The following is a 109,381-nucleotide window of genomic DNA, read 5'->3' as shown; positions in this document are numbered from 1 at the left end:
TTCTTGTTCGAGACGAAGCGACCGCCGAGGGAGGCGCGGCGGTCCGTCGCGATGATGACGCCGTCGTCCGTCGAGAGGCCGACCGTCGTGGTTCCCGTCTTGGTGACCGTCTCCTCGTCGCGGCCGCCGTCGTCGTTCGGGAGCGTTCCCACTTCGGGTTCGTAGGCGTCGGTCAGTCGGTTATCTGGGTCGTACATTATTCGTCACCTCCGAGTTCGAACTCGGCGAGGCGGTCTTCGATTTCGCTCTCCGTGAGGGAGTGGAACTGCTCGGTTTCCACGTCGACGGTGGCGATGTCGACACCCGTCGCGTCGAGGCCGTCGTCGGCCACGTCGGCGAGGGCGCGAAGCGCGAGTTCGACGCCGCCCTCCAAGTCCATCTCCTGTGAGTACTCGTCTTCGAGGAACGACTGGATGTCGTCCCGGGAGCCACCGATGGCGACGGCCTGCCACTCGTAGGGCGTCCCCGAGGGGTCCGTCTCGAACAGGCGCGGTTCGCCGTCCTCGATACCGCCGACCAGCAGGGCCACGCCGAACGGACGCGCGCCGCCGGTCTGGGTGTACTGCTGGATGTAGTCGGTGACTTCCTTGGTCAGCGCCTCGACGGCGGCCGGTTCGTCGTAGCGGAGGCGGTTGACCTGCGCCTGTCGGCGCGCCACGTCGATGAGTTGCCGAGCGTCGGCGACGTGCCCGGCGCTGGCGACGCCGACGTGGTCGTCGATTTCGTGAATCTTCTCGATGCTGTCGCGCTCGATGAGCGGCGAGCGAGCGTGGCGGTCGGCCGCCAGTACGACGCCGTCCGCGGTTCGGACGCCGACGCTCGGCGTTCCGCGCTTGACTGCCTCACGAGCGTACTCGACCTGATAGAGGCGGCCGTCCGGGGAGAAGATAGTGATCCCGCGGTCGTACGCCTGCTGTTCGTTTCCTTGCATTGTGTGTACTCTGTGTTTGTTCACCTGAGGTTAGGGCCACTATTATATAACGACATCGGCGATGTCGTCCGCTGCCCTCAGTACAGCGAGAGGTCGCCCGTGACGCGGTCCACCAGTTCGTCCTCGGCCGGGCCGACCGCGAGTGCGGTGACCGTGCCGGGGTCTAACTGAGTGTGTCCGGCGTCCCTGACGATAGCATGCGGCAGGCCTTCGCGCTCGGCGACGTCGGCGAGTTCGAACAGTTCGGACTCGCCCGTCGCCTTGAGGACCACCTTCTTCTGCCCCTCGCCTTTCCAGGCTTTGCGGGCCTTCCGACCGGTGTCCTCGTAGGCCGACAGGGAGGCGTGGGCGACCTGCGCGGCGAGTTTGCCCTCGCCCATCCCGATGTCGGCCCGCGCGACGATGGCCTGCTTCATACACCCGACATGGCGACCCGTACATAAACCCCCGTCGGAGCACCCGCACGGTTGCACGTACCACAGGGCACTTACGCGATGGGTGTGGACTCCCGGGAGATGCGCGCCACAGTCCGGACGTTTCTGTTCCACCCACGGGAGTTCTTCGAAGGGCGGGCGGACCGACTCAGCGGCGTCCGCGGGGGCGCACTTGCTCTGGTCCTCGCGCTCGTCACGACGGCGGTGATAGCGCTCTCGCTATGGGCGTTCAGCACGCTGTTCGACGCCGAAGTCGGCACGGCCGTCTGGGGCGGCGTCGTCGGAGCGCTCCCCTTGCTCGTCCTCGCCTTCCTCACGCTCTGGGTGGCCCTCGCCGTCGTGCTCCACGTCGGCGCGTGGCTTGGCCGAGGAGACGGGCGGTTCGGCGCGACGCTTGAAGTGACCGCGTGGGGGATGGTGCCGCTGGTCGCCGTCGCGGCGCTGGCCGGCCTCGCCCTCGTCGCGTTCACCAACGCCACAGAGTTCCCGGCGTCTTCGGGGACGCCGCTGGCCGACGCGCGGTCGTTACAGCGCGGGCTAACCGGCCTGACGTTTCTCCTGCTCCAAATCGGCGGCGCAGTGTGGCAGGCCGTCGTCTGGGCCGCCGGACTCCGGGTCGCCCACGGTATCAGTCGGCGGGCGGCCGTCGTCGTCGGCGTCCTCGTGGCGACGGCGCTGGTGCTTCTCAGTTAGCGACCACCCCGTCGGCCTCGGTCAGCGTCTCGCCGTCGTGGTGGACGCTGACGGTGAACCGCGTGCCCGACGGAACCGACTCGAAGTCCATCGTCACGACGAACGTTCCGTCTTCCCCGACCGTCGCCTGCCGCTGTCGGAGGAACGGCGTCGACGACCCGGTGCTCCGTGCGCGGACGGTGAGGGTCGTTCCCGGGTCGCGGTCGGTCGTCCCGCGAATCTCCTGTCCGGTCGCCTGTGCGACGGTGAGGCGCTGACCGTCGTACGCGAGGTGCGACCCGGCCGTCGGCGTCGACGCCGAGTCCGAAGCGCCCGGCACCGCGACGACACGCGCCGTCCGGTTGGTCAGTTCCGCGCCGTCGTGGCGGACGCTGACGGTCGCAGTCCCGTTCGCCGTGACGTGCGAGAGGTCCGCCGTCGCGGCGAACGTCCCGTCTTCGCCGACCGTGGTCTGCCGCTGGACGAGGAAGGCAGTCGACGTGTTCTCGGACGCGATTCGAACGGTCACCGTACTCCCGGCCGAGAGGTTCGTCGTCCCTTCGACTGTCGCGTTCGCCCGCGTTTCGAGGCGGAGCGAGTCGTTCACGGGATGGAGGACCGTTTCGTTCACCTCGTCCGGGCGGTCCGCCGTCGTCGCGTCGGCGGGCCCGCTGGGTTGTCCGGACAGCGCCGGGAGGGCAAACGCCGCACCGACGGCGACCAGCGCCACGGCGATGGAGGCCCCGACGGCCGCGGTTCTGCTGACGTTCATCGACGCACCTCCCGAACGGGCAGTCTGCCAGTCGGACGTTGCGATACGTGGTGGAGGGGTGGGCGGCTACGAACCATGCACGTGTCGTTTCACGCAGGTATCAAAAGGCCCCGGCGGATGGTTAAAGCGGGATTGAACCGCGAGACGGACCGAGCGACGAGGCGGGACGCTTTAGGTATCCCGCCCCGGTACGTCGGGTAATGATACTCTCCGATGCGGACATCGAGCGTCGCCTCCGCGAGGGCGACCTCGTCGTCGACCCCCTCGACGACCCGGACATCCAGATTCAGCCAGCGAGCATCGACCTCCGACTCGGGCGGGAGTTTCTGGAGTTCCAGCACGCCAACATCCCCTGTATCCATCCCAACAGCGAGGACGAAGTGGCCGACTACGTCGAGGAGACGACCGTCGACGAGGGCGGGGAGTACATCCTCCACCCCGGCGACTTCGTCTTGGGGACGACCCACGAACGCGTCGAGATTCCCGACGACCTCATCGCCCACGTCGAGGGGCGGTCCTCGCTGGGCCGCCTCGCCATCGTCGTCCACGCGACGGCGGGCCTCTGTGACCCCGGCTACGAGGGGCAAATCACGCTCGAACTCTCCAATCTCGGGACCGCTCCGGTCGCCCTGACACCGGGGATGCGAATCTCACAGCTCACATTCACCGAACTGAAGACGCCCGCCGAACGGCCGTACGGGGCCGACCGCGGCTCGAAGTATCAAGGCCAGACGGGGCCGCAAGCGAGCAAGATACAGGGAGATAGGGAGTTCGGAGGCGACCAATGAGAACCGACGCCGGCGGCGGCGTGTCCGAGTCTCGGGTTCGAGCGAGTGAGTTCGGAGGCGACCAGTAGGATGCGCTTCGTCGAGGAAATCGTCGTCGACGACTTTCTCCCGACGTTCCGCTCGATGCTGGCCGAAGCCCTGCGCGAACGCGGCCTCACCCAGTCGGAAGTCGCGGACCTACTGGGCATCAGTCAGAGCGCCGTCTCGAAGTACGTCCACGGTGACGTGGAACGTAACGCGGTCCTACTGGACCATCGGGGACTGAACGAACTCGTCGAGCGACTGGCCGAGGGCCTCGCCGACGGCGACATGAGCCCGGTGCAAGCGCTCGTCGAGACGGAGATTCTCATCCGCGAACTCGAACAGGGCGGCCTGCTGGCGACGCTCCACGAGGAGGCCGTCCCGGAACTCGCCGAACACGGCTCGGAGTTCGCCGTCCACGACCCGGACTCGAAGCTCCGGACCGCCGAGCGGACGCTGTCCTCGGTCCGGCGCGGCCTGCAAGTGCTCGAAAACACCAGCGGGTTCGCGACGCTCATCCCCGCCGTCGGGTCGAACCTCGCGCAGGTGCTCCCCAGCGGCGACAGCGTCGAAGACGTGGCGGCCGTTCCCGGCCGGATTCTGGACGTGAAAGGACGGGCGACAATCCCGGGCGACCCGGAGTACGGCGTGAGCGAACACGTCGCCACGGTGTTACTGGCCGCGCGAACGGCGGGGAGCGACCACCTCGCGGCGCTGAACGTCCGGTACGACGAGGACGTGGTCTCGGCCCTCGAATCGGCGGGTCACACAACCGTCGAGTTCGACCCCGAGGCCGGTATCGAGACGGCCGTCGCGGACGCTCTCGCCGAGGTTCCCGACGCCGACGTACTGTATCAGACCGGCGCGATGGGCGTCGAACCGGTCGTCTATCTGCTCGGCCCGGACGCCGTCGCCGTCGCCGAGCGAACCCGCGAGTTGCTGTGACCGGGACCCGCGACTTCTACGGTCGGTGGGCGGCCCTGTACGACCAGTTGGCGAGCGTGCCGTTCGTCGAGTCGTGGCGCGACAGGGCCGCCGATGCCCTCAATCTCTCGGCGGGCCAGACGGTGGTCGAGATGGGGTGTGGGACCGGCGCGAACGTCCCGGCCCTCCGCGAGCGTGTCGGTTCCGGCGGTCGGGTCGTCGGCCTCGACCTGACCCGCGAGATGGTCGCGCTGGCACAGACACACCCCGACCGGACCGGCGACGAGGTTCACTATCTGCTCGGCGACGCGACCCGACCGCCCGTCGACGGCGTCGACGGCGTCCTCGCGACGTTCGTCGCCGGCATCTTCCCCGACCCGGCGGCGGCCGTCGACGCGTGGTGTGACTGCGTGCGTCCGGGCGGGCGGGTCGCCCTGCTGAACTTCCAGCGGAGTCCCAACGCGCTAGCGACGCCGCTGAACGTCGCGTTCGAGGGCTTCGTTCGACTGTCGACGCCGGGGGCACGACTGTCTCGACAGTCACACGCCAGCGCGTTCGAGCAACGCGTCGCGGCGGCACGGGAACGGCTTACGGAGCGGACGGTGGACAGGCGCTACGAGACGTTCGCGGGCGGCTACCTCGGCCTCGTCGCTGGGCGAGTGGCGTGAGTAGTGAGGGAGAAAGCGGGAGAACGGTGACCCCGACTGCTCACGAAGTCGTCTGTCCGAGCATCGACGGCGGTTCGTCCGCCGCCGTCAGTTCCGGTTCGTCGCCTTCGAGGGTATCGAGGAACTCGCTGATGGTCCACGTTCGCTCGCCGTCGGTACACGGGTAGACGCCGACGATGTCGTCGCCGTCGTGGACGCTCGCGAGCAACATCGGCGTCCGCAGGACTTCCTTGCTCGCACCGACCAGCGAGGCGGCCGTCCGCGTCTCGAACGGCGGGCGGAGACTCACGCCGTTGTCGGCCGCCCACGCCTCGAAGCGTTCGATGGTCGCCAGCAGTTCGCTGTGCTGGTTGCGCTCGGAGACGACGATTTCGTCGGGCCACGTCGTCACCGTGAAATCGTCGAGGGCCGCCGCGCTCCGGAGACTGCTCAAGCGATTGATGACAGTCGTTCGCGGGCCGCACACCGGCCGTCGAGTCCAGAGGTCGATGGTGAGAGTCGACGTCTCAGACATAGAGTCGGCCGTTCGTTTCATTTCGTTCGACATTGTGTGACAATCACTATCAAATAACAGCTGAAGATATATATTCGTTGGTACTAGCGGCGTAGTAGTGGATAAACATGAATAATCAATATAATCACTGTCGGCCGGGGTCGGAGCGACCCGCGGGCCTCGTTAGTCGTCGGCGGGGGCGGGGTCGCGACTGCTCAGTTCGACGCTCGGCGCGTCGACGCCCAGTTCGTCCAGTGCGACCTGCGCGGCCTTCTTCCCGGAGACGAGCATCGCGCCGAACGTCGGTCCCATGCGCGGGAGGCCGTGCGTCGTCGCCGTCGCCATCCCGGTGGCGACGAGGCCGTCGTGGACGAGACCTGTCTCGGAGACGACGGCGTCCTCGCTCTCGCCGACCCACATCGAGTCGTGGCCGGGCGAGTCGTGGCCGGGTGCGCCGTAGGTGTCGCCGTCCGTCTGGTCCATGCCCTCGTTCCCCTCCTCGATACCGGGGCCGTCCAAGACGCCGCGTTCGTCGAGTTTCTTCACGGCCATCGCGTCGTGGCCCGTCGCGTCGATGACGAGGTCCGACTCGACGGCGATGGGGTCGACGCACGTAATCTCGCGCGGGAGGGCGTGGACCGGCGTCCAGTTCATCACGATACCGCCGACGCGATGGTTCTCGCGGATGACGATGTCGGTGAACTCCGTCATGTTCTGCATCTTCGCGCCCGCGTCGCAGGCAGCCTTGATGAGGCCCGAACAAGCCTCGGGGCCGTTAGCGAGGTACAGGCCCTCGGTGTCCGCCGCGGGCTTGTGGTCTACGTCGAGGTCCGCGAGAATCTCCTGTGCGGGGTCGCGGACGGTGACCTTGTTCATCAGGAACCCGCCGAGCCAGAACCCGCCACCCAGGTAGTTGTTCTTCTCGACGACCATCGTCTCGACGCCGCGTTCTGACAGTTCCTTCGCGGCCATCAGGCCGGAGGGGCCGCCACCGACGATGATGACCTCGGTATCGGAGAATTCGAGGAACTCGTCGGACCACTCCTGCCCGATAGCCCGTGTCACTTCCGCCTCGCCCACGTCGCTAAACTGGTCGAAGTCTTGCATACCACCTAGTGATATTTTCGAGTGGTAAATATGGCTTGTGGTGTGAGCGAGGCCATCGCTCGGGGAGCCGAGACGAACGAAAACGGGGAGAGTGCGCGGCGTTCTGACCGGTCAGGCCCACGCCTGTAGGCCAGCGGCCGTGAGAACGTCCGCGCCGCCGTCGGGTTGGCAGACGGCCCAGCGCGACCAGTCGGCGTCGGCGGAACACAGGTGTTCGGGGACGATAGGCATCGGCACGGGCGCGTAGCCGCCGCGGCGCATCGCGGTCGGTCCGGGGAAGCGCTCGACGACGTCGCCGCCCGCGGTCACCTCGAACCGGCCGTCGTCGGCGCGCCGATAGGCGTGTTGGAAGGCGTGTCGACCCGCGTCGCCGAGGGCGTCGACGTGTTCGAAGACGGCCACGACTTCGGTCCCGACGCTCAGTTCCAGTCTTGGCCGACCCTCGTCGACACGTACCTCGCGCCACTGGAGGTCCGAGGCGGGCGCGCGGGCACAGGCGTAACTCCCGTCCGACAGCGGTACGCGGTCCGGTCCCTTGTAGAAGTGTCTCCCCTCGGGTTCGTCGACGGCGACGCAGGCGGGGTCGCCCAACACCGTCGCCACGACCTGCGTGAGCGTCGTCCCGGTCGCTTCCGTCGAGGGAACGACGAACAGGCAGTCACGACCCGCTCGAATCGCGTCGGCGAATCGCGGAACGACTCCCGACGGACCCACGTCGGCCTCGGTGAGCGGTTCGATGGCGACCGGACGGGGGTCCGCGGCGTCGACGAGGCCGACCGCCGAGTCGGTCGGTTCGGCCAGCGCCGGTGGTCTGCGCCGGTCCTCGGGCACCGTCACGTCGTATCCGGCCCGTTCGCACAGCGAGACGCCGTGGTCGCGGACCGACGGATACACAGGCATCGCGCAGACGGAGGGGCCGGACCGATAAGAACGCTCGGCCCAGTGACCGCACGCGGCGGGCTACTCGTCGCTCCGAATCGCCCGCTCGGCGTCGTCGAGCGCTTCCTCGGCGTCGAAGTCCTCGATAGCCGCCCGCTGTGCGTCGGGGTCGTCCGCGAGGGCCCGGGCGTGGGCGGTGATTCCCGGTATCGCGCGGACGATGTTGTCGATGATGGGGACCGTCGCCACCTGCGCCGACCGGCTGAGGGGGTTGAGGTCGACGACGAGTTCGGTCTTCCCCATCTCGCCCAGCGCCTCGGCGCGGTCGCCGTCCTCCAAGGGGACCAAGACTACGTCCGCCGCGCCGATGCCGTCGGCGTCGACTTTCGCGCGTTCGTGGTCGAGTCCGGGGATGCGGCCGTCGGCGGTCAGTCCCTTCACCTCCTCGGCCCCGTGCTCGCGGAGGTACTCCGCGATGGCCTCGATGCGCTCCTCGGTGCGGTTGAACAGGTTCACTTCGAGGTCTGCGCCGGTCGCCTCGGCCAGTTCGACGAGTTCGCCGGGAACGAGCGCCGCGGCGTTGCCGTTGACCGAGACGACCGCGTGGTCGGCCCGTAAGAGATAGGCGGCCGCCGCTCGCTCCGCGCGGTCGGCGCTCTCGATGGTTCGCTCGCCCAAGAGGTAGTCGTAGGCCTCGCCGCGGCCCTGCGCGATGAGTCCCTGTCTGGACGTGATGCCGCGGTCGACCCCCGCCTCGATTCGGTGGCGGGTCAGCAACGACTCGTAACGCGGGTGGCTCTCGGGGACGTCGACCTCGTCGCTCATACCCGCCGTTCGGTCGCCGAGCATCGAAAAGTCGTCGGTCTCCTCACTCCTCGACGGTCGCGCCGGGGGGGTAGACGGCGCACACTTCGGCGTCGTACCCGGCGTCGCTCAGGCCCGTCCCGAACGCGAACACCGTCTGGCCGAGCATCGCCATCGCGGCCTCGCCGCCCGCCTCGTTCACGTCGCCGACGACCCGCCGCACGTCCTCGCTCAGCAGGTCGGCCTCGCGAGAGAACTGGCGCGAGGCCCGCACGAACGTCCCGAGCGTGGGCTGTTCGACCACCATCGAGAGCGCGCGTTCGCCCGCCGCGGTGAGGGTCTCGGTGTCACCGCCGACCACGTCGGCCGTCGACAACTCACCCATCGTGTAGTACTCGACGCGCGAGCGCGCGGGAATCGCGTCGACGTAGTTGTACTGCGGCCCGCCCGGTTCGAGTCGAAGCGGGACCCCGCCGCGGGCCTGCCCGATAACGTCGCCGAGGCCGGTTCCGGCCTGCACTTCGGCACCGTGAGCGATAGTCACCAGTTCGTTGTACGAGAGCGCGCGGTCGAACGCGGCGTTCGCGGCCAGCGCCGCCCCCAGCGCCATCGCGCCGGAGACGCCGAACCCCGCACCGAGGGGGAGCGGCGTCTCAGCACTCACGCGGGCCGATACCCGTAGCGCGTCCAGCACTCGCTCGACGGCCCCCATCTCGACCGCCTCGCCGTTCAGTTCGACCGTCGTCTCTGCCGCTCGTTCGACGGCGACGGAGACGCCGTCCGAGAGCGCGAGGCCCCCGCCGCGGGACCCGGTTTTCGTCGGGTCGTCCGCCCGGTCGACCGTGAAAAATCCGGTCACGTGTCCCGGGACGAACGCCCGTGCGTCGTCGCTCATACGCCCCGTCTCGGCCGCTTGCGGTTAACGGTTGGCGATTCGCTGGCCCGACCGAACCGACCCCTACGACGACTGACACGGACTTCGCCGACCCCTACTTTGATGTGTGTTTACGGTAGACCACTGCGCAAACATGCCAACGATTAGCGCGCGCCTGCCGGACGAGGAGAAGGCGGAACTCGACGACGTTGCTGAACTGCTCTCGGAAGACCGCTCGACGACGATACGGAAAGCCCTTCGGGAAGGCTTGGAGACGCTGCGCATCCGCGTCGCCGTCGAGCGGTACCAGTCCGGCGACGCCTCCGCGGCCGAGGCCGCCCAGCTCGCCGACCTCTCCATCGCCGAGTGGTTGGACGTGGCCCGCGAGCGGAACCTGACCACCCAACTCGAACTGTCGGACCTCGAACTCGACGCCGACACCGCCGCGGAGCTATGACGCGCATCTACGTCGGCCCCACCTCGCTGTACAGCCTCGGACAGGTGGGCGAACTGGGCCTGCTGGACTCGTTCGACGGCGACATCGTCGTCCCGGACCCCGTCGTGGAGGCGACCACCGTCGAACCCGCGGCGACGAACCTCGCGGAGTACCTCGACGGCGGCGACGCGGAGACAGTCGTCGACGAGGCCCACCTCGACCGCGCGCGCTCGCTCCTCGGCGAGAAAGACATCGGGCCAGCCGTGACCGTCCTCGCCGGAGTGTTAGCCCACCGCGACCAGTCCGACCGCTCGGCCGTCGCCGTCGTCTCCGAGGACCGAACTGTCCGCCGGACCGCGCGCGGACTCGGCGCCGAGGTGACCAGCAGTTTCGGCGTCGTCGTCCGGGCGACCATCGAGGACAAGTACCTGAGTCCGGCACAGGCCAAGCGCATCGTCCGGCGTATCGACCAACACGGGATGCATTTGACCGGCGAACTGCGTGAGCGAGCGGTCGGCGAAGTCGGGGAGTAGCACGGCCGCTTGCGGCCGCTTTTTAGCGTAGGTTTTTCGACGAGCGGTGCCCGCAGCGCCAGCGAGGACACCCGAGGAGTAAAAAGGTACACCGACACGGGATGCATTTGACCGGCGAACTGCGCGAGCGAGCGGTCGGCGAAGTCGGGGAGTGAGCGAGAAACGATAGCACTGAAAGAGTGGGTTTAACAGTCCGGACCTCAACTCTCGGAGTATGCAGGGTAACCTTCCGCCGGAAGCACAGGAGAAACTCGAAGAACTGCAGGACCTTCAGGAGACCGCACAGCAGGTCGCTGCCCAGAAGCAGCAGGCCGAGACGAGCCTTCAGGAGTCCCGCACGGCCCTCGACGAACTCGACGACGTCGACGAGGACACCACGATGTACCGCGAAGTCGGCGAACTCCTCGTGAAGACCGACTTCGACGAGGCCAAAGACGACCTCGAAGAGAAGGTCTCCAGCCTCGAAGTCCGCGTCGAGACCCTCGAAAAGCAGGAAGAGCGCGTCCAAGAGCAGTTCGAGGACCTGCAGGGCGAACTCCAGCAGATGCTCGGTGGCGGCCCCGCTGGCGGCCCCGGCGCTGGCGCGTAAGGCGATGCCGACCGACGACGAAGTCGTCGAGACAGCCGCGAACGCGGCCCGAGACGTCGTCTTATCGCGGTACGACGTGAGCGACGTCGAAGACGTCGACGTGACCGTCACCTTCGAGGACGGCATCTTGGAGGTCGACGTCTACGTCAACGCACCGGACAGCCGACTCGACGAAGAGCGAGTCGCCGACGACGCCGCACTCGCGGCGCGGGGCGCCGTCGACGACCTGTTCGCCGCGGCCGAAGAGTAACGCAGCGCACCGGACGCCCGTTTTTCAGCCCGTTCGGTCGCTCGCGAATCCCGTCCGGAACGCTATCCAGCCGAGGACGCTGACGAACAGAATCGGCGGGAGAATCATGAATCCCCACAGCGGGTCGAGTCCCCAGCCCAGCAGTAAGACGAGGTCGAACAGGCCGATAGCGACGAACGGCGCGATGTACTTCGTCGCCTGCCACCGGGAGACGCCCTCCGAGTCCGCCGCCTCGTCGGCGTCGTCTTCGAGGAGGTCCTCGGTGGTCCGTTCGACCGGGTCGGCGTGAACGGAGTCGTCCATACCGCTACTGGGGCCGCAACGAGGAAAAGTACCGCGTTTATCGGTCGCGTCAGGGGAGACCGGTGTGGCGTGGATTCAGGGGTTACTGCTCGCTGTCGTCGCCGTCGTCACTGTCGCTGTCGTCGCTATCGTCGGCGTCGCTGTCGTTCGCGTCCGAATCGGCGTCGGACGCGTCGACGTTCTCGCTGTCGTCACCGTCGTCCGGCGTCACGTCGCTGACCTGCATGCCGAGGTCGCCAGCGAGGTCGCCAGCCATGTGCTGCTGAATCAGCGAGTGAATCTCGCTGACGAAGTCGGGGACTTGCTCGGGGAGGTCGGCGGGCGGGCCGCGTTCGCCGTCAGGTCCGACATCGGCGGGCGGTCCCTGTCGGTCGGCAGCGGCCGACGCGTTCGAATCGTTCGAGGCGTTCGCCGCGTCGGTGGCGTTCTCGTCGCTGTCGTCGGCGTCGGTCGCGTTGGCCGCGTCAGCGGCGTTGTCGTTCGCGTGCTCGCCTGCCTGTGCGTTGCCTGCGTTGTCGGGTGCCTGTGCGCCTGCCGCCGCGGGCAGCGCCGCCGCCGACCCCGTGATGACGAGGACGGCCAGTAGCGCGCCGGTGAACTTGGTGAGCTTCATCGTGCGTTGACTCCACTCGACCCTGTCGGCCAGTTGCACTTCAAGGGGGGACGCGGAAAAGCCGGATTTGCGACGATTTGGCCAATTTAGCGCCTCTAAACGCCGTTTTAATTCGGATTAAACGGGATTGACCGGTCGGGTCAGTCCTCGTCGCCGCCGAGCGTTCGTTGGCGGCCCGGCGCGTCCTCGTGCGCGACCCGGCGAGTGCGCGCGACGAGGTAACCGTCCGCGTCGTCGTCGGCCCACCGCGGGGCGTCCTGTACCCACACCGTCGCACCGTGCCCGCGGCAGGCGCGCGCCCACTCGCGAGCGAGGGCCTTCGAGTCGAACTCGCGGGTCGGTCCCGAGCGGTTGACCCACCGGCCGACCCGGGCGCTCACTCGGCGCGCGGACGGTTTGATGTGGAGGCGGTAGCAGTCGTCGGCCACACAGACCCGTCGGGCGCGGGCGCAAAAACGACTGCGGGCTAGCTTTTCATACCCACCCACCGAATCGTTGGGCATGGAACACGAGGCCACGGTCGAAGGTGTGGGCGTCGGCGTCAGCGAAGAGGGGTCGGGGACGCCGGTGGTGCTCCTCCGCGCGCGTGGGGAGATAATCCCGATTTTCGTCAGCACCGACCAGGCCCAGTCGATGCAGTTGGCTATCGACGGCGAACCCTTCGAGCGACCGCTGACACACGACCTGTTGGTCGAGATGGTCGCCGAGTTCGGGAGCGCCATCGACCGCGTCCGCATCGACGACCTGGCCGACGGGACCTTCTACGCGAAGATAGACACCGAACAGTACCTCGACGACCGCCGTAAGGAGATGGTGTTCGACGCGCGCCCCTCCGACGGTATCGCCATCTCGCTTCGGGTCGACTGCCCGTTGGTCGTCTCCGACGAGGTGGTCGACGCGGCCGGACGCTCCCCCGAGGAGTTCGACACGGGCGAGGAACGCGAGTTCTGAGTGGAAAGACACTCGGTGGCGCACCCGCTTGAGACGAGTATGGGCTACGAAGCAGTCATCTTCGACAACGACGGGGTCTTACTGACGCTGACGAGCATGACCGCCCATCGGGAGGGCGCCCGCGAGGCGTTCGACCGCGTCGGCGTCGCCGACCCCCACCCCGACCACGTCGACGAGATGAGCATCGGCGTGTCCGTCGACCGGTTGGAAGCGGTGTGTTCGGCCTACGACGTGGCACCGGAGACGTTCTGGTCGGCCCGTGACGCCGCCATCTCGGAGGCCCAGTGCGACGAGATGACCGCGGGCGAGAAACGGCCCTACGACGACATCGACACGCTCGCCGACTTCGACTCGCCGCTGGGCGTCGTCTCCTCGAACCAGCAGGCCACCGTCGACTTCGCGTTCGACCACTTCGGCCTCTCGCATCACTTCGAGACAGTCCACGCGCGCGAACCGACCATCGAGAGCCTCGAACGCAAGAAACCACGACCGTACTACGTCGAACGCGCCGTCGAGGAGTTGGGCGTCTCGGACGCCCTGTTCGTCGGCGACAACGAGTCGGACGTGCGGGCGGCCCACAACGCGGGCATCGACAGCGCGTTCATCCGTCGCCCGCACCGCGTCGACGCCGACCTCGGCGTGACCCCCGACTACGAGGTGTGGACGCTGGACGACGTGCGAACTATCGCCGACTGAGACGGACCTGTCACGGGTATCGGCGGGCTGGTACGTAACTGTAGCTCATCGGTACACAGGTGAGAGCGAGCCTGAAATCACGCTTTCCACCGACAAGCACAGAGGCCTTGCTATGGAGAAGCCGGTGAGTGATTCAGCGGGGCAGGGAGCTACAGGAAGCGCGCGCGAGTCGCCGAGGGCGTTACTGGACGCGCTCGTCGCACGGCTCCCCGCACCGGCGCTCGTCGTCGGTTCGGAACTATCGGTCCTCGCCGCGAACGAGGAGTTCGCGGGACTCGTCGACCAGCCACGGGCGCAGGTTATCGGGACGGGACTGCACACGCTGTTCGATGGGGTCTCCCGCGAGCGCATCGACGCGAACTGCGACCGCGAGGACGCCTCGCTCACCGCGCCGTCGGCGACCACCGACGACGACCGCTGGGTGGACTTCACATTCGAACGCAACCGCTCCGACGGCGAGACGGTGTATCTCGGCGTCGGTCACGACGTGACGACGCGATACCGTCACGAGCAGCGACTCGAACAGTACGAGCGGATAATCGAAACCATCGACGACGGCGTGTTTACGCTCGACGAGTCGTTCACCATCGAGACAGTCAACAGCGCCCTCGCCTCGATGTCCGGCTACGCCGAGGAGGAGTTGGTGGGTGCGGACGCCTCCCTGCTGGCGGACGAGGATGCGCTCGACGAGGCCGCCCAAATAGTGTCAGAGATACGGCGCGGCGAGCGCGACGTCGGGACGTTGCTGACCGAACTCCAGCGGGCTGACGGGGAGCGACACCCCGTCGAGACGCGGTTTTCGACCTATCGCGACGCGGACGGGAGTCACCGGCAGGTTGGCGTCGTCAGGGACGTGAGCGAGCGACTGAACTTCGCGGAGATGCTCGGCGAGCTACACGACACGACGCGACAGCTCCTCCACGCGGAGACGAAAGAAGCGGTGACGGAGATAATCGCCGAGACGGCTAGCGACGTACTCGGCGTTCCCGCATCGACTATCTACCTGTTCGACCGGCACGAGAACCAACTCCGGCGGACCGCGACGGCTGGGACCGACACGTCCGGAGTCACGGCATCGGGCCACGAGCCACCCACCGTCGTCGGCCCGGGTGACGGCCTCATCTGGGACGTGTTCGTCGACGACACTGAAGTCACGCTGGAGACGGGCGACAGCTATCGCCCGCTCGACGAGTTCGGCGTGTTCTACGCGCAGACCTCCATCGACGACGATGCCCGAACGCGGGAACTGCTCGACATCCTCACGAGTAGCGCCGAGGCGGCCCTCGCACGGGTCGACCGCGAGACGGTCCTGCGGGAACGGGAGGCCGAGCGGCGACGACGAAACGAGGAACTCAGACAGCTAGAGCAGGTCAACGAGATTCTCCGACGGGTCGACCGCGCCCTCGTCGAAGCCGGGACCTGCGAGGAGATAGAGCAGGCGGTCTGCTCCGAACTGGCCGAATCGGGTTGGTTCTCCTTCGCGTGGGTCGGGACGTGCGACGGCGACACCGTCCACCCACAGCAGTGGGCCGGGCGGTCGAGCGGGTACCTCGACGCGATTTCCATGTCCGCCGTCGGGGACGGGGGGCCGCCAGCGATCCAGACGGCCCAGTCCGGTGAGCCGACCGTGGTCCGCTCGATTACCGACGACCTCCGGCAGGAACACTGGCGGACGGAAGCTATCTCTCGGAACTTCCAGTCGGCAATCAGCGTTCCGCTCTCGTACGACGACTACCTCTACGGCGTGTTGACGGTGTACGCCGACCAGACCGACGCCTTCGGCGATACCCTCGAATCGGTGTTCCTCGAACTCGGCGAGAGCATCGGCAACGCGATGCAAGAGATAGCCTCTCGCCAGCGCCATCCCACGGACAGCGTCGTCGAACTCGAACTGTCGCTGTCAACGCCCGAGAGCACGCTCTCGCGACTCGCGGAATCGCTCGACGGCCCCGTCGAGTGCGAGGGCGTCGTGCCGAGTGGGGCAGACACCACGCGGTTGTTCCTGCGCATCGCGGACGACGGCCTCGCCCTGGAATCGCTCGGCGGGGAAATCGGCCGCATCGAGACGATAACGCAAGTGTCCGACGACGGGCGCTACGAGGTCACCGTCAACGGGTCGACGGTGCCAGCGACCCTGCTCGACTACGGCGCGCAACTCCTCGAAGTGGAAGCCGAGGCGAACCACGTCGACGCTGTCGTCCACCTCGCGGCCGATACCGACGTGCGGGCGTTCGTCGAGCAGTTAGAGCGGGCCTATCCGAGCGTCCAGATGCACGCGCGCCGGGAGCGCTCGACGCAACACCTGACCGAGAACAACCTGCGCGCGGTCCTCGAAGAGCGACTCACCGAGCGACAACTGGAAGTGTTGCAGACGGCGTACTTCAGCGGCTTCTTCGACTGGCCTCGGGAGACGACCGGCGAGGAAGTCGCCTCGCTCCTTGGTATCACGCAACCGACAGTAAACAGACACTTACGCGTCGGCGAGCGCAAACTGCTAGAACTCGTCTTAGATGAGGACTGATATAGTGACAATATGCATCGTAGCGGCGTGTCGAACACTTCAATAGACGTAGCCAGAACGGGTTTTTTCGATCACGGATATTGGACGACTGACGGAGCAGAACTAATGACGGACTCGAAACACGTTCACACACTATCGAAGTCGACACCGCCAAGCCAGGTAGTTATCTACGCTGTCGCGGAGGCGAACGGCGTCGACCCAATGGAGTTAGACGACTGTCTCTACGACTGTATCGACCCCGACGCTCTGGACCGGCTGTTCACCGACCCCGACGGCGACTCTCTGGCGACGCTGACGTTCACCATGTCCGACTGTCGCGTCGAGGTCGACAGCAGCGGGGCCATCATCGTGACGCCGATAATCACCGACTCGAAGGTCGCAGAGGCGACCGCGTAGCGACTTCTCCGTCGCTTACGGACCGTTCACCACTTCGCTCTCAGTCGTCAGCGACCAGCGTCTCGCCCTCGTCGGAGACGAGGCGGTCCATCGCGTCGACCATCGCGCGAACCGACGCGCGGGTGATGTCCGAATCGCTCGCCGAGACGGCCACCGTGTCGTCCCCGCGGGACATCGTTATCTCGACGGTGACCATCGCGTCGGTCCCGCCGGTGATGGCGTCGACGTGGTAGTCCTCCAGCGTCGCGTCGGCCGTATGCGAGAGGGCGGTCTGGGCGGCGTTCATCGCCGCGTCGACGGGGCCGGACCCGACGGCGGCCTCCTTTCGCTCCTCGCCGTCGACGGCGAGGCGCACGCTCGCGGTCGGGGTGTCCGACCCCGAGACGGCGGTGAGGCCGAGCAGTTCGACCCGGCGGTCCTTCTCTTGACCGGTCACCTCGTCCGCGATGGTGAGGAGGTCGGCGTCGGTGACGCGCTTGCCCCGGTCGCCGATTTCCTTCACGCGGGCGACGATGTCCGCGAGTTGGTCGTCGGTCACGTCCACGTCGTGTTCGTCGAGAGCGGCCTGCACGCCCGCGCGCCCGGCGTGTTTCCCGAGGGCGAGGCGGCGCTCGCGACCCACCTTCTCGGGCGGGTACGGTTCGTACATCGCGTCGTCCTTGAGGGTGCCGTCGGTGTGGATGCCCGACTCGTGGGTGAAGGCGTTCTGTCCGACGACGGCCTTGTTCGGGGCCAACTGGATGCCCGTCCGGTTGGCGATGAGTTTCGCGAGGTCGTACACCTCGGTCAGGTCCATCGTCTCGACGCCGTACCCGTGGTCTAAGGCGATGGCGACCTCCTCTAAGGCGACGTTGCCGGCGCGCTCGCCGATGCCGTTGATGGTCCCGTGGACGAGGTCCGCGCCCGCCGCGATAGAGACGAGGGCGTTCGTCACGGCCAGTCCCAGGTCGTCGTGGGTGTGGGTGCTGACCGGCCCCAACGCGGAGAGTCGCGAGACGCATTCGAGGGCGCGGTCCGGCGTCGCGTGACCGACGGTGTCGGCCCAGCAGATGCGGTCGGCCCCGGCCTCGACGGCCGCCCCGAGCAGTTCTTCGAGGTAGTCCAGGTCCGCGCGGGAGCCGTCCTCGCCGATGACCTCGACCCACAGGCCGTGGTCTTTGGCGTACTCGACGAGTTCGACCGTCGAGTCGACGTTGTCCGCTTTCGAGGTGCCGACCTTGTCCTCGACGTGGCGGTCGCTCGCCGGAACGACGAGATTGACGCCGTCGACGCCGCACTCCACGGCGAGGTCGATGTCGTTCCGGATGCCGCGGCAGAAACTCGTCACTGTCGCGTCCAGGTCGAGTTCGGCGACCCGCGAGATGGTCTCGCGCTCGCCCGGTCCGGTGCAGGCGCTGCCCGCCTCGATGACGTCGATACGCGCGGCGTCGAGTTTGCGCGCGATGGCCGCCTTGTCGTCCGGCGTCAGCGAGACGCCCGGGGCCTGCTCACCGTCGCGCAGGGTCGTATCCAGAAACTGTACCTCACCGACCTCGTCGAGGGGACGCGTCGCTGGGTGGTCCCCGAACAGTGTGTGCTGACTCACAGAAAGTTCACTTCCGTCACGCTGTGGGACGAATTTCACGCCCAGCCGCCTCGCGGCGACTTCCTCTATCCTCCGTCGGGTGTTCCGACATAGTACCACATACTCAGACGGTCACCCTTTAAAATCTGCCGGAAGTGTGATGGACACCGCGGCGGCCCCGCTCAGGCCTCGACGAGGACCCTATCGCCTTCGTCGACGCCGTCGGCCGCACCCGCGGGCAGTTCGAGGACGGTGTCGGCCGTCGCCCATCCGAACGACCGCCACGGGTGCATGGTCGCCACATCCTGTACCACGTCGTCGGCCACCCACACCACGTCTATCGGAAACCGGACGAACAGCATGTGGATGAACCGCCGCCCCGCGTCGTCGAACGGAAAGACGAGGCCGTAGTCGTCGGGAATCGACCCGCGGAACATGAGGCCGCGCGACTGTTCGAGCATCGACTCGGCCCGGTCGACGGTCGTCGCGAGCGGTCGGCGGGTCCCCCCCTGTTCGTGGACGATACGCATACGCCGCCGGATGCCCGGGGCGAACAAAAGGATTCTGTCAGGCGATGCGGCAGACAGATTCAGGTGGCTCCCGTCCCAGATGCGCCCATGGAGAAGGCACCGGGCGGGACGAGCGTCGGCGTCGACGACCCCTACGACCACGTCGACCGCTGTGACTTCGTCACCGACGAGGGGAAGTGCCGCTGGGCGCGCGAACACGGTCACCACGACCCCGCGTTCGCGAACGCCCGGAGCGCCGAGGACTTTCGCTGTCCCGCGGCAGTGGGGCCTGACGGCGACCCCGACGACGCCGAGTGGGACTGGGCCGACTGTTCGCACTTCCGCTGTCGGAACCGCGACCGCGAGTGCATCCGCTGTGGCTTAGCGGAGCGGCGGATGGCCCACTCCGAGGAGCGACCCCTCCTGGAGGAACACCACCTCTCGTACAGCGAAGCGCGCGAGGCGGGAACTGACGAGCGGCCCTCGGGAAGGCCGGACGGTGAGCAAGGGGAATCGCCAGACGGAGAGTCGGACGAGGCGGCACTCAGCCACGAAATCACGGTGTATCTCTGCCGGTGGTGTCACGCGAAAGTCCACGGGTCGTGGGCGCGCATCGACGACGACGCCAGCCCTGACCCCGAGGCCATCGCAGAACGGGAGGGGCGACGGAGCCGCGAACAGTCCGAGATGGGCTTTCAGTCGGCCGCAGAGCGGTTCGACGACGAGTCCAATTATCAGCAGTGATAGCCGCCACCCCGATAGCTAAGTCGTCACCGGCGAGAGAGGGAGTCGTATGAAGTCCCCCGCGATTTCGAAGCAGTCGCTGGGGACCGGGTACGTCGTCGCCACGGGGGTGACGCTCTCGCTCGCGTTACTCGCTCACGCGGCGACGACGCTCGGCCTGACGCCGGTGAACGTGTTGGTTCTCGGCGCGGGATTGCTCCCGGCGCTGTCGCTCGCGGGTGCGCACGTCTGGTTACCCAAGAGCGGGCTAGACGGCGAGCAGATATGGACCGTCGCCGAGTGGTGTGGTCTGGGCGTGGCGGTGCTGACGCTGGTCACTATCGCCAGCTATCTCCCCGGCGTCTCGGGGCCGCCCACGACGCCGACCCTGCTCGCGAGCAGCGTCGCGATGGGCGGATTCGGCGGTATCCTCGTCGGCGCGCTGCTGGAACTCCGGCGGTCTCACCGGCGACTCGACGAGAGCAGCGACGTGCTCGTTCGCGTGCTTCGTCACGACCTGCGCAACGAACTCACCGTGGCGCTCGGCCACCTCGGCGAACTCGAACGCACCGTCGACGGCGACTCAGAACGCCACGCCGAGCGACTCAGAGAGAGCATCGACCGACTCATCGCGACCACCGATAAGGCGGCCAAAATCGACCTCGCGCGCTCGGCCGACCAGCGCACGCAACGGCCCGTCGACGTGGTCCCCTACGTCCGCGAGGCGGCCCGGACCGCCCGGCAGGCCGACCCCGACGCACGGGTCGACGTGGACCTCCCCGAGGAGGCCGTCGTGTACGCCGACTGGATGGTCGCCACCGTCGTCGAGAACATCGTCGAGAACGCCGTCGAACACTGCGAGGGCGACCTACGGCTTCACGTCACCGTCGCCTGTCACGCGACGGCGGTGGAACTGCAATTCGTCGATAACTGCGAGGGCATTCCCCCGGCGGAACTCGACGTCCTCGACAACCGCGAGGAGACGCCCCTCCGTCACTCGAAGGGGGTCGGTCTCTGGGTGATTACGTGGATAGTCGAGGGCTACGGCGGGTCGGTGACGTTCGACGCTGACGACGACGGGAACACGGTGACGGTGACCCTCCCGGCGGCCGGACGACTCGACGGTCTCCGGTATATCGAGCGCCGGTGAAGTCGCTGTAGGAGTCCGCGCGCGGCATCAGGAGATATATACGCCGCGGTGGCGTGACACTATCCAATGACTCACATCGCCGTCATCGACAACCACGGCCAGTTCACCCATCTGGAGCAACGGGCGCTCCGGGACATGGGCGTGGACGTGGAACTGCTCGACAACGACACGCCGCCCGCGGACATCGACGCCGACGGCATCGTCCTCTCGGGCGGTCCCGACATGGACGACATCGGCAACTGCCCCGAGTATCTGGACCTCGACGTGCCGGTTCTGGGCATCTGTCTCGGGATGCAACTCATCGCCGCGGAACTCGGCGGCCGCGTCGACAGCGGGGAGTACGGCGGCTACGCCGACGTGACCGTCGAGATTCTGGACGACGAGGACCCGTTGGTCGGGTCGCTGGCCCCCGAAACCCGCGTCTGGGCGAGCCACGCCGACGAGGTGAAGGAAGTCCCCGACGGATTCGAGCGGACCGCCACGTCCGACATCTGCGGCGTCGAGGCGATGAGCGACACCGACCGAAACCTCTACGGCGTCCAGTGGCACCCCGAAGTCGCCCACACCGAAGAGGGCGAAGCCGTCTTCGAGAACTTCCTCGCCGTCTGTGACCGCCAGTCCGCACCGACACAATAATCCGCAGCAAGCGACTGGTTTTATGTATCGAGCCTCGAAGTGAGTAAAAAATGACTACCACACAGGGGAACCTCGCCAGCCTCTCCCGGTTCATCTTCAAGGCCCCGAACTGGTACGCGAGTCTCACGTTCGCCCTGTTCATCGCCGCTCTCACCGGCGTGGCCGCGTTCGACTCGCGGTTCGTCCTCGACGACGCGTGGCAGGGCGTCTTCTTCATCGGCTTTCCGACGGCCATCGCGGGCGCCGTGACTCCGTGGGTCGACCGGCGCTTCGGCGGGCAGTTGACGCCGAACCGGGCGTCGCTGCTGGCGCTCATCTGCGAACTCGTCACCATCGCGTTCCTCACGGTTGCGGGCGTCGTCGCACTGGTGAGCCCCCGACTCGGCCAGAACTTCGTCTTCGACGTGTTGCTGGTGGCGCTGGCCTCCATCTTCGCGTTCCGCCTGCTCATCCTGATGGCCGTCTCCCGGCACTCACTGCTTGTGGCGGCCGTCCCGGCGAGCGTCCAGACCGTCGCCGCCGCGGGTCTGCTCGCCGTCTACAGCGGCGCGACGGCGTTCATCCTCGACAATCCCGTGCTCCGGGAGATGCTGGCCCGCGCCGAACAGGCCCCACCGGAGATTCAGGGGTTCATCCCCGCGGACTTCGTCCTCCTGGCGGTCATCTGCGCCATCTACGCGCTGGCCGTGTGGCTGTTTCTGGTGGTCATCGACCAACCGTGGCGCTCTTCGCTCGGCGTCTCCGCGCTGGACTTCCTGCGCGGGTTCATCGGCCACATCGCCGAGGGGTCGGACGAACTGGAGGCGTTCTTCGAGGACATCGGCGAGGAGGCCATCGTCCCGGTGACCGTCCTCGCGGTCCGCCGCCCCGACGGGACCGAGAAGGCCCGCTTCGTCCTGCCGATGATTCACCCCGGCCCGATGGGCGAAATCGGCGGCGGCAACCTCCCCAAGCGGGTGGCCGCCGCGGCCGACGGACTGGCGTTCCCGCCCCACGCCACCGCCGGACACGACTTCAACCTCGTCACCGAGAAGGAAGTGGACACGATTCTCGACACCGCAGAGCAGGCCTTCGAAGACATCGAGTACACCGACGAGGCGACGGCGGGCCACCGCCTTACCGAAGGCGAGGCGACGCTGACGGGACAGGCGTTCGGTGACAGCGCCTTCGTCGTCACCACCTACGCGCCGGGATGCGCCGACGACGTGGACTACTCGGTCGGCCTCTCGGCGATGTCCGAGGCCCGCTCGGCGGCTATCGAGAACGTCCTCCTCGTCGACGCCCACAACTCCAACGACGGACTCGAAGGCGACGACCTCGGGCACGTCGTCCCGGGGAGTCAGCGCTCGTTCGATATGATTTACGGCACCGGTCGACTCGGCGAGGTGTTGACCGACGCCGAGCGAGGACCGCTCCGCTGTGGCGTCGCGTGGGACGAGACGCCGTGGACTCCCAAAGAGGGAATCGGCCCGCTGGGCATCCGCACCTGCGTCTTCGAGGTCGGCGACCACCGGACCGCCTACGTCCTCGTCGACGGGAACAACATGGAACCCGGCCTCCGCGGCCGCATCTTGGACGCCGTCGACAGCGTCGACACGGTCGAAGTGATGACCAGCGACACCCACATCGTCAACACCGTCGAGGCCGAAAATCAGGTCGGACAGGCCATTCCCGAGGCCGACGTTGTCGCTCTCGTCGCCGATCTCGTCGACCGCGCGGTCGCCGACCTCGAACCCGTCGAGGCCGGGATGGCGAGCGACACCGCCGAAGTCACCGTGTTCGGCAACGACCGCACCGAGACGCTGGCGTCGACCGCCAACGCGATGGTGTCGCTCGGCGGCGCACTCGCCGCCGCGTTCATCCTCGCCGTGATGGCCGTCAGCATCCTCATCTTCCTCGTCGCTGGCGTGTGAGCCGCGAGCGGCGCAAGTGTCAACCTCGGCACTATAACCAGTCCGTTTAATTCCCCCTGCACGGATTGTATCCGTAGATGACCGAGCGAACCGTTCTCTGCGTCGATGGGGAGAGCGAGGTCGACGACGTGGCGACGGCGGTCGGAGAGGTCGAATCGGTGACGGCGGTGACGCGAACGTCGGCCGCCGACGCCGCGACCGTCATCGAGACGACAGCACTCGACTGCGTCGTGACGGAGTACGGCCTCGCCGACGGGACCGGCCTCGACGTTCTCAGGACGCTCAGGACCGAACAGCCACAGACCCCCTGCGTCCTGTTCACCGACGTGCGCCCCCGCGAGATAGACACCGCGTCGGTCGGAAACCTCGTCACCGAGTACCTCAGCAAGGACCTCCCGAACGCCACCGAGCGGCTCGGCGGGGTCGTCGCGGACGTTATCAGCCACAGCGCGCAGGTGGGCTTTCCCCTTCCCGAGGGCGAAGGCGACCGCCTCGAATCGCTCGCCCGGTACGACCTCGCCGAACTGCCCGTGGAAGCGAGTTTCGACCGCTTGACCGACCTCGTCGCCGACCATTTCGAGACGCCCATCGCCTTCGTCGGCCTCATCGAGGAGGACGCCGAAAACATCCTCTCCTGCCACGGGGCCGAGTGGGGGCGACTGACTCGCGAGGAGACGGTCTGCACCCACAGCATGTTGCAGGAGGACGTACTGGTCGTCGAGGACCTGCAAGCCGACGAGCGATTCGCGGGGAACGAGGGTATCCAGAACCTCGGCGTTCGCTCCTACGCCGGTGCGAACATGACCGCGCCCGAGGGCCACGTCATCGGCCAGTTGTGCGTCCTCGACCACGAACCACGGACCTACTCGGCCGACGAGCGAAGACGGCTCCAGCAGTTCGCCGAGACGGCCATGGAGATACTCGACCTCCGACAGTCGCTCCGCGAGGCGAGAGAACTGTCTGCGTGAGGTGACGAGTGGCGTCGCTCGTCAGTTCGCGTCGGCAGAAGCGCCGAGGAGGAGAGTGGAACCACGCGGCGACGGTCATTCACTTCGTTCGCACTGCTTCTCGTTCCCTCGTCACTCACCGAAGTGATTCGTGGAAAACGCCGAGGAGGAGATTTGAACTCCTGAGTCCGTGAGGACAGTTGCTCTCGAAGCAACCGCCTTGGCCAGGCTAGGCTACCTCGGCTCACCGTTACGTACCGCCGTTTGCTCTTTAGTCGTTTCGATTCTGGAGGGGTGCGCCACGCCGTCACGTCCCCCGCCGGGTCACCGGGAGAGACACACATATGGCGGATGCGTGACACGGGCGTGTATGGACGTTGCTTCGGCCAGCGAGATGTCGAATCGGGTGCTTGAGGAGGTGGGGCGAGCGGTCGTCGCCGACCGCGAGTTCTTCGAGACGGTGCTGTTGGGCGTCGTCGGGAAGGGGCACGTCCTGCTGGAAGACGTGCCCGGTACCGGGAAGACCCTGACCGCGCGGAGCGTCGCGACGGCGCTCGGCCTCTCCTTCTCGCGCGTGCAGTTCACGCCGGACCTCCTGCCAGCGGACATCACGGGGACGCACATCTTCAACGAGCAGACCCGGGAGTTCGAGTTCACCCGCGGCCCCATCTTCGCCAACGTCGTGCTGGCCGACGAGATAAACCGCGCGCCGCCGAAGACCCAGTCGGCCCTGCTGGAGGCGATGGAGGAGGGACAGGTCACCGTCGACGGCGACACCTACGACCTGCCGGAGCCGTTTTTCGTCCTCGCGACGCAGAATCCGGTCGACATGGAGGGGACCTTCGAACTCCCCGAGGCGCAGGTCGACCGCTTCCTCGCGAAGAGTTCCATCGGCTACCCGGACGACGAGGGCGAGGTCGAACTCCTCCGACGGCGCGCGGGCCGAACCGAACAGAGTCCGAGCGTGGAGGCGGTCCTCGACGCCGACAGCGTGCAGGCGCTCCGGTCGGTTCCCGAGACGGTCACCGTCGACGAGGACCTGCTGAGGTACATGGCCGCTATCGCCCGCGCGACGCGGGAGGACTACCGCGTCGAAGTCGGCGTCTCGCCGCGCGGGACCCAACGGCTGTTCGAGGCGGCGAGAGCGATGGCGACCATCGAGGGGCGTGAGTTCGTCGCGCCGGACGACATCAAGCGGGTCGCCCCGCCGGTGCTCGCCCACCGCCTCGTGCTGACGCCAGACGCCCGGGTCGAACAGGTCGAGAAACGCGACGTACTGGCCGACGTACTCGGCGAGGTCCCGGTTCCGACCGTCTAACGGACGCCGTAGACGGTCAGCACGATACCGGCAAACAGGAGCGTCGCCGTGACCGTATCCACCGCGGGAACGGCGACGACGGCCACCGAGAGCGAGAGGAGGCCGACGACGCAGGCGGCCACGAGCGTCCCGCCCGCGACCCTGACGAGTTCCGCGTTCTGCGTCACCGCGTCCGGAGCGGTGCCGACGGCGAGCGCACAGGCGTACTGGCCGAAGTCCCACGCGAGAATCGCGGCGGCGAGACCGACCACGAGGGCGACCGTCGCGGTCCCGAGGACGCCAGCCACGAGAACACCGAATGCGAGGAGTGCCCCGCCCGCAGTCACGAATCGCCGGTCGTCGCGGGCGACGCCGACCGTGATGACGACGCCCCCGAGGACTGCCAGCGGCCCGCCGAGCGTCGTCGCCACCGAGAGGACGCCGACGGCGGCGGCGACCACCGCGGCGGTCCCGACCGGCCGGGTCAGACTCACGCGGACCACCCCAGTCGCTGTCGCTCGATAGCCGCCGGGAGCGACTCGCCGTGTCGCCACTCGGCCACTCTGATGCCCGCCCGGCGGAGCGCCGCGAGGCGGAACACGCGCTCCGTGGCCACAACCGTCCCCGACGCGGTGGGTTGCGTTCCGGGGTCCGGACTGACGACGGTCACGGGGTGGCCGTACGCCGCGAGATAGCGGAGGACCCGAACGACGGCGTCGTCGGTCAGCGGCGAACAGCAGACGACTTGTGCGTCGTTGGGCAGTTCCCGCTGGAGCCATCGGAACGTCGGGCCGACGTAGAACTCGCCGTCGGCGGGCGTCGGTGCGACGGCCGACGAGGTTTCGAGGACCGTCTTCAGCCTGCTCCGATGGGCCTGTCCCCCACTCGGCGGGACGAACAGTCGTTCCGGGGACAGCGCCGCTACCCCGACCGTGTCCTCGGCGTCGAGGCGAGCGTCCGCGACGGCCCGGGCCGCGAGAACCGCCCGGTCGACAGTGGTATCGAGCGACCCGTCGGCGGGCGCGTGGTATGCCGCCGGACGCGCGTCGACGACGACGACCACCGTCGCGGCCTGTTCCTCCTGAAACTCCAGCGTCGAGAGTTCGCGCGTCCCGGCGTAGCGGTTCCAGTCGATACGCGAGAGGGGGTCGCCCCGCCGGTACTCCCGAGTGGCGTAGAACGCGATACCGTCGCCGCCGCTGTCGGCCTCGATGCGGCCCCGGTGGCGGGTCGTCGAGGACCGGACCGGCATCGAGAGGTCCGTCGTCGGGAGCGAGACGGACAGCGCCGCGTCGCCGGTAGCCTCGGGTTCGAACACCCGCTCGGCCGTCCCCGCGGCGTCGCCGAGGACCACCCGTGGCGCGTCGAAGGCGTGGTCCCCACGTGTCGCGCGAACGGCGTACTCGACGGTCGCCGACGCGCCCGGCCGCAGCGCCGTCGCCACCTGCGCTGCCCCCTCGGTGACCGCAAGTGTCTCGGGCACCCCGTCGGCGAGTCGGCAGTCGAACAGCGTCCGGTCAGTGTCGTTTCGCACCCGCACTCGCACCGTCACCTCGTCACCGTGGGACGGGGCGTCGGCGTCGATGACCCGATTGACCGTCAGGTCCGGGTCGGGGACGCGCGCGGCGGCGCGCACCGCGAGTGCGACGACGGCGACGCCGCCCGCCACGACGAGTCCGGGTCGGCGAGCGAGGATACCCACGCCGACGAAAGCGAGCGCCAGTGCGCGAAATCCGGTCCAGCGGCCCGTCGCGTGCGTCCCGAGTGACGTGGGTGTCGCCGTCGCTTCGGGGTCGGCGTCGTCGGCCGACAGCCCCATCAGCGAGCGGAGTCGCGCCGCCGCCCGGTCGAGTCGATAGCCGAGTCGGGAGGTTCCGGCGCGGCGGGCCGCGACGCCGTCTCGGAGTCGTCTGCCCCGGCCCGAATCGCCGGTGAACGCCGCCGCCGCGGCCGGGTCATCCGTCCACGTCCCGGCGTCGATGGCGTCCTCGGCGGCGTCCGTGTCGCCGCCGCGCTCTCGGGCGAGGGCCCGCCGAAGCAGGTCCCGCAGTCGCTCGGCGACGCGGTAGTCCTTGACCAATCGTGACGACCCCCCGCCGAATCCGTCGTTCTCGGGCGGCGAGACGTCGCGACCCGCTGGATTCGGGAGGACCGCGACGTGCGTGTCCGCTCGAACGCCGCGCGCGAGGCCGAACACCGAGAGAGTGACGCCGAACACGCCGACGAAGATGACGAACCCGGGCCTGAGCGACCCCGTCGGACCGCCCGCCGCGACGCGGCCGATACCGGCGACGACGGCGAGCGACCCCGCGACGAGCGCCGCGCGGCGTCGATAACTCACTGCTGACCACGTCCCTCGACGTTTCGGAGCGCCCGCTCCGCCCGTCGCGCTCGGTCCTCGGTCACCGACCGGTCGCCGTACCGCACCGCCTCGAAGAGGTCGGTCAGCGTCGCGACGTGTTCCGGGTCCATCCCCGCCTCACGCGCCGCCGCGGCGAACTCGCCGGGCGTCGCGCTCTCCGCGTCTGGCACGTCCAGCGCCGCCGTCATCTCCGTCCACGCCCGGTAGACGGCGTTGTCACTCGTCTCGCCGTCGGCCAGCGTGTCGGCCGCCCGGTCTGCCGCATCGGCGACGCCGTCGGGCACGTCGTCGCTCGCGGATTCGGTTCGCTCCGCGTGTCCGTCGTCGCCGCCCGCCGTCCACGTCTCGCTCCCGACGGCCCGGCGGAGGACGATACCAGCGAGGGCGACGGCGGCGAGTGACCCGACCACGCCGACGAGCCACAGGGACCCCGGGCCGGTCCCGGTCGAGGCGGGGCCACCGCCTCCGGACGTGTTCGTGACGGGATTCTGGAACGCCCCGGCGACGGTCGGATTCGACCCGACGATGACTGCCGCGACGGTCAGGACGACGGTGGTCACCACCGCGAGGACCAGGTCGTCGCGGCCGTACTGTTTCAGGCCGTAGGCGAGCGCGACACCCATCAGGACGAGCAAGACGACGAGGACGAACGGCCCCGCAGTCGGCGGTTCCTGTATCGTGACGGTGCTACTCGGCCCCTGTTGGCCCGCGCTGACCGCTCCACCGGCCGCGTCGCTCGGCGTGGTCCGTTCGTCGACCGTCGGCGCGCCGACCACCAGCGCCGCGAGCACCAACGCCGTCGCCACCGCAACCGCGAGACGGCCGGACATGGCCGAGCGTTCGACCGGTCACCTGAAAAGGTTACGCGGCGTCGTCGCCGCCCGCGCTCGGGTCGTCGTCCGACTCCTCGACCGCGTTCTCGGCCGCTGACCCGTGCCCGCCGCCGCCCGGCGTCTCGACGCGCACCGTCGTCCCGGCGGGCACGTCCCGCGTCACCTTCGCGGGAACTGCCTCGCCGTCGAGGTAGTTCCGGCCCGGTTGTCCGTCCTCACCGCCGGACAGTCCCCACGGCGCGTGACGGCGGCGCTCCGTCAACAGCGACACCGTCGCCGCCGCTTCGAGGCGGAGTTCGCGCACGAGGCCGTCGCCCCCCCGGTGTCGGCCCGCCCCGCCGCTCCCGCGTCGGAGCGCGTACTCCTCGACGCGGAGCGGATAGGCCGCTTCCAGCGCCTCGACCGGCGTGTTCAGCGTGTTGGTCATGCCGACCTGCACGCCCGACGGTCCGTCCGCGTCGGTGCTCGCGCCCATGCCGCCGCCGACCGTCTCGTAGTAACTGAACCCCGGCCCGCCGACGACGACGTTGTTCATCGTCCCCTGTCCGGCCGCCGGGACGCGGTCGGGGGCCGCCGCCGCGAGCGCCCGGAACACCACGTCCGCGACACGCTGGCTGGTCTCGACGTTGCCGCCGACGACGGCCGCCGGTGGTGTGGGATTCAACAGCGACCCCGGCGGCGCGTGGACGCGCACGGGGTCGTAACATCCGCCGTTCGGCGGTACGTCGGGGTCCGTGACCGACCGGACGACGAAGTAGACGGCGCTCTTGGCGACCGATAGCGGCGCGTTGACGTTGCCGTCGACCTGCGGCGCGGTCCCGGCGAAGTCCACGTCCAGCGTCGCTCCGTCGACGGTGACCGTCACCTCGATGGGGATGTCGGTATCGGTGACGCCGTCGCCCTCCAACACGTCGCTCGCGCTGTAGGTGCCGTCCGGAATCTCCCGAATCTCGGCCTCGACGCGCGCCCGGGAGTAGTCGCGCACCGCGTCGAACGCGGTCAGCAGTCGCTCGCCGTGGTCGGTCAGCAACGCCGTGACCCGTTCCGCGCCCCGTTCGTTCGCGGCGAGTTGCGCCCGCAGGTCCGCCCGGCGCTCGGCGGGGTTACGGACGTTCGCGGCGAGCAGTTCCCAGACGCCCGCCCGGCGCTCGCCGTCGGCGACGAGGCGCGTCGGCGGGATGCGCAGGCCCTCCTGATAGACGTCCCTCGCGCCCGCGGGCATGCTTCCGGGAGCCATCCCGCCCACGTCGGCGTGGTGGGCACGCGAGACGGCGTAGCCCAGTATCTCGTCGCCGTCCGGCGCGATTGGCGAGACGAGCGTCACGTCCGGCAGGTGCGTCCCGCCCGCGAACGGGTCGTTCAGGACGAACACGTCGCCCGGTTCGGGAGTCCGGTCGCGGACGGCGGCGACCGCTTCGGGCATCGCGCCGAGGTGGACCGGGATGTGTTCGGCCTGCGCGACGAGGTGACCCGCGGCGTCGAACAACGCCGTCGAGCAGTCCCGCCGCTCGGTGATGTTGGGCGAGAACGCACCCCGAACGAGGACTTCGCCCATCTCCTCGGCGACGCTCTCCAACTGGTTGCGCAGGATTTCGAGCGACACCGCGTCGAGTTCGTCGCTCATCGCTCGGCCTCCAGTCGAAGCGTCCCCCGGTCGTCGACAGTCAGCGACCACGCGGGCGGGACCACGACGGTACTCTCGCCGCCCTCGACGATTGCCGGGCCGTCGGCGCGGTCACCGGGCGCGAGGCCGTCCCACGACAGCACCGGCGTCTCGTGGACCGCCGACTCGAAGGTCACCTCTCGGGTCCCCCGCCGTGCTGGTTCGTCTCCCCCGTGGGCCGCGAGCGGCGGCGTCTCCCCGCCGAGCGTCGCCGTCGCCCGGAACGTCACGAGTTCGACCGGCGTCTCGGGCAGGCGATACCCGTACGCTCGCTCGTGGGCCGCGTGGAAGCGCGCGCCGACCGTCGCGCGGTCGAAGTCCTCGATTTCGACGCCGAGTTCGTGGCTCTGCCCGACGTAGCGACAGTCCGCCTCGACGGTAACCGTCGCCGCCTCGGGGTCGCTCGCGTCGGCGAGAACAGTGGCTTCGAGGTCGCCCAACACCGACGCGACGGCGTCGATGTCGACCTCGTCGAGGCGAGCGCGATACGTCCGCACCGCGTCGTGTCGCTCGTCGGCGGCCAGGAGTCCCAGCGCCGAGAGGACGCCGCTCGCCCGCGGGACGACCACCGTCGACACGTCGAGTCCGTCGGCGAGCGCCGCCGCGTGCATCGGCCCGGCCCCGCCGAACGCCGCGATGGCGAACTCGCGGGGGTCGTGGCCGCGTTCGGCCGTCACGCTCCGAATCGTCCGGGTCATCGTGGCGTTGGCGACCCGGAAGACGCCGCGAGCGGCGGCGACCGGTCCCGACAGTTCCGCCGCCGCGGCGAGCGCCGAGAGGGCGTCTCGGGCCGCCTCCACGTCGAGTTCGAGGTCGCCCCCGAGCGTCGTGTCGGGGCCGAGATACCCCAACAGGAGCGCCGCGTCGGTCACCGTCGGGTCGCTCCCGCCGCGGCCGTAACAAGCCGGACCGGGGTCCGCCCCGGCCGACTGCGGCCCGACCCTGAGCGCGCCGCCCGCGTCGACCCATCCAATCGACCCGCCGCCGGACCCGACCGTCGCCACGTCCACCATCGGAATCCGGACCGGACGCCCGCCCACGTCGGCGTCGGTGGTCCGAGCGACCGTTCCCTCGCGCACGAGCGACACGTCCGTCGAGGTCCCGCCCATGTCGAACGTGACCAGCCCCTCGACACCGTCGGGTTCGAACAGACTCGCGCCGACGACGCCCGCCGCCGGTCCGGACAGCGCCGTCGTCACCGCGTTCTGTGAAACGGTGTCCGGGTCGGCGATGCCGCCGTTGGACTGCATGACGCTGGGTTCGGGCAGGCCGCGCCCGGTCGCGCCGTCGGCGAGACGACCGAGATAGGCGTCGATGCGCGGCGTGACGAAGGCGTCGGCTACCGTCGTCGCGGTGCGCTCGTACTCGCGGAACGCCCCCAGCACCTCGTGGCTGGCCGAGACGGGGATGTCGAGTTCCGCACGGAGTATCTCGGCGGTTCGGCGCTCGTTCTCCGGGTGGGCGTAGGCGTGGAGGGAGGAGACGGCGACGGCCTCGGCCTCGTCGTCGAGTTCCGCGGCGAGGGCGCGAACCGCCTCGGGGTCCACCGGCGTCTCGATGCCCTCGGTGGTCGCGCGCTCGTCGAGTTCGTACCGTCGCTTCGCCGGGACCAACGGGTCGGGACGGGCGACCGACTGGTCGTACAGTTCCGGCCGGTTCTGTCGTCCGATAGCCAACACGTCGCCGAATCCCGCCGTCGTCACCAGCGCCGTCTCGGCCCCGTCGGCTTCGAGGAGGGCGTTCGTCGCGATGGTCATCGCGTGGCGGAACTGGCCGACAGAATCGGGGTCGACGCCCGCCCGGTCGCAGGCACGTTCGATGCCCGCCAAGACCCCCTCGTGTTGGGGCGTCGTCGTCGGGACTTTCGCCGTCGTCAGCCCCGTCTCGTCGACGAGGACCACGTCGGTGAAGGTTCCGCCGACGTCGACGCCCACGCGAACCGAATCGTCCATGCCAGGTCTCCGAGCGCCGATGACAAAAACGGTTGTTCCGTCGTACCGCCCTCGACTACTCCCTCAGTTCCACGTCCACTGCGAGTCGAGGGCGTACCGATACAGCCCCGTCGCGCCGATGGCAAACCCGTTGGCGAGCAGGTACTCCACCGACCCGAACGAGACGAGGGCGTAGAGAATCCCCAACTGCAGGGGAATCGCCGTCCCGCGGACGAGGTTCGTCTTGACCATCCCGACCACGTACTCGCGGAGCGACGTGTGACGCGAGCGGTGGAACGTCCACGCGTTGTTCAGCACGTACTGGAACAGGATGGTCGTCTCGATAGCGACGAACGCGCCGACCAGGTAGTTGATGCCGCCGAGGCTGACGAACAGCCACAGCAGTACCGTCTGGACGGCCGCCGCTGTCAGGCCGACGAGGAAGAACCGAACTAGCCGCTGGCGTCGCGGCGAAGTTGCGACGGCGAACGACATGTCGCGCTATTTGTATCCGAGCGCCTTTAACCGTGCTGTTATCTCGTCCGACTCTGTGGGACCGTCGCCCCCCGTATCGGCCGCCGCCGCGGTTTCGAGGCGGTCCACGTGGTCGGCGACGGCCGCAGAGAGGCGGTCCAGCACCGGCGGCGGCGCGGTCTCGTCGGTGGACTCCGCACAGTAGTCCCGCCGCTCCTCGGGGTCCTCGCGGCGGTCGTACAGTTCGCGGTGGTCCGAGTCGGTGTGTTCGATGTACGTCCAGCGGGCGTCGCGGGCGCTGACGAGCAACTCGCCGTCGTCGAGGCGGCGCGGAATCGGTTGGCTGGTGACGCTCTCGCCGCGGACCGCCACGGAGACGATGGGTTCGCGGTCCGGCGCGTCCTCGCCGTCCAGCGTCGGGGCGACGGAGACTCCCTCCCACGCCTCGGCCGGGTCGACGCCGAGGAGGTCACAGACGGTCGGGGCGAGTACGTCGAGACCCACCGGGTCGTGGACCTTCCGGCCGTCGCTGTCCGGGTGGTGGACGAAGAACGGGACCTCGATGAGTTCCTGATACAGTTTCGGGTAGTGCGCGAGATGGCCGTGTTCCAGAAACTCCTCGCCGTGGTCGCCCGCGACGACGACGGCCGTCTCGTCGGCGACGCCTTCGGCTTCGAGCGTGTCGAGCAGTCGCCCGACGCTCGCGTCGACCTGCCGGACCGTTCCGTCGTACAGCGTGCGGAGCGTCGCGAGCGTCCGGTCGTCCACGTCCCACCCGAGGCCGGTCCGGACGTGCGCACCGAGCATCCGAGCGACGCCGAAGTGCGTCTCGGAGACTTCGCGCAGGTGTCGCGGCGCGGGGACGTACGGGGTGTGGGTGTCCATGTAGTGGACCCACAGGAAGAAGCCGTCTTCCTGCCGTTCGAGGAACTGCGTCGCGTGTCGCTCCAAGTCGCCCATGCGGGACACGTCGGCGAACGGGCGGGCATCGGACCCGCCGCGGAGCGCCGTCGCGGCCCGGCGGAACGGTGAGGTGGCGAGTTGGACCCACGCCTGCACCGTGGGGTGCGCGGCGAGGTACTTGCTGTACCCCTTGCTGTCGACGAACGGTTCGAACTCGTCGAACCCCCGGTCGTACCCCCAGTGGTCGGTGAGGAAACCGTTCGCGGCGTTGAACCCGCCAGTTGCGAGTCCCGCATCCGACAGTTGTTCGGCCAGCGTCGGCGAGGACGCCACCCCGATGTCTCCCCCCTCGTCGAACACCGGCCGCGACCCGTGGACGCTCGGGAAGGAGAAGGGCGTCCAGTTGCCGTGGGCGAAGGCGTTCTCGAAGGTGACGCCCGTCTCGGCGAGGCCGTCTAAGACCGGCGAAGCGCTGTCCGTGCCGCCGAGGGCGTCTGCCCGCAGTGAATCGACGGTGACGAGGACGACGTTCGAAACGTCTCGCGGCATCTACGTCTCCCCGACGGTCGGTCGCAGTCGCGCGTCGACGGGTGTGCCGCGTTCCCCACCGCGTACACCACGATGTCGCCCCGAATCGTACATACGTACTATAACACCGTACGCCGTACTCAAGGTTCTGGTTGCGTGGAACGACCGCGACGAGCGCCAACGCACCTCAGTTCGGCAGACACCGACCTGTCGGCGACCACTTCAAACGACGTTTACGCTTCCACCGGCCCTTTATCAATATCCGTCGAACTGGTGCGTGTATGCTATCGAACTGCCCTCCAGACGCGCTCCCGGCGAGGGACCGCGTCGTTCGGTCGTCGACCCAGCACACCGGAGGTCCGGGATGACTCGGACCCGCCGCGTACCGCTCGCGCTCGCCGTTCTCGTCGCCGCCGCGGTGGTCGGCGTCGGTCCGGCGCTGGCCGCAGACACCGCGAGCGTCGACGGGTCGAGTCTGCCGCTCGTGTCGGCCCCACAGCAGGTTCTCGCCGGCCACACCTCGCTCGACGCCGGGACGGAACTGACCGTCCGCCTCCGGTCGACGGACTCGTCGAACCCCTTCCTCCGGCAGTCCACCGCGCGAGTCGACGACGGCGGCGAGTTCGCGGCCGTCTTCGACATGAGCAACGTCCCGGCCGACACCGCCTACGAATTGACCGTCCTGTACGACGGGGCGACGCTCGCCGAGCGAAGCGGCACCGTGGTCGCCTGCGACGGGAATTGCACCGACAGCGTCCCCGAGACGCCAACCGCCACGCCGATCCCCGGCGACGGCATCGTCAGCGTCGAACAGGGCGAGGTCGCGGCGATTCCGGTTGCGACCGGCGAGACGGGTACCGCGGTGTTCTCCTTCGGGAGCGAGTCGGTCAACTACCTCGTCAACGCGTCCGTCACGGACAGCGACGGCGACGGCGTGACCGTGCTGTTCGACACCGCGAACGCGGGGACCGACGGCGAGACGCTGTCGGTCGCCGACGCCGACGACTCGCTGACGGTCACCCGCGAGGAGACCGAACTGCCGTCGACGCTCGACCCGTACGCCTACGAGTACCGCGTGTTCTACGGCGACGACACGGACGGCGGGCCGGACACGGGCGGGACGGTCCGCGTCGAAGCCAACGACAGCACCGAATCGGACTTCGACGTGGACGACGACCCGACCCTCGGGTTCGAGCGGAGCGTCTACACCGCCCGACAGGGCGAGACAGTCCGGATGCCCGTCACGCTCGGGGACGCCGAAACGGCGACCGTCTCTATCGGGAACCCCGAGAGCGGCTACGAAATCAACGCGACGGTGCGCGACGGTGACGGCGACGGCACCGTGACGGTCCTGTTCGACACCGCCGCGGCCGGGCGACGCGGACAGACGCTCTCGACTGTCTCGACGGCCGACTCGCTCGTCGTCGAACCCGGATCGGAAGTCGCCCGCGACACGCGACTCGACGCCACGGAGTACGACCTCACGCTGTATCGGGGAACCGCGACCGAGGACCCGGTCGACATCGGGACGCTCAGTCTGCAAGCGAACGGCGAGGCGACGACCGGCCGGCCGACCGCGACGGTTTCGACCGGCCCCGAAGACGCCCACTCCGACCCGGAGTCGGGATGGCTCCCCGGCAGTAACGCCGGCGTCCTCGCGCTCGGCGCGGGCGGTCTGCTCGCCCTCGCGGGCATCGGCGTCATCCTCCGCCCGATGGGCTGAAGCGACTCTCGTTCCGCCGTGTTACGGTTCTTCTTCCCTTCCCGTTCCGCCCTCGTCGTCCGTGTCCGCCTCGTCTTCCATCTCCGCCGCCGTGCCCCGGAGCGAGCGCATCCAGTCGTCGATGTTCTCGCCCACGTACTCCTGGCCGCCCAAGCCGACGGCGACGCCGATACCGATCGCGAGTGCGATAGCCAACGCCCCGAAGAAGGCGGCGACGAACGCCGTAAAGAGGTTCGTCAGCGCCGTCGTGTCGAAGCCGATGGCGCTCAGCGCGATGGTGACCGTGATGTAGTAGACGAGCACCTTCACCGCGATGCCCGCGAGTCCGGCGACCCGACTCTCGTCGGTTCCGGCGACCAGCGCGCCGAGTCGTTCGGCCAGCCAGATACCGACGAGCAACACGACGAGGCCGCCAGCCAGCGCCGGGAGATAGGTAACGAACGTCGCGAGCAGTTCCGACAGCGCCGGAATCTCGACGATGTCGGCGACGGTCAGCAGCGTCAGCAGATAGATGTAGTAGGTGACCAGCGTTCCGACGAGACGGCCGAACTCGCCTTCGGTGTCACCGAACCGTTCTAAGGGGGTGTCACGCAGGTACGGGCCGATGCCGAACCCGCCGACGAAATCGGCGACCAAGTCCCCGACGATGCGGCCGACGACGAATCCGAGGACGAGGACGACGACGGCCGCGAGGATGACCGGCAGGTACGCGCCGATGTCGCCGAGCAACGTCGACAGCGCCGGGATGTCGAGGATGTTCGCGGCCGCGAGGATGGCGACGAAGTAGACGTAGTAGGCGACGAGTTTGCCCAGGATGCGGGCGAGGTTGTCGCCGTCGCCCGAGTCGAGCGCCGTCCCGCGCGTGTACTTCGCGACGCCGATTCGCTCGACGACGCGGGTGACGAGTCCACCGAGGACGCGGCCGACGACGTACCCGACCACGAGGACGAGCAACGCCGCCAACAGGGTCGGCAGATAGGCGATGACGTCGCCGATGGTGCTGGTGATGGTGTCCTGAATCGATGCCTGTAACAACAGCGTCGAGATGTCGATAGCGTCCATATCTCGACATAAACTTAGAATTTTCGACAGATAGTAAACACCGGGTTACCGGCGCTGTGGGTCAGTAAGCCGCCGATTCCCGCCGTCGCTCGACAACGGCGAGGAGGCCGAGGACAACGAGGGAGCCGCACAGAAAGAGGACACCGGGTTCGACCACGTCGAAGACGACCCACGCGAGCGACCCCGTCGGGTCCGTCTGCGGGGCCGTCGGACTCGCCGGGCCGAGGACGCCGTCTCCGGTGGCGGCGAGGCGTTCGGCCCCCCACTGGACGAACAGGCTGGCGAGGCCAAGCAGGCCCAATCCGGCGACCACGTCGCTTATCGAGCGCTGAATCCGCGGCCGTAGCTCCCGGTTGCCGACGAGGACGATTGGGTCGCTCGCCGGGCCGTAGACGGTCATCTCGTTGCCCTTCTCGGAGTAGACGGTGTCGATAGGCTCGACCAAGCCCGCCGCTTCGAGGTTCGAGACGTGGTAGTGGACGTTCTGGACGGAGGTATCGCACCGGGCCGCGATTTCGGATGGCGTCCCGGGTTCCTCGAACAGCGTCCGGAACAGCGCTCGGGCGGTGTCCGAAGCGAGCGCGTCTAGAACGGCATCGGTGTCGGCGTCGTCGACATCGAGGACGCGCGGTCGTTCCTCGGGCGTGCCAGTCCGCTGTTGCAGGCGGTCGATAAGTCCAGCCATCTCGCTACCACACACTGCTGTCGCTATCGTTAAATCGATTCGGCTGGGTTAAAATCCGATTTAACCGGTCGCCGAGTCGTTGGCCGCGGCGACGGCGCTCGCTGGGTCGACGACGCCGTGCCCCGACGCGGTGTCGACGCCGACCGGCCCCACGTCCCGCGCGGACAGTTCGAGTAGGAGTTCGACGTGGGCGGGCGACAGCGACGGGTCGGCGTCGAGCACGAGCGCCGCCACCGCGCCGACGTACGGGGCGGCCGCCGAAGACCCGACGAACCCCGACTCGGTCAGCCCCGCGAACTGACTGTCGGGCGCGACCACGTCGACGCCCGTCCGCCCGTCTGCCGTCGGCCCGCGGGAACTGAACGGTTCGACGCGGTCGGTCCGCTCGTCGTACGCGCCGATGGTGAGCGCCCGGCGGGCCGTGCCCGGCGCGACGACGCTCCCGCGCGGACGCGCTCGCTGGAACTCGTGGGTCGGTGACACCAACCGGAGATGCGCGCCGGTGGGGTCGGCGGGGCCGCGGATAACGACGAAGTACCGGCCCGGCGACACGTCCGCGACGATGCGCTCGTTGGGCACGTCGTCGCCGGGATACGGCTGTGAGCGGGCGACGAGTCGGCTTGCCGTCCCGTTCGTCCAGTACAGTTCGGCGGTGTAGTCCTCGTCGGCGTGCGCGCGGTCCCACGAGAGCCACAGCGTCACGTCCGTCGGCCCCCGGATGGCAGTCCGTCTGTATCCCTCGGCGAACAACACGGTGCCGTCGTCCGTTCCCGCGGCGTCGTAGGTCCCGTGCCAGTGGGACGCCGCGAGATTCCCCGCCGGTGCGACGAAGACGGTCCCGGATTCGACCGTCCGGCGGGCGACATCGCCCACTGGTCCGCTCCCATCCCCGGGTTGCCCGTAGAAGGAGACGGGCGCGACGACGACGTCGACGCCCGACGCCCGGAGCCACGCGACCGCGCGACGATAGCTGTCCACGTCGTCGACGTGCGCGAGGTACAGCGAACTCTCGGGCGCCATCCGCGCGACCACCGTGGCCGCCGCCGTCCCGTGGTCGTTCGGTTCCGCGCCGACCGAACGCGACCCGAACGCCCGCGCCGCTCGGACGCGGTCGGCCAGCGCTGGCGCGTCCGTATCGAAGCCGGTCACGTCGACGACGCCGACGGAGACGTTCTCGCCGGTCACTCCCCGGTCGTGAAGCACCGCGAGCGGTTCGTCTCCGACGCCCGCCGACCGTGCGGCCGTCGCAGCATCCGCGTCGTCGGTCGGAAGCGGCGCGCTCGTCGTTGCCAGCGCGCCTACCGCCGTCGTCAGCGCCAGAATCGCCAGCGCCGCCGCCAGGAAGGTCCGCCGTGGCGTCTCAGCCATCTCGCACCTCCGGTGGCACGTCGCCGGTCCACTCGGGTCGCGGGACGGCAACCGACCCAGTCCGAACCACTCGGTAGGTGTACGACGCCGTCCAGGCCTGTCGCCCCCACTTGTTTCGCTCGACGGTGGAAAGCGTCGCCGTGAATCCGGTCACCCGTCCCGACTCGGTGACGACGGCCCGCGCGTCGTATCGGACGGTATCGGCCTCCAGCGGGTCGCCGTCGGGCGGCGTGTACGTCGTCGCCGAGAGGACGTATCGCGTCGGCTCTCCCGCCTCGACGGCGACCACACCGTACTCGCCCGTCGCCAGCCATCGTCTGAGGTCCGCCGTCTGATACCGGCGCGTGGGACCGACGGGGCCGTTGACGGTATCGGTCCGGCCGGTGTCGTCGAATCGCCGGACGCCGCGCTCGCCGTCGTGCCACAACACGGCCTGCTGCTCGCCGTCGATGGTTTCGACCGTCCGGCGTTGCCAGAGCGTCCCGTTGGCACTCGCGCGGGTTCGCGTCCGCGTACTCTGGTTGCCGACGCCGGAGACGGTACTCCGGCGCGCACGACTCGTCTCGACGACGACTCCGGTACCGGCGAACGAACGCTGGTGGGCGCGCACCAGCGTCGTCGCGTTCGCGATACCGCCGTCGATACCGGGCGGTGACGACGTGTCGTCCCGGACCGACGTACCGTCGGGCGATTCCCCGATCAACCCAACACACCCTGACGCGAGGACCACTACGGCGACGAGGACCAACCGCCACGACATTGTCGGGTGTATCCGGGGTAGCTACCTAATTCCCGTGGCTCGGTTAAATCCGAGTTGTAGCTACGACAGAGCAGAGGTATTTACCGCGCGACGACCGAATCGACAGGCGATGCCCTCCCCCTCCACTAGCCGCCGGGCGTTCCTCGGCGCGACGGCGACCGGTTTCGCCGCGCTCGCGGGGTGTGAGTCGTTACGACCCGATTCCGACCGCCGCGTCGAGTACACCCTCTACGTCGAGGAGCACGGCGATTCGCTGGCCGACGAGTTGCTGTGGAAACCGCCCGAACCCGACGACGACCGACCCGGCCAAACCGGACGCCGAGAGGCGTGGGAAGCCGCCACCACGGGCGAAGCGTACCGAACGTACGGCTATCCCGCGGTCCCCGACGGCGAATACACCGAACGCGAGGGGACCTACTACCAACTCCACGACGTTGTCAGCGGGAGCGAGCGAATCGACCGCTGGGTCCTCAGACTGTCGTGGGTCGGCCGCGCCGACGACGAGGAGACGTCCGAGGCGACACCCCGGGAAGCGTTGCCCGAACTCGACCAAGGCGCGGTCATGCCCGCCTACTTCGCCGCCCGGGCCGAGCGGTACGGCGGCGGCGCGCCGTGGAAGTACATCGAACAGGGCGGCTACGTCTACCGGAACGCCGACCCCGCCGAGAGCGAACTGATTCCCGACCCCGAACACGAGTACGTCAGCGTCCACGGCGCGGTCCTCCGCGTCGAAGTCTCCCGAGAGACGCTCGTCGAACCCGAACACACCGCCGTCGCGACGCAGGTCGCGACCGGCGACGCCGCCTTCGAACGAGTCGCCGACGCCGCCGGTGTCGAGGTGCGCCTCGAACCCGCCGACTTCGACGCCGAGGCCGCGGACCTATTCGAACGGGCGCAATTCGACGGGGGATACGTGGACACCATGCCGCTCGCGACGGGATTCGAGGACCTACTCCGAACCCTCGGACTCCACGACGCGCTCGGCTGTTCGGTCGAGAAATGCGAGTCGAAGATGGCCGAAACTGAGTATCTCGCCTTCGACGGCAGCTACTACGACGCCGCCGTCTACGTCAGGGTCGAGGACTAGCGCTCGTCGGCCCGTTCTTTCAGTCGCGCGAGACGCGCTTCGGTCGGCGGATGCGTGGCGAACAGTCGGCCGATCACGCGCCGAATCGGGGCCAAAATTCCGTCACCGTGGTCGGCCGACGGTTCGACGATTGCGAACGCAGAGACGGCCGTCGTCCGAAAGTCCCGACCCGGTCGGTTCGCGACGGCGCTGTCGATGCGTTCGAGCGCGCTCGCCAGCGCGGCCGGATTGCCGGTGATAGCCACCGCACCGGCGTCGGCCGTGAACTCTCTCGCGCGGGCGAGCGAGGCGACGAGCAACTGCGCGCCCACCCAGACCGGCAGGACGAACAGCAGCCCCGCAGTGAGAAGCGCGTCGGCGTAGCCAGCGCGACTCGGGTGGCCGTGTTCGACGCCCGCCGTGGGTCCGGCGAGGAGTTCGCGGACGCGTTCGGCCGCGCCGACTGGGAGCGCCACCGCCGTCAGCACCGCGGCGTCCCGGTTGGCGACGTGCGCGATTTCGTGGGCGACGACGGCCTCCAGTTCGTCTGTCGAGAGGGTCTCGAAGAGTCCGTCGCTGACGACGAGCGTGGCGTTTCGCGGCCGGAATCCGGTCGTCAGCGACAGCGGCGTGTCGGTGGGGGCGAGGGCCACCGTCGGAACCGGCACGTCGGCCTGCTGCGCGACGGCCCGCACGAGCGACAGCAGTTCGGGGTGGCTTTCCTCGTCGACCCGCGTCGCACCCGTCACCGCGACGGCGTGTTCTGGGGCAGTGCGCTCGCCCCAGACGACAGCGGCGAGGACCGCGACCGTCGCGACCCCGCCGAGGGCGACCACCGCCTCGACGGTGAGCAACTCCGGGTCGGGCGCGGCGACGGCGATAGCCATCCCGAGGAGGAGCGTGAGAATCGCGCCGGTCGCCGCAATCGCCGCGACGACGGTGACACACAAGAGGCAGAGCGCGAGCGCCATCCGCACTCGGAGCGCTCGGTCAGGGGACCAATCCATACCGGACGGTCGACCGAGCGGCAGTTAAAACGTCGGCCAGCGATCCTCGTCGCGGCGCTACGCCGGGTCCGGGTCGTAGGACGGGCCGACCCGCAGCGAGAGCGTTCGCGGTTCCACGTCGAAGTCGAGGCGCATGTGTTCGGCGAGTTCGCCGTCGCGGCTGAACGTCACGGGTTCGCCGTGGCCGTCGACGGAAATGTCGCGCGCGCGGACGTGCGTCACCCCATCGGTGTCCGTCGCCAGCAATCGGTGCGCCACCGCCTCGGCGACGAGATTTCCGGTCGGCATGCGCTCGACGATAGCCACGTCCAGCAGGCCGTCCTCCATGTTCGCTTGCCCGCCGCGCTCGACGAACTTCCGGGCGTTCCCGACCAGCAGACACGTCGCCTCGCCGGACCACGTCACCGGGCCGTCCTCGCCGACGGCGTCGACGGTGATGTCGAGGCCCTCGAACTCCACGGCCTCCTGGACCCCGGTGACGAGGAAGGCGAGCATCCCGAACCGGGCCTTGAGGTCGCCGGACGTGGCGACGCTCGCGTCCGCCGGGAGACCCGCGATACAGGAGACGAGGAACGGTTCGCCGTCGGCGAGTCCCACGTCGACGGCCCGCGTCTCACCGGTATCGGCCACTTCGACCCCCTGCTGGAAGTCGTCGATGCCGATAGTTCCGGCGAGGAGGTTCGCCGTCCCCTTCGGGACGACGCTCAGCGTTACCTCGCCGAGGTGGTCGGCGTCGTGTAGTCCGCGGAGTACCTCGTTGATGGTGCCGTCGCCGCCGCAGACGGCCACCTCCGAGACGCCGTCCTCGCCCGCCGCCCGACCGAGTTCGACGCCGTGGCCCGGCCCCTCGGTCCGTTCGACCGCGAATCCGCGCGCCCGCATCAGTCGCTCGACGTACTCGGCGTGGTCGCCCTCGCCGCTCACTGGGTTGACGATGCACCGCCGTGACCCGACCTGCATACCCGGACGGAGACGCCTCCGGCACTTAGGTGTCCGGTTGTCTCGCGTCGGAACCCGGAGACGGCTATCGACTGTGGCCCGCCCGCGCGAGGTCGTGTGCGCGTTCGTTCTCGTCGCGACCGACCGCGCGGTAGGTCACCAACGGGATGTCCGCGACGCACTCGCGGACGGCCGCGACCCGATGCCGCGCGAGGCGGTCGTCCGGCGTCGTCGGATGCTGTGGGTCGACCGCTCGGATGACCGCGTCGGCGTCGCCGTGGACGTGCAACGACGCCACCGTGGTCGGATACGCCTCGACTGCTCGCACCGCTTCGACGAGCGCGCGGTACTCCAACTGCGAACTGGAGACGAACGCGTCGACGCGAATCGATTCCTCGATGACCGTCTCGGACCCGTCCTCGACGAGAAACCCGACGGCCGCCGACGTGGGCGTCGCATTGTCCGGCCCGTAGCGGACGCTCGCGTCGAAGTACAACAGGAGCGAGGGGCGAGTCGGGCGCTCGTCCGAGGGCGGCATACCTACCCGTGGACGAGGGCGAAGAAAAATCCCGTCGATGACGGCCCTACCGTTCGAGTTCCGGACCGGGCTTCCACGTGTTGCCTTCGAGGACAACGAGGCCGTACCGCTCGAGGACCTGCATCGTCTCGACGACGGCTTCAGCGTCGAAGGCGACGGACATGTCCGCGGGCAGTTGCTCGGCGATGGCGCTGCGGGTTCCGCCGTTGATTCGCACGACGGTCTCCAGCAGGCGCTCCACGTCGGCGTTTAGCGGCCCGAGCGACGGTCCCGCCGACGCAGTGGTGTCCAGTTTCGACATCACTTCGTCGTAACTACCGGTTATCTCCATCGAGACGGCGACTCGTTCTTCGTCGGCATCGGTTTCGTCCGTCATTACTCGGGATATGACGCTACTGTCCCAAATACGTTGTCACTGGGGCCATATCAACGGCGAGTCGTTGGGGATATAGCCGTCGGTGCGGGACGCGACTACTCGGACAACGGTATGCCACCATCGTCGTCGATTCGGGGGAGCAACGTCGGTTTCGAGATGGGAATAACTATTCAGAGCCAATTATAGACCTATATCTGCGAGAGTGTAGCCAAAAATACACTAGGTACCATATTATTATCTACTCTCTCACCAAATCCCCCGCTATATTTCAAGTTTTGCTAATAATGCCTCTAAAATTGATTTATAGTACTCGGTTTGGATTTGATAAAAATATATCTCCACATACACAGCCATACACACCTATTTGGCCATACTCTCGATTTTGTTGGCGAAGAATGGAAATCTCAGTGCAGGAACTTATAAAATCCCCTTCTGAAGAATGTGTATCGCCGGACCCCAATAACACATATACTGTTGTTATATCAGGAGCATAGTCCCGCTAGCCGAAATCAGGGTCGGGAAGCTATCGTCCTAATCGACCCCAGCCAATCGACCCGAGGGTTCCCGATGCGGAAGGATATCTCGGTACGCGTGATTCGACGGTGATAGCGACGAGACCACGACGTGCCTACGGGAGCAGTACCTGTATAAGTACTATATAAAATTCACAATGGCGGGATGAGGCCCACAGCGACGGAGCGCCGAAACGCAAGACGAACAGGTCATCCGTATCTCGCCACTCTGGCGGACCCACCGTCGTCGACGCGCAGGGCGACGGAAAACGGCGATTCCCGTAGCAAGCTATATATGTCCGGTTGGTCAAATTTCTACCAGATGTCGAGTGTAAGAGTTGCTGGCGTAGGTCTGACTCCGTTTGGAGAACATCCAAATCGAACGACACGGGACTTGTTTGCCGAGGCGGGGGTGGCAGCAATGGCAGATGCGGGAGTCGACGCTGAAGTGATAGACGCCGTCTACTTCGGCAATTTCGTCGGCGAACTGGCCGACGCACAGGGCCATCAGGGACCGATAGCGGCCGAGTGTCTCGGTGTCGACGCTCCCGCGACCCGATTCGAGAGCGCGTGTGCGTCGAGCGGCGTCGCGGTCCGGCACGCCGTCCGCGCAATCGAGAGCGGCGACGCCGACGTAGTCGTCGTCGGCGGTGCCGAGCGGATGACCCACGCCGGAACCGACGCGGCGACGGGAATGCTGGCGACGGCCGCCGACGCGCTGTACGAAGTCAGCGCCGGGATGACGTTCCCCGGCGCGTACGCGCTGATGACGGACGCCTACTTCGACGCGTACGGGGGGTCTCGACGGGACCTCGCACACGTCGCCGTGAAGAATCACGAACACGCCCTCGAGAACGAACACGCGCAGTTCCAGTTCTCGGTGAGCGTCGACGACGTGCTCGACGCGCCGACGGTGGCGTCGCCGCTCGGACTGTTAGACGCGTGTCCCGTCACCGACGGGGCCAGTGCACTCGTCCTGGTCAGCGAGACGGTCGCGCGCGAAGCGGACGTTACCGCGCCGGTCGAGGTGACGGGGTCGGGGCAGGGGACCGACAAGATAGCCCTGCAAGACCGCGAATCGCTTTCCCGGACCCCGGCGACAGAGACGGCGGCCACCGAGGCGTACGAAGCGGCCGGTATCACGCCTGCCGATGTCGACGTGGTCGAGGTCCACGACTGTTTCACCAGCGCCGAAGTGTTCGCGCTGGAGGCACTGGGCCTGTTCGAAGCGGGCGAGGCGATAACCGCCGCCCGCGACGGAACCACGCGACGGGACGGTGACCTCCCCGTCAATCTCTCCGGCGGCCTCAAAGCGAAGGGGCACCCCGTCGGCGCGACCGGGGCGAGTCAACTCGTGGAGATGACGCGCCTCCTCCGCGGCGACCACCCGAACAGCGAGTACGTTGCCGACGCGACGACCGGCATCACGCACAGTGCTGGCGGCACGGTCGCCAGCACGACAGTCCACGTCTTGGAGGAATGCACATGAGTCCTGACCAGGACCAGCGACGAGGGCACGACGCGTTCCTCGATGCCGTGGACGCGGACGACGCGTTCTACGTCGAGTGCTCGAACGGACACGGGTCGCTTCCGCCGCGTCGTGCGTGTCCGCATTGCGGTGACCAGCAACTCGCGGAGCGGTCCTTGCCCGGGACGGGACGCGTGCAGGCCCACACGGTCGTCCACGTGCCGACAGAGGAGTTCGCCGGGCGAGCGCCGTACGTGACCGCGATAGCGGACTTCGGTCCCGTCACGCTGACCGGTCTCGTCGTCGATTCGCGCGCCGAGGATGTCGAGAACGGGATGACGGTCGCCGTCGATACCGACGAGACGCCGGAGGGTGACACGCCAGCGCTCGTGTTCGTTCCGAGATAAACCGACGACGCGGCTACCGTGACGACGGGCCACAGAATCACAAACATCTTCTTGTACCGCGCCGCTGTTTCTCTCGGACATGGAACGCGCAGTACTGGGAGCGAGTCCCGAGATTGCAGATACCGCCTTCGTCTCGGAGATGGCGTACGCCGTCGGTGACGTGCGAGTGGGCGAGCGAGCGAGTCTCTGGCCGTTCGTCTGTCTCCGTGGCGACCGAGAACCCGTCACCGTCGGTGACGAGTCGAACGTCCAGGAGTTCTCGATGCTCCATGGTGCGACCATCGGCGACGGCGTCACGGTGGGCCACAACGTGGTCATCGACTACGCCACCGTGGAGGATTCCGCGCTCGTGGGGATGTCGAGTACCGTCCAGCAGGACGCCGTGGTGCGCTCTGACAGCATCGTCGCCCCGGGCTGTGTGGTTACCGAGGGCCAGACCGTCCCCGAAGGACACGTCGCCTACGGCGTCCCGGCGAGGACGCAACCGCTCGACGCCGACAAACGCGAGGAGATAGCCCGCGTCCACGAACTCTACGTCGACCACGCGGCGACCTACAAAGACGCCGGACTCGAATGACCGACCGTCAGAACCCCGTCTGAGGGAGAAGAATTATCTTCCTCTCGGTGGAGTGTACGAACGTGCTCGCCCATGAGTAACGAGTCACTCGCGGAGACAGAGCGGATAGTCCACGAACCGTCCCGAGAGTACGTCGAGTCGACGAACGTCTGGCAGTTCATGCAGGCGTACGACATCGACGACTACGACGAACTTATCGAGCGAACGACGACCGATGTCGATGGCGTCGACGCGTCCGGAATCGAGTGGTTCTGGGACGAACTGGTCGACTACCTCGGCATCGAGTTTTACGAGGACTACGACGCCGTTCGAGACGATACGGACGGGCCGCAGTTCACCGACTGGTACCCCGGTGGGAGCCTCAACCTCGCACACAACGTCCTCGACCGGCACGCGGCCGAAGACAACGAACGCCGGAACAAGGTCGCGTGCATCTGGGAGGGCGAGGACGGAGAGACGCGGGACATCACGTTCCACGAACTCCACCGACAGTCCAATCAGGTGGCGAACGCGCTCGACGCTCGCGGCGTCGGTCGAGGCGATACCGTCGGTCTCTACATGCCGATGGTCCCGGAGGTCATCTCCATCCTCTACGGCTGTTTCAAAGTGGGTGCAATCGCCGTCCCGATTTTCTCCGGGTTCGGTGTCGACGCGACGGCGACACGGCTCGAAGATTCAGACACCGCGGTCGTCTTCAGCGCCGACGGGTTCTACCGCCGCGGGAGCGAAATCGCGCTGAAGGGCACGCTCGACGAGGCGATAGCGCAGGCGGACACCGAGGTCAGTTCGGTCGTCGTCTACGAACGGACCGGGGCGACGACGCCCTGGACGGACGGCCGCGACGAGCGCTGGGCCGACGCCGTCGAAACGCAGTCAGACGGCTACGAGAGCGCGAAACTGGACGCGAGCGACCCGGCGATGTTGCTGTACTCCTCGGGGACGACCGGAAAGCCGAAAGGAATCGTCCACACCCACGCTGGCGTCCAGATGCAGTGTGCGAAGGAACTCCACTTCGGCTTCGACGTGAAACCCAGCGACCGGTTCTTCTGGGTCTCGGACATCGGGTGGATGATGGGGCCGTGGACGCTCATCGGGAACCACACCTTCGGCGGAACGGTGTTCATGTACGAGGGCGCGCCCGACTACCCCGAACCGGACCGTTTCTGGGAGATGATCGACCGCCACTCGCTCACGCAGTTCGGCATCTCGCCGACCGCGATTCGGGCGTTGCGGAAGAAGGGCGACGACTGGGTGGAGGGCCACGACCTCTCCTCGCTCCGCGTCCTCGGGTCGACCGGCGAACCGTGGGACCCCGAGAGTTGGCAGTGGTTCTACGAGAACGTCGGCCGGAGCGAGATACCCATCGTCAACATCTCCGGCGGAACGGAGATATGCGGCTGCTTCCTGATGCCGATGCCGACCCAGCCACTCAAGCCGTGTTCGCTCGGCGGGCCGGGCCTCGGGATGGACATCGACATCGTCGACAGCGACGGGGAGTCCATCGCCGACACCCACGAGCGAGGGTACCTCGTCGCGCGCGACTCCTGTCCCTCGATGACGCGGTCGCTCTGGAGCGGCGACGAGCGGTATCTGGAGGAGTACTGGTCGACGTGGGACGACCTCTGGGACCACGGCGACTGGGCGCAGAAGGACGAAGACGGGTTCTGGTTCCTCCACGGCCGCGCCGACGACGCGCTGAACATCGCCGGGAGAAAGGTCGGTCCCGCCGAGGTCGAGGGCGCGGCGATGGACCACGACGGCGTCAATCAGGCCGCCGCGGTCGGCGTCCCGGACGACACCACCGGAACCGCAGTCGCGCTGTACCTCGTCGCCGAAGACGGCGTCGCGGAGTCAGACGACCTCCGAAGCGAGGTGCGGGCGCTGGTGGGCGAGGAACTGGGGAAACCGTTCCGGCCCCGAGAGGTGCGCTTCGTCGACGAGTTCCCCGTCACGCAGTCCGGGAAAATCGTTCGCCGAGCTATCCAGGCGCGCCACACCGGCGAGGACATCGGCGACCTCTCGAGCGTCGAGAACCCCGGTGCGTTGGACGCAATCGACGACGCTCGATAACCGCCCCGGCCACCCGCTCGCGTCGCTTCTGACCGAGGCAGTTCGAGTTCGATATCGTCTGCAAAAGAACGGACGCCCGAGATGCGTGCAGTCGACGCATATCCGGGCGGGTATGAGCTGGGGTCGAGTGAAGGGGGCCCCTCAGTGCACGATAGTGACCGGGACCCGCGAGCGGCGCGCGACCGACTCGGAGACGCTCCCGATGAGGATGCGGGTCGCCCCGGTGCGCCCGTGGCTTCCGATGACGACCTGGTCGACGTCGTGATCGCTGAGGTAGTCGATTATCTCGCCCTCCGGCGAGCCGTCGGCGATTGCGGTGGTGACCTCGCCGTCGTGGTCCATCGCTTCGGTGAGCCTGTCGAAGAGGTCCTCGGCCTCCGCACGGGCTTTCGCGTACCAGCCCTCGGCCTGTTTCCGACCGCCGCGCTCGGGGTCGGTGATGGACTCGCTGTACTCGATGACGTGCAGCAAGACGAGGTCGTCGCCCGCGTGAACGTCGCTCGCGTGGCGGACGGCCTCCATCGCCTGCGGCGAACTGTCGACCGGTATCAGTATCCGTCGTGTCATCGTCGCTTACTCCGAGCGTTCGGCGTACGGTGTGATACCCGCTTCCTCGATGCGGCGTTCGAACCGCTCGCGCCGGGCGCGGCGCTCGTCTTCGGCCATCCGGTCGGCCGTCCATATCTCCCCGCTGGTCACTTGGTGGACCTCGACCTCGGAGACGTCGGCTAGCTCGCCGACGCGCGCACAGATTTCGTCGTCGATGTCGAGGAAGTACGTACACCGCTGCGAGGTCAACAGGAGGTGGACCGTGACCGTCCCGGTCGACTCGTCCCACTCTATCTCGTCGACGAGACCGAGGTCGACGATGCTGACCGGGTGGTCGCTCATGCAACTGCACGGGTCGAGCACCTCCTCCAGCGTGGCCTTCACGTCGGCTTTGAGCTCGCTCTGGAACTCGGTCGTCGGGAGGACGTGGTCGGCTGTCTCGGCGCTCATACGTACCTCACTCGTTCCTTCGAGGGCTCTTCGCTCGGGTCCTCGTAGGTCGACCACGGCGGGGCCGGGTACTCGCCGCGTTCTTTCAGTTCCTGAATCTTCTGGTCCCACTTGTCGCCCTCGATGTCTTTCTTCACCTGTTCGGGGTCTTTGCCCATCAGGCGGAGCTTGTTCTTCCCGAGAATCTTCTCCTTGTCTTCCTGGGTGACCTCGGGGTAGTCCTCGCCGGACCGGAGGTCCTCGGGCATCTCGAAGTCCCAGATGGCGTCGATGGGTGGCTGTGGGTGCAGCGCGGTCGCGCCACTGGAGAAGACGATGCGGTCGGGACCGGCCCAGTACAGCATCTCGCCGAGGCTGCGGGCGAACTTCTCGGGGCGACTGCAGGCCATGTGGGCCGTGTTCTCGATGTTGGCGTAGACGTTGTCGTGACTCGCCATCGCGAACACCGTCTCCTCCAGGAACGAGAATCCGGCGTGGATGACCTCGAAGTTGAGTTCGGGGAACGCCAGTGCGGCCTCCTCGACGTCGTCGATGCGGAAGTACTTCACCGGTGCCGTCGCGAACGGGATGAACTTGTGGATGCCGACGGTCCCGACGTCGAGGTCGGCGGCCTTCTCTAAGACCGGGCGGACCGTGTCCTCGTTCAATCGGAGCGAGAGGTCCCGGCCGTTCTGGTAGCGTGCCGGATACAACTTGATGCCGTCGACGTCCTTCTTCTTCGCGTAGTACTCGACCTGTTCGACGGCGTCGTCTTCGAGCGGGTTGATGTCGACTATCATCCCGACCCGGTTGGGGTTGCGCTCGCGCAGTTCGAATCCCTTCTCGCGGGAGACGTAGCCGTCTTTGAAGTAGTCGTCCAGCGGGAGCGAGTGGTACACCGAGTAGTCGATTTGGCTCTCTAAGAAGAGCAGGCGTTCGAGTTCCTCGGGTTGGTGGTTCCGATAGAATATCTCCTCCGGAAACACGTACTCCTCGGGCATGAGTTGTTCGCCGAGTTCGTACGTCTCGTCGTCCCACCGCTGTGAGTGCGGGTGCAGGTGGTTGTCTTCGGCGTGGTTGAAACAGTGTGACACTGCATCTACAACCAGTTCGCCATTCTCTAACATACGCGTAATTGTTCAAATCTATTGCTATTAAACGTTCGGAATGCGTCAGGGATATGTCGCCGAAAGATAACTGCGAGTGAGTCGGAGCGGACAGACCTCCGCCGCGTCGACACCGCGAGTGTCCCCAGTATCTGCGGCGAGACGCCATCCCCAGTCGAGCGTCGCCGCGCCGGACAGCCTCACTCCGAGATGTCGAGACAGACGTTCTTTATCTGGGTGTAGTTGTGGATGGCCTGCGTACCGTTCTCCCGACCGATACCGCTGTCCTTGAAGCCGCCGAAGGGCGTCTCGTTGCCGCCAGCGAACCACTCGTTGACGTATATCTGTCCGGCGTCGACCTCCCGGGCGAACCGGTGGGCCCTGCCCATGTCGGTGGTGACGACGCCCGCGACGAGGCCGTAGTCCACGTCGTTCGACCGCTGGATGGCCTCTGCCTCGTCGGCGAACGTGCTCACGGTCAGCACCGGTCCGAAGACCTCCTCTTGGAGGATGCGCGCGTCCTGCGGAACGTCCGCGAACACCGTCGGTTCGACGTAGTACCCGTCACGGTCCAGCACGTTTCCGCCGACGACCGGGTCCCCGACCTCCGACCGGCCGACGTCGAAGTACTCCGCGACCCGGTCTAAGTGGGCTGCCGAGGCCAGCGGTCCCACGTCGTGGTCGTCGATACCCGGGCCGATGGAGAGGTCCTCGACGGCCGCGACGAGTTTCTCGACGTAGGCCTCGCTGACCGCTTCGTGGACGATGACCCGTGAGGAGGCCGAACAGACCTGCCCGGTGTTCGTGGCGAAGATACCCTTGACCGTCTCTGCGACCGCAACGTCGAGGTCCGCGTCGTCGTAGACCACCAACGGACTCTTGCCGCCGAGTTCGAGGTGGGGTTCGGTGAGGTTCGCTATCGCGGCCTTCCCGACCTCTCGACCCGTCGCGCTCGACCCCGTGAACGTAATCGTCCCGAGGTCGGGATGCCCCGAGAGCGCCGCCCCGGCGGCGACGCCCTCGCCCGGGACGACGTTGACGGCGGCCGTCGGCACGCCGTTCTCGTGGAGGAGTCGGGTGAGTTCGAGCGCGCCTATCGGCGTCTCCTCGGCCGGTTTCACGACGGCGGCGTTCCCGGCCGCGAGCGCGGGTGCGACGCTCCGGGCGAACAGGTAGATGGGGACGTTCCACGGGACGATGTGGCCGGTGACGCCGACTGGCTCTCGAATCGTGTAGTCCACGTGCCCGTCGTCCAGCGGGATGCTCTCGCCCTCGACTTTGTCCGCGAGGCCGCCGTAGTACTCGAAGTGCCGGGCGCACCGCTCTACCTGCCCGATAGCTTCCGAGAGGGGCTTCCCGTTCTCCAGCGTCTCGATGCGGGCGAAGCGCTCTTTCTCCTCGCGGATGGCCCGTGCCACGTCGTTGAGAATGCGACATCGCTTGGCCGGTGTGTAGCCACGCCACGTCTCGAAGCCCTCGTGGGCCACCGAGACGGCCTCGTCCACGTCGCCCGCCGTCCCGGCCGCGACGTCGGTGAGTCGGTCGCCCGTCGCCGGGTCGTAGACAGCGATGGTTTCGCCCGACGATGCGTCCCGTTCGGTCCCGTCGATTAACACGCCGTACTGGTCGGCGACCGCTGATTGGTCGTCTGTCGACATCCTGTGTAGACCATCACTGCGTATCCCGATAAGCGTTTTTGACAGGCGTCGGACATCACGACGGTGACGGTCCGTTCGTCGCTCGGTGTGCCACCGAGAGGAAAACATCTGCCAGTGGCGCCCCGTCGGCGACCAGATGCTGAGAGCCGACGCCGCGACGGCGCGCGCAAATGTCAGGATTAATCATAAATACTTATCGTGAACGAACCGAAATCAGCAGACGATTATGTCAGATCGGTTCGAAGGACGGTCAGTCCTCGTCACGGGTGCCGCCTCGGGGAACGGGCGCGCAATCGCGCGGAAATTCGCCGAAGAAGGCGCCGCCGTCACGGTCAGCGACATTCGAGAGGAACCGCGGATGGGCGGCGACCCGACGCACGTCGTCATCGAGGAGATGGGTGGCGACGTCCAGTTCGTCAAGTGCGACGTCAGCAAGCCAGACGACCTCCACGCCGCCGTCGATGCCCACGTCGCGGAGTTCGGCGCACTCGACGTGATGGTGAACAACGCCGGAATCGACCGACAGATGCCGATTCTGGAGGCCGGGCCCGACGACTACGAGCTGCTCATGGACATCAACCTTCGCGGCGTCTACTTCGGCTGTCAGGCGGCAATCGACGCGATGGTCGAACAGGAACACGGCGGTGCAATCGTCAACATGTCGTCTATCGCTGGCATCGGTGCGGTCGATAACTCTTCGCTCTACTGCACCTCGAAAGGGGGCGTCACGAATCTCACCAGACAACTCGCACTGGAACACGGCGAGAACAACATCCGTGTCAACGCCATCAATCCGGGCGTCATCGAGACGGCGATGACGCTCGAAGACGGCGACACAATCGATGGACTGCTCGAAGAGACGCCGCTCGGTCGGGCCGGACAACCGGAGGAAGTCGCCGACGGCGTCCTGTTCCTCGCCAGCGACGACGCGTCGTTCATCACGGGTCACAACCTCGTGATGGACGGTGGCTTCACGGTTTGAATAGCGCCGTCGTCACACCCGATTTTCCAGGACCACCACTCGTCGGCTAGAGGTTCAGCGGGTCGTGTTGGAACTGCGTCGCGTACGTCCGTTCGACGGCGTCGAGCGCCCGGTCGTCACGCAGGGCGTCCGGCACTGCGTACTCCGCCGGTTTCTCCGAGCGGTCCCACCCGAGAAGGTCCGTCAGGTCGGACTGGCGAATCGGTTGCATCTCTATCTGCGGGTCCCACCCCTCACCGGACTCGACGACCGACATCTTCCGCCAGTCGTAGGGCATCTCCGCATCGAACACCTCTCGCTTGTACGTCTCCGCGTCGACGACCGGAATCCTGTCGACGATGCCGCGCCATCTATCCGGGTCTTTGACGCACAGCGGCGCGTTGAACGTCATCATCCGCTCGGCCGGTTCGAGAGTGTGTCCGTTGCGGTAATCGTGGACTTTCGCGAGCGACCACGCCGCCTGCCACGGGGCCATGCCGGAGACGGTGGCCGTAATCTCGCCGTTGAGGACTCTGGCTAGCCCCTGTTCGCTCGCGTCGATAGTGGCTATCGGCACGTCGAGTCCGTTTTCCTTGAGCACCGAGAGGCCGCCCTCGGCGATTGAGAGGTTCTGCGCGAAGAAGCCGTCTATCTCGGTTCCGTGTCTGTGAACCAGTTCACCCATCACGTCGGTCGCCACGTGCTTGACGAAGTTCCCCGCCCGGCGTTCGCCGACCAGTTCGATGCCGGGATACTCGCGAAGCGCGCGTTCGACGCCGCTGTTTCGGCCAGCGTTGACGGCCGTCCCGGGATTCCCTTCGATGTGGACGAATCGCCCCTCGCCGCCCATCTCTTCGAAGAGGACTTTCGCCGCGGTGTACGCGTGATTGACGAAGTGGGGAGCGAGATACTGCACGTACTCGTCGCCGGCGTCGTGGGGCGTATACCAGTCAGCGATAGTGACGGCGAGCACTGTCGGGACGCCCGCTTCGACGCACCGTTCGGTGAACTCGACTGACGATTCGTTCGTGTAGGTCTGGCCGACGATGGCGTCGACACCGTTCTGGATTGCGTCCTCGAACTGCTGGCGTTGTGTGTCGACGTCCCCGTCGTTGGCCGCGACGTTGGTCCTGTACCCCAACGCGTCCGCCGCGTTTCGGTAGCCCTTCGCCCACGAGAGCCAGTAGGAGTTGTCGAGGTCGGCGACCGTCCCCATCGACGTGGCCTCGCTGTGGTCGCTCTCGCCACTCGACGAGTTGGCCCGTCGCACCCTCGCTTCGTCTAGTGCGCTGTCCTTCGCTCGGGCCGAGATAGCCTCGTCCGTTTCGTAGCCGTCGACCGCCGAGTCGAGCATGTCGACGTACTGCGTCAGGCGGAGCGAACTGTCGGTAATCTCCGCGGCGGCGTCCGCCTGATTCCTGACCGAATCGGCCACGTCTTCGCCCTGGTCGTTGACCGCTTTGCTCAACGCTGCCACGTCGTCGACGCTCGCGAAGATACGCTGAGCGGCCTCGGCTTGCTGTTCTGCGGCCTCGTTTATCTCCTGGATACCGTGGTTGGTGTCTTCGATGTGGGCGGTGATGTCCGTGAGGGCTTCGAGAGCCGTCTCGATTGTCTCGACGCCGGTCTCGACGTTCGCTTGCATCTGCGTCATATCACCCACCGCCTCGTCGGTCTGGGCCTGTACCTCCTCGACCACCGCGGCAATCTGGTCGGCCGCCGAAATCGTCTCGTTCGCGAGTTCCTGGACGTTGTTCGCGACGACGGCGAATCCCGCACCGGCCTCGCCCGCCCGTGCGGCCTCGATTTTGGCGTTCAGCGCGAGCATGTTGGTCTGGTCTGCGATCTCCGAAATGAGGTCGACGATTTCACCGATCTGGAGGACCTTCCGTTCGAGTTCAGACATCTTCTCGGCCGTCGAGTCGGTGGTTTCGAGTATTTCGTCGACTTCTTCGAGCGCGTCTTTCGCTGCACTGTGTCCCTCCTCGCCACGCCGAAGCGTCTCCGCGGCCGTTTCGGCCACGGTGGCCGAGGAGGCGGAGACCTCTTCGATGCTGGCCGACAGCGACTCCATCTCGACGGCGATTGTATCGAGGCGCTGCTTCTGTTCGGAGGTGTTTACGGCGATGTCTTCGGTCCGCCTGCTCGCGGTGTCGCTGGCGTCTCGGACCGCCCTCGCACCGGTGGCGACCTCCTCACTGGCGTCCGTGAGGACGGCCGCCAACCCGTTCACCTGCCCGACCTGTTGCTCTACCTCGTCCATCACGTCGTTGAACGACGCCGCGAGTGCGGCGATATCCTCGTCGTCGCTCTCCGTTTCGAATCGCCTCGTGAAATCTCCGTTCGCACAGGCGTCCATCACCGCTCGAAGTTCGTCGAGTTCCGCAGCGACGCCGCCAGCATCGTCCGAACCGGCCGTTCCGACGGGACTCTGTGAACCGGAAATCTGCTTATCGCCACCCATGATACTGTCTACTCGTAGCCATACTTAAACATTTACTATAGATAATTATGAATGAAAAGTGAATTTTTCGACAGCCTATCGAGAGGGCAGTCGGGGCGAAAACGGAGACGACAGGTGGGGCGAATCCCGCTTACTTCACGACGTCTATCTTGTCGCGGTCGATGGAGAGTGCGACGGCAGCCACGACGACGAGGCCGAGGATTATCTCCTGGACGAACGAGTCGATACCGAGCAGGTTCATGCCGTTGTTCAGAACCGCGATGACGAGGACGCCCAGTATCGTCCGGTGTGGGCCGCCGACGCCGCCGGTCAGCGCTGTCCCGCCCATGACGATAGCGGCGATGCTGGGGAGCAAGAGGCCGCTCCCGATGTTCGGCGATGCCGAAGAGATCCGTAGCGTCAGTAGCACGCCAGCGATTCCACAGAGCAGTCCAGACAGCACGAACGGGTATATCTTGTATCGGTCGACCTTCGCGCCAGCGAGTTCGACGACGCGCTCGTTCTCGCCGAGCGCGAAACAGTACCGGCCGAACTTGGTCCGGAACGCCAGCACGATAGTGACGCCGTAGATGAGCAGGCCCCAGAGCACGAGGTTGGGAATACCCAGTACGTCGCCGGTCGAGATGGCGCGAATCGCGTCGTTCCGGAAGGTGATGGTGGACCCGCCGGTGATTATCTTCCCGACACCGGCCAGCACCGAGAGCGTCCCGAGCGTGACCAGGAACGAGGGGACCTTCAGTTTCGTGAAGACCAGCCCGTTGAACAGTCCGGCCAGCATTCCCACACCGATCGCCAGCGGGATAGCCAGCAGGCCGAGGCCGAACTCCGCGATTAGGACGACGGTCACGACACCGGTCAGGAGAACGACCGACTCGACCGAGAGGTCGATGCTCTGCTGGAGGATGGGGAAGGTCCCGGCCAGCGCGACCAGTAGCAACGTGACGGCGTTTTTCGCCACGTTATCGAGGAGGTTCGCCTCGGTGAAGAATCGTTCCGTGGTGAACGTGAAGATAACCATCAGCCCGAAGAGCATGACGAACGGCCCGAGGTCTTGAATCCAGTCCTGAAGGGTGCGCTGCTCTCGTTGGTCGGAAATCCACTCTGTGACGGTACTCGTACTCATTGTTAGATCATCTCCTGAATTAGGTCTTCTTCGGTTGGTTTGTTACCGGGCGACGCATCGAACGGCTCGCCGACGAATTCGCCTTTCGCCATCACGGCGATACGGTTCGACATACCGATGACTTCGGGGAGTTCGTCGCCGATGAAGACGATCGAGACGCCCGAGTCGGTCAGTTCGCGGCACAGGCGGTAAACCTCTTCTTTGGCCCCGACGTCGATTCCCCGGGTGACGTTGTCCATCACCAGAACCGGCGTCTCCTGGGCCAACCATCGCGCGATGACGACCTTCTGCTGGTTCCCGCCACTGAGTCCGTGGACCAGTGCGTTCGGTCCCGGAGTCTTGATAGCGAGTTCCTCGATGGCATCGATGGCCGCCTCCTGCTCGGCGTCGAGGTCGAGCAGCGGCAGCCGACCGTTCATGTCCCTGACCATCGCCAGGGAGGTGTTCACCAGGACCGACTGATACAGCAACAGTCCCTCGGATTTCCGGTCTTTCGGGATGTACCCGACGCCAGCGTCGACCATGTCTGAGACCGACGGGTTCTCGAGGGTCGTTCCCTGGACGGCCATCGAACCGCTGGTCAGTTCCAAATCGCCCGCGAGCAGGCGACCGAGACGCTGCTTCCCGGACCCCTCGACGCCGACGATACCGAATATCTCTCCCTCGCGGACAGAGAAGGAAACCGGACCGACCGTCTCCTCGTGTTCGACTGCGTCGACGTCCATCGCCGTCTCGCCGAGGCTCGCCTCGCGGCGCTGGTCGGGGACGCGGTAGTACTCGTCCGCCGTCTCCCGGCCGACCATCGACCGTTGCAGGGAGTCGGTCGTCGCATCGGCCACGTCGGTGACGTCCACCCGCTCGCCGTCCTTGAGAACGTAGATGCGGTCGGATATTTCGAGCACTTCGTCGAGTTCGTGCGAGACGAAGACGAAGGTCGCACGGTCCCGGAGGTCGTTGACGAGGTCGAACAGTATCTCCCGGCCGCTCTCTTCGAGTCCGGCCGTCGGCTCGTCTAAGAGGATGACCGGATTCTCCGATTTCTGGGAGACGTGGAACGCCTTCGCGATTTCGAGCATCTGGCGCTCGTTGAACGTGTAGTTGCTGACCCGCTCGTCGACATCGATGTTGATGCCGAGTTCGTCGACGAACGCTTGGGCCTCCTCGCGCATTCGGTTTTTCTCGAGGACACCGAGGCGCTCTTGCTCCCGTCCGAGATAGAGGTTCTCGTACCCACGGAGGGTCGTGATGACGTCTTGCTCCTGGTGGACGAGAGAGACACCGTAGTTCGCCGCTTCGCGCGGATTGGTGAAGGAGACCGGTTCGCCGTCGACGAAGAGTTGCCCCTCGTCGGCCTGCAGCACGCCCGTCAGGATGTTCAGTAGCGTGCTCTTCCCGGCTCCGTTCTCCCCGACCAATCCGATGACTTCACCGTGGTCGACGGCGAGTGAGACGTCCGCGAGTGCCTGGACGTGCCGGAAGGATTTCGAGATACCCTCCACTCGGAAGCTGTAGTCGCCGTCGGCTGATGGGTCGGTCTGGTCGGTTTCCATCGCGTTCGTGTGTGTCTCGGAGGCCATTGGATTCGGTGTGATTATTTGAGCGGGTTACTAGTAAATTGGTCCTCGTAGAGCGTCGTGATCTCTTCCTGCGTCGCGTCGTCCGTGTAGGCGTCCGGAAGGCTGTAGCCGTCCGGTTTGTCGCCCTCTTTCCAGTCGAGGACCGTCTTCATGTCGTCGAGGTTCATCGGGGACAGGTCGATTTGGGGGTCCCACGCGTCCTCGCCAGCCTCGACCACGGACATCTTCTTCCAGTCGTACGGGGTTTCGCCGTCGAAGATTGCCGTGTTGTACTCGGCCGCGTCGACGACCGGAAGCCGGTCGATGACGTCGCTCCACTGGCTCGGGTCTTTCACACAGACCGGGGCGTTGAACGACATCATCTTCTCGGCGGGGGTGAGCGTGTGGCCGTTGATGTAGTCGTGGCACTTCGCCACGGACCAGCCAGCCTGCCACGGCCCCATGCCCGAGACGGTCCCGGTCATGCGGCCGTCGTCGACGGCCGCGAGGCCGGGTTCGCTGGCGTCGATGCCGACGACGGGCACGTCGATGTCGTTCTCCTCCAGAATCGTGAGGCCGCCGAGTGCGACGGCGTCGTTCTGGCCGAAGAAGCCGTCGATATCGTCGCCGAACTGGGACACCTTGTCGTTCATGACCTGCCGAGCGTCCGAGCGAATCCAGTTCCCGGGCTGTCGATTGCCAGCCATTTCGATGTCCGGGTACTCCTCCATCGCGAGGTCGACGCCCTTGTTCCGGCCGATGTTGGGTGCGGTACCGCGGTTGCCCTCGATGTGGACGAACGTCCCGCTGCCGCCCATCGCCTCGAACAGCATCTTCGCCGCGCTGTAGGCGTGGTTGACGAAGTGCGGCGTGAAGAACGTCACGTACTCGTCACCGGCGTCCTGCGGGACGAACCAGTCGGCGATGGTGACCGCGAGGACACCCGGCGTGCCGCTGCTCGCCAGCGTCTCCGCGAGCGTGATTGCGGCGGCGTTGGTGTACGTCTGGCCGACGATGAAGTCCGAGTTGTTCGACACCGCCGTGTCGAACTGCTGTTGCTGTGTCTGGACCTCACCGTTGTTCGTCTGGACGTTCGTGTCGTATCCGAAGGCCTCTGCAGCCTCTAGGTAGCCTTTCTCCCAGCTGAGCCAGTACGAGTTCTGGCGGTTGGCGATCGAGGCCATCGAAGTCAGCGAGCCACTCCCACCGTCACTGGAACCATCACTGCTGCCGTCACTGCTACCGTCGCTGCTGGTGCCCCCATCGGAACCCGAGGACCCATCGGAACCGCCGTCCGAACTGCCACCACAACCGGCGAGCGAGCCGAGGAGGCCCACGCTACCGGCGGCGGCGAGCCGATTCATAAACGTCCGTCTCGAACCTGAAGGCTGCTTGTTTGACATCCACTTTCACATTCAGACAGGCACTATATATAAGTTTTGTTTATGGACGTTTGGTCGGCGTTCGATGCCGCGATATCGTGCGCAAAGAGGGGTCTAGCGGCGGTTTCCCGTCAGGAGATGCAGCGTGTCACTGGTGGACTGGCGTCGGTCAATACATGATTTTCCCGGCCGAGACGTTGATGTCCTGCCCGGTGATTCGTTTCGACTGTTCCGAACAGAGGTAGCCGACCAGGTCCGCGACGTCCTCCCGTTCGACGAGTTCGCCGCGTGCTGTCTCCCGTTCGACGTCACCTCTGATTTCCTCGTAGGTTCGGCCGGTCTCGGAGGCCTGGCGCTCGAAGACCTTCCGGATGCGAGGCCCCTCAACGGACCCCGGGCAGACAGCGTTGACGTTGATGTTCTCGCCGCCTACTTCGGCCGCCAGCGTCCGCGTCAGTCCGATAACACCCATCTTGCTCGTCGCGTAGGGGGTCCGGTTCGGCAGCGGTCGCTTCCCGGTCACCGAGGCGATGTTGACGATGCGACCGTACGACGCCTGCTTCATCTGCGGGATGACGGCCCGACACATCTGGAAGGGCCCCTTGAGGTTGACGGCGAGCGTCTGCTCCCAATCTTCCGGCTGAACGTCCTCGCAGGGTGCCGTCGGGCCGGCGATACCCGCGTTGTTTACCAGACACTCGATGGACCCGAACTCGTCGAGTACCCAGTCGACCGTACTGCCGACGCTGTCGGCCGAGGACACGTCGGTCTCGACGCCGACGCAGCGCTGACCGGTCTCCTCGACCAGCGTCTCGGTTTCGGCCATCTCGTCGCCATTGAGGTCAGCGACGACGACGTCCGCCCCTCTTCGCGCGAGTTCTACACAGATTGACTGTCCGATACCGCGGGCGCCACCAGTGACGATAGCGGTACTCTCGGGACGCATATCTGGTTTGATTCAGACGAGATATATAAATCTTCCCCACATCGGGGCCGCACAGGCAGAACTGTCGACAGATGAGACGACAGCGTCCAACCCCCACCGGCATCCTGTCTCCCCGCTGTGCTGATTGAGGGGACTCGGCAGCGACTGCTCCCGGGCTTCCGCGCGCGAAACTGCAGTGTGGACCCCGGAGAGAGCGTGCCACCACAAACTCTAAATAATCGTTCCGCGACCATTCGCACGATGCCATACAGCGGGTACGCCGACTACTTCGAGAAGAAGTTGATAATCAGTGTAGCAACGACCGGCGGGCACCACGGGAAAGACGCGAACCCGAATCTGCCGGAGCAACCGGTCGAAGTCGCACAGGACCTCGCGGCCTGTGAGGAGGCTGGCGCGTCCATCGTTCACCTCCACGCGCGGGACGAGGATGGCAAGAAGACGAAGTCCGTCGCGCGGTATCAGGAACTCCTCGACGCCATCGACGAGTACTGCGACGACATCATCGTCAACTTCACCACAGGCGGCGGCGGTATCTACTCCCGCGAGGAACGTATCGCGCCCGTACTCGAAACGGAACCGCGACCGGAGATGGCGACGATGGACCTCGGGCCGATGAACTTCGGGCAGACCCGTACGGCAGAGAACACGCGGGAACAGAACGAGGAGTACGCCGAGCGGATGCGCGAGGCGGGGGTGAAACCGGAACTGGAAGTGTTCAATCCCGGCCACTACCCCGAAATGGAACACCTCATCGACGAGGGCCTGCTGGAGACACCGTATTGGTGTACGCTCATCCTCGGGATGCAAACGGGGACGCCACCACATCCTCGTAACCTCCTGAATCTGGTCGACAATCTCCCGGCCCCGGCCGAGTGGCAGGCGCTCGCGGTTGGCCGTCATCAACTCCCGCTGACGACGATGGCCATCACGCTGGGTGGGCACGTCCGGGTCGGGATGGAAGACAACATCTACTACCGAAAGGGAGAGCTCGCAGAGAGCAACGCCCAGTTCGTCGAGCGCGCCGCTCGCATCGCCGACGAACTGAACCGACCGATAGCGAGTCCCGACGAAGCGCGTGAGATGCTTGGTCTCTGAGGCTCGTTTCGGACATTCAACGTCGTTCGTGTGCTTGTACCGGGAGTAGTGCCAACAGTACCGACGAGACGGAGCATCCTACACGATAAATAATTCCTCTATTCGCACTTCGCGAATTGGGGTGTCGCCGAGCCCCGCAGAGCGCATTTGTTACATCGAAAAACCACAGCATTTTGGATATAGTACAAACATATGTATAAATATACGGCAGACTTGGTTGCAGAATAGGAATCCCACAGTTCATTCACCCAAAATGGACTTTATATGTGGCCACTGTTCCGACGCTGTAGAGCCCCCCAAACCGCATTACAGCAAATACCCCCATGCGATTAGAAAATACAGAGCGCGAAGGCCCCTTGTGACAGAACCACAGCCACGGGTTTTCCCGCAGCAGTGGATTTTATATACCTCGCCGAAAGACCATGTGCATGGGAACCAACACACAATCACGGACGTTGCAGACGACGAAAACCACGCTCGCCGTCGTTAGAGCACTTGAAGAACACGGTGAAGCGCGAGTGACCGAACTCGCCGACGCGCTCGGAATGGCCTCGAGCACGGTCCACAGCCATCTCGCGACCTTAGAAGCAGAAGAGTTCGTCGCGAAAGAGGGCGACTTCTATCGACTCAGTTTCGAGTTCCTCAGACTCGGAACGCACGTGCGTAACCTCCGCGATGAGTACAAGACGGCGCAGTCCTACACCGAACAACTCGCAGAAGAGACGGATTGCCGGGCGGTGTTCGTCGTCGAGGAACACGGCCGCGGCGTGTACCTGTACACGCATTCAGGAAAGCACGCCGTCTGGAGCTATTCGACCGTCGGAAAGCAGGCACCGCTCCACGTCACCGCGAGTGGAAAGGCGATTCTCTCCGAACTACCGCGGCCGCGAGTCGAGGAGATAATCGAGCGCCACGGGCTGCAACCCGAGACGCAGCGGTCGATAACGGACCGCGACGAACTGCTCGACGAACTCGACACGATTAGGGACAGAGGATTCGCGTTCAACCACGAAGAGCAACTCGACGGCGTCAAGGCGGTCGGCGTCCCGGTCGGTGGACCGGACGGCCGAAACATCGGGTCCTTCAGCGTCGCGAGTCCGGCAAAGCGCATGGACGACGAATGGTTCGAGAACGAACTCCCGAACAAGGTTCTCGGAATCGCTAACGAGTTCGAACTGGAAATATCTCTACCCGGATAGCCCGGCAACTGGGGAGCGATTCGGAGCGCGCGATGTACACCCACCACGCCAGCTATAACGAAAATACCATTGTTATTTGATTGGCCGTGTGTCCTCCCCAGCGACTCTCGATAGGTCGTCGCAGGGAGCGAAGATGCGGTGTTTGATGAGCGGTCTGCTGCTGAGTTGCCGCAGTGCTTCACGGAGTGACTGCCGGGAACGCCACGGCGCGTGCCGGGTTCCAAGCCGTCAACGTCACCAAATCGAAGACCCTCACCGACCAGTTCATGTCGATGAACAGTCGCTGGTAGGCCACCCGGTCCTAAATTGCACTACGTCGCTCAGTACTCCTGCAGTTCTAGTTCGATGAGGTTTGCTGCGTCGGAAACCGCCATCGGCAGTTCTTCTGTGAAATATGCCCCCTTCGCGCGGCTCGCAGGGACTGCGACGCTGATAGCACCCCTGATGACCCGGTCATCGCTAGACTCGGGGTGCAAAATTGGGGCAGCCACACAACAGAGTCCGTCCAGTTGCTCCTCTCGGTCGAATGCGACCCCCTCAGAGCGCGCAGTCGCCAGTTCCGATTGCAGCGTTTCGCGGTCGGTGATTGTCTGGTCCGTCGTCGCCGGGAAGCCGTACCGAGCGAAGATGTCGTCGACGCGGCTCTCGTCCATGTGTGCGAGCACAGCTTTCCCGAGTGCATTGTTGTGGAGAGGTTTTCGGTTGCCGATGGTGTCGAAGTTGACCGCACCCTCGCCACGGTTGTCGTAGATGTAGTAGCCCTGCCCGTGCTCTTCGGTCATGAGGATAGACAGCTCGCCAGTCTCATCGGCGAGACGGTCAATCTGTGGCTTGCCAGCCTGGTAGATGTCCAGTTGGTTGACCAGGTCGTGGCCCATTGTGAGGAAGTTCATACTGAGCTGATAGCCGTCGCTCCGCCGAACGACAAACTCGAAGTCCGCCAGTGTCTCGAGGTGGTAGTACGCCGTGCTCTTCGGGAAGTCGAGTTCGGTGGCGATGTCCGTCGCCGATGCGGGCCCGATAGCGGCGACTGTTTGGAGGAGTTCGAGGGTTCGGGCCGAAGCCTCGATGCGCTTTTTCGCCTGATTTTCGCTCATGGACACTAGAACGATCCGAATTGTAATTAATATTCACCCTGATTGAACGCACAGTGACGCCGCGGTCCGAGTAGGCCGGTACCGCTGGTGAGTTACTGACAATATAGATATTACTGGCACGAGCCAGACAGTACTTTCCCGACTGTAGTCGCCAGTTCAGTTACGCATCGGTCCTCGTGGCCGAATGGTGTTGCGGACGTACCTGTCCACTGCGGTCCCACTCAGAAAGAGATTCAACAGCATTGAACTGCGTGTATGGGGGTTGTTCACACCCCGATTATGAATAATCCACCGTACGCACGCGGAATTAGCCGAAAATTTCCTGGAGAAATCGGGATAGCTTCCCGAATAGCCAGTGCCGACGCAAAAGTGCGAGACAATCACCGTTCAACAGCCGTGAATCGGGTATCCGCCGAATTGCGTCTTCTTGGCGCCTCTACCAACCATATCCTTGAGAAAGAATTATTAACAATTGGTACTATGTGGCACACGCGATGTACCAGCAAAACGGCGAAGAGATATTCGTCATCGACGGTCACGTCCACCTCTGGGACGCGCGTGAGGAGAATATCAAACATCAGGGAGGCGAAGAGTTTATTCAGTGTTTCTACGACTATCACACCGGTTTCACACCGGAAGAACGGCAGTGGAGTCTCGAAGAGTACCGCCACTACGGCGCGGAGCGAATGATGACCGACTTCTTCGAGAACGCCGCTGCCGACATGGCCATCTTCCAGCCGACGTACCTCACGGACTTCTACGACGAGGGTTTCAATACGACAGATCAGAACGCGGAACTCGCCGAGGAGTACCCGGAGCGGTTCGTCCTCAACGGCAGTTTTGACCCGCGTGACGGCGAGGAAGGGATGCGCGAACTCGAACGGAAAAAGGAGGAGTACGACATCGAGGGCGTCAAGGTGTACACCGCAGAGTGGCGCGGCGAGTCGAAGGGCTGGCGACTCGACAGCGACGAATCCTTCGAATTCCTCGAAAAGTGTGTTGAGCTCGGTATCGACAAGATACACGCGCACAAGGGGCCCACAATTCGCCCGCTGAACCGTGACGCGTTCGACGTGGCCGATGTTGACGACGCGGCGAGTTCGTTCCCCGAACTGGACTTCGTCGTCGAACACGTCGGCCTCCCTCGCCTCGACGACTTCTGTTGGATCGCCGCCCAAGAACCGAACGTCTACGGCGGACTGGCAGTGGCCGCGCCGATGGCGCAGAACCGCCCTCGAAAGTTCGGCGAGATAATGGGCGAACTGCTGTACTGGCTCGGTGAGGACCGCATCATCTTCGGGTCTGACTACGCCCTGTGGAACCCCGATTGGCTCGTCGAGACGGTGATGAACGCTGAACTCACCGACGAGCAACAAGACGAGTACGGTGTCGAGCTTACAACGGACGTCATGAAGAAGATAATGGGCGAAAACATCGCCGAGCTCTACGACATCGATATCGAGGCGAAGAAAGAACAGTTCCGGACAGACGCAGTCACCGAACAGTTCGGACTGGCCGACCACTACGGCGCCACGGACGCTACGGCAGACTGATGTCGAGTACAACGCAGACGGATACGTCCCCGACGGTCCGTGCGGTTCGTGGACGACTGGACAATGTGACCGACCCCGAACTCGACGAGTCCATCGTCGAGTTGGACTATATCGACGACATCACGGTGAGCGAAACGACAGTCGACGTGACTTTCTCGCTCCCGACGGCGTGGTGTTCGCCAGCGTTCGCCTGGATGATGGCGGCAGACGCCCGCGATGAGGTCGAAGCGCTGGACACCGTCAAACGGGCACGAATTACGCTCCGCGAGCATTTGCACGAGACCGAAATTACCGATGGTATCAACAGTCGCGACACCTTCGGAAGCGTCTTTCCGGACGCTGACGGTGGCGTCGAGAGCATCCGGGCGTCGCTCGACGACAAGGCCCGGGTCGGTCGGCAGTACGACGCGATGAACGAACTGCTGGACGCGGGACTCTCGGAGGTGCAGATAACGCGACTCGTCCGCGGAGACCTTTCACTCGATGACGACGAGGCGGTCGTTTACGTCCGCGATGGCGCGGTGGCTATCCCCGTCGACGGCGAGGTCCTCGCCGACTACGTCGAGAAAGCCGCGGTGTCGGGAGTCTTCAGTTCCGAAGACGACCTGCTGTTTCGGACGCCAGAGGGAGAGCCTATCGACCCCGACCGGTTCGACCTCGTCCACAAGCGGACGCGCCTTGCGAAGGTGAACATGAGCGGGCAAGGCAACATCTGTGACGCGCTCAACGAGGCTCGCTTCGACCCCGACAGACCGGATTCCTACGCGAGGTGAGACCCGCCTTGCGGTGAACGACGAGGGAGCGAGCCCCCTCACGCAGTCGGCCGAAAGCTGACAACAGCGGAATTCTCCCCCACCGGAAGCGATATCTCCGAATCTAGTATCGTTTTGAGCCATCCTTAAATTTATAACTATAGATGAGGAAGGTAGACTGTATCATGCGAGCAGCACGCTTACACGAATACACGCACGACATGAGCGACGGCCTCTCGATCGACGAGGTCGACAAGCCACAGGTATCCGGCGGGTCCGACGTCATCGTCGAAGTAGAGGGCGCCGGCTGGTGCCAGACGGACAACCACATTATCGAGGGAATGTGGGAACAGTACGTCCCACAGCCGCTGCCGATGACACTGGGTCACGAGAACGCCGGGACCGTCGTCGACGTCGGCGACGAAGTCAACATCGTCTCGGAGGGCGACCAAGTCATCTGTCACCCGGTCCAGACCTGCGGTACCTGTCGGCCCTGCCGACAGGGCGAGACGATGTACTGTGAGAACGACGCGTTCAACGGGCTGACGACTGACGGCGGGTTCGCCGACGAACTCCACACGAGCGAGCGGTCGGTTATCCCGCTCCCTGACGGCGTCGACCCGGCCGACATCGCGCCCCACGCCGATGCCGGTATCACCGCCTACCACGCCGCGAAGAAAGCCGTCGACGGACTCAATCCCGGCGACGCCGCCGTCGTGATTGGTGTCGGCGGCCTCGGACACATCGGTCTGCAGTGTGTCGACGCGATGAGCGCTGCCGACATCGTCGCAGTCGACGTCAAGGAGTCCGCGCGTGACCTCGGTTCCGACCTGGGTGCCCGCTACACAATCGACCCGACGAGCGAGGACGTGGCCGAGGAGATCGAGAATATCACGGACGGTGTCGGCGCGGCCCAGGTTCTGGACTTCGTCGGAGCCGACGAGACCACCGCACTCGCACCCGACATCTGTGCCGCGGGTGGCGACCACTACATCATCGGCTACGGCGGCCACATCCACGAGCCTGCACAGGCACTCGTCAACGGCGAGTTTGCCTACCAAGGGAACATCGTCGGCCGCTACGCCGAACTGCAGGAACTGGTCGCGCTGGTCGAGCGCGGCGAGGTCGATCTCCACACCACCCGGTACGACCTCGAAGACGTCAACGATGTCGCCCAGAAGCTAGAGGACCGCGAGATAGACGGCCGCGCCGTCATTACTCCGTAGATTACCAAGATTCCCGTCGGTCGGTCGCAAGCGGTGTCGACCACACCGCTCCAACGAGAGTGGAGTCGCAATCCACGACTTCGTCTGTGCGTCTCAGAGAGCACTACTCGAGCGGCGCTCGGAGGACGCCAATCGGTTCCGAACGAGAGACGACGTGTGTGCCATCGGCCACCGCGACTCTCTCCCGGCGTCCAGAAGGGGACGGCGGTTCTGCTGTCGGTGATTTCATTTTCATAGATAGTTTGTCGGTATCGAGAGCCATATACTCTAATTTTTGACTATATAGGGCATCTATGAGTTTTTTATGCGCCAATATCCCCAAATAGACATACTCTCCATAGAAAGACCCCTCGTTATCGAACTCAAGCACTCAACTATACTTGTCGAATTCAATTTTGTTAGTATCTGCCGGTTCTGACAATTCCGATAGGACCCGGCGTACGAGATGTCGATACCCGAGAGCCGTCCGTCGTCGACTCGGAGCCAATTGCCGCGAACGAACGCGGGTCGTACGCCTCGAAACGGGTCGCGAGGTTCGCGACACCGGCGCTAAGTATCCCGAACGGCACGTCGTCCGCTCGAAAGCAGCCGAGTACCGCCTTCGCTCCCGCTTTCGGCTTGACCGCGGCGACCGCTGTCTGCACCTCGTCGTTAATGCCTACAGCACGTCGTCGACGGCGGCTTCCTCGAAGACGACTTCGTCGAGTTTGTCGAGGATGTCGTAGGGGTCATCGCGCTGCCAGACGTTCCGGCCGACGGCCAGCCCCGAGACGCCCACGTCCATGCAGTCCGCGACGAGTTCGAGGAAGTCCCGGTCCGAGGCCTTCGACCCGCCCGAGAGGAGGATGCGGTTGTCGGCGGCGGCGTCGACGGCGTGGGCCATCGCTTCCTTGCTCCGCGGGTACTTCACCTTCGTGAAGTCAGCGCCGAGTTCGAGGCCGATGCGGGCGGCGTAGGCGATGATGTCTCGCGTCCGGTGGTCCTTGATGGCCTGTCCGCGCGGGTACGACCACATCGCGATGGGCAGGTCGTGTTCGCGGGCGGCCTCCTGGACCGGTCGGAAGTCCTCGAACATCTCTGGCTCTTTGTTCACGCCGGGGTAAATCGTATAGCCGATGGCGTCCGCACCGAGTTCGGCGGCGTAGTCGACGGACCAGTTGTGCGCCGAGTACGGGTCGCCCATCCAGAGGTCGGACCCGCCGTTGAGTTTCGCCAGCAGGTTCACGTCGTCCTCGTAACTCGGATAGTACGTCTCGGCGAGGCCCTTGCCGACGGCGAGGGCGGTGACGGCGTCGTGGGTCGCCATCTCGAACACTTCGCGCGGGTCGAGTCGCTCCTCGACGCCACTGAACTGCTTCGGGCCGTGTTCGAGGCCGTGGTCGTGAGCGAGGACGAGTGTCTTGTCGTTGCGAACGAGCGGTGAATCGGTGAGGTCGTGCATGGTGTCGGTGTGGTGTCTGGGTTCGGTGTGGTTGCTGCGGTAGCAATGGCGAGACGTAGTCGGCTACGTCGGGGGAATCGTCGGACGCGTTCAGCCGAGCAGTTTCTTCAGTTGTGCGACGAGTCCTTTCGAACGGTCGCCGCCGCGCCGACGCTGCGGTTCGTCACCGCTCGCGTCGCTGTGGTCGCCGGTTTCGGCGGGTTCGTTCGACTGTGAGGCGTCCGTTTCGCCGTCGCCGCCAGCGACATCGACGGCTTCGGCAAGCAGGCCCTCGACGTCGTTGACGGCCGATTTGACGGTGCCTTTGACAACCGGCACGTCGTCGAAGCGGTCCTGACTGACGGCCGTGTCGGCCGCGATGATGACGGCGTCGGCGTCCGCGATGTCGGCCGCGGAGAGTTCGTTCTCCGCGCCCATCGCGCCCTGTATCTCGACTTCGATGTCGTGGCCCTGCTCTGCGGCGGTCTGTTCTAAGTTCTCTGCTGCCATCTGACTGTGTGCGATGCCCGTCGGGCACGCGGTTACTGCGACGAAGTTCATGTGTCGTGAATCGTGTTCTGGACTGCACTGCGCGTTGCGGCGAGACGAGCGCTGTCGGCACGCTCGCTCGCGGTACTGTACGCCGTTTCGGCGACTGCGGTTTTCACGTCGGGGATGGTGACGGCGCTCATGCTGAGTTCGTCCAATCCGAGGCCGACGAGCAGTTCCGTCAGGTCCGGATTGCCAGCCATCTCGCCGCACATCCCGACCCACGCGTCTTCCTCGTGGGCCGCCGTGACCGCGCGGTGAATCGCCCGGACGACGCCCGGATGCGTCGGGTCGTGGAGGTCGTCGACGCGTTCGTTCTCGCGGTCGGCGGCCATCACGTACTGGGTGAGGTCGTTCGTCCCGATGGAGAGGAAGTCGACGCGCGCCGCCAGTTCGTCGGCCACGAACACGGCGCTGGGCGTCTCGACCATCACGCCCATCGACGGGCGCTCGTAGTCGACACCCCGGTCGTCGAGGTCGGCCGCGGCCGCGTCGACGGCGTCGAGCGCCGCGTCGAGTTCGTCGACGGTGGCGACCAGCGGGAACATGACGGCGAGTTCGCCAGCGCCGTCGGCCGTCGCTCGGAGGAGCGCACGAAGTTGCGTCCCGAAGAGGTCCGAGTCCGGGTCCAACGAGCGCCGAATCCCGCGCTCGCCGAGGAAGGGGTTCGATTCCTCGGGGAGGTTGAGGTAGGGGATGCGCTTGTCGCCGCCGATGTCGAGCGTGCGGACGACGACGCGACCGTCGGGGAACGTATCGAGCGCCTCGCGGACGGCCTCGTACTGCTCGTCCTCCGAGGGGGGCGACTCCCGGTCGAGGAAGAGGAACTCGGTTCGGAACAGGCCGACGCCGTCCGCGCCGCGGTCGGCGGCCGCCGCCAACTCCTCGGTGCGGCCGACGTTGGCCGCGACTTCGACGTGACGGCCGTCGGTCGTCTCGACGGCTTTCTCGACGACTGCCGCCCCGGTATCGGCGGCGGCGGCCTCGCGTTCGGCCCCGTCGGGGCCGACCAGTAGCGTTCCGGCGTCGCCGTCGACGACGACTTCGGCCCCTTCCGAGACATCGTCCAGCGCGTCACCGACGCCGACGACGGCGGGGAGCGCCAGCGACCGGGCGAAGATAGCCGCGTGCGAGGTGCGGCCGCCGGTCACCGTCGCGAACCCGGCGACGGTCTCGGGGTCGAGTTGCGCCGTGTCGCTGGGAGTCAGCCGTTCGGCGAGGACGACGCTGCCCTCGGGGAGGTCCCCGAGGTCGACGCGCTCGCCGTCGGTCAACACTCGGAGCAGTCGGTCGCGAACGTCTCGCAGGTCGTCCGCCCGTTCGGCCATCCGACCGTCCATGCCCTCGAACTGCTCGATGTGGTCACCGAAGGCGTCGTCGACGGCGTTCGCGGCGGGGAGTCCGTCCGCGATACCGGTCTCGACGGCGTCCGCGATGGTCGGGTCTTCGAGGAACTTGACGTGCGCGTCGAAGACGGCGGCCTCCTCCTCGCCGACGCGGTCGGCGGTCGCCGCACGTTCGGCTTCGAGTTCGGCGCGAGCGGTCTCGACGGCGTCCTCGAACCGAGCGGTCTCGGCCGCGCGGTCGACGCTCGCGTCGTCGGGGTCGGGGAGCGATATCTCCGGGTCGTACCAGACGACGGTTCCGAGGCCCGACCGCGGCGTCGCGCCCGTTCCGTTGAGGGTTCGGTCGGCCATCGTCAGGCGCTCAGTTCCTCCTCGGGCGTGGTCAGTATCCGTTCGAGTTCGTCCAGTACGGCCTCGGCGTCCGGGCCGTCGGCGACGAGGTGGAGTTCGTCACCCTGTCCGACGCCGAGGCTGGTGACGGCTATCATACTCCCCGCCTGCACGGGGTCCTCGCCGGATTTGGCGGCCGACACCTCGGCCTCGTGGTCGGTGACGGCCTCGACGAAGGCCGCCGCCGGGCGGGCGTGGAGTCCCGCTTCGGGGACGATTTCGACGGTGCGTTCGAGCGTCATGCGATTGCCTCCCGGAGCGTGGCCTGCACGGCCGCCTCGTCGTCGGCCTCGTGGAGGCGGTCGCGGATGTCGTCGTGCATCAGCGCGCGTGAGAGCGAACTGAGGATGGTGAGGTGGTCCTCGCCGCCCGCCTCCGGGACGAGTATCATGAAGACGAGTGTCGCGGGTTCGCCGTCCATCGACCCGAAGTCGACCCCGGATGTCGAGCGCGTGAACGCGAGCGAGGATTCGCTGACTGCGTCGGTCTTCGCGTGGGGGATACCGATGCCCATGCCGACGCCGGTGGTCGTCTGCTCCTCGCGGGCGAGCAGGGCGTCGAGCGCCGTCTGCCGGTCGTCGACCCGGCCGGACTCGACCAGCAGGTCGAGCAGGTGTTCGATGCACGCCTCCTTCTCCGCGGGCGGTTCGGTCAGCGAGATGTGGCTCGCCGGAATCAGTTCCTCGACGTCGTCGTGTGCGATTGCGTCTGCCATTGTGTTGGTGTAACGGGTTCGGATGTGACTCTGTGTGTGGGTGCTAGCTGTCCGCTGTGTCCGTGTGTTCAGTCGTTAGTCGGCTGTGCGTTGCCCGCCGAGCGTTCGGCTTCGATGCGGTCCTCGAAGTCGGGCTTGATGACCGTCGCGACAGTCGCGGTGACCAGCGACCCGAGGAGGATGCACCCGACGAACACCAGGGGCTTGTTCGACAGCAGGATGACGAAGACGCCGCCGTGGGGGGCGGGCATCGTGACGTTCATGGCCATCGAGAGCGCGCCGCCGACGGCGCTGCCGGCGACGACGGACGGGATGACGCGGAGGGGGTCGGCGGCCCCGTACGGAATCGCGCCCTCGGTGATGAACGAGGAGCCGAGAACGACACCGCTCTTGGCGTTCTCGTACATCTCGGCCGCGTACTTGTGCGGCGCGATGAAGTTCGAAATCGCCATGCCAATCGGCGGGACCATCCCGCCGATCATCACGGCCGCCATCGGCGCGTAGATGCCCTCGGTGATGAGACCCGTCGAGAAGACGTAGGCCACCTTGTTCACGGGACCGCCCATGTCGAAGGCCATCATCCCGCCGAGGATGAGGCCGACGACGATGGCCTGCCCGCCCTGCATCGACTGCAGGAAGCCGGTGAGGCCCTGATTCGCGAGTGCGACGGGCACGCCCAGTACGAACAGCATGATGGGAGTGAGGACGGCCATGGTCGCCACGGGGATGATGAGGACCGGCATCATCGGCTGGATGAATCCCGGAACGTCGCGGCTCTTGAACCACCGCGCGACGTAGCCAGCCAGCAACCCGGCGACGATTGCACCGAGGTAGCCCGCTCCCGCGCCGCCGCCGGAGAGGCCGATGACCCCGGCCGCCTGTTCGATGACGGTTCCCTGCTGGAGGATGTACGCCAGCAGGAAACCGGGTGCCAGCCCCGGACGGTCCGCGATGGCGTACGCGATGTAGGCACCGAGGATGGGGACCATGATGGTCAGACCGGCGACCCCAATCTGTGCCAGGAACCAACCGGCCGACCCGGTGTTGTCGAAGACGGCCTGCGTATCCCCTATCGCGTACGCGACGGCGAGGAAGATACCGCCGATCGTAACGAAGGGAATCATGAACGACACCCCAGTCATCAAGTCCTCCTTGACGGAGGTGACGTGAGCGCGTAGTTTGCTTTCGATTGTGTTGCGTTCTGACATTGTGAGCGACATCGCCAGCTACAGCCATAGTTGTACATAAAGATTGTCGATAGTGATTGTTTTAGTCCGTATTTGCACAGTAACAGCGGCCCGATGATTGTATGTGAGTGGCGTGGGTGGCGAGAAGACGGTTAACTAACAGACATAGGTCTGTTATCTTAGTGACTCGCCCAGACACAGCGACCACGCCGACTCGCCAGTGCGCACCCCCAGTGTTTATGCAGACGACTCGCGCAGGTACACGTATGGACTCGGTCACGGCTAGCGGCGACCATGCCACGTTCGACGTCGAGCGAATCGGTGGTATCGAGTCCGCGACCGTCGAGATACCGCCGGGCGTCACCGTACTCGCTGGCCGGAACGCGACGAACCGGACCTCCTTCCTCCAGGCGATTATGGCCGCACACGGGAGCGACTGGACGACCGTCAAAGGGGACGCCGACCGCGGACAGGTCGAGCTGTCGCTGGGCGAGGAGACGTACACGCGAACGCTCACCAAGACCGAAGACGGCGTCGTCGGGTCGGGAACGGGCGTGCTGTCGGACCCGACGCTGGCGAACCTGTTCGCCTTCCTGCTCGAGGACAACGAGGCCCGACGGGCGGTCGTCCGCGGCGACGAACTCCGAGAACTCATCATGCGTCCGGTCGACCTCGAACAGATACGTCGCGAGATACGCGACGCCGAACAGCGCAAAGCCGCTATCGACGACGACCTCGACGACATCGCATCGCGCAAACGGGAGTTGCCCGAACTCGAACAGCGCCGAGAGACGCTCCGCGAGAACGTCGCCGACGTTCGAGACGAACTCCGGTCCGTCGAAGCGCGAATCGACGACCGGACGCTCGACGTCGAGATTACGCGACAGAACAAGAACGAACTGGAGACGGCACTCGACGAACTGCAGGCGACGCGGTCGGAACTCAAGCACGTCAGAGACGAGATTCAGTCCGAACAAGAGAGCATCTCTGCGTTACGCGACGAACGCGGAAACCTCGCGGCGGAACGGGCCAGTCTCACCGACGCGCCGAAAGACGAGCTAGATGAAATCAAGGCCAAGCTTACCGACCTCCGGGAACGGAAACGCGACCGTTCCGACTACACCACCCGATTGCAGAACGTTATCAAATTTAACGAGGAACTACTCGCCGGAGAACACACGCAGATTACCGAGGCCATTCAGGCGAAACCCGAAAGCGTCGGCGACATCACCGACCGACTCTACCAGGGGTCGAAGACGACCTGCTGGACCTGCGGGTCGCGAGTCAAACAAGCGCGCATCGAAGCCACGCTGGACGCGATGCGGACGCACCGACGCGAAACGATAGCCGACATCGAAGCTATCGAAGCGGAAATCGAGGACCTGGTCACGGAGCGGGACGCCGTCGCCGAAACGCTCACCCGTCGCCAGAAACTGACCGAGACGCTCGACGAACTCGACGCGGAAATCGAGCAGCGACAATCGACCGTCAGCGACCTCCGAGAGCGGCGCGACAACCTGTCCGACCGCGTCGTCGAACTCGAAGCTAAAGTGTCCTCGCTCCGGTCCGCGGAGTTCGACGAAGTCCTCGACCTCCACACCGAGGCCAACGAATTGGAGTTCGAACTCGACCGACTCGAATCGGAACTGGACGACCTGAACGACGAAATCGACGAAATCGAGGCCGAGATCCGTCGGGAGGAATCGCTGGTCACACAGCGCGAGGAGGTGGTCTCGGAACTCATCGACCTCCGGACCCGAATCGACCGACTGGAGAGCGAGGCGACCGAACAGTTCAACGAGCGGATGGACGACCTGCTGGACATCCTCGGCTACGACAACCTCGAACGAATCTGGCTCGAACGAACCGACCAGCCCACCGACACCGTCGACACCATCGCGCCCGACGACGTCATCGAGGGGTCGAACTTCGAACTGCACATCGTCCGGAGTTCCGAAGGCGGCACGGTGTACGAAGACACCATCGCCCACCTCAGCGAGAGCGAACGCGAGGTCACCGGACTGGTGTTCGCGCTCGCGGGCTACCTCGTCCACGACGTTCACGAACGGGTCCCGTTCATGCTGTTGGACTCGCTGGAAGCCATCGACGCGGAACGAATCGCGTCACTCGTCGACTACTTCGCCGAGTATCCCACCTATCTCGTCGTCGCCCTCCTCCCAGAAGACGCACGGGCACTCCGCGACGAGTACCACCGCGAGACCCGCATCGGTTAGTTCCGCTCGCAGTTACACCCGCCGCGACGGAGGAGGTCACCGACGCTGTACTGCCCACCACAGTCCTTGCAGAGAATCTCGACGCTGACGAATACCCGGTACTCGCCCAGCGAGAGGCGACCGGCACTCCGTAACCGGTCGACGCTGTCTTGCACCACGGTTTCGACGCGCGATTGGAGTCGGTCGATGCCGGTCCGCTCGCGTTCGACCTGTTCGGTCTCGTCCTGTTTCTGGTAACTCGCGCCGCGGACGTTCGTGAGATAGTGGCGAATCGCCTGGTACGTGACGAAATCAGACTCCAGACCGTCCACGTCGACGCCCTCCCGTTCCAGTCGATTCCGGGCTTCGACACGCTGGCCCGCGCTCACTTCGTCGTCGGTCAGCAGTCGATAGAAGTTCGCCGGTTCTCCGTCGACGACGTCCATCTCCGCATCTCGGATTGTCGCGACGAGAAGTGCGCGGTTGAACCGGTCGGCCAGCGTGCGGAGGCTCTGTCGCTCCCGATTCTCCCCGGTCCACGCCGCTTCGAGTTCAGCACCGATATCCTGTAGTCCGTATTCTTCGAGCAGTCGTTCGACCTTCGACTGCCTGTGTGTGTCGGAATCCGACCCCATTATCGACTGCACGGTATGTCTCGCTAAGTCAGTTGTGCAGACTGACGGCGCGAGTTCTGAACCATGACGAACTGGGGAAGAAGAGAGGCGGAGTATTGCAGAACACATCCTTTGTAAAGCCGTTCCCGGACTCGGAGTCGCTGTACAGGGCGTGAGTAAGCCGCTCACTCAGAGGGGACTCTGTACCCAACTATACACACGAGTGGTATATCCTAATCCAAAGAAAACAATCTATGCTCGCTCAGACGTATTTTGTAGATATATCTTCCAGATTTTGCGATTCTACAACAGTATCTGCCGCGTCCACGGCGGCATCCGGAACTCTATCATCAGGATCGAACAACACAGCGGTATCGGCCTCGATAAACGCCTCGGTATCCGTGTGCGAGTCGCCGACGTACGAGATGTCGATGCCCGCGTGCTGTTCGCGAATGGTCCGCAGGATTTCACCCTTTTCGTTGGGGCCGACGCCGACGTCGATACCCGAGAGTCGTCCGTCGTCGAATCGGAGCCAGTTGCCGCGAACGAACGCGGGGTCGTACGCCTCGAAACGGGTCGCGAGGTTCGCGACACCGGCGCTGAGTATCCCGAACGGCACGTCGTCCGCTCGGAGAGCGGAGAGTACCGCCTCCGCTCCCGCTTTCGGCTTGACGGCGTCGACCGCACGGTCGATGTCCGCTGCCGTGACGCCTTCGGCAATCCACGTCTCGACCGTCGACCGACACCACTCGTCGAACGTGATTTCCCCGGCGTCGAAGCGGTCCATCAGCACCTCACCCTGCGGCGTCGTCCCGTAGAGGGTATGCAGCAGTTCGAAGCCGCCGCGCTGTCGCGTGAGCGTCCCGTCGAGGTCGAAGACGACTAGCCGGTCCATGTTACCGCTCTGCGACGACCTCGATTTCGACGTCGATATCGACGGGCAGTTTCACCACTTCGACGGCGCTTCGCGCGGGATACGGCGGCGACATGAGTTCGCCGTATACGTCGTTCACCTCGTCGTAGTACCGCATGTCCTTGACGAACACCGTCGCTTTCACCACGTCGTCGAGCGAGGCACCGCCAGCCTCCAGGACGGCCTCGATATTTTCGAGCGTGCGTCGGGTCTGCTCGCCGGGCGTCCCGGGAACCACCTCGCCGGTGTCCGGGTCGACCGGTCCCTGTCCGGAGACGTAGATTCGGTCGCCGCTCGCGATGCCTTGGGAGTACGGGCCGATACTGTCGGGGGCGTCGTCTGTCGTTAGTTCTTCCATGGGTCGTGACTCAGTTGCTCGTCGGTTGTTCGTCCGCGTCGTAGATTTCGTTGAGGAACGAGGTCGGGAGGCTGGTCGTCAGGCCGCCGTCGAGAACGAGGTTCTCGCCGGTGACGAAACTCGACATCCCGGAGGCGAGAAACAGCGTCGTGTCCGCGACTTCCCGCGGCGTCCCGAACCGACCGAGCGGGTACTGGTCGAGCCACCGCTCGCGTGCGCTCGTCTCGCCGGTTCGGCCTTCGGTGTCTGCCATCTCCTCGCGCCTGTTTTCCGTCTCGATGGTGGCCGCCGAGATGACGTTCGAGCGGATACCGTGTTGCCCGTAGTGGGCGGCGATGTTCCGCGACAGCGCCAGCAGGCCGCTCTTGGCCTCGGAGTAGCCGGAGTGTCCGATGCCGAACAGGCCGTTGACCGAGCCCATGTGTATCATCGACCCGCCGCCTGCGGCGACCATCGCCGGGAGCACTTCCTTGCTCAGGAGGAACTGGCTCTTCAGGTTCAGGTCGACCATCCACTCGAAGGTGTCCTCGTCACAGCGGTGCAGCAGGTTCGCCGACTCGTCGGCCCCGCCGGCGTTGTTCACGAGGACGCGAATCTCTCCGAACTCCTCGACGGTCGTATCGACGAGGTCACGGACCGCGTCGCGGTCGGTCACGTCGCACTCGACCGGGACGACTCGGCCGTCGTGTTCCGCGTTCAGTTCCGTCGCGACGGCATCGACGTCTTCGTAGGTGCGCGAGCAGACGACGACGTCGCCGCCCGCCTCGGCGAACCGGGCCGCGATTTCGCGGCCGATGCCCCGAGACGCGCCGGTGACGATAGCTGGTCGGTCGGCGAGCGATAGCTCTACCATGACGATAGCACCCACGACGGCCGCCCTATTGAACGTTGTTCTTGTCGGTTCATGAGATGCGGTAGGTTTCGACTGCGTCGGTGTCGACGGTGATACCCAGGCCGGGGCCGTCCGGGGCCGGGAGGCACCCGTCGGTCACGTCGAAGGGTTGTTCGATGACGTCGGCTTCCCAGCCGTAGTACGTCGAGTCCGGCGGCAGGGAGAAGCCCGGAATGCCGGTGAACGCGTGGAGGATGGCGGCCGTCCGAATGCCAAGGTCGAACGCGCAGTGGTGCGTGAACGGGACGCCCGCGTCTTCCAGCACGGCGGCCTGCTGGCGAATGCCGCTGATACCGCCCGCTGGCGTCAGGTCGATGACGCCGACGTCCATCGCCCCGGCCTCGACGAGCGACTGGATGTTGTGCGAGATGTAGGTGTCCTCGTTCGGCGCAATCGGCTGGCGAAGCCGCTGGCGGAGTCGCGCGAGCGACGTGTGCGAGTCCACCCGAATGGGTTGCTCCATGTACTGCAGGTAGATGTTCTCGTCTTCGAGCATTGCGCCGACGCGGACCGCTTGGTCGAGCGTCCAGCCCTGGTTCGGGTCGAGGCGGAACTCCAGTTGGCCGTCGACTTCGTCGTGCATCGCTTTGATGCGCTCGACGTCCTGTCGCCAGTCCCGGCCCGCCTTCGTCTTGAGGACCGAGAAGCCCGCTTCGAGCGCTTCGCGGGCCTTGACGCGAGACTCCTCGGGCGAGAGGATGCCGAGACAGAACGCGATGGGGACGGGCCCCGGCGCGGTGCTGTCGCCGTCGACGCTCTGCCGGTGCTGCTGGGAGCCCTGTGTCGGGGCGGTCCACCCGCCGAGGAGTTCGTACACCGGCCGGTCGAGGGCCTTCCCCACGATGTCCCAGCAGGCCGTCTCGACGGCCGCGAAGAACATATCGACGTTCGTGTACTCGACGAACACCTGTCGACGGAGGCGCTCGATTTCGAACGGGGACTGGCCCCGAACCATCGGGCCGACGCCGTCCTCGATTATCGACTCCGTGGCCGCCGGGGAGAGGAACACGCGCATCTCCCCCCAGCCGCTGATTCCCTCGTCGGTGTCCACGCGGACGAGCACTCGCTCCATCGACTCTAACTCCCCGTGATTGGTGACGTACGGGCCAATCCCGAGGTGGTCGTCTAACTCGGCCAGCGGTACGTCTACAGTTACCGCTGACACGTCGGTTATCTCCATGTACTGTCGTGGTCCGGGAACGATAATCAAAGTACCGTTTCGGCCTACCCCTCGACGGCGTTCGTGGCGGTACCCACCCACTCCAGCGACTGCTCGGGCAGGAGGCCGTAGTTGTAGAACGAGACTCTCGGTACGTCCCTCAATTCGAGGGCCTGGACGATGTCGACGACGGTCGCCTCGTCGTGAATCGCCGGATGGCCCGGCAGGAGGCCGACGTGTAACGGCACGTCGACGAGACCCTCGACGGCGTCGTAGGCCGCCAGTACTTCGTCGGTGGTCGATTCGTAGGCCGGGAGGCAGTAGTAGTCGACGTGGGCCGACAGCGCGTCGAGGTCAGCGCCGACCATCCACTCGCGGCCGGGGTCGGGCGCGCCGACGTAGTACCCGAGCGGCGTCGACCCGGCGGCGTCGGCCAACTCGGCGTAGAGCGAGGTCAGCGTCCCCTCGCGCACGTCGACGTAGGCGGCGACCCCACTGTGTTCTGCGAGCCACTGTTCGGGCGAGCGGTCGTGTGCCACCTCACCAGCGACGATAGCGTCGAGCGTCTCGGCGACGGTCGTTCGGACGCGCTCTGTGTCGACGCCCGCGTCCGCCGCGTTCGAGCGGCAGTCCGGACAGAAGCACAGTCCGAACAGGAACTCCCCGAGCGTCCCCAACTGCGCGTGAATCTTCTGGTGGTGCCAGCCGAACCCGGTCCCGTAGAAGTAGTCGAACGTCTCCAGTTCGACGCGGTCGAGTCCGTCGCGCGACGCGAGGTCCGAGACCAGCGCCGTGAGGTACGTCTGCACCGCGGGGTTAGAGGGGCACAACCCGAAGACGAGGTCGTCGCCGTGTGCGGATTCGAGCGTGCAGTCCCGGTTGTCCATCCCGAGTCGGGAGTTGTGACAGCCGACTGTCCACGAGGTCAGGGTCAGGTCCGAGAGGCCGTCGGCGACGTCTGCGACCCAGTCGCCGTCCATCCCCTCGTAGGGTATCGGTTCGAGTCGCTCGTACGCCGGGCCGGTCTCGAAGTACGAACTCGCGCGGGCGAACAGCGTCCGGCGCTCGGGGTTGTGCGGCGCGAACGCCTGCACCGTGTGGTAGTTCGTCGCGAGGTTCACCTCGCCGATGCCGATGTCTCGCAGTCGCGTCTCGACGGTTTCCGGGCCTTCCTCGAGGATGTCCCACGGGTACGCCCACATCGCGAATTCCATACCCGAACGACCACCGGGGCGATAATAAAAGGAGAGGCCGCTACTCTTTGACCGCGCCAGCCGTCATCCCGGCGACGATGTACTCCTCGAGGAAGGCGAACAGAATCAGCAGCGGGATGATACCGATGACCGACACCGTCAGCATCATCCGCCAGTCGGTCTGTAGCGCGCCGACCATCGAGAAGACGCCGCGCGGGATGTTGTACTTCCCGCTGTCGGTGAGGAAGGTGAGGACGAACAGCAGTCGGTTCCACGCGTAGAGGAACGTGTAGGTGATGCTCGCCACCAGCGCTGGCTTCGTCAGCGGCAGCACGATTTTCGTCAGGATCTGTAGCTGACTGGCCCCGTCGATACGCGCCGACTCTTCGAGCGCGACGGGTATCGTCTTGAAGTAGCCGTACAGCATCCAGACGTTGAACGGCAGGGTGAACGCCGCCGCCGGGATGATGACGGCCAGATAGGTGTTGAACAGGCCGAACTGCGTGATGACGTCGAACAGACCGACGATGAGCACGACCGGGGCGAACATCTGGACGACCAGCACGGAGAGCAGGAACGTCCGCTTGCCGACGAAGTCGTTTCGCGCACACGAGTACGCGGCCGGAATCGCCAGCAAGAGCGTGAGGACGACGGTCCCCAGCGAGATGACGAAACTGTTCCCTATCCACAGGAGCACGTCGGTCTGCGACCAGACGTCGACGTACGCCTGAAAGGTCGGGTCCGAGGGGAACAGCGTCGCCGGCGCGGAGAAAATCTCCGACTCCGGCTTGAACGTGCTCGAGAACATGGCGTAGAACGGGAGCATCATGACCCCGAGCAGCGCTATCAGGACGCCGTAGAGCCGGACTTTCCGGAGACTGCTTCGGTCGTGGCCAGCCATCGTCATAGCTCGTCACCTCCGCGCGTGTAGATGCGCAGGTAGATGACGGCGAAGACGAGCAGGAACAGGAACCCGATGACGCTGTAGGCGGCACCGCGTCCGAGGTTCCCGTTCTGGAGGCCCACCTGATAGATGTGGATGACCAGCGTCGCCGTGGAACTGATGGGTCCGCCGCCGGTCATCGTCCAGATGACGTCGAAACTGACGAACGTCCAGATGGTCGACAGCAGCGTGGCGATGAGGATGACGCTCTTGAGTTGCGGGAGCGTGATGTAGCGGAACTGGTGCCACTTCTCGGCCCCGTCGATGGCGGCGGCCTCGTAGAGTTCCTGCGGAATCGACTGGAGGCCCGCGAGGAAGATTATCGCCATGAACGGCGTCCCGATCCAGATGTCGGCGACGACGACGCCGAGCCACGCGAGACTCGGGTTCCCGAGGATACCGATGCCCTGCTCGATGAGTCCGAGTTTCAGCAGGATGGCGTTGAGGTAGCCGAACTGCGGGTGCTCTATCCACCGGAACACGACCGCCGAGATGGCGTAGGGGATGCCCCACGGGATGAGAAAGGCGGTTCGGAAGAACTTCCGCCCGCGGATGTCGCCCTTGAGGTGAATGGCGATGAGCAGCCCCAGAATCGTCTTGCCGACGACACCGGCGACGACCCAGCGCCCCGTCTGCCAGAGCAGTCGGTAGAAGATGTCGCTGTCGAAGATTTCCGCGTAGTGTTGCAGGCCGACGAACGTCTCGATAGTGGAGTCAGCCGGTGAGCGGTACAGCGATAGCCGGAACGTCTCCACGATGGGGTAGCCGACGACCGCCAGCAGGAACACCGCCGCTGGCGCGATGAGCAGATACGCACGGCTGTTGCGCTGGAGGTAGGCCAACCCTCGTTCGAGGCGGGATTCCTCGCTCGCCTCGGTATATTCCTCGGCCAGACTCATGCCGTTACGTCACTCCATGGCATCTTCGAGATCACTCTGGGCGTCGTTGAGCGCTTTCTGCGGCGTCTTCCGCTCGGCCAGCGCCTCCTGAATCGCCTGGACCATGCGGTCGTTGAACTGGCTGAAGTTACTGAGCTTCGGTCGGGCGCGGGCGTACTGACCCGCCTCGACGAACGGCCCCCAGTTCTTCGACTCCGAGAAGTACTCCCGTTCGCCGACGGATTCGACGACCGGCAGGAAGCCTTTCTGTTTCGAGTACTGGAACCGGCGTTCCTCGTCGAAGTAGAACCGAATCAGGTCGCGTGCGATGTCCTTGTGCTCGCTCTGACTCAGGATGGCGAGCGTGTCGATGGTGAACAGGCTGTAGCGCCCCTCCGGCCCTTCGGGGACCTGGACGATGCCGTAATCGAAGTCGACCTCGCCGTTCTCCTGTGCCGAGGTGATGTTGAGGCCCGTGTAGACGTGGCCGATGACCATCCCGAGGTCGCCGTTTTCGAACAGTTGCCGGATGTCCTGCCGGGTCGAGGAGAGCGGCGAGGACTGGGTCACGTTGTGTTCGAGGTGCAGGTCGGTGTACAGCGAGAGCGCGTCGACGGCCCCGCTGGAGTTCACGACCGGCATCCCCTCGTCGTCGACGAGGTCTGCGCCGTGGGACCAGTGGTAGTGGTAGTACTGCGACCCCGTCTCGATAGCGTCCGCCCCGGCGAGGCCGAGGGCCGGAACGCTGGCGTCGCTGTCGCGAATCTGCTGTGCCGCGGCGAGCATGTCGTCCCACGAATTGAGCGACGGGTTCTCGGGGTCGAGACCGGCCGTCTCGAAGACGTCCTTGTTGTAGTAGAGGCACTTGTTCGAGGCGGCCCACGGGACGCCGTAGTGCGAACCGTTGTACATCGTCCCCTCGGCGACGCCCTCGTAGAACTGCTCGCCGAACTCGCCGTCCATCATGTCGTCGAGCGGTTCGAGGGCGTCCTTGCCCACGAGTTGCGGAATCCAGCGGGCGGGCCACCGACTCACGTCGGGGGCCTGTCCGCCGTCGACTCGGTTGTTGACCGTCTGGCGAGCGTTGTCCCACGTGACGCTCGTGAACTCCACGTTGACACCGTATTCCTCCTCGAAGGCGGCGTTGTTCTCTTCGAAGAACTGGCGGATGTTGTCACCGACGCCCATCGTGAGGAACTGGACGCTCTGGGTGCCGCCGTCGCCGCCGTCGCCGCCATCGCCGCCACTGCCGCCGTCGCCGCCGTCGCCGCCGTCGCCGCCGTCACCGCCGCTACATCCCGCGATGGCGATAGCGCCGCCCGCGCCGAGCGCCTGCAGTAGTTGTCGACGGTCGATACTGTCCTCGCTAGACTGGGAGTTACTGTCGGGCTTCATCATTAATGTCACTTGGTCCCATGCACATAACTGTTTGTGTTCGTTTCTCGTACATCATCGTTCAAACATTGTTCTCGTGGACGGCGACCAGGAGGGCCGCGAGTTCCTCGCCGATAATCGAGCGGATTCGCTCGCCCGTCTCGGCGCTCGCCGCCGTCGGCGTGCCGATGGCACCGGACTCGGAATACGCGTCGAACGAGCGGTAGACGGCGACGTTGCCGCCGTCGAGTAAGTCCTGTCCGCCCCACTCGTAGTGTTCGTCCATCGGTTCGCCGTCGCGGTCCGCCAGGTCACCGACGAGGTCCGGGCGCAGAGCGAGCATCAGCGACGTTTCGAACTCGCCGCCGTGCGCCATGCCACCGGTGTCGGTCGTTCGGAGTTCCTCGATTCGGTCCGACGCCAACTGGAAGTACGTCGTCCCGAGTACCTCGGCGTCGGTATCGACGCCCACGGTGCTGACGACGGCGTTGATGAGCGGGCCGTTCCCGCCGTGGCCGTTGACGAACAGCACCGCGTCGAACCCGTTCTGGATACCGGTGTGTGCGATGTCCTCCAGAGTCGCCCGGAGGTTCGCGAATTCGAGCGAGAGCGTCCCGCCGAACGAGAGATGGTGTGGTGAGAAGCCGCTCCAGACGGGCGGCGTGACGACGACCGGAACGTCGTCCAACCGCTCGATGGCGGCGTCGACCATCGCTTCGACGAGCAACGTGTCGGTGATGACCGGCAGGTGGTTGCCGTGTTGCTCGACGCTTCCGACCGGGATGACCAGTAAGGAACCATCCTGACCGCCGACTTCGCCGATTTCGCTGGCGGTCATTCCCGCCCACTCGCTCTCCCGCTGACCGATAGTATCGTACAACATGTTAGGCAGATTCCGTCCGCTGTAGCTCGTTCAACGCAACGCGTTCACCGTCCGTGTCGAAGAGGTGCATGTCCTCCGTGTCGAATCCCAGCGAGATGTGGTCGCCCCGTTCGGGCCGGTACTCGCTGGGAACGCGGGCGACGACTTCCGCGGACCCGCCCACCGTCTCCAGATAGAGGAAGTTGTCCGACCCCATCGGCTCGACGACGTCGACCACCGTCTCGATGTACTCGCCCTCCCCTTCGGCGACGAAATCCTCCGGTCGCACGCCGAGCGTGTACTCTCCCGGCGGAACGTCCACGTCGAGCGTGAACGCCACCTCCGATGACTCGAACCGGACGCCCTCGGCGCTGTCCGTCGCGGTCACATCGAAGAAATTCATCGACGGCGACCCGATGAACCCCGCGACGAACTGGTTGTTCGGTTCGTCGTAGCAGCGTTCGGGTGGGTCGACCTGCTGGAGTTCGCCCTCGTTGAGGATGACGATTCGGTCGGCCATCGTCATCGCCTCCGTCTGGTCGTGCGTGACGTAGATGGTCGTCACGTCCAACTCCTCCTGGATGCGCTGTATCTCGGTGCGCATCTGCGTCCGGAGCTTCGCGTCCAAGTTCGAGAGCGGTTCGTCCATCAGGAACACCTCGGGGTCACGGACGATGGCACGGCCGAGCGCCACGCGCTGTTGCTGGCCGCCCGAGAGCTGTTTCGGCAGGTCGTCCATGAGGTCCGAAATCTCCAGTAGTTCGGCCGCCTCGTCGACGCGCTGGTCGATTTGGTTGTCGTATTCGCCCGAGAGACGCAGTCCAAAGGACATGTTCTCGCGCACGGTCATGTGCGGATAGAGCGCGTAGCTCTGGAACACCATCGCGATGTTCCGGTCCTGCGGACGAACGTCGTTGACCACCGACTCGCCGATTGCTATCTCCCCGTCCGTGACTGTCTCGAGCCCAGCAATCATGCGGAGCGTGGTCGACTTGCCACATCCGGATGGGCCGACCACGACGACGAATTCCCCGTCCTCGACGGACAGAGACACGTCCTTGACTGCAAGGACGTTATCGTCGTACACCTTGCTAACGTTCGATAGTGTAACCTCGCTCATATCGAGTACGAGAAGGGTCGCAATCATAGGTAATAAATGTTGGTACTGTCGACGTTATCAGGTGGAACAACCATGTCGAAACGGATGCCCAGCCACGGAGAGACAGCGATAGCGACAAACGTAGTCACCGGTAGCCGTGCCAGTCCACACACAGGGGTCGCTCTCAGAGAACCGTCCGAGGGAGGGAAAAGCTTGAAATTCGGCGTTAGAGCCGCTGTACGCCGACATCCGCGAATCGATACACGCCCATTGTTACGCTTTTCAACGACATCGGAAGACGGTGCGGCGAATTCGATGCGATCGAGGCAGATACGCAATCCGAGCGACAGAGGCGCTTCAGAGCCGGAATTCGGGACTTCTGTGTTTCCTGAATCAAGCAATGTTAGTTGTTATCATTCATCCCCATCTCCGATACCGAGAAAAATAACAGAAGTACACGTGTTATTGTATACAAAATACGTCGTGAGCACGCTGTTTCAACGATAGTGGAAATATTTTATTTTGTAGAGGAAGAGTTTTTGCACTGGGTGGAATAAACGAGCGTATGGCGTCCCAAGATACGAAAACTATCGGCGCGGTCGAGACGACGCTCGACATCCTCACAGCGCTGGGGAAATTCGAGCCAGTCGGCCTCTCCGAACTCGCGACGCATCTGGACATCCCGACGAGCACGGTGTTTATCCACCTCAACACGCTCGTCGAGCGAGACTACGTCGTCAAGGAATCGGGCCGGTATCGGCGCTCGTTCCGGTTTCTCGAACTCGGCGGCAGCGTCCGCCATCGGCTAGATGTCGGTCGGCTACTCCGCAACAAAGTCGAAGAACTCAGCCGCGAAACGGGGGAGATCGCGGGTGCCGGTATCGAAGAGAACGGACATCGGGTTATTCTCTATCGGAGTTCCGGCGAGAAGGCCGCCGGAGACGAGATTCCCATCGGGAACCACACCGAGATGCACTGGACCTCCCTAGGAAAGGTCATCCTCGCGAACCTCCCGGCGGAGCGGCGAGACGAAATCGTCGACCGGCACGGCCTCCCGAAAGGAACCGACGAGACGCTCACCTCGCGCGACGAACTCGAAGCGGCGCTCGAACGGATTCGCGAGCAGGGATACGCCATCGACGATGAGGAGCACCTTCGCGGCGTCAGGGGCGTCGCCGTCCCGATATTCGACGAGGAGCAAGAGGTCATGGTGTCGCTGGGCATTACCGGCCCCAGAGACAGATTTACGTCCAACTACATGGCGAACCTACTCCAAAAGCTCCAATACACGAAGAACGAAATCGAAGTTCGGAACCAATACTACGAATACAGCACTATCGACGGATAAATATCCACATTTGTATCTAGACTCCTCAATATGAATCTAGTATATCCAAGATTGTTCTTTTACGTCCGAATATTCCGATATATTAGGTCCAAAACCCTTTTTCTAACCGGGACGTGTTTATTGGGACTGGAGACAGCCGTTACGACTATCGAATGACGACCCTCTACACGGCGACGCGCTCGACGAAGTCAGCTTTCGGAGGCACCCTCGCCGCTGTCGCTGACTCGCATCGACGCCGTCCGTCAACGACGAGAAGACTCGGCAGTGCCCCTCGAGTTCCCGAGGCAGATACGCATCGAGACGACGCTCATCCTACCGGCGAGCGGAACAACAGACCGGTTCTGGAGGCAGTTCTGTCGTTCCCCAGCGCCCCTTCACACGTCGCTTCCGGGGAAACAAGTCGGTCGTCGATTTCACCGAATGCGAAACTCCTAGGGTCAGTCTGGAATCCCGCATCCGGCGCTCGTTGTCTCAGCCATCACAGCCGTCGCCGTGTCCCCAACAGAACCGAGGTGACTGTCCTCGGACTCGTCGTATCGATGGAGCGGTCGGGTGGGGTAGTTCACGCGGCTCATGCACTCCCAGTCGTGTCAGGATAATTTCCACCGGTTGGTTTCGCGCCGTACTCGCTGGCTCGAATCCGCTCCGAGAACCAGGCCGCTTCGTCGACATCGAGGACCGCCGTGTACCCATCGTCCTCGTTGCTCGCCTCCATCCGTGTGACCCAGTCGGTCTGTCTTCGCTGAGGTCGCGAATTTTAGCGACTATCTGCCTCCAAATTCCACACCAGAGTACACAAATTTAAGTCGCATGCTTCGGGTATATGACCCCAATGACCGAGCGAACCGTACGGCGGGCGACTGTTCCGGCACCAGTGCCTCCGGACGACGCCGACGCGTGGTACGCGCCGGACGTACGCGAACAGGACGAAATCTACCCCGGTGTCGTCGTCACGATTCGACGCGACGAAGGGTTTCACTACGGGGTCCGGACGCCGGTTCTCGACGCGGCCGAAACGGAGACGCTCGCCGCTGTCGAGTCGTACTTCGACGGCGCGAACATAGACCGTCCCCGCACGCGCGAGGGGGCCATCGAGCGAATGGACGACGGGTTCGACCCGAAACACCGCCGCGTCATCGACCGACTGGTCGACTGTTCGGCGGCGAGTCGCCGCCGCCTCGATTACCACGCGCTCTGCTCGCTCGCGTGTCTGGACGAGTTGACGCCGTACGCCCTAGACGACCGCATCGACGTGGCCGACGCCACCGAAGACGGCGTCGTCGTCCACACGGAGTCGTACGCGCCCGTCGCGACCGACCTGCCCCCGGATCCCGAGTATATCGAGCGGTTCGCCAGCGAACGCGTCGAGCGTCACGCCGTCCGGTTCCACGAGTTCGAGGTCCCGGTGGTCGTCTACCGGGAACACCTGCTGGGGAACGACCCCTTCACCACGAAGTACGCCGTCCGCGAACCGGACCTCCTGCCCGGCGACGAGGAACTCATCGAGGCCTGTAAGGAACGCCTCTGGGAGACGAGCGTCGACGGCCTCGTCGAAGACCGCGTGACGTTCGTCCGTGAGCGCGCACGGTCGCTGCTCGCCCGCCAGTTGACGGTCCGGAACACGACCGAGTGGCTGGACGCCGTCCGCTATCGTCTCCGGGCCGCACTCGCAGAACTCGACCTCGCCGTCCCGCCGGTCGACCACCGCTTCGCCGACGACCGACTCGACGACCTGCTGTACTTCGTCCTCCGTGACCTCGTCGGCTACGGGAAACTGACCGTCCCGATTCGGGACCACACGCTAGAGGACATCGAGGCCAACCGCATCGGCGAGCGAGTGAAGGTCCTCCCACGGGCCGACCTCGGCCACGGCGGCCGGGTCCCGACGAACCTCTCGTTCGACTCCGAGAGCGCGTTCGTCAACGTCGTCACTCAACTGGCGGCCGACGACGGGACAGAACTGAACGCTTCGAACCCGAGCGCGAAAGTCAACATCGACCCCGCTGGCGATGGCGTCTTCGAAGCAGCGGAGACAATTCGGTGTGCGGTGGCCCTGCCGACCATCAGTGAGGACGGCCCGCACATCTCCATCCGAAAGCAGTCCGCCGACGCGATGACGCCGGTCGACCTCGTGGAGGGCGGGTCGCTCCCGACCGAACTGGTAGCGCTCCTCTGGTTGCTGTACGAATCGCACGGCGTGGTCCTCTTCTCCGGACCGACGGGCGCGGGAAAGACGACGCTCATGAACGCCCACATGCCGTTCATCCCCTATCGGGACCGACCCATCAGCATCGACGAGGGGTCCCGCGAGGTCCGGATTCCCCACGAAACCGGCGTCTCGCTCACTACGCGCGAACACGAGCGGGACCACCGACGCGTGACGATGGCCGACCTCATGACCCAGTGCAACTACCTGAATCCCGACGTGGAGGTCATCGCCGAAATCAACTCGCCCGCCTCCTTCGAGACGTTCGCCGAGACGCTCAACACGGGCCACGGCGTCCTCGGGACGACCCACGCGGCAGACGTGGAAGCCCTCGTCAACCGCATCGTCGAGAAGGGCGTCCCGACCTATCTCCTCGAAGAAATCGACGTGGTCGTCTTCCCGCGTCACGTCGACGGGGAGCGATACGTCGGCGAAGTCGTCGAGTTTCTGGACGAACCCCTCGACGACGGCCGTTCGGACCGCATCGAGAAGAACGGGCAGACGATTCATTACGCCACGTTCTGCCGACGCCGACCCGACGGGACCTTCGAGTTGGCTTACGACCATCCGCAACTCGGCGACGACGCTCGACGAGTCGAGACGGCAGTGTTCGACCGACTGTCGACGCTCCGGGACGAACCGCTCGACGCCGTCGAAGCGACGTTCCACCGGCGTCACCGCTACGTCCAGTACCTCGTCCGCGAGGGCATCGACGACTTCGAGGAACTGTTCGGCGTCCTCGCCGACCTGACGACGAACGAGGCGGCGACGGTCGAACGCCTCCGCCGAGACGCGGGGGAAACCGGGCCGCTCCAACTGGAGGTCGGCGACGGTGCCGACTGAGGGCCGGACCTTGGGGTTGCTCGACCGCGGGTTGTACGCGCTGTTCGCCCACCACGCCGACGACGGTAGGCACGCGACGACCCGCGAGCGCTACCGCGCGGCCCACCCAGCAGCGGGGTTCGGCGTCTACATCGCTCGCGTGTACGGACTCGCGTGGGTCGCACTCATCGCCGGTGCGACGCTCACGGCGGTGGTCTCGCTGGCCTTACCGACCGGGACGTTCGACAGCGTCCTAAGCGTGGTCGGACAGAGCCTTCCGGTCCTCAACCGACTGTCACTCCCGGACGTTCCTCGGGTCGTAGTGGCGCTATTGCTCGCGCTGGTCGCGGGTCTGAGCCTTCGCTGGACCGTCCTCGCCGTCGGGAAACGATACCTGTCGTGGATGGCCTCGGCCCGCGAAGCGGACATCGCCGCGACGCTCCCCGGTGCGGTGCGATACCTCCGCGTACTCGCGTCGGGAACCCACGACCGCCGCGCAATGTTACGCGCGGTCGCCCAACAAGAGGCCTACGGTGAGACGGCCGTCGCCTTCCGCCGGGCGCTCAACAGCGGGACGCTGACCGGCAGTATCGACGCGGGCCTCGAACGTGTCGCGAGCGAGACTCCCTCTCGGGACCTCCTCGCGCCGTTCCTCCTGAAGTTTCGCGAACACGCGAACCAGAGTCCGGACGCACTGGAGGGCTATCTGGAGATGGAGGGGCGGCTGCTCTCGCACGAGCAGAGCCGTCGGCACGAACGGGCGACCGGTTATCTCGAACTCCTCGCAGAACTGTTCGTCGTCCTGCTCGTGATTCCCGCCCTCATGGTCCTCATCGTGACCGTCATGGGCGTCCTCGCGCCCGAACTCTCGCGTCCAGTCCTGACACCGCTCGGCCCGGTGTCGGTACGGGCCGGTATCGTCTACGGGAGCGCGGCGTTCGTCCTCGCGACCGGTCTCCTCGCCGCCTTCGTCGTCGCGACGCTCCGACCCCGGGACACCGCCGCACCGAGTTACCGGCGACCAGAAGGAGTACTGGCGACCCTGCGAACGACCGCGTCGAATCCCGCGAGTGCGCTGGTCGTCTGTCTCCCCGCCGGAGTGGTGCTCGCGGTCGGTTTCTGGGTACTCGGATATCGGCCCGTGAACGTCCTCTTGCTGTCGTACGTCGCGGTCTGTCTGCCCGTCGGGGCCGTCGCGGTCCGTCGGGCGCGCCGTGACGACGCCAAAGACCGCGAGATACAGGACTTCGTGCACGCCGTCGCCGGGCACGTCGCACTCGGTCGACCGTTCCCGACGGCGGTCCGCCGCGTCGCCGAGGACGTGCAGTTGGGGGCGTTGGCCGAGGACGTCGAGTCGCTGGCGTTCACGCTCTCGCTGGGCGACAGTCCGACCGCGGCGGCCGACGACCGACGCGCCGCGGCGCTCGACCAGTTCGTCGACCGCGTCGGGACGCCGATGGCCCAGCAGACCATCGGTCTCGTCGTCGGTGCGCTCGATGCCGGAAGTGACGCAGAAGACGTTTTCGAGACACTCCAGACAGAAGTTGGTCGGCTCTACCACGAACGGAAATCGCTTCGTTCGGCACTGATGGTCTACGTCGCGGTCGGATGGACCACGGCGTTGCTCGTCGTCGGTATCACCGTTGCCGTCAATATCTACGTGCTCGCGGAGTTCGCGCAGTTGTCGACGGTCGCCAGCAGTCAGACCGTCGCCTTCGACCCGTCGGTCATCGACCCAGCGCGCGAGCGATACCGCTTCTACGTCGTCACGCAGGCGACGATGCTCGCCTGTGGATGGTTCGCCGGGACGGCCAGTCGCGGCGCCTACGAGGCGATGTTGCACTCGGGCGGACTCGTCGTCGCCGCCTACGTCGTCTACGCGGGGGTGGGACTACTGTGAGCGTCCGTCCCCGAGAACCCGGGACTCGCGGCCAGTCACACGTCGTGGGAGTCGTGCTGTTACTCGGCATCACCGCCGTCTCGCTAGGCGGCCTCACTGCTGTCGTGGGAACCGTCGTCGACGGACAGACGGCGGCCGCCGACGAGGCGCGCGTCGCCAGTGCGTTCGATGACGGCCTTCGCCCGTCCGAACAGACCGGGCCGAACCGAGTCCGCGTCCAGTTCACCGAGGGGCGACTCACGACCGTCGACCGGGACCTCCGAATCTGGTCGGGCGCACCGCTCGTGTACCACGCCGAAATCGATGGCCTCGTCTACACCTCCGGCGAGAGCCGTGCGTCCTTCGTAGGTGGAAGCGTCGTCAGCGGACCGCCGGGAAGCGCGGCACTCGTCCGCGGGCCGCCGATAACCGTGACGCGCGACGACAGCACCGTGGTCCTCGGCGTGGCGACGTTGAACGAAAGCGGCGTCTCAGTCGGCGGCAGGGGCGGCGTCAGCGCCACTATTCGAACCAACGTCACTCACGACCACCGACAACTGGCGAGCGACGACTACGCCATCGCCGTCGAGACGGCGACGCCCGTGCCCCTCTCGCGCCACTTCGAGCGAGTCGGCGCGCGAACGCGCGTTCGCGACATCGACGGCGACGGCGTCCCGAGCGTCGTCGTCACGACGACGGGACAGCAGACAATCGAACTCGTGGTCCACGAGATGCACACGGAGGTCGGCAGTGGATAACCGCGGACTGAGCACCGTCATCGAGAAGACGCTGGCGCTGGGGGTCGTCCTGCTGTACATCACGCTGTTGACGACGACGCTGTACGGCGGCGCTGTCCCGGCGTTCCGGGGTGCGGTCGGCGCCGAACTCGGCGAGCGAACGCTCGCGGAGGCGACGGCGCGCGTCGAACAGGCGGTCCCGCCGGTCGGCGAGTCGGTCACCGCGAGCGTCCGTGTGGACCTGCCCGCGACCATCGCTGGGTCCGGCTACGAGGTACGCGTCGCCGGGAGCGCGTTGGTGCTCGACCATCCCGACGAGGAGATTGGCGGCCGCGCTCGTCCGATTCTCTCGGGCCGTGTCGACCGCCTCTCCGGGTCGTGGGATAGCGGGGCGGAGACCGTTGTCGTCGTCACGGAGGGAGCCGACGGCCTGCGCGTTCGATTGGAGGAGCGCCCGTGACTCACTCGCCGAAGACGGCCACGAGGACGGCTCCGAGAACCCCGAGTGCGAGAAAGACGAGCGCGAGCAAGGAGAACACGGCGACCAGCGCCTGCGAGAATCCGGGGAGTCCGGTCGGGCCGACGACTGCCACGAGTCCGGCGATGCCGAGACACAGCACCGCGACGAACGCGCCGACGAACAGCGTATCGCTCGGGTCGATACCGCGCACGAGAGAGCCATCACGGGCGAGTGCGAAAACACCGTCGGCTAGGGGGCAGACGACGCTCCCGGCCGTCGCCGTCGCCCTCGTGTTGCTGACCGTGGTTACCGCGTTGGCAGTCGGGGTGGCTGACTCGGCCATCGCCGAGGCGGACAGGACGCCCGACGAACGCCGCATCGCGGCGGCGGCCGCGGACCATCTCGTCGCACCGGACGGGCCGCTGGCCGACCGTCGGAACGTGCTGAACGGGTCTCGCGTCGACGACTTCGACGCCGGGATGCTACGACGGACGGTGCCACCGGCCGACGAACACGCGGTCCGCGTCTCTCTCGACGGAACGGCGCTGGCGAACAGTGGCGACCCGACCGGCGGGACGACTATCCGACGCCTCGTGCTCGTCGAGCGGCCGGTCCGGGAGCGACTGGAGGCGGACGGAACGACCGTCACGCTACCACGTCGCGTCGGTAACGCGAGGGTCGCGATTACGCCGCCAGCGGACACAGCCATCTGGACCGTCAGAGACCGCGACTCGGTCCGCCTGCACAACGAGAGCGGCCTTCGCGGAACCTTCACGCTCGCCCTCTCGCCGTATCGGACGACGCGATTGCAGTTTCAGACCGCGGGCGAACTCCCCGATGGGAGCGTGACGGTGACGTACGACGCGCCGCGGACGCGAAAGGCGACGCTGGCGGTGACGGTGGATGCGTAGGGCGCAACTCCCGCTCTCGCTGCTGGAACTCGCGCTCGGCGCGGTGTTGATTCTCGGTGTGACTCTCGGATTCGCGCTCGGGACGCCAGCGCCCGAGACGGACGGCCCACAGTTAGCGGCCTACGCAGAGGACACGGCGACGCTACTGGCGGCGGAACCGCCTCGTCACGGAAACGCGACGCGACTCCGTGAGCTACTGGAAAGCGAGCGCACGTTCGACCGCGAACGGGCGAGTCTAGACCGACGAGTCGACCGCCTCCTTCCGGCGAACGTCCTCTTTCGGGTGACGACGCCGCACGGGGCCGTCGGGACGCCGGTCCCGCGCCGCGTCCCGAGGGGCACGGCGACGATTCCGACGGGTGCCGGACCCGTCACTGTCGAGGTGTGGTACGCGTGAGGCGGCGCGGTCAACTCGTCCTCGTCGCCGCTGCGCTGGTCGCCGTCGCCCTCGCCCCCGTCGTCATCGCCTACCTACAACTCGGGTATCACGACGACGTTACCGCCACCGCGGACTACGGCGACCCGACGGCGGCCACCGTCGGCGCGCTCGACCGCGCCGTCGTGCCCGCCAGCACCGGTATCCCGGGACGGTACGCGTGGGCGGACCGAGGCGCGGCAGTCACCGCCATCCGCGGCGAATTGCGGCCCCGAATTGAGCATCTCCGAACGGCGCGTCTGGACCACGGAACCGTGACGGCGATACGGTACAACGAGAGTGCGGCCCGACGATTCCGAGACGCGAACTGCCCGAGTGGCCCGGACCGCCAGTTCGGCGACTGCGCCGCCGACCGCGGCGTCGTCGTCCAGGAGCGACTCGGCAGGACGCACGTCCTCGGCGTCGCCGTCGACGTGACGACGACCACCGAACGGGGCGAAACGACGGTGACGGCTGTCCTGCGACCGGTCGAGCGGTGACCAGATGCCAGGGGTCGAATTCGGTACGACCGTCGGCGACCGTCAGATTCGAAGGCATTCGACCCCGGAGAGCATCGAAGCAGCAACTGAGAGAGTCTGATACGCGGATGGGACGATAATCCGCGCAAAGATAGAACTATCCTTTTCGTTGACAAGAGCGTTCCTTAGTAGTGATTCAAATGGCTACAGAATCCATGGCAACAGACGTATCGGAACAGATGACCCGAGGGACCGTCCTCGGTGGGATTCTCCTCGCTGGCCTCGGGGTCATCGCGCTGTTTACCCCGTTCCTGACGGGGGTCGCGCTGACGCTAACGCTGGGTGTACTCCTGGTCGTCGGCGCACTGCTCCACGTGGCGAGCGCGTTCTCGGCGGGGAGTTTCTGGCGGCGGGTGTGGCAGGTGGTGCTGGGCCTCGTCTACGCGTTCGCTGGCATTTCGGTGTTGACGAACCCGGTGTTCGGACTGGCGACACTGACGCTGTTGGTCATCACCTTCTTCGTCGTCAGCGGGGTGACCCAACTCTTCTGGGCCGTCATGGGCGGGACGGATGGACGACTGTGGCTCGCTCTCAGCGGCGGCGTTGCGCTACTGCTCGCGACCCTCCTGTGGACCGGGTTCCCCGTCTCCTCGGTGTGGGCCGTCGGCGTCCTCTTCGGCGTCAACCTCATCGTGACCGGCGTCGGGTTGGCGCTCCACGGGCGGAGACAGCCGATGACGGTGCCGAGCGAGGAGGAACCGGCCCAGCCTGGGCAAGTGTAACGCTGGCTGACGCGTGACCGGCCCGGAGACAGCGGGACAAAGCGGGGTTCCGGGTCGAGTTGGTGACCGTCTTCGGTTCCGCGGAGGTACGACGGGGAACCCGACGGCCGACGCGGGAGTGGAGTGATTGCGGTGCCTGTACAGGCGTTTTGCAGGGGTCTGTTTCTACCGATGGTGAGTCCTGAGCCAGTGACCATTCCATAGATTCCGGGCAGTCAGGCGAACAGCGCCACGATGGTATAGACGGATGCCCCGGCGAGAAAAGCGAGGAAGCGGCTCTCTTCGACCGCCGGAAGTTCCTCTTTGATGACGTTGAACACGATTGCGCCAGCGAGAAATCCGAAGAGCATCGCTAGCCACGGCCCGACAGTCTCTGTGAGTGCCCCAGCGACACCACCGAGGAGGGTTCCCCCCGCGAGGACCCACCGGCCGACCCGGTCGAACTCGTCCCCGTGGTGGCGGCGAAGGCCGTAGTCCGTGACTTCGAAGTGAAGTGCCATCGCGACGGCGTACAGCAGTACGTTCCAGAGACCGGCGACCTCCTGGTGAAAGAGCAGATAGCCGATGACCGCACTATAAACGGCGAACACGCCGACGTGCAACCAGAAGACCGTGGGGGTATCCTCGGCAGATTCCCCGCGACGCTGGACGACGACCGTCTCGACGGCGTAGAACGCGACGAACCCCCCGAGCGCGAGCAGATAGACGACTTGTTCAGCGAGCAGTTCCCGCCGGACGCGCTCGCCAGTCACCAGCGCGGCTTCGCTCACCTCCGGGAGGAGGAGGACGAACACGTAGGCGACCGACGCCCCGCCAGCGGCCGACAGCCACCGCCGCCGATGGACCGGCGTGGCGACCGGCCACTGACCGCTGAACAGGTGGACGAACGCGAGCGCGACTGCGAACAGGCCAGCCGCGACTGGGAACCCCTCGGATTCGACTTGGAGAAGCCACGTCGCGTGCATATCTCGTTCATACCCTCGTCTGATTCCGTCTCGCTACCTCGCCTCGAAGGGAGTCATCGGCTGTCCTCACCTCAGCGTTCGTCCGGGACGATACACCGGAAGCCCACGTGGCTCGTCGAGGTATCGACCGGTTCGGGGTAGCGCGCCGCTGGCCGGTATCGGAAGCAGTAGTTCGGCGCGCAGAGGTGCGACCCGCCCTTCAGGACTTTCCGCGGCACGCCGGCGGGGTCGCGCTGGTCGACGCTCGCTTCCTTCGAGACGCCGCGCGGGTTCGTCGGCGTACAACACGAGGGCGACTCCCCGGTGCCGGCCGTCGGGTCCGCGCTGAACCAGTCGCGGGTCCAGTCCCAGACGTTGCCGGCCATGTCGTACAGGCCGAACTCGTTGGCAGGGAAGGCACCCACCGGAGAGGTCCGCTCGTACCCGTCGAGCATCGTGTTCTCGTACGGGAACTGTCCTTGCCAGGTGTTCGCCAGCAGTTTCCCGTCCGGGACGTGTTCGTCGCCCCAGACGAACCGCGTGCCGTCGAGACCGCCGCGAGCGGCGCGCTCCCACTGGGCTTCGGTCGGGAGTCGCTTCCCGGCCCACTCGGCGTACGCCGCCGCGTCCTCGTAGGCGACGTGGACGACCGGGTGGTCCATCCGGTCGTCGACGGCGCTGTCGGGGCCGAACGGGTGCCGCCAGTCAGCGCCGGGAACGTACTCCCACCACCCGCTCGGGTCCCGGAGGTCGACGGGGCCGTCGGGCGGCGTGAAAACCGCCGACCCCGGGACGAGGTCGTCGGGGTCCGCGCCGGGGTAATCCTCGGGGTCGGGTTCGCGCTCGGCGAGCGTCGTATAGCCCGTCTCGTCGACGAAGGCGGCGAACGCGGCGTTCGTCACGGGAGTGGTGTCCATCCAGAACCCATCGACTTCGACCTCCCGAGTGGGGGCCTCCTCCGGGTAGAACTCCGTTGCCCCCATGGTGAACGTTCCGCCCGGAATCCGCGCCATGTCGTCGTCCGGTGCGTCTCGCGTCTCGGAATCTGTGTCTGGTCGGGTCATCTGTGAATCGTGTCGGTCAGTCGTCTGTCGTCATGCCCTCGCTCGTGGACTCTCCCGCGGCCGAGGCGGTGCGTCTGCCCAACTCTCCTCCCAGTGGCAACAGGACGACCAGCATCAACATCGCGCCGATGACGAGGACGACGAGGACGTTCGGGTCGGTGAAGTTCTGCGCGCCAACAATCAGCGCGGCCGAGACGTTTCGCTGTGCGGTCCCGAGACCGGTGACCGACCGGTCGTCGACCGCCGACCCACCCAGCCCCCAGCCGATTGCGAACGAGCCAGCGATGAACAATAGCAACGCGATGAGGACGCCGGTGCCGATCACACTCAGAACCGTCTGGAAGTTCAACACCAGCATGAGCACGACGAGGAAGACAAGCGCCGTACTCGACGTCTGGCTGACCACGGGTTGGACCGCGTCGGCAGTGTCCGCGTACCGGTCTTTCACGAGCAGACCGACGGCGAGCGGAGCGAGCATCAGGACGACCAGCGAACTCGCGATATCGAGGGGGTTGACCTGCACGCCCGGTAACAGCACCGGCAGCACTATCGGGACGTATGCGACGGTCACCACCATCAGCAGGACCATCAGGCCGACGCTGAAGGCGAGATCCCCCTTCGCCGCCTCGACGAGTTTGGGGAGAAACGGGGCACCGGCCGCAGTCGCCAGCAAGAGCACGCCAACCGACTGGGCCTCCGAGAGCGGAACGAGTGCCAAGATTGCATACCCCAGCAGCGGTACGAGAACGAAGTTCGCCAGCAGCGTCGTCGCGACCCGGCGGCGGTCCCGAAGCGGACGGAGTATCTGCCCGGCGGTCAGGCTCAGTCCCATCGCGAGCATGCTCGAGACGACGAAGACGAGGACCGACAGCCGCGCGAGTGCTTCGAGAATCACCGCCATCGCCACACCTCGGCACGGCCACTGGCGTAGCAGCGATGCGCTCGCTGACCGGAGCGGGGCGTGGGTGTCGGCGACGGTGGTGGCAGTGACGGTATCGTAGTCATCTCGGTGAGTTCGTGCCCCCGGGGTGTCCGTCGGGCTAGCCTCGGCTACTAATCGAATCGACGGCCGCAGTGACGGCGAGGACGAACGCGTCGTCTTCGCCCGGCATCACCTCGACGCCGTACGTGTCGCGGACGCGGAACCACCGCTTCGAGACGGTCGCCACGCGCGCGCCGTCGCGCGTGATGGTGTATTCGTGCTCGAAGATGTTCCCCTGAACGTGCAACGGCGACCCTCCCTCGACCCGAACGGTGAACCGGTCTCTGAGCGGCGTCACGAGGGCCTTCTGGATGCTCGCTATCTTGCGACCGTCCCGCTCGATGACCATCGTCTCCTTGAGTCGAAGGAGACGCTCCGTGACCCGGTAGAGTGGCCGTCCCTGCTGGTCCCGGAACTGAATCGTGTCGCGGACTCTGAGGGCCTTTCCGTCGACTTTGAACGCCGGCGTACCTCCGTCTGTCTCGATGAGGAAGTCGTTCCCGAACGTGAGCAGTTTCTCGCGCATCCGGTATCGAGTCGGGGTCGTGCGGTCGGCCGCGCCTCGGCGTCGCCGGCTTTGGCGGCCCTGTCGACGGCGGAGCGGACTCATACTGCTCGCCCCACGGTCGGGCGTTCGGTTTCGCGTTCCATGCAAGCGATGTGGCCGTGGTGTCGGTATGGGGACATCGTACTCCTTCCCGCGAGCGCTCGTCGGCAGTGGACGCCCCAAGGGGCGGTGGAATCCGTTCGAGCGATAGTTGTGATTTTCCGGACAGGAGCTTCGTTATTGAGGGCGTTTCGAATCCTGTGCCGACATTACTGTCTGACAGGCACATCCTTGAACGGCGATAGATTTCGGCGATTTCCCCACGGTTCGTCCCGTCGTCGACGCACTGCTCGCCCGTTCGTCGCAGCCGCCATATGCCACAGGATAACAATGCCGCTCAGCCGCGGAACTCAGAGCTATCAGCCCCCTATGACCGACAGCGCGACATCGAATACGTTTCTCACGGTCTTTCTCCTCCTGGTCGGTGTGCTATCGGTCCTGCTCGCGATGCAGTTCTTCCAAGCCATCGTGCTGGGCGGCCTACTCGCCTATCTCGTCGCACCGGTGAACTCTCGGCTATCCCGTCGACTTGGCGATACTGGGGGCGCGCTCGTCACGACTCTCGGGACTATCGTCGTCGTTCTCGCGCCGCTCGCCCTCCTGCTCGCTGTCGCAGTCGAACAGGCGGTCGCAGTCGCACAGGGTGTCGAACTTCCGAACTTCGCGGACGTGCTCGCCGTCGTCATCCGGTGGTTCGGAACGAGCGGGGACCTCTCGACGTTGCTCGCTTCGGTGGGAGACGCCTTCAGAACCGCCATCGGTGGTCTCCTCGGACGAGTCGTCCGCCTCATCGGCGGTGTCACGGCGTTTCTCGTCGGGGTGGTGGTGTTCCTCTTTACCTTCTACTACCTCTTGCGAGACGGGGACGACTTCGTCGAGTGGGTCCGTGCGGCGATTCCGTTCGACGAGGCGACGACGGACGAACTGGTCGACCGTACCGACCACCTCCTGTGGGCGGCCGTCGTCGGTAACGTCATCGTTGCTGGCGTGCAAGCGTTACTTACCGTACTCGGGTTTCTCGTCCTCGGTTTCGACAACCTCGTCTTCTGGGGCGTGGTGACGTTCGGCCTCTCGATGCTCCCCCTCATCGGTGCGTCGATAATCTGGATTCCCGCCGTCGTCTATCTCGCCGCCGTCGGGGACGTCGTCGCCGCCGCGGGACTGGCGATATACGGGGCCGTCATCGTGAGCGGGTCGGACAACTTCATCAGACCCCTCGCGATGCAGCGCGGGGCACAGCTCAATCCCGCCCTCATTGTCATCGGTATCTTCGGCGGCGTCGTTCTGTTTGGCTTTCTCGGCCTCTTCATCGGTCCCGTGGTCCTCGGATTGGCGAAAACGCTCGTCGAACTCCTGGTCGCCAACCGCACGGACGCGCCCGGCATCTGACAGAAAAGGAGCCGTCGAACGCTGCGGCGCGTGTGAATCGCGGGCGGGGATTATTCCCGCGCCATGATGCGATCCATCTCTTTGTCCGCGTGGACGAACGGTTCGCCGCTGACGTCGACGGTCACGCGAGCGATGTCACCGGTGAACGCGAACGGCATTCGGTCGCGGTACTGGTCGGTGACGGCGTTGAGAGCGTCACGACCACAACTCAACCCGGCGGTAAGCCCGGTCGTAATCGGAATCGTCACCGGTATCTCGCCCTCGCCGACCTGTTCGTCGCCGTAGTAGAGTCGCACTAGTCCCGGGGCACCTTCACCCTCTCCGGGGTTCGCCTGACCGGTCGTCTCGAACTCCATCCGGACCTGTATCTCGCCAGCAGGGAGCGGTTCGTCGGCGACGACTTCGTACTCTTCGACGCCGACGTAATTGTGGACGTAACAGAGCCTATCGTCGTCGACGTACAGGGAATACCCGCCAGACCGAGAGCCGTGAGCGAGAAGGACGCCTTCGGCGCCGTCGTCCGGAATCTGCAGGTCCGCGGTGAGACTGTGGTTCCGGTTGAGCACCTTGACGGCCGCGTTCTCGGGCACGTACTGTCCACCCGGGTAGTAGACGTACTGGTCGCGAGGCTTCCCGGGTTCGGGTCGCGCTTCGGCGAAGCGCTCGACGCCGCGGCCGTCGAGCGGCAGGACGTCGTGCTTCCCGGCTTCGGTCCACCAGAGTTGGACGAGTTCCAGCACTTTCTCCGGATGTTCGGACGCCACGTCGTGGGCCTCCGAGAAGTCCTCGTCGAGGTTGTACAGCTCCCAGCCGGATTCCGCTAAACTGGTCGCAGAGAGGTCCTCAGCGGTGATGGGGTCGCCGAGCGGCCACGGGTGGACCGCGCGCCAGCCGTCGTGGTAGATGGCGCGGTAGGCGAACATCTCGAAGTACTGGGTCGTGTGTCGCTCGGGAGCGTCCGGTTCGTCGAACGTGAACGCGAAGCTCGTCCCCTCGATGGGCGACTGGGAGACGCCCTTGATTTCGTCCGGTGGTTCGATGCCGATAGCTTCCAGAATGGTCGGCATCACGTCGATGGCGTGGACGAACTGGTCGCGAATCTCGCCGCTCGCCTCGATACCGTTCGGCCACGAGACCACCATCGGGTCGGACGCGCCGCCGCGGTGCGTCTCTCGCTTCCAGCGCTGGAAGGGCGTGTTCCCGGCCCACGTCCACCCCCACGGGTAGTGGTTGAAGTACTTCGGGCCACCCAGTTCGTCCATCGCTTCGAGGTTGTCTTCGAGCGATTCCGGGACGTTGTTGAAGAATCGGTTCTCGTCGACGGAACCCGTCGGGCCGCCCTCGGGGCTCGCTCCGTTGTCCGAGACGAGCACGACGAGCGTGTCGTCGAGTTCGCCGAGTTCCTCGAGGTAGTCGAGGACCCGGCCGATTTGTGCGTCGGTGTGTTCTAAGAACCCGGCGAACACCTCCATCATGCGGGCGTAGAGTCGCTGTTCGTCGTCCGAGAGCGAGTCCCATTCGTCGACATCGGGGTTGTGCGGCGACAGGTCGGTGCCTTCGGGGACGACGCCCATCTCTATCTGGCGTTCGAGTATCCGCTCGCGGGCTTCGTCCCAACCCATGTCGAACTCGCCTTCGTACTTATCAGCCCACTCCCGTGGCACTTGATGCGGCGCGTGACACGCGCCGGGACAGAAGTACGTGAAGAACGGTTTGTCCGGGTCGACCTGTTTCGCGTCGCCGATAAACTCGATGGCACGGTCGGCGATGTCCTCGGTCAGGTGATATCCCTCGTCGGGTGTCGACGGGGGGTCGACCTGGTGGTTGTCGTAGACGAGATTCGGTGTGTACTGGTCCGTATCACCGCCGAGGAAGCCGTAGAATCGTTCGAAGCCACGACCGAGCGGCCACTGGTCGTACGGCCCCGCGGCACTGCCGGACTCCGCTGGCGTGAGGTGCCACTTCCCGAGGGCGTGCGTACTGTAACCCTCCTCGACGAGCGTCTCCGAAACGAACCCGTTCTCGTGTGGGATGTGGCCGTTGTAGCCGGGGAATCCCGTCGATACCTCGGAGATACCGGCCATCGCGTTCGAGTGATGGTTCCGACCGGTCATGAGACAGGACCGAGTTGGCGAGCACAGCGCCGTCGTGTGGAAGTTGTTGTACTGGAGGCCGTTGTCGGCGAGTCGGTCGATGTTCGGCGTGTCGACGAGGCCGCCGTAACAACCCAGTTGCCCGAATCCGACGTCGTCTAAGACGACCATCAGGACGTTCGGCGCGTCCTCGGGGGCCCGAGTTTGCTCGGGCCACCACGGTTCCGATTCGTCGTACGTTCGGCCGATTCGCCCCTGGAAATGGCGTTCGTTTGCCATAAATTCATTGCTAGCTTCTAACTATTTTAGTTATAGATGTGATACCAATCGAGGCCGCGCCCTACCGTGATTTCCGACCGGTCAGCGCGAATCGTCCGGGACAGTACCCAGTTGGCCTCGGGGGGCGATTCCGTCGCTCAGACCGATTCACTAACAATGGTGGCAGACAATTGGTATTCAAGAGCGATGCATCCAGACGAGGACGCATTCGGGGATGTCCAGTTCCTCACGGGTTCCCCGCAACGATTCAGCGTGTTGTCGACGCTGGCAGACACCCCGGCACGTCCCTGCGAACTGTGCGAGCAGGTCGATGCGACCAGAACGACGATTCAGCGCATCCTCGCGGGCTTCAGAGAGCGAGAGTGGGTCGTGAAACACGACGGCGACTACCGACTGACCGTGACCGGTCGGGACGTGTACCACCGCTACCGGTCGTTCGTCGCCGGCGTCGAGCGAGCACAGACGTTCGGACCGATAGCGACGTGTCTCGGGTCCGTCGCCGACGAGTTGCCAGCGAGTGCGCTGGAAAACGCAGACATTACCGTCAGTTCTGACGGGAATCCACTCGCCGCGCTCGACCGGTTCACCGAGTGGTTCCGGAACGTCGAGAACGACATCTACGCGGTGTCGCCCATCGTCGCCAAGCCGTTCAACGAAGTGGGCGCGGAGTTACTGCAGTCGGGGATAAGCATCGAGTTCGTCATCGACGAGCGAGTCCTCGAACAGTCCGAAGAGTCGTTCATGGGCGACCTGACCCACGGACTGGAACACGAGGAGATAACGATGTACGTCCACGACGAGCGACTCTCGTTTGGCTTCATCGTGGACGGCGAGCGGTGCTGCGTGGCCGGATACGACGAGCGGAACAACATGCGAGCCATCTTGGAGACTCGCGGTGACGCCGTCGTCGAGTGGGCGATGGACGCCTTCGAGCGACGACGGCAGCGAGCCCAACCACTGCAGAATCTGTACTCCTGACGAATCTGTACTCGTGTAAAGACGCCGGTCGGAGGGAGGCGCCCCCGACGGCGATAGTGGAAGGCCGAAGCGGAGTCGTACGCGTGCCACTGGCCAGTTCACGCGTACTGGTGTGGGGCTTTCCCCATCGGACAGTGGGAGTGGGGGTATCCTATACTTACCTTCCGTTAGATGTTACAGCACCTGTAACACCCGCCCGGATACCGCGGACGCAGTGATTCGAGTTCGGAATCGACGAGCGCCGATTGGCACCCCCAGCGGCCGGGACACATTTCGGTGGCGGCGACGCCCCGCGACGCGACAGCCACCGGGCGACAATTAAGTACCCTGCCGTCCATCTCACGTATATGTCACCGCCCGGACGTGAAGTCCAGTACACTGAATCAGATGTCATCGAAGTGTTCAAAGACCGGGACGACTACGCCGAACCCCTGACCGCGTCGGAAGTGGCCGACCGACTCGGGTGTTCCCGTCGGACGGCGCTGAACAAACTCCACAGCCTCGAATCCGAGACGGACATCACGAGCAAGAAAGTGGGTGGCCGGTCGCGGGTGTGGTGGATTCCCGTCCGGACGAGCTAAAATCCCCACTCATCGGCGCGTTCGGCCGCCTCAGCGCGCGCTTGTTCTCGAATTGCCGCTATCTTCTCTTCGTCGGCGAGGAACGCCTCGACCGCGCTGTGCGTGTCCGCGTTCTCGGACTCCGCCTCGTCGCGCCGTGTCTCCGGGGCCGCTCGTCGGGTGCTGTCTGCCAGTGCCGGGTCGCCCGCGAGGCGCTCCGCCGGCATCCCCGGTGGGACCCGTAGTTCGTCGGCCTCGTGGGCGTCGGCGAGGGCCGCGGCGTCGAGTTCGAACACGGAGACGTGGTACGGGCCGGGAATCGCGAGGTCGGCCAGGGCCGCCGGGCCGCCCCGGTCGCTCCCGGTGTGGTACGCGAGCACCGGAACGCCCCCGTCGAACGTGACGAGGCCGCGGCCCTCGGCGTCGAGTAACACGGTCTCCTGTGACTCGAACACCGCGTAGCCCGTCAGTTCGCGGTCGAGAACGTCCGCGAGCGTCTCGCGGGGGTCGGCTACCACGCGAGATTTCCGGAGGGTTCCGCGGGGGAGTCTCATGGCGTGTCCGGAATGACGGCGCTGCGGAATCGGTCGGCGACGGCCTCGGAGTCGCCGCGACGAATCGACAGCGAATCGGCGGCCGCCCGATAGGCAGTGGCCGCCGCACAGTCCGGAGCGTGGGCGAGCAAGGGTCGCCCGGCACGGCGCGCCTCCCGCGCCCGTTCGCTCTCGGGCACCGTCGCCAGCGTCGACCCCTCGAAGTAGCGGTCGGTCTTCGCGGCCACGTCGTCGATACGCTCGTCGTCCCGAACCTTGTTGAACAAGACGCCCGCAACGTCGGTTCCGTACGAGGTGGCGTACTCCTGTACTTTCAGGCCGTCGGAGATGGCCGGAATCGTCGGCTGGAGGACGATGACCGTCCGGTCGGCCATCACGACCGGTAGAACCGCCGCCCGACTGTCGAGCGCCGGCGGCGAGTCGAGCAAGAGTACGTCGGTGTCGGCGGCGAGCGTCGCCACCACCTCGCGTAGCCGCGTCGGGTCTGACTCGCGGAAGCCGTCGAGACTCGTCCCGCAGGGAACGACGGTCATCCCGAACCGCTCGTATGCCGCCTCACCGACCGCGGCGTCCTCGGCCAACACGTCGTGGAGCGTCGTTTCCACGTCAGAGAGGCCCGCGTGAAAGAGCAGGTTCGCCATTCCGGTGTCGGCGTCGACCACGGTCACGTCGTACTGGTCGGCGAGCGCCATCCCCAGCGCGACCGTGCTCGTGGTCTTGCCGGTCCCACCCTTGCCGCTGGCCACCGCGAACACTTCGACCATTAGCGGCGATGGGCCCCCGAACCCACATAAAGTTCGCGAAAATAATCCGTGAAAAAACTACCACTCGACCGGTAGCGGTCCGGGGTCGACGTAGTCGGCGACGAGGGCGGCCGCGCTGTCGAACGGGTCGGCTCCGTCTCCGGAATTACGAGCGCTGGGCGCTTTCCCGGTCGCCTCGAACGTATTTCTCACGAAGGCACTTCTCGCGAGACGGTTCTCGAAGAGGTCGTGGAGGTACGTTCCGAACACCGAATCAGTCGCCGCCCCGTCGCCCTCGAACGGGCGGCGGGCGTCGCCGGTCAGTGTGGAGTCGCCCGTGTGTATCTCGTATCCCTCGACGGTCCCGTCGGCCCCGTCAAGTGGGCCGACGCCGCGCAATTCCCGTTCGACGTGAATCACGGTCTTCTCGGCCGAAAACGTCGTCCGAATCGGCAGGAGACCGAATCCTTCGATGTCGTCCCTGTCTCCGATTCCTTCGAAGGACGCGTTCGTGATTTCCTCGCCGAGCATCTGATAGCCGCCACAGAGGCCGACGACCGGGCCGTCGAAATCCGCCACGGCCGCGTCGAATCCGGCCTCTCGAAGCGCCAGTAAGTCGTCGACGGTGTTCTTCGTTCCCGGGAGCACCACCGCGTCGGCGTCGGCGAGCGAATCGTCGAGTGGAACGTAGGCGACCCGGACGCCGGGTTCGTTGGCCAGCGGTTCCAAGTCCGTGAAGTTCGAGATGTGCGGGAGTCGGGGGACGGCGACGGTGACGCTCGACTCGTCTGGGACGCCGTCGTCCGCACCGTGGACCGCTCGTTTGCCGGTCGGCGGGAGCGCAACGCTGTCCTCCTCCGGGAGGCCCGGGTCGTCGTAGGGAAGCACCCCCAGAACCGGGACGCCCGTGCGATTCTCGAACGCGTCGAGGCCGTCTGCCAGCAGGGAGCGGTCGCCGCGGAACTTCGTGATGACCGCGCCGACGATTCGCTCGCGGATGTCCTCGGGGACGAGTTCGAGCGTCCCGACCAGCGAGGCGAACACGCCCCCGCGTTCGATGTCCGCGACGAGGACGATAGCGGCGTCCGCGAACCGCGCCGTCTCGACGTTGGCTAGGTCCCGGTGGTGGAGGTTGATTTCGGCTATCGACCCCGCGCCCTCGGCGACGACGACGTCGTGGGCCGCGGACAGTCGCTCGTGGGCGTCGCGGGCGGCCTCACGCGCGTTCTCCCAGTGCGTGTCGAAGTAGTTGCCCGCGGCGAAGTGACCGACGGCCGTCCCGTCGACGACCAACTGCGACTCGCCCTCGCCGCGCGGTTTCAACAGCACGGGGTTGTGGTCCGTCGTCGGCGGAACCCGCGCGGCGCGGGCCTGGACGTACTGCGAGACGCCGATTTCGCCGCCCGGCGTCGCGCGGGCGTTGTTGCTCATGTTCTGGGCTTTGAACGGCGCGACCGAGACACCGCTATCGGCCAGCACGCGGCAGAGACCGGCCGTGACCGTACTTTTGCCCACGTGTGAAGCGGTTCCGGCGACGAGGATGGTGTCCGCCATCTGCCGGGAGTGGGAGCGCGACGACCATGAGTGATTCGTCGGCGGCTTTTTCAGCGGGTCACGTGTAGCCGCGCGCATGGACCACGAACGACTCGGGACGCTGTACGACCACCTCGCCGCGACGGGCGAACGGCCGGTCGACCGGGCGGCGAGCAGGTGGCTCGGCGAAGCGGAGGCAGTCGCGAAGGACGCCCTCACCGACGGCCTCGACCCGTCGGTCAGACGGGAACGCGTGGCGCAGATTCCGCACTTACTCGACAACGTCGAGGAGACTGGCGACGAGGTTGCCGACGACCACGTCGCGGCCGCCGAAGCGATTCTCGACGCGTTGCTCGCCGAGGAGTGAGTCAGTACTCCGTGCCTTTCCGGGCGCGGTGACCCGATTCGAGCGGGTGCTTGTGTTTCGTGACTTCGCTGACGAGGTCGGCGCACTCGAAGACGTAGTCGGGTCGCTCGTGGCCGCCGGTGAGCACGAGTTCCACGTCGTCTGGCTTCGACTCGACGAGCGAGACGACGTCCTCGGGGTCGACCAGTCCGCGGTTGGCGGCGTACAGAATCTCGTCCAAGACGAGCATGTTCACGCCCGCCTCGGGCGGACCCTCGGGGTCGAGCGGTGCGGAGAGGTCCGCGTCCCCGCTGGCGACAAGAATCTCGCGGGCGCGTTCCAACGCCCCTTTCGCGCGGGCCGCGTGCTCGTCGTCGTCGCTGCCGTCCATGAACCCGTGCCAGCCGTAGTGGCCCGCGTTCTCGTAAGAGAATCCGGGCAGGGCGGCGATGGCGTTGTACTCGCCGCGCACGTCCTCTACGCTCCCCGTCCCGCCCTTCATGAACTGGAGGAGATGGACGCGGTAGCCGTGACCGACGGCGCGAGTCGCCATGCCGAGCGACGCCGTCGTCTTGCCCTTCCCGTCGCCCCACCAGACCTGCGTGAGTCCGAACTCCGCGGGGGCGCTCGGCGTAATCGGTTCCGCTGTCGGACCGGCGGTGTTGTCGGCCATACGACGATTTCAGGGCACGCGCACATCCGTTTGCCGGTCGGTGACGACGCCGTACTCCGCGTCGTCGGGGTCGGGGGGCCCGTCGTCGTACCGCGAGTCGAGGCTGGCGAGGACGGCGTCGCGGACGCAGGCCCGCGTCGCCGCCCCGACCTCGGTGGCGCTCCCGGCGAACGCGGCAGGGTCGGCGTCCGGGGCCGTCCCGACGATGACGGCGTCGGACGTCGTGCCGGGCACGTCGGCGGCGGCCGCGAGCGTTGCCGCCTTCGCCTCGACGGCCGTCGCGAGCAGGGTCGCGAGCGCCCCGTCGTCCAGCGCCCGGTCGGCCCCGACGACGAGGTTCACCGTTCCGGGTCGCCAGTCGGCGGTCGTCGGCGCGTCCCGGTCCGCCGCCTCTCCGACCGCACCGGTCGGCAGTCGCGCCGGATTCGAGAGGCCCGCCGTCGCCAACACCGACACCGGCCCGCTGTGGGCACAGCGAGCGTGTGCCATGTCGAGGCCGGTCAACAGGGTCGGACCGACCGGAAACCCCGCCGCGTCGAGTCGCTCCGCGCGGTAGGCGTCGAGGTCGGTTCGCTCGAACCCCGTCGGAACGGTGACGTTGTAGACGGCGTCAGCGACGACGTAGCCGCCGTCCCACGCCGTGGAGAGCCAGCGCGCGCCCTCGCGACGCGCCTGGACGATACCCGCCCGTCGGGTCGTCTCAAACACCCAGCGCCTCCAACAGTCGGTCGTTCTGGTCGGCGGTGCGGA

The 109,381-nt window shown here is 65.8% G+C and carries 114 protein-coding genes and 1 tRNA gene (2 of these 115 cut by a window edge); 44 read left to right on the top strand and 71 right to left on the bottom strand.

The genetic code is table 11. From position 1 onward, the window contains the following. The 3 genes from psmB to pth2 form a co-directional block, all read right to left on the bottom strand. Positions 1-197, bottom strand: partial view of an archaeal proteasome endopeptidase complex subunit beta gene (gene psmB / locus NJQ44_RS05145; RefSeq protein WP_254273611.1) — the 5' portion only. It extends 496 nt beyond the left edge of the window; the window shows 197 of its 693 coding nt (coding positions 1-197); the start codon lies at positions 195-197; its stop codon lies beyond the left edge, outside the window. Beyond that, entirely contained in the window at positions 197-931 is a 735-nt protein-coding gene (gene psmA, locus NJQ44_RS05140; protein WP_254273610.1) for an archaeal proteasome endopeptidase complex subunit alpha, read from the bottom strand. The genes psmB and psmA overlap by 1 nt, the downstream gene beginning before the upstream one ends. A gap of 77 nt (positions 932-1,008) precedes the next feature. Then, positions 1,009-1,347, bottom strand: a complete 339-nt coding sequence (gene pth2, locus NJQ44_RS05135; RefSeq protein ID WP_254273609.1) for a peptidyl-tRNA hydrolase Pth2 — start codon at positions 1,345-1,347, stop codon at positions 1,009-1,011. 99 nt (positions 1,348-1,446) lie between these two features. Between pth2 and NJQ44_RS05130 the strand changes: the two genes are divergently transcribed. Beyond that, a complete protein-coding gene (locus tag NJQ44_RS05130) occupies positions 1,447-2,058 on the top strand; it encodes a Yip1 family protein (RefSeq protein WP_254273608.1) in 612 nt (203 codons plus the stop codon). Here NJQ44_RS05130 and NJQ44_RS05125 read toward each other — a convergent pair. Then, on the bottom strand, positions 2,051-2,809 hold the full coding sequence (locus tag NJQ44_RS05125) for a BGTF surface domain-containing protein (RefSeq protein ID WP_254273607.1): 759 nt from the start codon (positions 2,807-2,809) through the stop codon (positions 2,051-2,053). The two genes, NJQ44_RS05130 and NJQ44_RS05125, sit on opposite strands and share 8 nt — an antisense overlap. 200 nt (positions 2,810-3,009) lie before the next feature. Between NJQ44_RS05125 and dcd the strand changes: the two genes are divergently transcribed. From dcd to NJQ44_RS05110, 3 genes are all read left to right on the top strand, one after another. Then, positions 3,010-3,597 (top strand): dCTP deaminase, encoded by a 588-nt coding sequence (gene dcd / locus NJQ44_RS05120; protein WP_254273606.1) that lies wholly within the window; start codon positions 3,010-3,012, stop codon positions 3,595-3,597. A gap of 69 nt (positions 3,598-3,666) precedes the next feature. After that, positions 3,667-4,563, top strand: a complete 897-nt coding sequence (locus NJQ44_RS05115; RefSeq protein WP_254274311.1) for a thiamine-phosphate synthase family protein — start codon at positions 3,667-3,669, stop codon at positions 4,561-4,563. Further along, a complete protein-coding gene (locus NJQ44_RS05110; protein WP_254273605.1) occupies positions 4,560-5,210 on the top strand; it encodes a class I SAM-dependent methyltransferase in 651 nt (216 codons plus the stop codon). Before NJQ44_RS05115 ends, NJQ44_RS05110 begins: the two co-directional genes overlap by 4 nt. Positions 5,211-5,250: 40 nt before the next feature. Here NJQ44_RS05110 and NJQ44_RS05105 read toward each other — a convergent pair whose 3' ends face one another. The 5 genes from NJQ44_RS05105 to NJQ44_RS05085 form a co-directional block, all read right to left on the bottom strand. Then, positions 5,251-5,724, bottom strand: a complete 474-nt coding sequence (locus NJQ44_RS05105; RefSeq protein ID WP_254273604.1) for an HTH domain-containing protein — start codon at positions 5,722-5,724, stop codon at positions 5,251-5,253. Positions 5,725-5,886: 162 nt separating this feature from the next. Further along, positions 5,887-6,810 carry a thiazole biosynthesis protein gene (locus NJQ44_RS05100; RefSeq protein ID WP_254273603.1) on the bottom strand — a complete coding sequence of 308 codons (924 nt, stop codon included), beginning with the start codon at positions 6,808-6,810 and terminating at the stop codon, positions 5,887-5,889. A gap of 111 nt (positions 6,811-6,921) precedes the next feature. After that, positions 6,922-7,710 carry a hypothetical protein gene (locus tag NJQ44_RS05095; protein ID WP_254273602.1) on the bottom strand — a complete coding sequence of 263 codons (789 nt, stop codon included), beginning with the start codon at positions 7,708-7,710 and terminating at the stop codon, positions 6,922-6,924. 60 nt (positions 7,711-7,770) lie between these two features. Next, positions 7,771-8,514 carry a 4-phosphopantoate--beta-alanine ligase gene (locus NJQ44_RS05090; protein ID WP_254273601.1) on the bottom strand — a complete coding sequence of 248 codons (744 nt, stop codon included), beginning with the start codon at positions 8,512-8,514 and terminating at the stop codon, positions 7,771-7,773. Positions 8,515-8,557: 43 nt separating this feature from the next. After that, entirely contained in the window at positions 8,558-9,388 is an 831-nt protein-coding gene (locus NJQ44_RS05085; protein WP_254273600.1) for a pantoate kinase, read from the bottom strand. A 133-nt stretch (positions 9,389-9,521) separates the two neighbouring features. Here NJQ44_RS05085 and NJQ44_RS05080 point away from each other — a divergent pair, with 133 nt between their 5' ends. From NJQ44_RS05080 to NJQ44_RS05065, 4 genes are all read left to right on the top strand, one after another. After that, positions 9,522-9,824, top strand: a complete 303-nt coding sequence (locus NJQ44_RS05080) for a UPF0175 family protein (RefSeq protein ID WP_254273599.1) — start codon at positions 9,522-9,524, stop codon at positions 9,822-9,824. Further along, positions 9,821-10,336 carry a PIN domain-containing protein gene (locus NJQ44_RS05075; protein WP_254273598.1) on the top strand — a complete coding sequence of 172 codons (516 nt, stop codon included), beginning with the start codon at positions 9,821-9,823 and terminating at the stop codon, positions 10,334-10,336. The genes NJQ44_RS05080 and NJQ44_RS05075 overlap by 4 nt, the downstream gene beginning before the upstream one ends. Positions 10,337-10,550: 214 nt before the next feature. Next, positions 10,551-10,925 (top strand): prefoldin subunit beta, encoded by a 375-nt coding sequence (locus NJQ44_RS05070; protein WP_254273597.1) that lies wholly within the window; start codon positions 10,551-10,553, stop codon positions 10,923-10,925. Between the two features lie 4 nt (positions 10,926-10,929). Beyond that, complete coding sequence (locus NJQ44_RS05065) at positions 10,930-11,175, top strand: DUF3194 domain-containing protein (protein ID WP_254273596.1); 246 nt, start codon at positions 10,930-10,932, stop codon at positions 11,173-11,175. A gap of 24 nt (positions 11,176-11,199) precedes the next feature. Here NJQ44_RS05065 and NJQ44_RS05060 read toward each other — a convergent pair whose 3' ends face one another. The 3 genes from NJQ44_RS05060 to NJQ44_RS05050 form a co-directional block, all read right to left on the bottom strand. After that, the gene (locus NJQ44_RS05060; RefSeq protein WP_254273595.1) at positions 11,200-11,478 is read right to left on the bottom strand and encodes a DUF8142 family protein; all 279 of its coding nucleotides are present in this window, start codon (positions 11,476-11,478) and stop codon (positions 11,200-11,202) included. A gap of 82 nt (positions 11,479-11,560) precedes the next feature. Continuing rightward, entirely contained in the window at positions 11,561-12,091 is a 531-nt protein-coding gene (locus tag NJQ44_RS05055; RefSeq protein WP_254273594.1) for a hypothetical protein, read from the bottom strand. A 140-nt stretch (positions 12,092-12,231) separates the two neighbouring features. Then, complete coding sequence (locus NJQ44_RS05050) at positions 12,232-12,519, bottom strand: DUF8081 domain-containing protein (RefSeq protein ID WP_254273593.1); 288 nt, start codon at positions 12,517-12,519, stop codon at positions 12,232-12,234. Positions 12,520-12,592: 73 nt separating this feature from the next. Here NJQ44_RS05050 and NJQ44_RS05045 point away from each other — a divergent pair, with 73 nt between their 5' ends. The 4 genes from NJQ44_RS05045 to NJQ44_RS05030 all read left to right on the top strand — a co-directional run bounded on the left by NJQ44_RS05045 (position 12,593) and on the right by NJQ44_RS05030 (position 16,655). Continuing rightward, complete coding sequence (locus tag NJQ44_RS05045) at positions 12,593-13,042, top strand: bifunctional nuclease family protein (RefSeq protein WP_254273592.1); 450 nt, start codon at positions 12,593-12,595, stop codon at positions 13,040-13,042. A gap of 39 nt (positions 13,043-13,081) precedes the next feature. Then, a complete protein-coding gene (locus tag NJQ44_RS05040) occupies positions 13,082-13,738 on the top strand; it encodes an HAD family hydrolase (protein WP_254273591.1) in 657 nt (218 codons plus the stop codon). Positions 13,739-13,862: 124 nt separating this feature from the next. Beyond that, positions 13,863-16,259: a bacterio-opsin activator domain-containing protein gene (locus tag NJQ44_RS05035; RefSeq protein WP_254273590.1), complete on the top strand. Its 2,397-nt coding sequence runs from the start codon at positions 13,863-13,865 to the stop codon at positions 16,257-16,259. A 12-nt stretch (positions 16,260-16,271) separates the two neighbouring features. Continuing rightward, positions 16,272-16,655: a HalOD1 output domain-containing protein gene (locus tag NJQ44_RS05030; RefSeq protein WP_348533076.1), complete on the top strand. Its 384-nt coding sequence runs from the start codon at positions 16,272-16,274 to the stop codon at positions 16,653-16,655. A gap of 40 nt (positions 16,656-16,695) precedes the next feature. On the opposite strand, the gene NJQ44_RS05025 is transcribed toward NJQ44_RS05030, so the two are convergent. Both NJQ44_RS05025 and NJQ44_RS05020 read right to left on the bottom strand, forming a co-directional pair. After that, positions 16,696-18,240 carry a (R)-citramalate synthase gene (locus NJQ44_RS05025; protein ID WP_254273588.1) on the bottom strand — a complete coding sequence of 515 codons (1,545 nt, stop codon included), beginning with the start codon at positions 18,238-18,240 and terminating at the stop codon, positions 16,696-16,698. Between the two features lie 161 nt (positions 18,241-18,401). Further along, positions 18,402-18,749: a DUF192 domain-containing protein gene (locus NJQ44_RS05020; protein ID WP_254273587.1), complete on the bottom strand. Its 348-nt coding sequence runs from the start codon at positions 18,747-18,749 to the stop codon at positions 18,402-18,404. A gap of 87 nt (positions 18,750-18,836) precedes the next feature. On the opposite strand from NJQ44_RS05020, the gene NJQ44_RS05015 reads away from it, so the two are divergent. The 5 genes from NJQ44_RS05015 to NJQ44_RS04995 all read left to right on the top strand — a co-directional run bounded on the left by NJQ44_RS05015 (position 18,837) and on the right by NJQ44_RS04995 (position 24,118). Next, positions 18,837-19,472 carry a DUF7097 family protein gene (locus NJQ44_RS05015; protein ID WP_254273586.1) on the top strand — a complete coding sequence of 212 codons (636 nt, stop codon included), beginning with the start codon at positions 18,837-18,839 and terminating at the stop codon, positions 19,470-19,472. A 49-nt stretch (positions 19,473-19,521) separates the two neighbouring features. After that, the gene (locus NJQ44_RS05010) at positions 19,522-20,601 is read left to right on the top strand and encodes an ATP-binding protein (protein WP_254273585.1); all 1,080 of its coding nucleotides are present in this window, start codon (positions 19,522-19,524) and stop codon (positions 20,599-20,601) included. A 66-nt stretch (positions 20,602-20,667) separates the two neighbouring features. Then, positions 20,668-21,237 (top strand): GMP synthase subunit A, encoded by a 570-nt coding sequence (locus NJQ44_RS05005; protein WP_254273584.1) that lies wholly within the window; start codon positions 20,668-20,670, stop codon positions 21,235-21,237. A 50-nt stretch (positions 21,238-21,287) separates the two neighbouring features. Next, a complete protein-coding gene (locus NJQ44_RS05000) occupies positions 21,288-23,150 on the top strand; it encodes a DUF2070 family protein (RefSeq protein ID WP_254273583.1) in 1,863 nt (620 codons plus the stop codon). Positions 23,151-23,227: 77 nt separating this feature from the next. Beyond that, positions 23,228-24,118, top strand: coding sequence for a GAF domain-containing protein (locus NJQ44_RS04995; protein ID WP_254273582.1), 891 nt, complete (start codon positions 23,228-23,230; stop codon positions 24,116-24,118). Between the two features lie 138 nt (positions 24,119-24,256). Here NJQ44_RS04995 and NJQ44_RS04990 read toward each other — a convergent pair. Then, positions 24,257-24,341, bottom strand: a tRNA-Ser gene (locus tag NJQ44_RS04990). 126 nt (positions 24,342-24,467) lie between these two features. On the opposite strand from NJQ44_RS04990, the gene NJQ44_RS04985 reads away from it, so the two are divergent. Further along, a complete protein-coding gene (locus tag NJQ44_RS04985) occupies positions 24,468-25,415 on the top strand; it encodes an AAA family ATPase (protein ID WP_254273581.1) in 948 nt (315 codons plus the stop codon). On the opposite strand, the gene NJQ44_RS04980 is transcribed toward NJQ44_RS04985, so the two are convergent. The 7 genes from NJQ44_RS04980 to NJQ44_RS04950 form a co-directional block, all read right to left on the bottom strand. Next, a complete protein-coding gene (locus NJQ44_RS04980) occupies positions 25,412-25,888 on the bottom strand; it encodes a DUF7519 family protein (protein WP_254273580.1) in 477 nt (158 codons plus the stop codon). The genes NJQ44_RS04985 and NJQ44_RS04980 overlap by 4 nt on opposite strands. Continuing rightward, the gene (locus NJQ44_RS04975) at positions 25,885-27,735 is read right to left on the bottom strand and encodes a DUF58 domain-containing protein (RefSeq protein WP_254273579.1); all 1,851 of its coding nucleotides are present in this window, start codon (positions 27,733-27,735) and stop codon (positions 25,885-25,887) included. The genes NJQ44_RS04980 and NJQ44_RS04975 overlap by 4 nt, the downstream gene beginning before the upstream one ends. After that, positions 27,732-28,586, bottom strand: a complete 855-nt coding sequence (locus tag NJQ44_RS04970) for a DUF4129 domain-containing protein (protein WP_254273578.1) — start codon at positions 28,584-28,586, stop codon at positions 27,732-27,734. Before NJQ44_RS04970 ends, NJQ44_RS04975 begins: the two co-directional genes overlap by 4 nt. A gap of 31 nt (positions 28,587-28,617) precedes the next feature. Then, positions 28,618-30,213: a hydantoinase B/oxoprolinase family protein gene (locus NJQ44_RS04965; protein ID WP_254273577.1), complete on the bottom strand. Its 1,596-nt coding sequence runs from the start codon at positions 30,211-30,213 to the stop codon at positions 28,618-28,620. After that, positions 30,210-32,204 carry a hydantoinase/oxoprolinase family protein gene (locus NJQ44_RS04960; RefSeq protein ID WP_254273576.1) on the bottom strand — a complete coding sequence of 665 codons (1,995 nt, stop codon included), beginning with the start codon at positions 32,202-32,204 and terminating at the stop codon, positions 30,210-30,212. The genes NJQ44_RS04965 and NJQ44_RS04960 overlap by 4 nt, the downstream gene beginning before the upstream one ends. Before the next feature lie 63 nt (positions 32,205-32,267). After that, a complete protein-coding gene (locus tag NJQ44_RS04955; RefSeq protein WP_254273575.1) occupies positions 32,268-32,678 on the bottom strand; it encodes a GtrA family protein in 411 nt (136 codons plus the stop codon). A 6-nt stretch (positions 32,679-32,684) separates the two neighbouring features. Next, on the bottom strand, positions 32,685-34,109 hold the full coding sequence (locus tag NJQ44_RS04950) for a sulfatase (RefSeq protein WP_254273574.1): 1,425 nt from the start codon (positions 34,107-34,109) through the stop codon (positions 32,685-32,687). A gap of 343 nt (positions 34,110-34,452) precedes the next feature. Here NJQ44_RS04950 and NJQ44_RS04945 point away from each other — a divergent pair, with 343 nt between their 5' ends. Then, positions 34,453-35,811 (top strand): DUF7827 domain-containing protein, encoded by a 1,359-nt coding sequence (locus NJQ44_RS04945; RefSeq protein WP_254273573.1) that lies wholly within the window; start codon positions 34,453-34,455, stop codon positions 35,809-35,811. A 21-nt stretch (positions 35,812-35,832) separates the two neighbouring features. Here NJQ44_RS04945 and NJQ44_RS04940 read toward each other — a convergent pair whose 3' ends face one another. From NJQ44_RS04940 to NJQ44_RS04925, 4 genes are all read right to left on the bottom strand, one after another. After that, on the bottom strand, positions 35,833-36,873 hold the full coding sequence (locus tag NJQ44_RS04940) for a mechanosensitive ion channel family protein (RefSeq protein ID WP_254273572.1): 1,041 nt from the start codon (positions 36,871-36,873) through the stop codon (positions 35,833-35,835). Positions 36,874-36,934: 61 nt separating this feature from the next. Continuing rightward, on the bottom strand, positions 36,935-37,558 hold the full coding sequence (locus tag NJQ44_RS04935) for an ArsR/SmtB family transcription factor (RefSeq protein ID WP_254273571.1): 624 nt from the start codon (positions 37,556-37,558) through the stop codon (positions 36,935-36,937). Between the two features lie 60 nt (positions 37,559-37,618). After that, positions 37,619-38,926 (bottom strand): S8 family serine peptidase, encoded by a 1,308-nt coding sequence (locus NJQ44_RS04930; protein ID WP_254273570.1) that lies wholly within the window; start codon positions 38,924-38,926, stop codon positions 37,619-37,621. Next, the gene (locus NJQ44_RS04925; protein WP_254273569.1) at positions 38,919-39,686 is read right to left on the bottom strand and encodes a hypothetical protein; all 768 of its coding nucleotides are present in this window, start codon (positions 39,684-39,686) and stop codon (positions 38,919-38,921) included. Before NJQ44_RS04925 ends, NJQ44_RS04930 begins: the two co-directional genes overlap by 8 nt. A gap of 109 nt (positions 39,687-39,795) precedes the next feature. Here NJQ44_RS04925 and NJQ44_RS04920 point away from each other — a divergent pair, with 109 nt between their 5' ends. Further along, positions 39,796-40,773, top strand: coding sequence for a hypothetical protein (locus NJQ44_RS04920; RefSeq protein ID WP_254273568.1), 978 nt, complete (start codon positions 39,796-39,798; stop codon positions 40,771-40,773). Here NJQ44_RS04920 and NJQ44_RS04915 read toward each other — a convergent pair. From NJQ44_RS04915 to NJQ44_RS04900, 4 genes are all read right to left on the bottom strand, one after another. Next, a complete protein-coding gene (locus NJQ44_RS04915) occupies positions 40,770-41,759 on the bottom strand; it encodes a M48 family metallopeptidase (protein ID WP_254273567.1) in 990 nt (329 codons plus the stop codon). The genes NJQ44_RS04920 and NJQ44_RS04915 overlap by 4 nt on opposite strands. A 57-nt stretch (positions 41,760-41,816) precedes the next feature. Then, a complete protein-coding gene (locus NJQ44_RS04910; RefSeq protein WP_254273566.1) occupies positions 41,817-42,719 on the bottom strand; it encodes a diacylglycerol/lipid kinase family protein in 903 nt (300 codons plus the stop codon). Between the two features lie 64 nt (positions 42,720-42,783). Further along, positions 42,784-43,236, bottom strand: a complete 453-nt coding sequence (locus NJQ44_RS04905) for a ribonuclease H family protein (protein ID WP_254273565.1) — start codon at positions 43,234-43,236, stop codon at positions 42,784-42,786. Positions 43,237-43,282: 46 nt separating this feature from the next. Continuing rightward, positions 43,283-43,612, bottom strand: a complete 330-nt coding sequence (locus NJQ44_RS04900) for a hypothetical protein (RefSeq protein WP_254273564.1) — start codon at positions 43,610-43,612, stop codon at positions 43,283-43,285. Positions 43,613-44,446: 834 nt separating this feature from the next. On the opposite strand from NJQ44_RS04900, the gene NJQ44_RS04895 reads away from it, so the two are divergent. The 4 genes from NJQ44_RS04895 (at position 44,447) to NJQ44_RS04880 (ending at position 48,646) form a co-directional block, all read left to right on the top strand. Then, positions 44,447-45,613: a thiolase domain-containing protein gene (locus NJQ44_RS04895; protein ID WP_254273563.1), complete on the top strand. Its 1,167-nt coding sequence runs from the start codon at positions 44,447-44,449 to the stop codon at positions 45,611-45,613. Next, positions 45,610-45,999 carry a Zn-ribbon domain-containing OB-fold protein gene (locus tag NJQ44_RS04890; RefSeq protein WP_254273562.1) on the top strand — a complete coding sequence of 130 codons (390 nt, stop codon included), beginning with the start codon at positions 45,610-45,612 and terminating at the stop codon, positions 45,997-45,999. The genes NJQ44_RS04895 and NJQ44_RS04890 overlap by 4 nt, the downstream gene beginning before the upstream one ends. 79 nt (positions 46,000-46,078) lie before the next feature. Then, positions 46,079-46,576 (top strand): gamma carbonic anhydrase family protein, encoded by a 498-nt coding sequence (locus NJQ44_RS04885; protein ID WP_254273561.1) that lies wholly within the window; start codon positions 46,079-46,081, stop codon positions 46,574-46,576. A 72-nt stretch (positions 46,577-46,648) separates the two neighbouring features. After that, a complete protein-coding gene (locus NJQ44_RS04880; RefSeq protein ID WP_254273560.1) occupies positions 46,649-48,646 on the top strand; it encodes an AMP-binding protein in 1,998 nt (665 codons plus the stop codon). A 141-nt stretch (positions 48,647-48,787) separates the two neighbouring features. Here the strand turns inward: NJQ44_RS04880 and NJQ44_RS04875 are convergent, their stop codons facing one another. The 4 genes from NJQ44_RS04875 to NJQ44_RS04860 all read right to left on the bottom strand — a co-directional run bounded on the left by NJQ44_RS04875 (position 48,788) and on the right by NJQ44_RS04860 (position 52,388). Next, entirely contained in the window at positions 48,788-49,213 is a 426-nt protein-coding gene (locus tag NJQ44_RS04875) for a universal stress protein (RefSeq protein WP_254273559.1), read from the bottom strand. Between the two features lie 6 nt (positions 49,214-49,219). Further along, positions 49,220-49,645, bottom strand: a complete 426-nt coding sequence (locus NJQ44_RS04870; RefSeq protein ID WP_254273558.1) for a metal-sulfur cluster assembly factor — start codon at positions 49,643-49,645, stop codon at positions 49,220-49,222. Continuing rightward, positions 49,642-50,751, bottom strand: a complete 1,110-nt coding sequence (locus tag NJQ44_RS04865) for an amidohydrolase family protein (protein WP_254273557.1) — start codon at positions 50,749-50,751, stop codon at positions 49,642-49,644. Before NJQ44_RS04865 ends, NJQ44_RS04870 begins: the two co-directional genes overlap by 4 nt. Before the next feature lie 179 nt (positions 50,752-50,930). After that, the gene (locus NJQ44_RS04860; RefSeq protein ID WP_254273556.1) at positions 50,931-52,388 is read right to left on the bottom strand and encodes an aldehyde dehydrogenase family protein; all 1,458 of its coding nucleotides are present in this window, start codon (positions 52,386-52,388) and stop codon (positions 50,931-50,933) included. 226 nt (positions 52,389-52,614) lie between these two features. On the opposite strand from NJQ44_RS04860, the gene NJQ44_RS04855 reads away from it, so the two are divergent. Further along, complete coding sequence (locus NJQ44_RS04855; protein WP_254273555.1) at positions 52,615-53,370, top strand: SDR family NAD(P)-dependent oxidoreductase; 756 nt, start codon at positions 52,615-52,617, stop codon at positions 53,368-53,370. Positions 53,371-53,416: 46 nt separating this feature from the next. Here NJQ44_RS04855 and NJQ44_RS04850 read toward each other — a convergent pair whose 3' ends face one another. The 5 genes from NJQ44_RS04850 to NJQ44_RS04830 form a co-directional block, all read right to left on the bottom strand. Next, positions 53,417-55,813 carry a methyl-accepting chemotaxis protein gene (locus tag NJQ44_RS04850; protein ID WP_254273554.1) on the bottom strand — a complete coding sequence of 799 codons (2,397 nt, stop codon included), beginning with the start codon at positions 55,811-55,813 and terminating at the stop codon, positions 53,417-53,419. Positions 55,814-55,943: 130 nt separating this feature from the next. Then, entirely contained in the window at positions 55,944-56,846 is a 903-nt protein-coding gene (locus tag NJQ44_RS04845; RefSeq protein ID WP_348533079.1) for an ABC transporter permease, read from the bottom strand. Positions 56,847-56,938: 92 nt separating this feature from the next. Next, the gene (locus NJQ44_RS04840) at positions 56,939-58,486 is read right to left on the bottom strand and encodes a sugar ABC transporter ATP-binding protein (protein ID WP_431357791.1); all 1,548 of its coding nucleotides are present in this window, start codon (positions 58,484-58,486) and stop codon (positions 56,939-56,941) included. 41 nt (positions 58,487-58,527) lie between these two features. Further along, positions 58,528-59,856, bottom strand: a complete 1,329-nt coding sequence (locus NJQ44_RS04835) for a sugar ABC transporter substrate-binding protein (protein WP_254273551.1) — start codon at positions 59,854-59,856, stop codon at positions 58,528-58,530. Between the two features lie 187 nt (positions 59,857-60,043). Next, positions 60,044-60,820 carry an SDR family NAD(P)-dependent oxidoreductase gene (locus tag NJQ44_RS04830; protein ID WP_254273550.1) on the bottom strand — a complete coding sequence of 259 codons (777 nt, stop codon included), beginning with the start codon at positions 60,818-60,820 and terminating at the stop codon, positions 60,044-60,046. A gap of 240 nt (positions 60,821-61,060) precedes the next feature. Between NJQ44_RS04830 and NJQ44_RS04825 the strand changes: the two genes are divergently transcribed. Next, complete coding sequence (locus NJQ44_RS04825; RefSeq protein WP_254273549.1) at positions 61,061-61,915, top strand: beta-keto acid cleavage family enzyme; 855 nt, start codon at positions 61,061-61,063, stop codon at positions 61,913-61,915. A 428-nt stretch (positions 61,916-62,343) separates the two neighbouring features. Then, positions 62,344-63,114, top strand: a complete 771-nt coding sequence (locus tag NJQ44_RS04820) for an IclR family transcriptional regulator (RefSeq protein ID WP_254273548.1) — start codon at positions 62,344-62,346, stop codon at positions 63,112-63,114. Between the two features lie 320 nt (positions 63,115-63,434). Here NJQ44_RS04820 and NJQ44_RS04815 read toward each other — a convergent pair whose 3' ends face one another. Further along, positions 63,435-64,211, bottom strand: coding sequence for an IclR family transcriptional regulator (locus NJQ44_RS04815; protein WP_254273547.1), 777 nt, complete (start codon positions 64,209-64,211; stop codon positions 63,435-63,437). Positions 64,212-64,705: 494 nt separating this feature from the next. Between NJQ44_RS04815 and NJQ44_RS04810 the strand changes: the two genes are divergently transcribed. The 3 genes from NJQ44_RS04810 to NJQ44_RS04800 all read left to right on the top strand — a co-directional run bounded on the left by NJQ44_RS04810 (position 64,706) and on the right by NJQ44_RS04800 (position 67,742). Beyond that, positions 64,706-65,764 (top strand): amidohydrolase family protein, encoded by a 1,059-nt coding sequence (locus NJQ44_RS04810; RefSeq protein WP_254273546.1) that lies wholly within the window; start codon positions 64,706-64,708, stop codon positions 65,762-65,764. Beyond that, complete coding sequence (locus NJQ44_RS04805; protein WP_254273545.1) at positions 65,764-66,537, top strand: iron-sulfur cluster assembly protein; 774 nt, start codon at positions 65,764-65,766, stop codon at positions 66,535-66,537. The genes NJQ44_RS04810 and NJQ44_RS04805 overlap by 1 nt, the downstream gene beginning before the upstream one ends. A gap of 164 nt (positions 66,538-66,701) precedes the next feature. After that, positions 66,702-67,742: an NAD(P)-dependent alcohol dehydrogenase gene (locus NJQ44_RS04800; RefSeq protein ID WP_254273544.1), complete on the top strand. Its 1,041-nt coding sequence runs from the start codon at positions 66,702-66,704 to the stop codon at positions 67,740-67,742. Between the two features lie 658 nt (positions 67,743-68,400). Here NJQ44_RS04800 and NJQ44_RS04795 read toward each other — a convergent pair. From NJQ44_RS04795 to NJQ44_RS04770, 6 genes are all read right to left on the bottom strand, one after another. Continuing rightward, positions 68,401-69,183, bottom strand: a complete 783-nt coding sequence (locus NJQ44_RS04795) for a class I fructose-bisphosphate aldolase (RefSeq protein WP_254273543.1) — start codon at positions 69,181-69,183, stop codon at positions 68,401-68,403. A 90-nt stretch (positions 69,184-69,273) separates the two neighbouring features. Continuing rightward, positions 69,274-69,723: a PTS fructose transporter subunit IIB gene (locus NJQ44_RS04790; protein WP_254273542.1), complete on the bottom strand. Its 450-nt coding sequence runs from the start codon at positions 69,721-69,723 to the stop codon at positions 69,274-69,276. After that, positions 69,720-71,408, bottom strand: a complete 1,689-nt coding sequence (gene ptsP, locus NJQ44_RS04785; RefSeq protein WP_254273541.1) for a phosphoenolpyruvate--protein phosphotransferase — start codon at positions 71,406-71,408, stop codon at positions 69,720-69,722. Before ptsP ends, NJQ44_RS04790 begins: the two co-directional genes overlap by 4 nt. 2 nt (positions 71,409-71,410) lie before the next feature. Continuing rightward, a complete protein-coding gene (locus tag NJQ44_RS04780; protein ID WP_254273540.1) occupies positions 71,411-71,689 on the bottom strand; it encodes an HPr family phosphocarrier protein in 279 nt (92 codons plus the stop codon). Then, a complete protein-coding gene (locus tag NJQ44_RS04775; RefSeq protein ID WP_254273539.1) occupies positions 71,686-72,162 on the bottom strand; it encodes a PTS sugar transporter subunit IIA in 477 nt (158 codons plus the stop codon). Before NJQ44_RS04775 ends, NJQ44_RS04780 begins: the two co-directional genes overlap by 4 nt. A gap of 68 nt (positions 72,163-72,230) precedes the next feature. After that, positions 72,231-73,382 carry a PTS fructose transporter subunit IIC gene (locus NJQ44_RS04770; protein ID WP_254273538.1) on the bottom strand — a complete coding sequence of 384 codons (1,152 nt, stop codon included), beginning with the start codon at positions 73,380-73,382 and terminating at the stop codon, positions 72,231-72,233. Between the two features lie 233 nt (positions 73,383-73,615). Here NJQ44_RS04770 and NJQ44_RS04765 point away from each other — a divergent pair, with 233 nt between their 5' ends. Continuing rightward, positions 73,616-75,583, top strand: coding sequence for an archaea-specific SMC-related protein (locus tag NJQ44_RS04765; protein WP_254273537.1), 1,968 nt, complete (start codon positions 73,616-73,618; stop codon positions 75,581-75,583). Here the strand turns inward: NJQ44_RS04765 and rdfA are convergent. The 11 genes from rdfA to NJQ44_RS04710 all read right to left on the bottom strand — a co-directional run bounded on the left by rdfA (position 75,580) and on the right by NJQ44_RS04710 (position 85,868). After that, positions 75,580-76,197: a rod-determining factor RdfA gene (gene rdfA, locus NJQ44_RS04760; protein ID WP_254273536.1), complete on the bottom strand. Its 618-nt coding sequence runs from the start codon at positions 76,195-76,197 to the stop codon at positions 75,580-75,582. The two genes, NJQ44_RS04765 and rdfA, sit on opposite strands and share 4 nt — an antisense overlap. Before the next feature lie 241 nt (positions 76,198-76,438). After that, positions 76,439-77,071, bottom strand: a complete 633-nt coding sequence (locus NJQ44_RS04755) for an HAD family hydrolase (protein WP_254273535.1) — start codon at positions 77,069-77,071, stop codon at positions 76,439-76,441. Between the two features lies 1 nt (position 77,072). Continuing rightward, a complete protein-coding gene (locus NJQ44_RS04750) occupies positions 77,073-77,447 on the bottom strand; it encodes a Rid family detoxifying hydrolase (protein WP_254273534.1) in 375 nt (124 codons plus the stop codon). Positions 77,448-77,457: 10 nt separating this feature from the next. After that, positions 77,458-78,300, bottom strand: a complete 843-nt coding sequence (locus NJQ44_RS04745; protein ID WP_254273533.1) for an SDR family NAD(P)-dependent oxidoreductase — start codon at positions 78,298-78,300, stop codon at positions 77,458-77,460. 49 nt (positions 78,301-78,349) lie between these two features. Further along, the gene (locus NJQ44_RS04740; protein ID WP_254273532.1) at positions 78,350-79,519 is read right to left on the bottom strand and encodes a mandelate racemase/muconate lactonizing enzyme family protein; all 1,170 of its coding nucleotides are present in this window, start codon (positions 79,517-79,519) and stop codon (positions 78,350-78,352) included. Positions 79,520-79,563: 44 nt separating this feature from the next. Beyond that, positions 79,564-80,712: a hypothetical protein gene (locus tag NJQ44_RS04735; protein WP_254273531.1), complete on the bottom strand. Its 1,149-nt coding sequence runs from the start codon at positions 80,710-80,712 to the stop codon at positions 79,564-79,566. 40 nt (positions 80,713-80,752) lie between these two features. Next, on the bottom strand, positions 80,753-81,598 hold the full coding sequence (locus NJQ44_RS04730; protein WP_254273530.1) for a carbohydrate ABC transporter permease: 846 nt from the start codon (positions 81,596-81,598) through the stop codon (positions 80,753-80,755). Continuing rightward, entirely contained in the window at positions 81,595-82,533 is a 939-nt protein-coding gene (locus tag NJQ44_RS04725; protein ID WP_254273529.1) for a carbohydrate ABC transporter permease, read from the bottom strand. The genes NJQ44_RS04730 and NJQ44_RS04725 overlap by 4 nt, the downstream gene beginning before the upstream one ends. A 9-nt stretch (positions 82,534-82,542) precedes the next feature. Further along, positions 82,543-83,907 (bottom strand): ABC transporter substrate-binding protein, encoded by a 1,365-nt coding sequence (locus NJQ44_RS04720; protein ID WP_254273528.1) that lies wholly within the window; start codon positions 83,905-83,907, stop codon positions 82,543-82,545. 61 nt (positions 83,908-83,968) lie between these two features. Continuing rightward, positions 83,969-84,769, bottom strand: coding sequence for a creatininase family protein (locus NJQ44_RS04715; protein WP_254273527.1), 801 nt, complete (start codon positions 84,767-84,769; stop codon positions 83,969-83,971). A 1-nt stretch (position 84,770) separates the two neighbouring features. Further along, positions 84,771-85,868: an ABC transporter ATP-binding protein gene (locus NJQ44_RS04710; RefSeq protein ID WP_254273526.1), complete on the bottom strand. Its 1,098-nt coding sequence runs from the start codon at positions 85,866-85,868 to the stop codon at positions 84,771-84,773. A 544-nt stretch (positions 85,869-86,412) separates the two neighbouring features. On the opposite strand from NJQ44_RS04710, the gene NJQ44_RS04705 reads away from it, so the two are divergent. Continuing rightward, positions 86,413-87,195: an IclR family transcriptional regulator gene (locus tag NJQ44_RS04705; RefSeq protein ID WP_254273525.1), complete on the top strand. Its 783-nt coding sequence runs from the start codon at positions 86,413-86,415 to the stop codon at positions 87,193-87,195. 437 nt (positions 87,196-87,632) lie between these two features. Here the strand turns inward: NJQ44_RS04705 and NJQ44_RS04700 are convergent, their stop codons facing one another. Together NJQ44_RS04700 and NJQ44_RS04695 are read right to left on the bottom strand one after the other, a co-directional pair. Beyond that, the gene (locus NJQ44_RS04700) at positions 87,633-87,770 is read right to left on the bottom strand and encodes a hypothetical protein (RefSeq protein ID WP_254273524.1); all 138 of its coding nucleotides are present in this window, start codon (positions 87,768-87,770) and stop codon (positions 87,633-87,635) included. Beyond that, positions 87,767-87,910 (bottom strand): hypothetical protein, encoded by a 144-nt coding sequence (locus tag NJQ44_RS04695; RefSeq protein WP_254273523.1) that lies wholly within the window; start codon positions 87,908-87,910, stop codon positions 87,767-87,769. Before NJQ44_RS04695 ends, NJQ44_RS04700 begins: the two co-directional genes overlap by 4 nt. Positions 87,911-88,027: 117 nt before the next feature. Here NJQ44_RS04695 and NJQ44_RS04690 point away from each other — a divergent pair, with 117 nt between their 5' ends. The 4 genes from NJQ44_RS04690 to NJQ44_RS04675 are packed head-to-tail and all read left to right on the top strand — an operon-like array spanning position 88,028 to position 93,299. Then, positions 88,028-90,244, top strand: a complete 2,217-nt coding sequence (locus tag NJQ44_RS04690) for a type II/IV secretion system ATPase subunit (protein ID WP_254273522.1) — start codon at positions 88,028-88,030, stop codon at positions 90,242-90,244. After that, positions 90,234-92,123 (top strand): type II secretion system F family protein, encoded by a 1,890-nt coding sequence (locus tag NJQ44_RS04685; RefSeq protein WP_254273521.1) that lies wholly within the window; start codon positions 90,234-90,236, stop codon positions 92,121-92,123. Before NJQ44_RS04690 ends, NJQ44_RS04685 begins: the two co-directional genes overlap by 11 nt. After that, the gene (locus NJQ44_RS04680; protein ID WP_254273520.1) at positions 92,120-92,860 is read left to right on the top strand and encodes a DUF7289 family protein; all 741 of its coding nucleotides are present in this window, start codon (positions 92,120-92,122) and stop codon (positions 92,858-92,860) included. The genes NJQ44_RS04685 and NJQ44_RS04680 overlap by 4 nt, the downstream gene beginning before the upstream one ends. Then, positions 92,853-93,299 carry a DUF7266 family protein gene (locus NJQ44_RS04675; RefSeq protein ID WP_254273519.1) on the top strand — a complete coding sequence of 149 codons (447 nt, stop codon included), beginning with the start codon at positions 92,853-92,855 and terminating at the stop codon, positions 93,297-93,299. Before NJQ44_RS04680 ends, NJQ44_RS04675 begins: the two co-directional genes overlap by 8 nt. Position 93,300: 1 nt before the next feature. Here the strand turns inward: NJQ44_RS04675 and NJQ44_RS19550 are convergent, their stop codons facing one another. Continuing rightward, the gene (locus tag NJQ44_RS19550; protein ID WP_431357785.1) at positions 93,301-93,459 is read right to left on the bottom strand and encodes a hypothetical protein; all 159 of its coding nucleotides are present in this window, start codon (positions 93,457-93,459) and stop codon (positions 93,301-93,303) included. A 40-nt stretch (positions 93,460-93,499) separates the two neighbouring features. Between NJQ44_RS19550 and NJQ44_RS04665 the strand changes: the two genes are divergently transcribed. The 4 genes from NJQ44_RS04665 to NJQ44_RS04650 all read left to right on the top strand — a co-directional run bounded on the left by NJQ44_RS04665 (position 93,500) and on the right by NJQ44_RS04650 (position 95,886). Beyond that, the gene (locus tag NJQ44_RS04665) at positions 93,500-94,210 is read left to right on the top strand and encodes a DUF7263 family protein (RefSeq protein ID WP_431357790.1); all 711 of its coding nucleotides are present in this window, start codon (positions 93,500-93,502) and stop codon (positions 94,208-94,210) included. Next, complete coding sequence (locus NJQ44_RS04660; protein ID WP_254273517.1) at positions 94,203-94,607, top strand: DUF7262 family protein; 405 nt, start codon at positions 94,203-94,205, stop codon at positions 94,605-94,607. Before NJQ44_RS04665 ends, NJQ44_RS04660 begins: the two co-directional genes overlap by 8 nt. Next, complete coding sequence (locus NJQ44_RS04655) at positions 94,604-95,125, top strand: DUF7261 family protein (RefSeq protein ID WP_254273516.1); 522 nt, start codon at positions 94,604-94,606, stop codon at positions 95,123-95,125. Before NJQ44_RS04660 ends, NJQ44_RS04655 begins: the two co-directional genes overlap by 4 nt. A gap of 194 nt (positions 95,126-95,319) precedes the next feature. Beyond that, positions 95,320-95,886 (top strand): HdeD family acid-resistance protein, encoded by a 567-nt coding sequence (locus tag NJQ44_RS04650; protein WP_254273515.1) that lies wholly within the window; start codon positions 95,320-95,322, stop codon positions 95,884-95,886. A 215-nt stretch (positions 95,887-96,101) separates the two neighbouring features. Here NJQ44_RS04650 and NJQ44_RS04645 read toward each other — a convergent pair whose 3' ends face one another. From NJQ44_RS04645 to NJQ44_RS04630, 4 genes are all read right to left on the bottom strand, one after another. Further along, on the bottom strand, positions 96,102-96,851 hold the full coding sequence (locus NJQ44_RS04645; RefSeq protein WP_254273514.1) for a hypothetical protein: 750 nt from the start codon (positions 96,849-96,851) through the stop codon (positions 96,102-96,104). A gap of 71 nt (positions 96,852-96,922) precedes the next feature. Beyond that, the gene (locus tag NJQ44_RS04640) at positions 96,923-97,894 is read right to left on the bottom strand and encodes a formylglycine-generating enzyme family protein (protein ID WP_254273513.1); all 972 of its coding nucleotides are present in this window, start codon (positions 97,892-97,894) and stop codon (positions 96,923-96,925) included. 16 nt (positions 97,895-97,910) lie between these two features. Next, on the bottom strand, positions 97,911-98,828 hold the full coding sequence (locus NJQ44_RS04635) for a bile acid:sodium symporter family protein (protein WP_431357789.1): 918 nt from the start codon (positions 98,826-98,828) through the stop codon (positions 97,911-97,913). Between the two features lie 106 nt (positions 98,829-98,934). Further along, on the bottom strand, positions 98,935-99,402 hold the full coding sequence (locus NJQ44_RS04630) for an LURP-one-related/scramblase family protein (protein WP_254273511.1): 468 nt from the start codon (positions 99,400-99,402) through the stop codon (positions 98,935-98,937). Positions 99,403-99,525: 123 nt separating this feature from the next. Between NJQ44_RS04630 and NJQ44_RS04625 the strand changes: the two genes are divergently transcribed. Continuing rightward, entirely contained in the window at positions 99,526-100,872 is a 1,347-nt protein-coding gene (locus NJQ44_RS04625; RefSeq protein WP_348533074.1) for an AI-2E family transporter, read from the top strand. 50 nt (positions 100,873-100,922) lie between these two features. Here NJQ44_RS04625 and NJQ44_RS04620 read toward each other — a convergent pair whose 3' ends face one another. Continuing rightward, positions 100,923-103,244: an arylsulfatase gene (locus NJQ44_RS04620; RefSeq protein WP_254273509.1), complete on the bottom strand. Its 2,322-nt coding sequence runs from the start codon at positions 103,242-103,244 to the stop codon at positions 100,923-100,925. A 186-nt stretch (positions 103,245-103,430) separates the two neighbouring features. Between NJQ44_RS04620 and NJQ44_RS04615 the strand changes: the two genes are divergently transcribed. Both NJQ44_RS04615 and NJQ44_RS04610 read left to right on the top strand, forming a co-directional pair. Next, positions 103,431-104,222, top strand: coding sequence for a helix-turn-helix transcriptional regulator (locus NJQ44_RS04615; protein ID WP_254273508.1), 792 nt, complete (start codon positions 103,431-103,433; stop codon positions 104,220-104,222). Positions 104,223-104,569: 347 nt separating this feature from the next. After that, positions 104,570-104,803: an HTH domain-containing protein gene (locus NJQ44_RS04610; protein ID WP_254273507.1), complete on the top strand. Its 234-nt coding sequence runs from the start codon at positions 104,570-104,572 to the stop codon at positions 104,801-104,803. Here the strand turns inward: NJQ44_RS04610 and NJQ44_RS04605 are convergent. Genes NJQ44_RS04605 through NJQ44_RS04595 form a run of 3 tightly spaced genes read right to left on the bottom strand, consistent with a single transcriptional unit; the run spans position 104,800 to position 107,633 of the window. After that, positions 104,800-105,336 carry a DUF8054 family protein gene (locus NJQ44_RS04605; protein WP_254273506.1) on the bottom strand — a complete coding sequence of 179 codons (537 nt, stop codon included), beginning with the start codon at positions 105,334-105,336 and terminating at the stop codon, positions 104,800-104,802. The two genes, NJQ44_RS04610 and NJQ44_RS04605, sit on opposite strands and share 4 nt — an antisense overlap. Beyond that, positions 105,333-106,100 (bottom strand): nucleotide-binding protein, encoded by a 768-nt coding sequence (locus tag NJQ44_RS04600; RefSeq protein ID WP_254273505.1) that lies wholly within the window; start codon positions 106,098-106,100, stop codon positions 105,333-105,335. Before NJQ44_RS04600 ends, NJQ44_RS04605 begins: the two co-directional genes overlap by 4 nt. Positions 106,101-106,157: 57 nt before the next feature. Then, positions 106,158-107,633 carry a cobyric acid synthase gene (locus NJQ44_RS04595; RefSeq protein ID WP_254273504.1) on the bottom strand — a complete coding sequence of 492 codons (1,476 nt, stop codon included), beginning with the start codon at positions 107,631-107,633 and terminating at the stop codon, positions 106,158-106,160. Positions 107,634-107,709: 76 nt separating this feature from the next. Here NJQ44_RS04595 and NJQ44_RS04590 point away from each other — a divergent pair, with 76 nt between their 5' ends. Continuing rightward, positions 107,710-107,979 (top strand): DUF8152 family protein, encoded by a 270-nt coding sequence (locus NJQ44_RS04590; RefSeq protein ID WP_254273503.1) that lies wholly within the window; start codon positions 107,710-107,712, stop codon positions 107,977-107,979. Between the two features lies 1 nt (position 107,980). On the opposite strand, the gene NJQ44_RS04585 is transcribed toward NJQ44_RS04590, so the two are convergent. The 3 genes in view from NJQ44_RS04585 to cobD are tightly spaced (at most 9 nt apart) and all read right to left on the bottom strand, a layout consistent with a single transcriptional unit that may run on beyond the window. Next, on the bottom strand, positions 107,981-108,631 hold the full coding sequence (locus NJQ44_RS04585) for a cob(I)yrinic acid a,c-diamide adenosyltransferase (protein ID WP_254273502.1): 651 nt from the start codon (positions 108,629-108,631) through the stop codon (positions 107,981-107,983). 9 nt (positions 108,632-108,640) lie between these two features. After that, positions 108,641-109,339: an adenosylcobinamide amidohydrolase gene (locus tag NJQ44_RS04580; protein WP_254273501.1), complete on the bottom strand. Its 699-nt coding sequence runs from the start codon at positions 109,337-109,339 to the stop codon at positions 108,641-108,643. Further along, positions 109,332-109,381 carry the 3' end of a threonine-phosphate decarboxylase CobD gene (gene cobD, locus NJQ44_RS04575; RefSeq protein ID WP_254273500.1) on the bottom strand. It continues 1,003 nt past the right edge of the window, so the window shows 50 of its 1,053 coding nt (coding positions 1,004-1,053); its start codon lies off the right edge, out of view; the stop codon is at positions 109,332-109,334. Before cobD ends, NJQ44_RS04580 begins: the two co-directional genes overlap by 8 nt.

Source organism: Haloarcula marina (assembly GCF_024218775.1).
In the GTDB taxonomy this organism is placed as follows: Archaea; Halobacteriota; Halobacteria; order Halobacteriales; family Haloarculaceae; genus Haloarcula; species Haloarcula marina.
The sequence above is the reverse complement of the archived record's forward strand: the minus strand, read 5'-3'. Positions and strand labels throughout refer to the sequence as shown.

Bases quoted from the DNA above. Each gene is read 5' to 3' on its own strand.
- NJQ44_RS04965 (WP_254273577.1), bottom strand. From the start codon at position 30,213: ATGAGCGACGAACTCGACGCGGTGTCGCTCGAAATCCTGCGCAACCAG.
- NJQ44_RS05115 (WP_254274311.1), top strand. From the start codon at position 3,667: ATGCGCTTCGTCGAGGAAATCGTCGTCGACGACTTTCTCCCGACGTTC.
- NJQ44_RS04695 (WP_254273523.1), bottom strand. From the start codon at position 87,910: ATGGAGGCGAGCAACGAGGACGATGGGTACACGGCGGTCCTCGATGTC.
- NJQ44_RS04860 (WP_254273556.1), bottom strand. From the start codon at position 52,388: ATGTCGACAGACGACCAATCAGCGGTCGCCGACCAGTACGGCGTGTTA.
- NJQ44_RS05030 (WP_348533076.1), top strand. From the start codon at position 16,272: ATGCATCGTAGCGGCGTGTCGAACACTTCAATAGACGTAGCCAGAACG.
- pth2 (WP_254273609.1), bottom strand. From the start codon at position 1,347: ATGAAGCAGGCCATCGTCGCGCGGGCCGACATCGGGATGGGCGAGGGC.
- ptsP (WP_254273541.1), bottom strand. From the start codon at position 71,408: ATGGCCGACCGAACCCTCAACGGAACGGGCGCGACGCCGCGGTCGGGC.
- NJQ44_RS04585 (WP_254273502.1), bottom strand. From the start codon at position 108,631: ATGGCCGACAACACCGCCGGTCCGACAGCGGAACCGATTACGCCGAGC.
- NJQ44_RS05080 (WP_254273599.1), top strand. From the start codon at position 9,522: ATGCCAACGATTAGCGCGCGCCTGCCGGACGAGGAGAAGGCGGAACTC.
- NJQ44_RS04600 (WP_254273505.1), bottom strand. From the start codon at position 106,100: ATGGTCGAAGTGTTCGCGGTGGCCAGCGGCAAGGGTGGGACCGGCAAG.
- NJQ44_RS05085 (WP_254273600.1), bottom strand. From the start codon at position 9,388: ATGAGCGACGACGCACGGGCGTTCGTCCCGGGACACGTGACCGGATTT.
- NJQ44_RS04620 (WP_254273509.1), bottom strand. From the start codon at position 103,244: ATGGCAAACGAACGCCATTTCCAGGGGCGAATCGGCCGAACGTACGAC.
- NJQ44_RS04765 (WP_254273537.1), top strand. From the start codon at position 73,616: ATGGACTCGGTCACGGCTAGCGGCGACCATGCCACGTTCGACGTCGAG.
- NJQ44_RS04805 (WP_254273545.1), top strand. From the start codon at position 65,764: ATGTCGAGTACAACGCAGACGGATACGTCCCCGACGGTCCGTGCGGTT.
- NJQ44_RS04745 (WP_254273533.1), bottom strand. From the start codon at position 78,300: ATGGTAGAGCTATCGCTCGCCGACCGACCAGCTATCGTCACCGGCGCG.
- NJQ44_RS04795 (WP_254273543.1), bottom strand. From the start codon at position 69,183: ATGCACGACCTCACCGATTCACCGCTCGTTCGCAACGACAAGACACTC.
- NJQ44_RS05100 (WP_254273603.1), bottom strand. From the start codon at position 6,810: ATGCAAGACTTCGACCAGTTTAGCGACGTGGGCGAGGCGGAAGTGACA.
- NJQ44_RS05125 (WP_254273607.1), bottom strand. From the start codon at position 2,809: ATGAACGTCAGCAGAACCGCGGCCGTCGGGGCCTCCATCGCCGTGGCG.
- psmA (WP_254273610.1), bottom strand. From the start codon at position 931: ATGCAAGGAAACGAACAGCAGGCGTACGACCGCGGGATCACTATCTTC.
- NJQ44_RS05070 (WP_254273597.1), top strand. From the start codon at position 10,551: ATGCAGGGTAACCTTCCGCCGGAAGCACAGGAGAAACTCGAAGAACTG.
- NJQ44_RS04985 (WP_254273581.1), top strand. From the start codon at position 24,468: ATGGACGTTGCTTCGGCCAGCGAGATGTCGAATCGGGTGCTTGAGGAG.
- NJQ44_RS04870 (WP_254273558.1), bottom strand. From the start codon at position 49,645: ATGAGCGCCGAGACAGCCGACCACGTCCTCCCGACGACCGAGTTCCAG.
- NJQ44_RS04945 (WP_254273573.1), top strand. From the start codon at position 34,453: ATGACTCGGACCCGCCGCGTACCGCTCGCGCTCGCCGTTCTCGTCGCC.
- NJQ44_RS04815 (WP_254273547.1), bottom strand. From the start codon at position 64,211: ATGAGCGAAAATCAGGCGAAAAAGCGCATCGAGGCTTCGGCCCGAACC.
- NJQ44_RS05065 (WP_254273596.1), top strand. From the start codon at position 10,930: ATGCCGACCGACGACGAAGTCGTCGAGACAGCCGCGAACGCGGCCCGA.
- NJQ44_RS05060 (WP_254273595.1), bottom strand. From the start codon at position 11,478: ATGGACGACTCCGTTCACGCCGACCCGGTCGAACGGACCACCGAGGAC.
- NJQ44_RS04920 (WP_254273568.1), top strand. From the start codon at position 39,796: ATGCCCTCCCCCTCCACTAGCCGCCGGGCGTTCCTCGGCGCGACGGCG.
- NJQ44_RS04935 (WP_254273571.1), bottom strand. From the start codon at position 37,558: ATGGCTGGACTTATCGACCGCCTGCAACAGCGGACTGGCACGCCCGAG.
- NJQ44_RS04750 (WP_254273534.1), bottom strand. From the start codon at position 77,447: ATGGAAGAACTAACGACAGACGACGCCCCCGACAGTATCGGCCCGTAC.
- NJQ44_RS04640 (WP_254273513.1), bottom strand. From the start codon at position 97,894: ATGACCCGACCAGACACAGATTCCGAGACGCGAGACGCACCGGACGAC.
- NJQ44_RS05130 (WP_254273608.1), top strand. From the start codon at position 1,447: ATGCGCGCCACAGTCCGGACGTTTCTGTTCCACCCACGGGAGTTCTTC.
- NJQ44_RS05055 (WP_254273594.1), bottom strand. From the start codon at position 12,091: ATGAAGCTCACCAAGTTCACCGGCGCGCTACTGGCCGTCCTCGTCATC.
- NJQ44_RS04895 (WP_254273563.1), top strand. From the start codon at position 44,447: ATGTCGAGTGTAAGAGTTGCTGGCGTAGGTCTGACTCCGTTTGGAGAA.
- NJQ44_RS04900 (WP_254273564.1), bottom strand. From the start codon at position 43,612: ATGACGGACGAAACCGATGCCGACGAAGAACGAGTCGCCGTCTCGATG.
- NJQ44_RS04690 (WP_254273522.1), top strand. From the start codon at position 88,028: ATGACCGAGCGAACCGTACGGCGGGCGACTGTTCCGGCACCAGTGCCT.
- NJQ44_RS04615 (WP_254273508.1), top strand. From the start codon at position 103,431: ATGCATCCAGACGAGGACGCATTCGGGGATGTCCAGTTCCTCACGGGT.
- NJQ44_RS04730 (WP_254273530.1), bottom strand. From the start codon at position 81,598: ATGACGATGGCTGGCCACGACCGAAGCAGTCTCCGGAAAGTCCGGCTC.
- NJQ44_RS04800 (WP_254273544.1), top strand. From the start codon at position 66,702: ATGCGAGCAGCACGCTTACACGAATACACGCACGACATGAGCGACGGC.
- NJQ44_RS04905 (WP_254273565.1), bottom strand. From the start codon at position 43,236: ATGCCGCCCTCGGACGAGCGCCCGACTCGCCCCTCGCTCCTGTTGTAC.
- NJQ44_RS04930 (WP_254273570.1), bottom strand. From the start codon at position 38,926: ATGGCTGAGACGCCACGGCGGACCTTCCTGGCGGCGGCGCTGGCGATT.
- NJQ44_RS04970 (WP_254273578.1), bottom strand. From the start codon at position 28,586: ATGTCCGGCCGTCTCGCGGTTGCGGTGGCGACGGCGTTGGTGCTCGCG.
- NJQ44_RS04925 (WP_254273569.1), bottom strand. From the start codon at position 39,686: ATGTCGTGGCGGTTGGTCCTCGTCGCCGTAGTGGTCCTCGCGTCAGGG.
- NJQ44_RS04775 (WP_254273539.1), bottom strand. From the start codon at position 72,162: ATGGCAGACGCAATCGCACACGACGACGTCGAGGAACTGATTCCGGCG.
- NJQ44_RS04855 (WP_254273555.1), top strand. From the start codon at position 52,615: ATGTCAGATCGGTTCGAAGGACGGTCAGTCCTCGTCACGGGTGCCGCC.
- NJQ44_RS05005 (WP_254273584.1), top strand. From the start codon at position 20,668: ATGACTCACATCGCCGTCATCGACAACCACGGCCAGTTCACCCATCTG.
- NJQ44_RS04885 (WP_254273561.1), top strand. From the start codon at position 46,079: ATGGAACGCGCAGTACTGGGAGCGAGTCCCGAGATTGCAGATACCGCC.
- NJQ44_RS04705 (WP_254273525.1), top strand. From the start codon at position 86,413: ATGGCGTCCCAAGATACGAAAACTATCGGCGCGGTCGAGACGACGCTC.
- NJQ44_RS04960 (WP_254273576.1), bottom strand. From the start codon at position 32,204: ATGGACGATTCGGTTCGCGTGGGCGTCGACGTCGGCGGAACCTTCACC.
- NJQ44_RS04710 (WP_254273526.1), bottom strand. From the start codon at position 85,868: ATGAGCGAGGTTACACTATCGAACGTTAGCAAGGTGTACGACGATAAC.
- NJQ44_RS04740 (WP_254273532.1), bottom strand. From the start codon at position 79,519: ATGGAGATAACCGACGTGTCAGCGGTAACTGTAGACGTACCGCTGGCC.
- NJQ44_RS04940 (WP_254273572.1), bottom strand. From the start codon at position 36,873: ATGGACGCTATCGACATCTCGACGCTGTTGTTACAGGCATCGATTCAG.
- NJQ44_RS04880 (WP_254273560.1), top strand. From the start codon at position 46,649: ATGAGTAACGAGTCACTCGCGGAGACAGAGCGGATAGTCCACGAACCG.
- NJQ44_RS04875 (WP_254273559.1), bottom strand. From the start codon at position 49,213: ATGACACGACGGATACTGATACCGGTCGACAGTTCGCCGCAGGCGATG.
- NJQ44_RS05040 (WP_254273591.1), top strand. From the start codon at position 13,082: ATGGGCTACGAAGCAGTCATCTTCGACAACGACGGGGTCTTACTGACG.
- NJQ44_RS05105 (WP_254273604.1), bottom strand. From the start codon at position 5,724: ATGTCTGAGACGTCGACTCTCACCATCGACCTCTGGACTCGACGGCCG.
- NJQ44_RS04955 (WP_254273575.1), bottom strand. From the start codon at position 32,678: ATGTCGTTCGCCGTCGCAACTTCGCCGCGACGCCAGCGGCTAGTTCGG.
- NJQ44_RS05000 (WP_254273583.1), top strand. From the start codon at position 21,288: ATGACTACCACACAGGGGAACCTCGCCAGCCTCTCCCGGTTCATCTTC.
- NJQ44_RS05015 (WP_254273586.1), top strand. From the start codon at position 18,837: ATGGAGAAGGCACCGGGCGGGACGAGCGTCGGCGTCGACGACCCCTAC.
- NJQ44_RS04605 (WP_254273506.1), bottom strand. From the start codon at position 105,336: ATGAGACTCCCCCGCGGAACCCTCCGGAAATCTCGCGTGGTAGCCGAC.
- NJQ44_RS04845 (WP_348533079.1), bottom strand. From the start codon at position 56,846: ATGCTCTTCGGGCTGATGGTTATCTTCACGTTCACCACGGAACGATTC.
- NJQ44_RS04810 (WP_254273546.1), top strand. From the start codon at position 64,706: ATGTACCAGCAAAACGGCGAAGAGATATTCGTCATCGACGGTCACGTC.
- NJQ44_RS04645 (WP_254273514.1), bottom strand. From the start codon at position 96,851: ATGCACGCGACGTGGCTTCTCCAAGTCGAATCCGAGGGGTTCCCAGTC.
- NJQ44_RS05020 (WP_254273587.1), bottom strand. From the start codon at position 18,749: ATGCGTATCGTCCACGAACAGGGGGGGACCCGCCGACCGCTCGCGACG.
- NJQ44_RS04720 (WP_254273528.1), bottom strand. From the start codon at position 83,907: ATGAAGCCCGACAGTAACTCCCAGTCTAGCGAGGACAGTATCGACCGT.
- NJQ44_RS04865 (WP_254273557.1), bottom strand. From the start codon at position 50,751: ATGTTAGAGAATGGCGAACTGGTTGTAGATGCAGTGTCACACTGTTTC.
- NJQ44_RS04610 (WP_254273507.1), top strand. From the start codon at position 104,570: ATGTCACCGCCCGGACGTGAAGTCCAGTACACTGAATCAGATGTCATC.
- NJQ44_RS04735 (WP_254273531.1), bottom strand. From the start codon at position 80,712: ATGGAATTCGCGATGTGGGCGTACCCGTGGGACATCCTCGAGGAAGGC.
- NJQ44_RS04790 (WP_254273542.1), bottom strand. From the start codon at position 69,723: ATGAACTTCGTCGCAGTAACCGCGTGCCCGACGGGCATCGCACACAGT.
- NJQ44_RS04595 (WP_254273504.1), bottom strand. From the start codon at position 107,633: ATGGCGGACACCATCCTCGTCGCCGGAACCGCTTCACACGTGGGCAAA.
- NJQ44_RS04780 (WP_254273540.1), bottom strand. From the start codon at position 71,689: ATGACGCTCGAACGCACCGTCGAAATCGTCCCCGAAGCGGGACTCCAC.
- NJQ44_RS04650 (WP_254273515.1), top strand. From the start codon at position 95,320: ATGGCAACAGACGTATCGGAACAGATGACCCGAGGGACCGTCCTCGGT.
- NJQ44_RS04995 (WP_254273582.1), top strand. From the start codon at position 23,228: ATGACCGAGCGAACCGTTCTCTGCGTCGATGGGGAGAGCGAGGTCGAC.
- NJQ44_RS04715 (WP_254273527.1), bottom strand. From the start codon at position 84,769: ATGTTGTACGATACTATCGGTCAGCGGGAGAGCGAGTGGGCGGGAATG.
- NJQ44_RS04725 (WP_254273529.1), bottom strand. From the start codon at position 82,533: ATGAGTCTGGCCGAGGAATATACCGAGGCGAGCGAGGAATCCCGCCTC.
- NJQ44_RS04850 (WP_254273554.1), bottom strand. From the start codon at position 55,813: ATGGGTGGCGATAAGCAGATTTCCGGTTCACAGAGTCCCGTCGGAACG.
- NJQ44_RS04755 (WP_254273535.1), bottom strand. From the start codon at position 77,071: ATGGACCGGCTAGTCGTCTTCGACCTCGACGGGACGCTCACGCGACAG.
- NJQ44_RS04630 (WP_254273511.1), bottom strand. From the start codon at position 99,402: ATGCGCGAGAAACTGCTCACGTTCGGGAACGACTTCCTCATCGAGACA.
- NJQ44_RS05045 (WP_254273592.1), top strand. From the start codon at position 12,593: ATGGAACACGAGGCCACGGTCGAAGGTGTGGGCGTCGGCGTCAGCGAA.
- NJQ44_RS04770 (WP_254273538.1), bottom strand. From the start codon at position 73,382: ATGTCGCTCACAATGTCAGAACGCAACACAATCGAAAGCAAACTACGC.
- NJQ44_RS04820 (WP_254273548.1), top strand. From the start codon at position 62,344: ATGGGAACCAACACACAATCACGGACGTTGCAGACGACGAAAACCACG.
- NJQ44_RS04660 (WP_254273517.1), top strand. From the start codon at position 94,203: ATGCGTAGGGCGCAACTCCCGCTCTCGCTGCTGGAACTCGCGCTCGGC.
- NJQ44_RS04590 (WP_254273503.1), top strand. From the start codon at position 107,710: ATGGACCACGAACGACTCGGGACGCTGTACGACCACCTCGCCGCGACG.
- NJQ44_RS05095 (WP_254273602.1), bottom strand. From the start codon at position 7,710: ATGCCTGTGTATCCGTCGGTCCGCGACCACGGCGTCTCGCTGTGCGAA.
- NJQ44_RS04890 (WP_254273562.1), top strand. From the start codon at position 45,610: ATGAGTCCTGACCAGGACCAGCGACGAGGGCACGACGCGTTCCTCGAT.
- rdfA (WP_254273536.1), bottom strand. From the start codon at position 76,197: ATGGGGTCGGATTCCGACACACACAGGCAGTCGAAGGTCGAACGACTG.
- NJQ44_RS04840 (WP_431357791.1), bottom strand. From the start codon at position 58,486: ATGGAAACCGACCAGACCGACCCATCAGCCGACGGCGACTACAGCTTC.
- NJQ44_RS05010 (WP_254273585.1), top strand. From the start codon at position 19,522: ATGAAGTCCCCCGCGATTTCGAAGCAGTCGCTGGGGACCGGGTACGTC.
- NJQ44_RS04950 (WP_254273574.1), bottom strand. From the start codon at position 34,109: ATGCCGCGAGACGTTTCGAACGTCGTCCTCGTCACCGTCGATTCACTG.
- NJQ44_RS04625 (WP_348533074.1), top strand. From the start codon at position 99,526: ATGCAAGCGATGTGGCCGTGGTGTCGGTATGGGGACATCGTACTCCTT.
- NJQ44_RS05090 (WP_254273601.1), bottom strand. From the start codon at position 8,514: ATGAGCGACGAGGTCGACGTCCCCGAGAGCCACCCGCGTTACGAGTCG.
- NJQ44_RS04835 (WP_254273551.1), bottom strand. From the start codon at position 59,856: ATGAATCGGCTCGCCGCCGCCGGTAGCGTGGGCCTCCTCGGCTCGCTC.
- NJQ44_RS05075 (WP_254273598.1), top strand. From the start codon at position 9,821: ATGACGCGCATCTACGTCGGCCCCACCTCGCTGTACAGCCTCGGACAG.
- dcd (WP_254273606.1), top strand. From the start codon at position 3,010: ATGATACTCTCCGATGCGGACATCGAGCGTCGCCTCCGCGAGGGCGAC.
- NJQ44_RS04915 (WP_254273567.1), bottom strand. From the start codon at position 41,759: ATGGATTGGTCCCCTGACCGAGCGCTCCGAGTGCGGATGGCGCTCGCG.
- NJQ44_RS04700 (WP_254273524.1), bottom strand. From the start codon at position 87,770: ATGAGCCGCGTGAACTACCCCACCCGACCGCTCCATCGATACGACGAG.
- NJQ44_RS04910 (WP_254273566.1), bottom strand. From the start codon at position 42,719: ATGCAGGTCGGGTCACGGCGGTGCATCGTCAACCCAGTGAGCGGCGAG.
- NJQ44_RS04825 (WP_254273549.1), top strand. From the start codon at position 61,061: ATGCCATACAGCGGGTACGCCGACTACTTCGAGAAGAAGTTGATAATC.
- NJQ44_RS04830 (WP_254273550.1), bottom strand. From the start codon at position 60,820: ATGCGTCCCGAGAGTACCGCTATCGTCACTGGTGGCGCCCGCGGTATC.